The sequence below is a fragment of the Blastococcus sp. SYSU DS0510 genome (assembly GCF_054050835.1).
Genome location: NZ_JBJHAC010000005.1, coordinates 115,087 through 196,445, shown reverse-complemented (window position 1 = coordinate 196,445; position 81,359 = coordinate 115,087). Strand labels below are relative to the sequence as shown.

78 protein-coding genes, 3 tRNA genes and 1 other RNA gene (1 of these 82 running past the window's edge) are annotated in these 81,359 nt (G+C 74.3%); 35 read left to right on the top strand and 47 right to left on the bottom strand.

All coding sequences use genetic code 11. The annotated features are described in order from the left end of the window. Positions 1–289: uroporphyrinogen-III C-methyltransferase (locus ACI79P_RS06565; RefSeq protein WP_456580220.1), on the top strand; the 289-nt coding region annotated here is incomplete at its 5' end. Here ACI79P_RS06565 and ACI79P_RS06560 read toward each other — a convergent pair. Further along, entirely contained in the window at positions 286–918 is a 633-nt protein-coding gene (locus ACI79P_RS06560; RefSeq protein WP_456580219.1) for a class F sortase, read from the bottom strand. The two genes, ACI79P_RS06565 and ACI79P_RS06560, sit on opposite strands and share 4 nt — an antisense overlap. Further along, on the bottom strand, positions 896–1,765 hold the full coding sequence (locus ACI79P_RS06555; protein ID WP_456580218.1) for a hypothetical protein: 870 nt from the start codon (positions 1,763–1,765) through the stop codon (positions 896–898). Before ACI79P_RS06555 ends, ACI79P_RS06560 begins: the two co-directional genes overlap by 23 nt. A gap of 282 nt (positions 1,766–2,047) precedes the next feature. Here ACI79P_RS06555 and ACI79P_RS06550 point away from each other — a divergent pair, with 282 nt between their 5' ends. The 3 genes from ACI79P_RS06550 to ACI79P_RS06540 are packed head-to-tail and all read left to right on the top strand — an operon-like array spanning position 2,048 to position 4,074. Continuing rightward, positions 2,048–2,926, top strand: coding sequence for an ABC transporter ATP-binding protein (locus ACI79P_RS06550; protein ID WP_456580217.1), 879 nt, complete (start codon positions 2,048–2,050; stop codon positions 2,924–2,926). After that, entirely contained in the window at positions 2,923–3,777 is an 855-nt protein-coding gene (locus ACI79P_RS06545) for an ABC transporter permease (protein WP_456580216.1), read from the top strand. Before ACI79P_RS06550 ends, ACI79P_RS06545 begins: the two co-directional genes overlap by 4 nt. A gap of 3 nt (positions 3,778–3,780) precedes the next feature. Next, positions 3,781–4,074, top strand: a complete 294-nt coding sequence (locus ACI79P_RS06540; RefSeq protein ID WP_456580215.1) for a helix-turn-helix transcriptional regulator — start codon at positions 3,781–3,783, stop codon at positions 4,072–4,074. A 99-nt stretch (positions 4,075–4,173) separates the two neighbouring features. Here ACI79P_RS06540 and ygiD read toward each other — a convergent pair whose 3' ends face one another. Together ygiD and ACI79P_RS06530 are read right to left on the bottom strand one after the other, a co-directional pair. Further along, positions 4,174–5,025, bottom strand: coding sequence for a 4,5-DOPA-extradiol-dioxygenase (gene ygiD, locus ACI79P_RS06535; RefSeq protein WP_456580214.1), 852 nt, complete (start codon positions 5,023–5,025; stop codon positions 4,174–4,176). Positions 5,026–5,111: 86 nt separating this feature from the next. Next, positions 5,112–5,807, bottom strand: coding sequence for a (2Fe-2S)-binding protein (locus ACI79P_RS06530; protein ID WP_456580213.1), 696 nt, complete (start codon positions 5,805–5,807; stop codon positions 5,112–5,114). A gap of 133 nt (positions 5,808–5,940) precedes the next feature. Between ACI79P_RS06530 and acs the strand changes: the two genes are divergently transcribed. The 3 genes from acs to ACI79P_RS06515 all read left to right on the top strand — a co-directional run bounded on the left by acs (position 5,941) and on the right by ACI79P_RS06515 (position 9,472). Then, complete coding sequence (gene acs / locus ACI79P_RS06525) at positions 5,941–7,890, top strand: acetate--CoA ligase (protein ID WP_456580212.1); 1,950 nt, start codon at positions 5,941–5,943, stop codon at positions 7,888–7,890. Between the two features lie 149 nt (positions 7,891–8,039). Then, on the top strand, positions 8,040–8,540 hold the full coding sequence (locus ACI79P_RS06520) for a phage holin family protein (protein WP_456580211.1): 501 nt from the start codon (positions 8,040–8,042) through the stop codon (positions 8,538–8,540). Between the two features lie 5 nt (positions 8,541–8,545). Next, positions 8,546–9,472 (top strand): alpha/beta fold hydrolase, encoded by a 927-nt coding sequence (locus tag ACI79P_RS06515; RefSeq protein WP_456580210.1) that lies wholly within the window; start codon positions 8,546–8,548, stop codon positions 9,470–9,472. A 115-nt stretch (positions 9,473–9,587) separates the two neighbouring features. Here ACI79P_RS06515 and ACI79P_RS06510 read toward each other — a convergent pair whose 3' ends face one another. Genes ACI79P_RS06510 through nth form a run of 5 tightly spaced genes read right to left on the bottom strand, consistent with a single transcriptional unit; the run spans position 9,588 to position 13,378 of the window. Next, positions 9,588–10,769, bottom strand: a complete 1,182-nt coding sequence (locus ACI79P_RS06510) for a MarP family serine protease (protein ID WP_456580209.1) — start codon at positions 10,767–10,769, stop codon at positions 9,588–9,590. Positions 10,770–10,771: 2 nt separating this feature from the next. Continuing rightward, the gene (locus ACI79P_RS06505) at positions 10,772–11,260 is read right to left on the bottom strand and encodes a plastocyanin/azurin family copper-binding protein (protein WP_456580208.1); all 489 of its coding nucleotides are present in this window, start codon (positions 11,258–11,260) and stop codon (positions 10,772–10,774) included. Continuing rightward, the gene (locus tag ACI79P_RS06500; RefSeq protein WP_456580207.1) at positions 11,257–12,009 is read right to left on the bottom strand and encodes an NUDIX hydrolase; all 753 of its coding nucleotides are present in this window, start codon (positions 12,007–12,009) and stop codon (positions 11,257–11,259) included. The genes ACI79P_RS06505 and ACI79P_RS06500 overlap by 4 nt, the downstream gene beginning before the upstream one ends. Next, complete coding sequence (locus ACI79P_RS06495; protein WP_456580206.1) at positions 12,006–12,578, bottom strand: TlpA family protein disulfide reductase; 573 nt, start codon at positions 12,576–12,578, stop codon at positions 12,006–12,008. The genes ACI79P_RS06500 and ACI79P_RS06495 overlap by 4 nt, the downstream gene beginning before the upstream one ends. Further along, entirely contained in the window at positions 12,578–13,378 is an 801-nt protein-coding gene (gene nth / locus ACI79P_RS06490) for an endonuclease III (RefSeq protein ID WP_456580205.1), read from the bottom strand. The genes ACI79P_RS06495 and nth overlap by 1 nt, the downstream gene beginning before the upstream one ends. A 99-nt stretch (positions 13,379–13,477) precedes the next feature. Here nth and ACI79P_RS06485 point away from each other — a divergent pair, with 99 nt between their 5' ends. Further along, the gene (locus ACI79P_RS06485) at positions 13,478–13,717 is read left to right on the top strand and encodes a hypothetical protein (protein ID WP_456580204.1); all 240 of its coding nucleotides are present in this window, start codon (positions 13,478–13,480) and stop codon (positions 13,715–13,717) included. Between the two features lie 140 nt (positions 13,718–13,857). Beyond that, a complete protein-coding gene (locus ACI79P_RS06480; protein WP_456580203.1) occupies positions 13,858–14,532 on the top strand; it encodes a Crp/Fnr family transcriptional regulator in 675 nt (224 codons plus the stop codon). Between the two features lie 101 nt (positions 14,533–14,633). Here the strand turns inward: ACI79P_RS06480 and ACI79P_RS06475 are convergent, their stop codons facing one another. The 3 genes from ACI79P_RS06475 to ACI79P_RS06465 are packed head-to-tail and all read right to left on the bottom strand — an operon-like array spanning position 14,634 to position 16,068. Beyond that, entirely contained in the window at positions 14,634–15,425 is a 792-nt protein-coding gene (locus tag ACI79P_RS06475; protein WP_456580202.1) for an NUDIX hydrolase, read from the bottom strand. Beyond that, positions 15,422–15,901, bottom strand: a complete 480-nt coding sequence (locus tag ACI79P_RS06470) for a RidA family protein (RefSeq protein WP_456580201.1) — start codon at positions 15,899–15,901, stop codon at positions 15,422–15,424. Before ACI79P_RS06470 ends, ACI79P_RS06475 begins: the two co-directional genes overlap by 4 nt. Then, positions 15,898–16,068 carry a hypothetical protein gene (locus tag ACI79P_RS06465; protein ID WP_091929285.1) on the bottom strand — a complete coding sequence of 57 codons (171 nt, stop codon included), beginning with the start codon at positions 16,066–16,068 and terminating at the stop codon, positions 15,898–15,900. Before ACI79P_RS06465 ends, ACI79P_RS06470 begins: the two co-directional genes overlap by 4 nt. 145 nt (positions 16,069–16,213) lie before the next feature. Here ACI79P_RS06465 and ACI79P_RS06460 point away from each other — a divergent pair, with 145 nt between their 5' ends. Genes ACI79P_RS06460 through ACI79P_RS06450 form a run of 3 tightly spaced genes read left to right on the top strand, consistent with a single transcriptional unit; the run spans position 16,214 to position 20,779 of the window. Further along, entirely contained in the window at positions 16,214–17,206 is a 993-nt protein-coding gene (locus ACI79P_RS06460; RefSeq protein WP_456580200.1) for an ArsA-related P-loop ATPase, read from the top strand. Further along, positions 17,206–18,432, top strand: a complete 1,227-nt coding sequence (locus ACI79P_RS06455; protein WP_456580199.1) for an ArsA family ATPase — start codon at positions 17,206–17,208, stop codon at positions 18,430–18,432. The genes ACI79P_RS06460 and ACI79P_RS06455 overlap by 1 nt, the downstream gene beginning before the upstream one ends. Positions 18,433–18,472: 40 nt before the next feature. Then, positions 18,473–20,779 carry a transglycosylase domain-containing protein gene (locus tag ACI79P_RS06450; RefSeq protein WP_456580198.1) on the top strand — a complete coding sequence of 769 codons (2,307 nt, stop codon included), beginning with the start codon at positions 18,473–18,475 and terminating at the stop codon, positions 20,777–20,779. 63 nt (positions 20,780–20,842) lie between these two features. On the opposite strand, the gene ACI79P_RS06445 is transcribed toward ACI79P_RS06450, so the two are convergent. Continuing rightward, positions 20,843–21,295 carry a GatB/YqeY domain-containing protein gene (locus ACI79P_RS06445; protein ID WP_456580197.1) on the bottom strand — a complete coding sequence of 151 codons (453 nt, stop codon included), beginning with the start codon at positions 21,293–21,295 and terminating at the stop codon, positions 20,843–20,845. A gap of 51 nt (positions 21,296–21,346) precedes the next feature. Between ACI79P_RS06445 and ACI79P_RS06440 the strand changes: the two genes are divergently transcribed. The 3 genes from ACI79P_RS06440 (at position 21,347) to ACI79P_RS06430 (ending at position 24,256) form a co-directional block, all read left to right on the top strand. Then, positions 21,347–22,258: a metallophosphoesterase gene (locus ACI79P_RS06440; RefSeq protein ID WP_456580196.1), complete on the top strand. Its 912-nt coding sequence runs from the start codon at positions 21,347–21,349 to the stop codon at positions 22,256–22,258. Positions 22,259–22,318: 60 nt separating this feature from the next. Then, positions 22,319–22,392: transfer RNA gene (locus ACI79P_RS06435), tRNA-Pro, on the top strand. Positions 22,393–22,459: 67 nt separating this feature from the next. Further along, complete coding sequence (locus tag ACI79P_RS06430; protein WP_456580195.1) at positions 22,460–24,256, top strand: prolyl oligopeptidase family serine peptidase; 1,797 nt, start codon at positions 22,460–22,462, stop codon at positions 24,254–24,256. Between the two features lie 65 nt (positions 24,257–24,321). On the opposite strand, the gene ACI79P_RS06425 is transcribed toward ACI79P_RS06430, so the two are convergent. After that, a complete protein-coding gene (locus ACI79P_RS06425; protein WP_456580194.1) occupies positions 24,322–25,371 on the bottom strand; it encodes an aspartate-semialdehyde dehydrogenase in 1,050 nt (349 codons plus the stop codon). Next, on the bottom strand, positions 25,368–26,636 hold the full coding sequence (locus ACI79P_RS06420; RefSeq protein WP_456580193.1) for an aspartate kinase: 1,269 nt from the start codon (positions 26,634–26,636) through the stop codon (positions 25,368–25,370). The genes ACI79P_RS06425 and ACI79P_RS06420 overlap by 4 nt, the downstream gene beginning before the upstream one ends. Positions 26,637–26,710: 74 nt before the next feature. Here ACI79P_RS06420 and ACI79P_RS06415 point away from each other — a divergent pair, with 74 nt between their 5' ends. Next, positions 26,711–28,306: a phospholipase D-like domain-containing protein gene (locus ACI79P_RS06415; RefSeq protein ID WP_456580192.1), complete on the top strand. Its 1,596-nt coding sequence runs from the start codon at positions 26,711–26,713 to the stop codon at positions 28,304–28,306. A gap of 55 nt (positions 28,307–28,361) precedes the next feature. Here ACI79P_RS06415 and fdhA read toward each other — a convergent pair whose 3' ends face one another. Beyond that, positions 28,362–29,576 (bottom strand): formaldehyde dehydrogenase, glutathione-independent, encoded by a 1,215-nt coding sequence (fdhA, locus tag ACI79P_RS06410; RefSeq protein WP_456580191.1) that lies wholly within the window; start codon positions 29,574–29,576, stop codon positions 28,362–28,364. A 783-nt stretch (positions 29,577–30,359) separates the two neighbouring features. Between fdhA and leuA the strand changes: the two genes are divergently transcribed. Next, on the top strand, positions 30,360–32,093 hold the full coding sequence (leuA, locus tag ACI79P_RS06405; RefSeq protein ID WP_456580190.1) for a 2-isopropylmalate synthase: 1,734 nt from the start codon (positions 30,360–30,362) through the stop codon (positions 32,091–32,093). Between the two features lie 24 nt (positions 32,094–32,117). Here the strand turns inward: leuA and mnhG are convergent, their stop codons facing one another. The 9 genes from mnhG to ACI79P_RS06360 form a co-directional block, all read right to left on the bottom strand. After that, complete coding sequence (gene mnhG / locus ACI79P_RS06400; RefSeq protein WP_456580189.1) at positions 32,118–32,567, bottom strand: monovalent cation/H(+) antiporter subunit G; 450 nt, start codon at positions 32,565–32,567, stop codon at positions 32,118–32,120. Then, positions 32,564–32,890 (bottom strand): monovalent cation/H+ antiporter complex subunit F, encoded by a 327-nt coding sequence (locus ACI79P_RS06395; RefSeq protein WP_456580188.1) that lies wholly within the window; start codon positions 32,888–32,890, stop codon positions 32,564–32,566. Before ACI79P_RS06395 ends, mnhG begins: the two co-directional genes overlap by 4 nt. Next, positions 32,887–33,489 (bottom strand): Na+/H+ antiporter subunit E, encoded by a 603-nt coding sequence (locus tag ACI79P_RS06390; protein WP_456580187.1) that lies wholly within the window; start codon positions 33,487–33,489, stop codon positions 32,887–32,889. Before ACI79P_RS06390 ends, ACI79P_RS06395 begins: the two co-directional genes overlap by 4 nt. Further along, positions 33,486–35,282 carry a Na+/H+ antiporter subunit D gene (locus ACI79P_RS06385; protein ID WP_456580186.1) on the bottom strand — a complete coding sequence of 599 codons (1,797 nt, stop codon included), beginning with the start codon at positions 35,280–35,282 and terminating at the stop codon, positions 33,486–33,488. Before ACI79P_RS06385 ends, ACI79P_RS06390 begins: the two co-directional genes overlap by 4 nt. Beyond that, positions 35,279–35,809, bottom strand: a complete 531-nt coding sequence (locus ACI79P_RS06380; RefSeq protein WP_456580185.1) for a Na(+)/H(+) antiporter subunit C — start codon at positions 35,807–35,809, stop codon at positions 35,279–35,281. Before ACI79P_RS06380 ends, ACI79P_RS06385 begins: the two co-directional genes overlap by 4 nt. Continuing rightward, entirely contained in the window at positions 35,806–38,691 is a 2,886-nt protein-coding gene (locus ACI79P_RS06375) for a Na+/H+ antiporter subunit A (protein WP_456580184.1), read from the bottom strand. The genes ACI79P_RS06380 and ACI79P_RS06375 overlap by 4 nt, the downstream gene beginning before the upstream one ends. 274 nt (positions 38,692–38,965) lie before the next feature. Further along, entirely contained in the window at positions 38,966–40,786 is a 1,821-nt protein-coding gene (locus tag ACI79P_RS06370) for an ABC-F family ATP-binding cassette domain-containing protein (protein ID WP_456580183.1), read from the bottom strand. 29 nt (positions 40,787–40,815) lie between these two features. Continuing rightward, positions 40,816–42,108 (bottom strand): MFS transporter, encoded by a 1,293-nt coding sequence (locus ACI79P_RS06365; RefSeq protein WP_456580182.1) that lies wholly within the window; start codon positions 42,106–42,108, stop codon positions 40,816–40,818. Then, positions 42,105–42,704, bottom strand: a complete 600-nt coding sequence (locus ACI79P_RS06360; protein WP_456580181.1) for a helix-turn-helix domain-containing protein — start codon at positions 42,702–42,704, stop codon at positions 42,105–42,107. The genes ACI79P_RS06365 and ACI79P_RS06360 overlap by 4 nt, the downstream gene beginning before the upstream one ends. A 197-nt stretch (positions 42,705–42,901) precedes the next feature. Here ACI79P_RS06360 and ACI79P_RS06355 point away from each other — a divergent pair, with 197 nt between their 5' ends. Genes ACI79P_RS06355 through ACI79P_RS06345 form a run of 3 tightly spaced genes read left to right on the top strand, consistent with a single transcriptional unit; the run spans position 42,902 to position 45,316 of the window. After that, the gene (locus ACI79P_RS06355) at positions 42,902–43,915 is read left to right on the top strand and encodes a pirin family protein (RefSeq protein WP_456580180.1); all 1,014 of its coding nucleotides are present in this window, start codon (positions 42,902–42,904) and stop codon (positions 43,913–43,915) included. Positions 43,916–43,925: 10 nt separating this feature from the next. Continuing rightward, positions 43,926–44,894 (top strand): pirin family protein, encoded by a 969-nt coding sequence (locus ACI79P_RS06350; protein ID WP_456580179.1) that lies wholly within the window; start codon positions 43,926–43,928, stop codon positions 44,892–44,894. After that, positions 44,894–45,316, top strand: a complete 423-nt coding sequence (locus ACI79P_RS06345) for a PPOX class F420-dependent oxidoreductase (RefSeq protein WP_456580178.1) — start codon at positions 44,894–44,896, stop codon at positions 45,314–45,316. Before ACI79P_RS06350 ends, ACI79P_RS06345 begins: the two co-directional genes overlap by 1 nt. Before the next feature lie 48 nt (positions 45,317–45,364). Here ACI79P_RS06345 and ACI79P_RS06340 read toward each other — a convergent pair whose 3' ends face one another. Then, on the bottom strand, positions 45,365–46,123 hold the full coding sequence (locus ACI79P_RS06340) for a VOC family protein (protein WP_456580177.1): 759 nt from the start codon (positions 46,121–46,123) through the stop codon (positions 45,365–45,367). A 62-nt stretch (positions 46,124–46,185) separates the two neighbouring features. After that, complete coding sequence (locus tag ACI79P_RS06335) at positions 46,186–48,249, bottom strand: TPM domain-containing protein (RefSeq protein WP_456580176.1); 2,064 nt, start codon at positions 48,247–48,249, stop codon at positions 46,186–46,188. 120 nt (positions 48,250–48,369) lie between these two features. On the opposite strand from ACI79P_RS06335, the gene ACI79P_RS06330 reads away from it, so the two are divergent. Further along, positions 48,370–48,732 carry a Rieske (2Fe-2S) protein gene (locus tag ACI79P_RS06330; protein ID WP_456580175.1) on the top strand — a complete coding sequence of 121 codons (363 nt, stop codon included), beginning with the start codon at positions 48,370–48,372 and terminating at the stop codon, positions 48,730–48,732. A gap of 77 nt (positions 48,733–48,809) precedes the next feature. Here the strand turns inward: ACI79P_RS06330 and ACI79P_RS06325 are convergent, their stop codons facing one another. From ACI79P_RS06325 to ACI79P_RS06290, 8 genes are all read right to left on the bottom strand, one after another. Continuing rightward, positions 48,810–49,982: an ABC transporter ATP-binding protein gene (locus ACI79P_RS06325; RefSeq protein WP_456580174.1), complete on the bottom strand. Its 1,173-nt coding sequence runs from the start codon at positions 49,980–49,982 to the stop codon at positions 48,810–48,812. Further along, positions 49,979–51,019 carry an ABC transporter ATP-binding protein gene (locus ACI79P_RS06320; RefSeq protein ID WP_456580173.1) on the bottom strand — a complete coding sequence of 347 codons (1,041 nt, stop codon included), beginning with the start codon at positions 51,017–51,019 and terminating at the stop codon, positions 49,979–49,981. Before ACI79P_RS06320 ends, ACI79P_RS06325 begins: the two co-directional genes overlap by 4 nt. Beyond that, positions 51,016–51,957, bottom strand: coding sequence for an ABC transporter permease (locus ACI79P_RS06315; protein WP_456580172.1), 942 nt, complete (start codon positions 51,955–51,957; stop codon positions 51,016–51,018). Before ACI79P_RS06315 ends, ACI79P_RS06320 begins: the two co-directional genes overlap by 4 nt. A gap of 31 nt (positions 51,958–51,988) precedes the next feature. After that, positions 51,989–52,993 (bottom strand): ABC transporter permease, encoded by a 1,005-nt coding sequence (locus tag ACI79P_RS06310; protein WP_456580171.1) that lies wholly within the window; start codon positions 52,991–52,993, stop codon positions 51,989–51,991. 103 nt (positions 52,994–53,096) lie between these two features. Then, a complete protein-coding gene (locus ACI79P_RS06305; RefSeq protein ID WP_456580170.1) occupies positions 53,097–54,806 on the bottom strand; it encodes an ABC transporter substrate-binding protein in 1,710 nt (569 codons plus the stop codon). Between the two features lie 219 nt (positions 54,807–55,025). Then, complete coding sequence (gene recR, locus ACI79P_RS06300; protein ID WP_456580169.1) at positions 55,026–55,625, bottom strand: recombination mediator RecR; 600 nt, start codon at positions 55,623–55,625, stop codon at positions 55,026–55,028. 44 nt (positions 55,626–55,669) lie between these two features. Then, positions 55,670–56,008 (bottom strand): YbaB/EbfC family nucleoid-associated protein, encoded by a 339-nt coding sequence (locus ACI79P_RS06295; protein WP_166533398.1) that lies wholly within the window; start codon positions 56,006–56,008, stop codon positions 55,670–55,672. A gap of 134 nt (positions 56,009–56,142) precedes the next feature. Beyond that, positions 56,143–58,479, bottom strand: a complete 2,337-nt coding sequence (locus tag ACI79P_RS06290; protein WP_456580168.1) for a DNA polymerase III subunit gamma and tau — start codon at positions 58,477–58,479, stop codon at positions 56,143–56,145. Positions 58,480–58,672: 193 nt separating this feature from the next. On the opposite strand from ACI79P_RS06290, the gene ACI79P_RS06285 reads away from it, so the two are divergent. Together ACI79P_RS06285 and ACI79P_RS06280 are read left to right on the top strand one after the other, a co-directional pair. Next, positions 58,673–59,200, top strand: coding sequence for a SigE family RNA polymerase sigma factor (locus tag ACI79P_RS06285; protein WP_456580167.1), 528 nt, complete (start codon positions 58,673–58,675; stop codon positions 59,198–59,200). After that, positions 59,197–60,354, top strand: a complete 1,158-nt coding sequence (locus ACI79P_RS06280; protein WP_456580166.1) for a hypothetical protein — start codon at positions 59,197–59,199, stop codon at positions 60,352–60,354. Before ACI79P_RS06285 ends, ACI79P_RS06280 begins: the two co-directional genes overlap by 4 nt. A gap of 154 nt (positions 60,355–60,508) precedes the next feature. Here the strand turns inward: ACI79P_RS06280 and ffs are convergent. After that, an RNA gene (gene ffs, locus ACI79P_RS06275) (signal recognition particle sRNA small type) lies at positions 60,509–60,604 on the bottom strand. Between the two features lie 223 nt (positions 60,605–60,827). On the opposite strand from ffs, the gene ACI79P_RS06270 reads away from it, so the two are divergent. Further along, positions 60,828–61,751, top strand: a complete 924-nt coding sequence (locus tag ACI79P_RS06270) for a DMT family transporter (RefSeq protein ID WP_456580165.1) — start codon at positions 60,828–60,830, stop codon at positions 61,749–61,751. Between the two features lie 51 nt (positions 61,752–61,802). Here the strand turns inward: ACI79P_RS06270 and ACI79P_RS06265 are convergent. Next, a tRNA-Ser gene (locus tag ACI79P_RS06265) sits at positions 61,803–61,887 on the bottom strand. Between the two features lie 163 nt (positions 61,888–62,050). Here ACI79P_RS06265 and ACI79P_RS06260 point away from each other — a divergent pair. Next, entirely contained in the window at positions 62,051–62,398 is a 348-nt protein-coding gene (locus ACI79P_RS06260; RefSeq protein WP_456580164.1) for a hypothetical protein, read from the top strand. Between the two features lie 18 nt (positions 62,399–62,416). Then, entirely contained in the window at positions 62,417–64,180 is a 1,764-nt protein-coding gene (locus ACI79P_RS06255) for a protein kinase domain-containing protein (RefSeq protein WP_456580163.1), read from the top strand. A gap of 61 nt (positions 64,181–64,241) precedes the next feature. Here ACI79P_RS06255 and ACI79P_RS06250 read toward each other — a convergent pair. From ACI79P_RS06250 to ACI79P_RS06230, 5 genes are all read right to left on the bottom strand, one after another. Further along, positions 64,242–64,329 (bottom strand) — tRNA-Ser (locus ACI79P_RS06250). 10 nt (positions 64,330–64,339) lie between these two features. After that, positions 64,340–64,810 (bottom strand): nucleoside deaminase, encoded by a 471-nt coding sequence (locus ACI79P_RS06245; RefSeq protein ID WP_456580162.1) that lies wholly within the window; start codon positions 64,808–64,810, stop codon positions 64,340–64,342. Positions 64,811–64,844: 34 nt separating this feature from the next. Beyond that, positions 64,845–65,504: an HAD-IA family hydrolase gene (locus ACI79P_RS06240; protein WP_456580161.1), complete on the bottom strand. Its 660-nt coding sequence runs from the start codon at positions 65,502–65,504 to the stop codon at positions 64,845–64,847. After that, positions 65,501–66,004 (bottom strand): tRNA adenosine deaminase-associated protein, encoded by a 504-nt coding sequence (locus ACI79P_RS06235; protein WP_456580160.1) that lies wholly within the window; start codon positions 66,002–66,004, stop codon positions 65,501–65,503. The genes ACI79P_RS06240 and ACI79P_RS06235 overlap by 4 nt, the downstream gene beginning before the upstream one ends. Beyond that, on the bottom strand, positions 66,001–66,663 hold the full coding sequence (locus tag ACI79P_RS06230; protein ID WP_456580159.1) for an O-methyltransferase: 663 nt from the start codon (positions 66,661–66,663) through the stop codon (positions 66,001–66,003). Before ACI79P_RS06230 ends, ACI79P_RS06235 begins: the two co-directional genes overlap by 4 nt. Before the next feature lie 49 nt (positions 66,664–66,712). On the opposite strand from ACI79P_RS06230, the gene ACI79P_RS06225 reads away from it, so the two are divergent. Next, a complete protein-coding gene (locus ACI79P_RS06225; protein ID WP_456580158.1) occupies positions 66,713–67,672 on the top strand; it encodes a prephenate dehydrogenase in 960 nt (319 codons plus the stop codon). Positions 67,673–67,730: 58 nt separating this feature from the next. Continuing rightward, complete coding sequence (locus tag ACI79P_RS06220) at positions 67,731–67,964, top strand: DUF2630 family protein (RefSeq protein WP_456580157.1); 234 nt, start codon at positions 67,731–67,733, stop codon at positions 67,962–67,964. 191 nt (positions 67,965–68,155) lie between these two features. Here the strand turns inward: ACI79P_RS06220 and ACI79P_RS06215 are convergent, their stop codons facing one another. Next, on the bottom strand, positions 68,156–69,376 hold the full coding sequence (locus tag ACI79P_RS06215) for a PucR family transcriptional regulator (RefSeq protein WP_456580156.1): 1,221 nt from the start codon (positions 69,374–69,376) through the stop codon (positions 68,156–68,158). A 382-nt stretch (positions 69,377–69,758) separates the two neighbouring features. On the opposite strand from ACI79P_RS06215, the gene ACI79P_RS06210 reads away from it, so the two are divergent. The 7 genes from ACI79P_RS06210 to ACI79P_RS06180 all read left to right on the top strand — a co-directional run bounded on the left by ACI79P_RS06210 (position 69,759) and on the right by ACI79P_RS06180 (position 77,939). Further along, complete coding sequence (locus tag ACI79P_RS06210; protein WP_456580155.1) at positions 69,759–70,583, top strand: ABC transporter ATP-binding protein; 825 nt, start codon at positions 69,759–69,761, stop codon at positions 70,581–70,583. Next, a complete protein-coding gene (locus ACI79P_RS06205) occupies positions 70,576–71,340 on the top strand; it encodes an ABC transporter ATP-binding protein (protein WP_456580154.1) in 765 nt (254 codons plus the stop codon). Before ACI79P_RS06210 ends, ACI79P_RS06205 begins: the two co-directional genes overlap by 8 nt. A gap of 34 nt (positions 71,341–71,374) precedes the next feature. Next, on the top strand, positions 71,375–72,259 hold the full coding sequence (locus tag ACI79P_RS06200; protein ID WP_456580153.1) for a branched-chain amino acid ABC transporter permease: 885 nt from the start codon (positions 71,375–71,377) through the stop codon (positions 72,257–72,259). A 2-nt stretch (positions 72,260–72,261) separates the two neighbouring features. Continuing rightward, positions 72,262–73,446 carry a branched-chain amino acid ABC transporter permease gene (locus tag ACI79P_RS06195; RefSeq protein WP_456580152.1) on the top strand — a complete coding sequence of 395 codons (1,185 nt, stop codon included), beginning with the start codon at positions 72,262–72,264 and terminating at the stop codon, positions 73,444–73,446. Between the two features lie 101 nt (positions 73,447–73,547). Beyond that, positions 73,548–74,903 carry an ABC transporter substrate-binding protein gene (locus ACI79P_RS06190; protein WP_456580151.1) on the top strand — a complete coding sequence of 452 codons (1,356 nt, stop codon included), beginning with the start codon at positions 73,548–73,550 and terminating at the stop codon, positions 74,901–74,903. A 295-nt stretch (positions 74,904–75,198) separates the two neighbouring features. Continuing rightward, positions 75,199–76,242 (top strand): UDP-glucuronic acid decarboxylase family protein, encoded by a 1,044-nt coding sequence (locus ACI79P_RS06185; RefSeq protein WP_456580150.1) that lies wholly within the window; start codon positions 75,199–75,201, stop codon positions 76,240–76,242. A gap of 98 nt (positions 76,243–76,340) precedes the next feature. Beyond that, entirely contained in the window at positions 76,341–77,939 is a 1,599-nt protein-coding gene (locus ACI79P_RS06180) for a VWA domain-containing protein (RefSeq protein ID WP_456580149.1), read from the top strand. 66 nt (positions 77,940–78,005) lie between these two features. Here ACI79P_RS06180 and ACI79P_RS06175 read toward each other — a convergent pair whose 3' ends face one another. The 4 genes in view from ACI79P_RS06175 to ACI79P_RS06160 are tightly spaced (at most 52 nt apart) and all read right to left on the bottom strand, a layout consistent with a single transcriptional unit that may run on beyond the window. Continuing rightward, complete coding sequence (locus tag ACI79P_RS06175) at positions 78,006–78,929, bottom strand: glycosyltransferase family 9 protein (protein ID WP_456580148.1); 924 nt, start codon at positions 78,927–78,929, stop codon at positions 78,006–78,008. A gap of 11 nt (positions 78,930–78,940) precedes the next feature. Then, positions 78,941–80,305, bottom strand: a complete 1,365-nt coding sequence (gene rfaE2 / locus ACI79P_RS06170; RefSeq protein ID WP_456580147.1) for a D-glycero-beta-D-manno-heptose 1-phosphate adenylyltransferase — start codon at positions 80,303–80,305, stop codon at positions 78,941–78,943. Next, positions 80,302–81,000 (bottom strand): D-sedoheptulose-7-phosphate isomerase, encoded by a 699-nt coding sequence (locus tag ACI79P_RS06165; protein ID WP_456580146.1) that lies wholly within the window; start codon positions 80,998–81,000, stop codon positions 80,302–80,304. The genes rfaE2 and ACI79P_RS06165 overlap by 4 nt, the downstream gene beginning before the upstream one ends. Before the next feature lie 52 nt (positions 81,001–81,052). Next, a protein-coding gene (locus tag ACI79P_RS06160; RefSeq protein ID WP_456580145.1) for a glycosyltransferase crosses the window boundary here: on the bottom strand, positions 81,053–81,359 show its end. Its footprint extends 908 nt past the window's final position; 307 of the gene's 1,215 nt are visible here — the last part of the coding sequence; its start codon lies off the right edge, out of view; it ends in the stop codon at positions 81,053–81,055.

The following is an 81,359-nucleotide window of genomic DNA, read 5'->3' as shown; positions in this document are numbered from 1 at the left end:
GCCCCCCGACCACCCCGCATCCCTCGTCGACTGGCCCGCCCTGGGCCGCCTCCGCGGCACCCTCGTCGTCCTCATGGGCGTCGACACCGCCCCCGCCATCGCCGCCGCCCTCATCCAGCACGGGCGCGCACCCGACACCCCCGTCGCCGTCGTCTCCGACGGCTCCACCCCCACCCAGCGCACCCTGCGCACCACCCTCGCCGGCCTCCCCGCCACCCTCACCGAGCACACCGTCCGCCCCCCGGCGGTCTGGGTCGTCGGCGAGGTGGTCGCGCTCGCGGAGGGTTAGGCGCCCTCGGCCAGGCTCGCGAACACCACGGTGTTCTCGGTGCTGGTCCCCGCGGCCTCGTCGAACTCGCCGCCGCAGGTCACCAGCGCGACGTCGGCCTCCGCCGGGTGGCCGTTGAGCGCGTCCGAGAGCGCCGAGGTCCCCTTGTCCAGGCCGGTGAGGGGTTCGCCGAGCACGCTCAGCCGCAGGACCGCGCCCTCGGCGTCGCGCAGCACGACCTCGTCGCCGGGGGCGAGCTCGTGCAGACGGTTGAAGACGGCCTCGCCGCCGTCCTGCTGGTGCCCCAGGACCACCGCCATCCGACCCGAGCCGGGCGCCGGGCCGTCGGACCACCACGAGGTGGTCAGCATCGACTCCGGGACCCCGTAGCCGTCGACGGTCTGCCCGGTGAACGGGTTCTCGTAGGCCACCGTGCCTCGGGCTTCGACCACGGTGTCCACGCCGATGGCCGGGATGGCCAGCCACGCGGGCACGATCGGCCCCGCGGCCGCCTCCTCCGACAGCGCGAACACCGCGTCGTCCCCGGCCGGCGGGCGGGCGGTGACGACCCACAGCACCGCGAGGCCGGTCGCCAGTACGACGAGGAAGGCCGCGACGGTGCGGAGGTCAGGCGCCCGGGTCGGCCGCACGACGGGACCTCAGCCGACCGGCGCTCCCCGCACCGGCCACGACGGCGAGCGCCAGGGCGCCCAGCGCGGGCGGGACGCCGTCGTCCTCCTGCTCCGCACCGGTGGGGGCGTACCCGGGGTAGGTGACGGGCTGCGCCACCGGGTGCTCGACCGGCGCGGGCACTGCGGGCGCCGGGGCGTGCGGCGGCTCCGGCGAGGGAGCCGGCGGCTCCTCCTCGGCCGGCAGCGCCGGGGCGCAGGTGGGCAGGGTCTCGGCCAGCAGCTGCAGACCCTCGACGACGGCGGAGTCGCTGACCAGCGCGGGGTCGAGGGCGCCCTGCAGCTCCTCGCCGAGGCCGAGCAGCCCCTCCAGCCCGCCACCGCCGGCCACGCCCTCGAGCGCGTCGCGGAGGTCGGCGACCACGTCGACCAGCTCGACGGGGACGGCCACGAGCCCCTCGACCACCAGCTCGACGGAGTCCACGATGCCGGTCACGCAGCTCTCGGGGAGCCCGAGCGCCGCGCCCAGCTGCTGCAGCGCCGCCTCCAGCTCGGCCGGCACCGCCACGGCGGGCACGGGGACGACGTCGGGCTCCCCGTCGTCGTCGCCGGGCTCCCCGTCGTCGTCGCCGGGCTCCGCGCCCTCCTCGGCGGGTGCGCCGGGGAGGCCCGGGGCCTCGGGGACCACGGGGACGGAGCCGTCGCCGGCCACGCCCTCCAGGATGTCGTTCACCGGCTGCAGCGGGTCCGCCGGCTCGTCCGCACGGGCGAGACCGGGAACGGCCACGAGCGCGGCGGCGAGCCCCGACGCGACCAGGGCCCGGCGGCCGCGCGGCCGTCCGGGGCGGTGCAGGGAACGCGACGACAAGGAGTGCCTCCCGGTACTGGTACGTGTTACGCCACTTGCACACACGTAACGAGGCCGCGCGCCGGAGGTGACGGATCCGTCCGTCCTCGCGGAGCGTCTTCGCTCTCCGCAGCCGGACGGTGACGCCCACATGGCCGTCGGCGACGCCTCGCTCGGTGCACTGGTGCTGCAGATATAGCAGACCTACTATCTGGCGCACAGACGAGCGCACAGGGATGTGGCGGCATGGGTCCTCAGCGGGACACGTCAGGCGAACCGGTCGTCCGGACCCGGGGGCTGCGGATGGCCTACGGCGAGCAGGAGGTCCTCACCGGCGTCGACCTCGACGTCCGCCCGGGCGAGGTGGTCTGCCTGCTGGGTCCCAACGGCGCCGGCAAGACCACGACGATCGAGATCCTCGAGGGCTTCCGGCTGCCGTCGGCCGGCGAGGTGCAGGTGCTCGGGGAGGACCCGGCCACCGCGGGCGACGCCTGGCGCGCCCGCGTCGGCGTGGTGCTGCAGTCGTGGCGCGACCACGCCCGCTGGACGCCGCGCCGGCTGCTCACCCAGCTGGGCGGCTACTTCACGCCCTACTCGACCCCCGAGCGGCCCCGCCCGTACGACGTCGACCACCTGCTGGCCACCGTGGGGCTCGGTGAGCACGCCGACCGCAAGATCGGGACGCTCTCCGGCGGCCAGCGCCGCCGGCTCGACGTCGCCGTCGGCATCATCGGCCGCCCGGAGCTGCTCTTCCTCGACGAGCCGACGGCCGGCTTCGACCCGCAGGCCCGGCGGGACTTCCACGACCTGGTGCACCGGCTCTCCGACCTGGAGGGGACGAGCATCCTGCTCACCACCCACGACCTGGCGGAGGCGGAGAAGCTGGCCGATCGGATCCTCATCCTCGCCCACGGCCGGATCGTCGCGTCCGGCAGCGCGGAAGAGCTGACCCGCCAGGTCGCCGGCACGGCCGAGGTGCACTGGGCCTGCGGCAGCGAGCGCTACGTGCACCCGACCGACGACGTCGTCCCGTTCGTGCGCCGGCTCTTCGAGGAGCACGGCGACCGGCTCACCGACCTCGAGGTCCGCCGCGCCAGCCTCGAGGACACCTACCTGGCGATGGTGCAGCGCTTCGAGTCCGGCAGTCCGGCCGGACCGGTCCTGGAGGAGGTCGCCCGATGAACCCCACCCGGCACGCCATCGCGCTCGGCCTCCGCCGCGGCTGGACGGAGTTCCTGCTCAGCCTGCGCAGCCCGCAGGACCAGGGCTTCTACCTGTTCACCGCCGTCGGCACGCTGGCCTACCTCTGGTTCAACCGCGACAACGAGCTGGAAGGCACCGGGCTGATGTACCCGACGTACGCCCTGCCGAGCATCCTCGGGGCGCTGGTGGCCTTCGGCGTGGTCATCGGCCCGGCGTTCGCGCTGGCCATGGAGCGCGAGGACGGCACGCTGCTGCGGCACAAGGCGCTCCCCCACGGCATGCCGGGCTACGTGACCGGGCAGCTGACCTACCACTCCCTCGGCCTGTTCCCGTCGCTGCTGACCATCCTCGTGCCGAGCCTCCTGCTCTTCGACGGCCTGATGCACGGCGGCGCGGCCGGGTGGGGCACCGTCGCCTGGGTGATCGTCCTCGGCATGCTCGCCACCCTGCCGCTGGGCATGATCCTGGGGTCGGTGGTGCCGAGCACGCAGAAGGTGGGGACCTGGGGGATGCTGCCGGTCCTGCTGCTCACCGCCATCTCGGGCATCTTCCTCCCGATCCAGGTGATGTGGGGCTGGGTGCAGGCGGTCGCCCAGGTCTTCCCGATCTACTGGATCGGACTCGGGCTGCGGTCGGCGTTCCTCCCCGACTCGGCGGTCACCGTGGAGCTCGGCGACTCGTGGCGGACCGGTGTGACGGTGCTCGTGCTGGCCGCCTGGGCGGTGTTCGGTGCGCTGGTCACCCCCCGGGTGCTGCGCCGCATGGCCCGCCGGCAGTCCGGGTCGCAGGTGCAGGCGGCCCGCGAGGCCACCCTGCAGTGGGTGCACTGATCCGTGGCACCCGAACGACCCACCGGTGACCGCACCGGCGACGCCGTCCACAACCGGATCGCGCTGCTGCGCGCCGAGCAGCAGGTGACCCGGCGGGAGCTCGCCGATTCGCTCGGCGTCCACTACCAGACCGTCGGCTACCTGGAGCGCGGCGAGTACAACCCGAGCCTGCACCTGGCGCTGCGCATCGCCGAGTTCTTCGGCGTGCCGGTCGAAGCGGTGTTCTCGACCCGGCCCTTCCCCCGGATCACCGACCTCCACCGCGCCCCCGCCGAGGAGGGCCCCCGCACCGCCTGAGCCTCACCCGCGGGAATGGCCCCGGTGACGTGCTGGAACGGCCCCTTCGCAGGGACCCGCCCTGAGCCTGCGGAGGGTGGGGGGCGACGGGGTCCTTCCTCAGATGTTGGCCCCGTCCGGGGGCGGACCCTCGGGCAGCGCCGCGGCGACGCCCGACCCCGACACCTCGGGAGCGTCCATGCCCACGCTGTAGGCGGTCATCGACAGCGAGCCGTAGGCGTACCCGTCGACGAGCACGTCGACCGGCGCGGAGGTGGCACCGGCGACGCCTGCGACGTAGAGCAGCGGGAGGAAGTGGTCCGGCGTCGGGACGGCGAGGTCGAAGTCGCGGTGCCCGTCCAGCCGGCCGAGGTCGGCGGGGTCGGTGAGCATGCGCTCCTTGGCGGCCTCGTCGAACCGCTGCGCCCAGTCGAAGCCGGCATCGGGCAGCGCCCGGCTGACGCCGCCGAGGTTGTGCACGACGTTGCCGCTGCCGATCACCAGCACGCCGTCCTCGCGCAGCGGCGCCAGCGCCGCCCCCAGCTGGAGGTGGTAGTCGAAGGGCTTCAGCGCGTTGATCGACAGCTGCACCACGGGGATGTCGGCGTCGGGGAAGGCGTGCATCAGCACCGACCACGTGCCGTGGTCGATGCCCCAGCTGTCGTGGTCGGCGCCCACCCACGTCGGGTGCACGATGTCGGCCACCTCCTCGTACAGCTCGGGCAGCCCCGGTGGCTCGTACCGCACGTCGAAGAGCTCCCGCGGGAAGCCGAAGAAGTCGTGGATGGTGCGCGGCCTGGGCATCGCCGTGACCGCGGTCGCCTGCACGTACCAGTGCGCGGAGACGACCAGGATGGCCCGGGGCCGGGGCACGGATCGGCCGAAGGCCCGCCAGGCCTCCGTGTAGCGGTTGCTCTCCAGGGCGTTCATCGGGTTGCCGTGACCGAAGAACGCGGCAGGCATCACGGGCATCGCTGACCTCCGCTCTCGTGGCGTCGGCCGATCATCTCCCGCGGTGCCTCGCGGTGCGACGTCGCGGCCGCACCCGGAGCGACCGCTCAGCGGGGCAGCCGGCGAGCCGCGTCCTCGAGCAGGATCCGCCGCTCGGCCGGCGGGCGGCGGGGGCAGGACAGGCAGGTCGCGCCGTGCGGGAGGCGGTCGACCAGGCAGCAGGACGCCCGCGAGGTGAACAGCACGCCGTCGACGTCGACGTAGCGGGGCACCGGCAGCGGCGGACCGACCGCCCCGGCCAGCGGGACGGCGAGGGCGGTGACGGCGGCGACGTCCCCGAGGGCCCGCCCGAGGGTCAGCAGCCCGTTGGCCAGCGAGTCGGTGGCGATCGCCCACAGCGGCCGGGGCCGCATCGCCCCGGCCTCGGCCAGCGCGGTGATCACCGCCGACAGCGTCTCGCGGAGCCCGGTGGCCGGGTCCTCCCCGGCCGCCGACGACAGCGCGGCCACCGGGAGCCCGCCCGGGCCGAGGAAGACGGTGACGTCCCCGGGCCGCCCCGACAGCGGCCGGCCGGCGGCCAGCCCGGCCAGCACGGGGGCCATGAGCACCGCCGACGCCGAGTACCACCACACCGTGGCCCGCACCCGCAGCTCGCCGGCGCCCCGGGCCGTGAGCAGGCGCCCCAGCAGCACCGGGTCGGCCAACCGCTCCACGGGGACGGCGAGCGCCCCCGGCGGGGGGACCAGGCCGAGGGCCGCGGCGCCGGGGATGCGGGCTGCGACCTGCGCCTGCGGACCGCTCACCGGGCCAGTGTGGCCGGTCGTCGCTCCGCGCGTCTCGTGGGGCAGACGACCGGGCGCTACGGCCATACGGTGTGTCGTGGAACACGCTGCACCGCCGCGGGTGGCACGCGGCGCCGGACTCGGGAGGGACCCCATGAGCGAGACGACCCAGGTGGACGGCCGGACCTTCGCGCCGCCGGAGGCCCTCGCGGCCCAGGCGAACGTCGGCCCCGACGTCTACGACGAGGCCGCCCGCGACCGGCTGGCGTTCTGGGAGTCCGCGGCGCGCCGGCTGACCTGGGACCGGGAGTGGGACGAGGTGCTCGACTGGAGCAACCCGCCCTTCGCCAAGTGGTTCGTCGGCGGCAAGCTCAACGTGGCCTACAACTGCGTCGACCGGCACGTCGAGGCCGGGCACGGCGAGCAGGTGGCCTACCACTGGGAGGGCGAGCCGGGCGACACCCGCACGATCACCTACGCCCAGCTCAAGGACGAGGTGAGCAAGGCCGCGAACGCGCTGACCGAGCTCGGCGTGAACGCCGGTGACCGGGTGGCGATCTACCTGCCGATGATCCCCGAGGCGATCATCTCGATGCTGGCCTGCGCGCGCATCGGTGCGGTGCACATGGTCGTCTTCGGCGGCTTCTCCGCCGACGCCCTGGCGAGCCGGCTCGACGACGCCGGCGCCGTCCTGGTCATCACCGCCGACGGCGGGTACCGCCGCGGTGCGCCGAGCGCCCTCAAGCCCGCCGTCGACGACGCGGTGGGTCGCAGCCCCGGCGTCCGCAACGTCCTCGTGGTGAAGCGGACCGAGCAGGACGTGGAGTGGACCGAGGGCCGCGACCTGTGGTGGGACGACGTCGTCGGCCGGCAGTCCACCGAGCACGCGTGCGAGTTCTTCGACGCCGAGCACCCGCTCTACATCATGTACACCTCGGGCACGACGGCGAAGCCGAAGGGCATCCTGCACACGTCCGGCGGCTACCTGACCCAGGTCGCCTACACGCACTGGGCGACGTTCGACCTCAAGCCCGACACCGACATCTTCTGGACGGCGGCCGACGTCGGCTGGGTGACCGGCCACAGCTACATCGTCTACGGGCCGCTGGCCAACCGGGCCACCTCGGTCATGTACGAGGGGACACCGGAGACGCCGCACCGCGGCCGCTGGTTCGAGCTGATCCAGAAGTACGGCGTGACGATCCTCTACACCGCGCCCACGGTGATCCGCACGTTCATGAAGTGGGGCGAGGACGTCCCGGCCGGCTTCGACCTGAGCTCGCTGCGGCTGCTCGGCTCGGTCGGCGAGCCGATCAACCCTGAGGCGTGGCTCTGGTACCACGAGCACATCGGCGGCGGCCGCTGCCCGATCATGGACACCTGGTGGCAGACCGAGACCGGGGCGCACATGCTCACCCCGTTGCCCGGCGTGACCAGCCTCGTGCCCGGCTCGGCCCAGCACCCCTTCCCCGGCATCTCCGCGAAGGTCGTCGACGACGAGGGCAACGAGCTCACCGACGACTCCACCGGGCTGCTGGTGCTCACCGAGCCGTGGCCGGCGATGCTGCGCACCATCTGGGGCGACGACGACCGCTACGTGGACACCTACTGGTCGCGGTTCGGCCCGAACGTCTACTTCGCCGGGGACGGCGCCAAGAAGGACGCCGAGGGCAACATCTGGCTGCTCGGCCGGGTGGACGACGTGATGAACGTGTCCGGCCACCGCATCTCCACGACCGAGGTGGAGTCCTCGCTGGTCGGCCACCCGACGGTCGCCGAGGCCGCCGTCGTCGGCGCCAGCGACCCGACCACGGGCCAGGGGATCGTCGCCTTCGTCATCCTCCGCGGGAACGCCGAGGACTCCGGCGACGAACTGGTGCAGACGCTGCGCAACCACGTGGCCCGCGACATCGGTCCGATCGCCAAGCCCCGCCAGATCATGGTCGTACAGGAGCTGCCCAAGACCCGCTCCGGGAAGATCATGCGCCGGCTGCTGCGCGACATCGCCGAGAACCGGGAGCTGGGCGACGTCACCACGCTGACCGACTCGTCGGTGATGAACATGATCAAGGAGAAGCTCCCCACCGCCCCCGCGGAGGGCTGACCCCACGGGCACAGGAAGCTCTCCCTGCGTCTCGACCCCCGGGAACGCAGGGAAAGCTTCCTGTGCCTCCCCGAGATCAGGACGCGCTCCCGGTGATCATGGGGCACGATCGTCCTGACCAGCACCGCCCGACCGGAGGAGAGCCACCCGTGGCCCACAGTGTGTCGACCACCCGCACCGACGGCAGCAGTGCGGCGGCCGAGCCCTCCATCGGCACGCTGGTGCAGAGCGCGATGGCCGACGTCTCGACGCTGGTGCGCAACGAGATCGAGCTCGCCAAGGCGGAGATCGGTGCCTCGGCGAAGAAGGGCGGCATCGGGGCCGCCTCGTTCGCCGTGGCCGGCGTGCTCGCCGCCTTCGCCGGCATCTTCTTCTTCATCGCCCTGGCCGAGCTCCTCACCTGGCTCGGCCTCGCGCGGTGGATCTCCTACGCCCTCGTCTTCCTCCTGCTGATCACGCTGGCCGGCATCGCCGCGCTCGTCGGGAAGAAGATGATCAAGAAGGTGGAGAAGCCGGAGCGCACGATCGAGTCGCTGCGCGAGCTCCCCGAGGTCATGCACCGCGAGGCCCCCGGCGCCCGGCACCGCGAGGTCCCCGTCGTGACCGGCGGCAAGGTGGAGCTGCGCGGCAACGGGCCCTACCGGGTCTGAGGCCGATGACCGTCCCGCCGGACGGCCGTCCCGACGCCATCAGCGTCCTGCTCCCGGGTCCGTGGACCCACCGCGACATCTCCGCCAACGGCGTGCGGCTGCACGCGGCGGAGGCCGGGGACGGGCCGCTGGTCCTGCTGCTCCACGGTTTCCCGCAGTTCTGGTGGACCTGGCGCGCCCAGTTGACCGGGCTGGCCGAGGCCGGGTTCCGGGTGGTGGCGCCGGACCTGCGGGGCTACGGGGCGAGCGACAAGCCGCCCCGTGGGTACGACCTGCCCACCCTCTCCTCGGACGTCGCGGCGCTGGTGCGGGCGCTCGGTGAGCGCGACGCCGTCGTCGTGGGGCACGACTGGGGTGGCCTGCTGGGCTGGACGGCGGCCGCGCTGCACCCGCGGGTGGTCCGCCGGCTGGTGGTCGTCTCGATGGCGCACCCGCGGCTGCTGCGGGCCGGCATGACCGACCGCCGGCAGCGCCGGGCGCTGCGGCACGCGCTCGGCTTCCAGCTGCCGCGGCTGCCCGAACGGCGGATGACCCGGATCGACGACGACCCCGTCGCCGACCTGATGCAGCGCTGGGCCGGCCAGGAGTGGGCCCGCACGGCGGACTTCGCCGCGGCGGTGGAGCGCTACCGCGCCGCGGCGCGCATCCCGCAGGCCGCCTACGGGGCGATGGAGTACTACCGCTGGGCCGGCCGGTCGCAGCTGCGCCCCGACGGGCTGCGCTACGCCCGCCGGATGGCCGCCCCCATCACCGCTCCGACCCTGCAGCTGCACGGCGCGGACGACCCCTACGTCCTCCCGGGGACGGCGCGCGGCTCGGGCCGCTACGTCGCCGGCGCCTACGAGTGGCGCGAGCTCCCCGGCATCGGCCACTTCCCGCAGGAGGAGTGCCCCGACGAGATCACCCGGGCCATCGCCGCCTGGGCCGCGTAGCGCAGCGGAGCGGCCCGCGGTGAGCGGCTGGAACGGCCCCTGGTGAGCGGCTGGAACGGCCCCTTCGCAGGGCCCCGGCCTGAGCTTGCGAAGGCTGGGGGGCGAAGGGGTCCTTCTACTCGCAGGGCCCGGTCGGGACCTCGGTGCGCGCGACGTTGCCCGCCTCGGCGGCCCCGGCGACCTGGGGGCCGGTGAGCGCGTAGCCGGTCTGCGGGTCGTCGATCGCCGAGGCGAAGACCACGCCGAGCACGCTGCCGTCGGGGGCGAACAGCGGCCCGCCGGAGTTGCCGGCGCGCACCTGGCCGAACAGGGCGTAGACGTCGCGGACGACGGTCTGCGTGTTGCGGAAGTCGGGGCCGCTGATCTCGCCGCGGTCCCGCACGCGGGCGGGCCCGACGTACAGCGGCCCGCCGCCGGGGAAGCCCATGATGATCGCGTCGTCGCCGGAGTCGGCCGTGCCGGCGCTGAACCGCAGCGGCACCTGCGGCAACCCGGGCACGGCGAGGACCGCGACGTCGATCTCCTCGTCGACCACGACCGGCACTGCGTCGTACTCCCGGCCCTCGGCGACCACGACCGGGTCGCTGACGCCGGCGAGCACGTGGGCGTTGGTCATGACGCGTTCCGGCGCGTAGACGAAGCCGGAGCCGTCGATCTGCCGCGAGCAGGACGGCGCCACGCCGCGGATCCGCACCACCGAGCCCTGGACGGACTCGACCACGGTGCTGTTCTGCAGCCCGGGGTCGGGGGCCGGGACCTCGCGCGCCTGCGTGGGGGTCAGCGGGTCGAGGACGTCGGGCAGCCCGCGCCGGTCGATGGCCTCGCGCAGGTCCTCGTAGACGGTGCGCACCTCGTCGGGGACGACCTCGTCCACGGCCTGCACCAGCGCCGACTGGCGCACCTGCCCGGCCACCTGGGGGAACGGCGAGCTGGCCAGCGGGGAGGCGACCATCCACGCGACGAGCAGCACCGCGGCCGCCGACACCACCGCTCCGGCGACGGAGTCGACCATCTTGGCCGGCTCCCACGTGACCCGGGAGCGCAGCGCCCGGCCCGCCGCCCCCGCCAGGATCTGGCCGAGCAGCGCTCCGGCGAGCACGACCACCAGCGCGGCGAAGACCCTGCTCACGCTGGAGCCGTCGATGCGGTCGGCGACCGGCCCGGCCAGCTGCGCGCCGAGGACGGCCCCGCCGAGGAAGCCGAGGATCGAGGTGGCCGAGACGAGCAGGCCCTGCCGGAAACCGGAGAGGGCGAACACGAGGGCGAGCGTGATGAGCAGCAGGTCGACCAGGGACACCGCTACCCGCTGACCGTCATCGTGCCCACCTGCCCGAGCTGGAGGTGGAAGGTGCAGGCGAAGGGGTACTCGCCCGGCGTCGTCACCTCGAACTCGATCGTCTCTTCCTCACCGGCGGCGAGCAGGGAGATCCCGGCGTCGACGGGCTCGGGCAGCTCGGCGTCGGTGAACTCGAGGTTGTGCGGCATGCCCTCGGCGACGTTCACGAGGGTCAGCCGCACCCTCCCCGGCTCGACGGTGAAGGTGGCGGGGGTGAAGACGTAGTCGTCCTGCGTCTGGAGGGTGACCTCCTGGACGCCGTCCTCGGCGATCGTCACCTCACCGAGCCCCTCGGCGGCCGGCGCCGCGGTCGTCTCCGCCGCCGCGCCGCCACCGCCGCCACCGCATCCGGTGACCAGGACCAGCGCGGCTGCGACCGCCACGGCCTTCCCGCGCGGGCCCGCCGCGAGCCGGCCAGCGGTGGTGGGCAGGGCGGTCCTCCTCGCGCTCATCGGGGCCGAACCGTACGCGCCGCGGCGCCGTCGGGCGCGGGATCGGCCACCGTCGGCGCGGCGGTGTCGCTCGCCGGGTCGTCGTCCCCGGAGCCGGGCAGCGTGTACGGGCGGAGCCGCACCGGGTCGATCGGCCGGACGTCGGCTGCGTTCCACGGCCGGGCCAGCCCCGCGGCCTCGAGGATCGCGTCCAGCAGCCCGGCGGTGAAGCCCCACACCTCCATGTCGGCGACGCAGAACGCCGGCCCGATGAAGCCGGCCGGGTGCCGTACGCGGTAGCGGTTGGCCGGGTCGACGAGGTCGGCCAGCGGCACCCGCGCCACGCGGGCCACCTCGTCGGGGTCGCCCACCGTGACGTCGCGCGGGTCGTCCCACCAGCCCACGACGGGGACGACCAGCCGGTTCGACGGCGGCAGGAAGAGCTCCTGGAGGGTCGCCACGACCCGCACCCCCTCCGGGTCGACGCCCGCCTCCTCGTGCGCCTCGCGCAGCGCGGTGCCCACCGGGAAGTCGTCCCCCGGGTCGACCCCGCCCCCGGGGAACGCGGGCTGACCCGCGTGGCTGCGCAGGTGCGCGGACTTCTCGATCAGCAGCAGGTCGGGCCCGGCCGGCCCCTCGCCGAACAGGATGAGGACGGCGGAGCGGCGCGCGGTCGCGGTGGCCTGCGGCATGCGGTGGCGCAGCGGGAGGTCGTCGGCCCGCTCGACCAGCCGCTGCAGGTACGCGGGCAGCCCGTCGGCGGCGGTCACAGCTGCACCCCCAGGTGCTCGGTGACCAGCCCGCGGAGCTCGTCCACCGAGCTGACCGGACCCGCTTCGGTGTGCACCAGCCCGCCCTCGGCGTCGAGGAAGTAGGTGAACGGCAAGGCGTTCAGGCCCAGCTCCGCCATCAGCTGCCCCTCGCCGTCGTACGCGCTGGGGAAGGTGACGCCCGCGTCCTCCGCGAACGAGGCGGCCTGCGGCAACCCGTCCTTGCTGATCACGCCGACCATCCGGACGCGGTCACCGGCGAGCTCGGAGAACTCCTGGAGCAGCGGCATCTCCTCCCGGCACGGCGGGCACCAGCTGCCCCAGAGGTTGACCACGGTGGGGACGCCGGGGGCGCGGGCCAGGTCGAGGGACCCACCGCCGGGGCAGTCGAAGGACAGCGGGGGCAGGAGCTCGGCTCCGGCGGCCGCGGCGCCGGGCTGTTCGGGGCAGGCCGTCAGCGCCTCGGCCGGCGGGGACGACGACGGCGCAGCGGCCGCTCCCCCGCCGTCGTCCGAGGTGCAGCCGGCGAGGGCGAGCAGCCCGACCGCGGTGAGGGCGAGGCGGCGCATCACTCGGTGTCCGAGGCGCTCGGGGTCTTCACGAGCGTGAGCGCCCGCTCCGGGTCGACCGGGCCGATGCCGAACGAGGGGCACCACTGGGCCAGGCCGCAGGCGCCGCAGGCGGCCTTCTTCGCGTGGCACACGCGGCGGCCGTGGAAGATCACCCGGTGGCTGAAGTCCGTCCACTCCTTCTTGGGCACCAGCTGCGCGATCTCCGCCTCGACCTTGACCGGGTCCTCCTCCGCCGTCCAGCCGAACCGGCGGACCAGGCGGCCGAAGTGGGTGTCCACGGTCAGCCCCGGGACGCCGAACGCGTTGCCCAGGACGACGTTCGCCGTCTTGCGCCCCACGCCGGGCAGCGTCACCAGGTCGGCCATCCGGGCGGGCACCTCGCCGTCGAAGCGCTCGACGAGGGCCTGGCTCAGCCCCAGCACCGAGTTCGCCTTGGCGCGGAAGAAGCCGGTGGGCTTGAGGATGGTCTCCAGCTCCTCCCGGTCGGCGCCGGCGAGGGCGACCGCGTCGGGGTAGCGGGCGAAGAGCGTCGGCGTCACCTTGTTGACCATCTTGTCGGTGGTCTGCGCCGACAGCACCGTGGCGACCAGCAGCTCGAAGGCGTTGGTGAAGTCCAGCTCGCAGTGCGCGTCGGGGTGGATGACGGCCAGCTCGCGGGCCATGCGGCGGGCTCGGCGGGTGCGGGCCAGCGGGGTCTCCTCCGGGTCGTACGGCGACGCCCCGGTCAGTGCGACTGGGGTGGGGCGCCGGACCCGGGTGGGGCGCGCGTAGGCCGGTGAGGACGCGGGGGCGGACACGCGGTCGAGGGTATGCGGCCCTGCTGACCGTCTCCCGGCGTGCCATGATCGAGGACGGTCCGCTTCCCCCGTCCCGCCGACGAAGCAGAGGAGATCGGGATGGTCGCCCTCAGTGTCATCCTCTTCCCGCCGCTGCTGATCGCCTTCCTGCTGGTGATGGAGCGGGTCGAGGAACCCCTCCGCCGCCCGGCGTCGCCGCGCGAGGTCAGCGAGTTCCTGGACACGGCCACGCCCGGCGAGGTCGACACCCTGGCCACCTCGGGCATCCGGCGGGCGCTGTTCCGCTGGCGGCGCCGCCGGCACCGCAGCCGGCGTTCCGAGAACCCGCCCCTGGTCTGAGCGGCCCGGCTGTGGCGCCGGTCATCTCGCTCCGAGGAGGGACGACCGGACCACCGAACGGGTGACCGACCGCACAGCCACCTAGACTCACGTCGGGCGCGGGCACCCCTGCGCCCGCAGACAGTGCGAGAGGACGTGCAGTGGACGAGGTGCTGGCCCAGTCGGGGCTCTTCCAGGGGCTCTCCGAGGATGCGGTGGACCCCGTCATCAGCCGTCTCGAGACGATCACCCTCCCCCGGGGCCGGGTGATCTTCAACGAGGGCGAGCCCGGCGACAGCCTCTACATCGTCATGACCGGCAAGATCAAGCTGTCCCGCCGGTCGCCCGACGGCCGGGAGAACGTGCTCGCGGTCATGGGTCCCTCCGACCAGTTCGGCGAGCTGTCGGTCTTCGACCCGGGGCCGCGCACGGCGACGGCCACCGCCGTCACCGACGTCAAGCTGGCCCGGATGCCGCAGTCGGTGCTGCTGCCCTGGATCGAGGCGCACCCGGAGATCGGCGAGCAGCTGCTGCGCGTGCTGGCCCGGCGCCTGCGCCGCACCAACGACTCGGTCGCCGACCTGATCTTCACCGACGTCCCCGGCCGCGTGGCCAAGGCGCTGCTGCAGATGGCCGACCGGTTCGGCAGCCGGGACAACGACGGGCTGCGGGTCAAGCACGACCTGACCCAGGAGGAGCTGGCCCAGCTGGTCGGCGCCTCCCGCGAGACGGTCAACAAGGCGCTCGCCGACTTCGTGCACCGCGGCTGGATCCAGCTCCAGGGCAAGTCCGTCGTCGTCCTGGACGAGGAGCGCCTGCGCCGCCGCGCGCGGTGACGGCACCCCACCGCTGAACGCCAGAGGCCCAGAACCCCCACGGTTCTGGGCCTCTCGCGTTCAGTGCTGCGGGCGGGGGGAACGGCACCTGGCCGCGAGCGTCACGAGGGAAGCGGCACGGCCAGCCGGATCCGGGTGCCGTCGGGCAGCACCGCCCAGCGGCCGTCGGGGGTCTCCTCGAACCGCGGGCTGATCGGGTGCATCGGCTCCGGCGGGGAGCCGGCCAGCGCGGCGGCCACGTCCGGGAACCCTGCGAGCTGGCCCAGCGTGTGGGACGTCGGCGGCAGCATCGGGCGGGTGCCGCCGTGCAGCTCGGCCAGCGCGGCGGCCGGGCTCAGCCAGGCGGCTTCGTCGGCCTCCCCCGAGACGTCCCGCGCCTCCTGGCCGACCGGCAGGGCGGCGGCGAAGAACTTGGTGTCGTAGCGGCGGGGCTCGACCGGCGGGGTGATCCAGTGCGCGAAGGGGCGCAGCAGGTCCGACCGCAGCACCAGCCCCCGGTCGGCGAGCAGCTCGGAGAGCGACAGCTCGCGGCTGAGCAGCCCCTGGCGCTGCCGCTCCCAGTCGTCGCCGGACACGTCCGGAACGACGCCACCGTCCGGCAGCCCCGCCAGCAGGACCCCGGCCTCCTCGAAGGTCTCGCGCACCGCGGCGCAGACCAGCTCGCGCGCCGTGCGCTCGTCGCAGCCGAAGGCGGTGGCCCACTGCGCCGGGGTGGGGCCGGTCCAGCCGATCTCCGTGTCGCCGTCGCGGGGGTCGACGCCCCCGCCGGGGTAGGCGGTCATCCCGCCGGCGAAGGGCATGCCCTTGGTGCGCCGCAGGAGGTACACCTCCAGCCCCGGCTCGCCGTCGCGCAGCAGCAGGACGGTCGCCGCCTGCTTGGGCTCGGCGCTCACCTCAGCTCGACGGTGAGCTCGACCTCCACGGGCGCGCCCAGCGGCAGCTCGGCCACACCGACGGCGCTGCGGGCGTGCTGCCCGGCCTCGCCGAAGATGCGGCCCAGCAGCTCGCTGGCGCCGTTGACGACCCGCGGCTGCCCGGTGAAGCCCTCGACGCTGGCGACGTAGCCCACCACGCGCACGATCCGGGCCACGGAGTCCAGCCCCACCAGGTCGTCGACGGCGGCCAGCGCGTTCAGCGCGCACACCTTGGCGTCGGCCGCGGCGGCCTCGACGTCGACCGACCCGCCGACCTTGCCGGTGCGGCGCAGCCCGCCGTCGACGAACGGCAGCTGACCCGAGGTGAACACCAGCGACCCGGCCCGCACGGCCGGCACGTAGGCCGCGACGGGCGCCGCCACCGCCGGCAGCCGGATGCCCAGCTCGGCGAGCCGGGCGTGCCAGCCCGGCGCCGGCGCACCGGGCGCGGTCACACCGGCCGCTTGAGGTAGGCGACCAGCTGCTCGGCGCCACCGGGGCCGGGGAGCACGGTCACCAGCTCCCACCCGTCGACGCCCCAGGAGTCGAGGATCGCCTTGGTGTTGTGGATCAGCAGCGGGATGGTCGCGTACTCCCACTTCTGGCGGGCAGTTTCGCTCATGACCCCGACGCTAGCGCAGCCGGTGACCTGACCGGGCGGCCCCGTGCAGGGCCCCGCTGGTGACCTGACCGGGCGGCCCTCCTGCAGGGTCCCGCCGTGAGCTCGCGAACGGCGGGGGGCAGGAGGGTCCTTCTAGGCTGGGGCGGTGCCCCCCGAACTGACACCCGCGCGCCTGCACGTGGTCACCGGCAAGGGCGGGACGGGCAAGACCACCGTCGCCGCAGCGCTGGCCCTGGCACTGGCCGCCGATGGGCGCTCGGTGCTCCTCGTGGAGACCGAGGGCCGGCAGGGCATCGCCCAGCTGTTCGACACCCCGCCGCTGCCCTACGAGGAGCGGCGGGTGGCCGTCGCCCGCGGCGGGGGCGAGGTGAAGGCGCTGGCCATCGACGTCGAGGAGGCGCTGCTCGACTACCTCGACATGTTCTACAACCTGCGGCGGGCGGGCCGGGCGCTGCGGAAGATGGGCGCCATCGACTTCGCCACCGCCATCGCCCCGGGGCTCCGCGACGTGCTGATCACCGGGAAGATCAAGGAGGCGGTCACCCGCCGGAAGGACGGTCGGCACGTCTACGACTTCGTCGTCGTCGACGCGCCGCCCACCGGGCGGATCACCCGCTTCCTCGGAGTCACCGGGGAGATGTCGCAGCTGGCGCGGTCCGGCCCGATCAAGACCCAGAGCGACGGCGTCATGGCGGTGCTGCGCTCCCCCGAGACGGCGGTGCACGTGGTGACGCTGCTGGAGGACATGCCCGTGCAGGAGACCGCGGACGCCATCACCGAGCTGCAGGCCGCCGGGCTGCCCTTGGGCTCGGTGGTGGTCAACATGGCCGCGGAGCCGGTGCTGCCGCCGGAGGCCCTGTCCCGCGCGGTCGCCGGCGAGCTGACCGCCGCGGAGCTCGCCCCCGCGCTGGGCGCCGCGCACCTGCCCGGCGCCGAGCAGCTCGCCGACGCACTGGTCTCCCAGGTCGTGGAGCACGCCCGGCGCTGGGCGTCGCAGGACGCGCTGCGCGCCCAGGTCGAGGGGCTCGGCCGCCCGATCGTCGAGATACCGCTGCTGCCGGGCCCGATGGACCTCGGCTGCCTCTTCGAGCTCGCCGGCCGGCTCGAGGACCACCTGGCCGCGGCGGTGACCCGCTGATGGCCGCGGACACGACGGCGGCCCGGGCGGCCGCCGGGTCCCGTGCGCCCCGTGAGGCGCCGGCTATGGACCTGGCCGCGCTGATCGAGGACCGGCAGACCCGCATCGTCGTCTGCTGCGGCGCCGGCGGCGTGGGCAAGACGACGACGTCCGCGGCCCTCGCGCTCGCCGCCGCGGAGGCAGGGCGCACCGTCGTCGTCCTGACGATCGACCCGGCCCGCCGGCTGGCCCAGTCCCTGGGGCTGACCGAGCTGGACAACGAGCCGCGGCAGGTCGACGTCCCCGGGGCGCCGGGCGAGCTGCACGCGATGATGCTGGACATGAAGCGGACGTTCGACGACATCGTCACCGCTCACTCCACGCCCGAGCGCGCCCAGCTGATCCTGGACAACCCCTTCTACCAGGCGCTCTCCTCCTCCTTCGCCGGGACGCAGGAGTACATGGCGATGGAGAAGCTGGGTCAGCTGCGGGCCAGCGACCAGTGGGACCTGATCATCGTGGACACCCCGCCGTCGCGGTCGGCGCTGGACTTCCTCGACGCCCCGAACCGGATGGGCCGCTTCCTCGACGGCACGATGATCCGGCTGCTGATGGCGCCCAGCCGGGCCGGGTTCAAGTTCGCCAGCGCCGGTTTCCTGCTGTTCAGCCGGATCGTCAGCAAGATCCTCGGCGGCCAGCTGCTGCGGGACATCTCCGCGTTCGTGTCCGCGCTGGACACCATGTTCGGCGGGTTCCGGGAGCGCGCCACCGCGACGTTCGAGCTGCTGCGCCGCCCCGGCACGTGGTTCGTCGTCGTCGCCGCCCCCGAGCCGGACGCCCTGCGCGAGGCCTCCTACTTCGTCGACCGCCTCTCCGCCGAGGGGATGCCGCTCGCCGGGCTCGTCGTCAACCGCACCCACCCCCCGGCCACCACGGCACTGTCGGCGACGCGGGCCGAGGGCGCCGCCGAGGAGGTCGCCGAGAGCGGCGACGACGGCGCCGCGCTGGCCGCCGCCGCGCTGCGGGTGCACGCCGAGCGCATGCAGCAGGCCATCCGCGAGCAGCACCTGGCCGACCGCTTCACCAGCGCCCACCCCGACGTCGCGCTGCGGACGGTGCCGGCCGCCGCCGGCGACGTGCACGACCTCGAGGGGCTGCGGGTGATGGCGGAGGCGCTGACCGGGCCGGACGACGACACGCCGACCGGCACGCCCCGCACGCGCGTCCTCCCCGCGCGCCGCGCCTGAGCACGGCTCTCACCCGTCCGGGCGACGTACCCTGACCGCGATGTCGGAGAACGCGCGCGCCACGACCCGTCTGCTCGCCAAGCTCGCCGCGACGATCGTCGTCGCCGGTGCGCTGCTGGCCGGACTCATGCTGCCCTGGATCGGAGGCACCGGCCTGGCGGCACGCAACTCCGTGTCCCTGCTGGACGCCCTGCCGGTGGAGCTCACCGACAAGACCCCTGCGGGCGTCACCCGGGTGCTGGCCTCCGACGGCTCGCTGATCACGAACTTCTACGAGCACAACCGCACCCCGGTGACCTCCGACCAGATCGCCGACGTCATGAAGCAGGCCCTCGTCGACATCGAGGACTCCCGCTTCTACGACCACAACGGCCTCGACGTGCAGGGCACCATGCGCGCGCTGGTGCGCAACGTCGCTGCCGGTTCGGTGCAGGAGGGTGGCTCCACCCTCACCCAGCAGCTGGTGAAGCAGACCCTGCTGCAGACGGCGACGACGGAGGAGGACCGGGAGGCCGCCGACGCCGAGACAGTCGGGCGCAAGCTGCGGGAGGCGCGGCTCGCGCTGGCTTTGGAGGACACCTACTCCAAGGACGAGATCCTCACCCGCTACCTGAACATCGTCTACTTCGGGCAGGGCGCCTACGGCATCCAGGCCGCCGCCCAGCGCTACTTCAGCGTGAACGCCGCGGACCTCACCCTGCCCCAGGCGGCGATGCTCGCCGGGCTGGTGCAGAGCCCGTTCTACGACGAGCCGATCAACAACCCGGAGAACGCCCAGATCCGGCGCAACCAGGTGCTGCAGCGCATGCACGACCTGGGTCACGTCACCGAGCAGGAGCTCGCGGAGATCACCCCGCAGCCGGTGCAGGTGGCGCCGGGCCAGGCACCGCCGAACGGCTGCATCGACGCGACCATCGGCGGCTTCTTCTGCGACTTCACCCGGCAGCACCTGATCCAGGACCTGGGGCTCACCAAGGCGCAGCTGGAGAAGGGCGGGCTGACGATCACCACGACGCTGCGCCCGGACATGCAGATCGCCGGCGACCAGGCCGTGCTGGACACCGTGGCCATGGGCGCGGGGACCGTCGCCGTCTACGACGTGATCGAGCCCGGCACCGGCAAGGTGCTCGCGATGAGCGTCAACCGCCGCTTCGGCTGCGACGCCCCGGACTGCGAGTCAGTCAACTTCGCGACCATCCCGACGAAGGGCTCGGGGTCCACCTTCAAGACCTTCGTCGCGGCCGCCGCGCTGGAGCAGGGCCTGCCGGCCAGCCACACCATCACCACGAACGAGCCCTACCGGTCCACGGTCTACGAGAGCTACAACCCCGAGACCCGGCGGATCGAGCCGTACTCGGTCGGCAACGTGGGCAACAGCTACCCGCGCACGCTGACCATGACCCAGGCGCTGTACATGTCCTCCAACACCTACTTCCTGGCGCTGGAGGACGCGCTCGGCCGCATCGAGCCGGCCGTCCGCATGGCCGAGCGCCTGGGCATGACCTTCGACTACTCGGTCACCCAGACCCCGGCGCAGCAGATCATCGACGAGAACCGGCCGTCCTTCGCCTTCGGCACCGACGGCGTGAGCCCGCTCGACCTGGCCAACGCCTACGCGACGATCGCCGCCGGCGGGGTCAAGTGCACCCCGACCCCGGTGCTGTCGATCACCACGCCGAACGGCGAGCCGCTCCTCGGCGAGGACGGGCAGCCCGTGGTCGGGGAGAACGCCTGCGAGCAGGTGATCGAGCCGGGCCTCGCGAACACGCTGAACCAGATGATGATCAAGGACGTCCAGCCGGGGAACCCGCTGCAGACCGGTGCCCGCGCGCACATCCCCGGCCACCAGATCGCCGGCAAGACCGGCACGGTGAACGAGCGGGATTCCGTGGCCTTCGTGGGGACGACGCCCCGGTTCGCCGCCAGCGTCATGCTGTTCCGCCCGCGGGACACCAACGACGTCGGCAGCTACGGCGGTGGGCTGCCGGCCGGCATCTGGCGCCAGGCGATGGCGCCGATCCTGACCAGCCAGGAGCCTGTGCCGTTCCCGCCGGCCGACCCGCGGTACGCCGGTCGCGGCGTCGACGCCCCGCCGGAGGTCAGCAGCCCGTTCCGGCCCGACGACAACGCGTCCAGCCGTTCGGGCAACCGGTCCGCGAACACCGGCGGCAGCACCACCCCACCGCCGGCGCCTGAGGCACCGCCGCAGCCGGAGCAGCCGGCCGGGACGGAGCAGCCGGCCGAGCCCGCGACCGAGCAGCCGGCGGCCGGGGCCGCGACGGAGCAGCCGTCGGCCGGGGCCGGGATCCCGGCCCCGGACACGGACGAGGTCACCGTCACGGACTGACCTGGCGCACGACGAGGGGCCGGACCCACGGGTCCGGCCCCTCGCGCGTTCTCCGGGCGGCGGTCAGCCGAGCTGGCGGCGGACCTCCGCGGCGACCCGGGAGCCCTCGGCGCGGCCGGCCACGACACCGTTGGCGGCGCCCATGACCTTGCCCATGTCCTTCATGCCGGAGGCGCCGGTGCGGGTGATGACGTCGGCGACGATCGCGGCGAGGTCGGCGTCCTCGAGCTGTGCGGGCAGGTAGCCGGCCAGCACCTCGCCCTCGGCCTGCTCGCGGGCGGCCTGCTCGCTGCGCCCGGCGGAGCCGAAGGCCTCCGCGGCCTCGCGGCGCTTCTTCGCCTCGCGGCGGAGCACGGCCTGCACCTCGTCGTCGCTGAGCTCTCGCGACTCCTTGCCCGACACCTCCTCGGCGCTGACGGCGGCCAGCACCATGCGCAGCGTGGCGGTGCGCAGCTCGTCGCGGGCCTTCATGGCGGTGGTCAGGTCGGTGCGCAGCTGTTCCTTGAGGTCGGACACGGCTCCAGCCTGACACGACGCCGTCCCCGGGTGCGCCCGTAGGCTCGGCGGGTGCGCTGGTACACCGCCCTCCCCACCGCCGCCGTCGCCTCGGCCGCGGCCGTGACCGCCTACGCGAGCCTCTACGAGCGCACCCGCTGGACGCTGCGCCGCTTCGACGTCCCGGTGCTCGCCCCCGCGTCGGCCCCGCTGACGATCCTGCAGCTCTCCGACCTGCACATGACGGCCGGGCAGCGCAGCAAGCAGGAGTGGGTCGCGGGGCTGGCCGCGCTCGAGCCGGATCTGGTGATCAACACCGGCGACAACCTCGCGGGCTTCGACGCCGTGGCGCCCACCCTGCGCGCGATGGACCCCCTCATGGACCGGCCCGGGGCCTTCGTCCTCGCCAGCAACGACTACTTCGCCCCGCGGCCGAAGAACCCGTTGAAGTACTTCAAGCGCGACCACGAGCGCGTGCACGGCGAGGAGCTGCCCTGGCACGACCTGCGCGACGGCATGCGCGGGCGCGGCTGGCTGGACCTCACCAACGCCGCGGGCGAGCTCACCGTCGGCGGACGGCGGATCGTCTTCGCCGGCGTCGACGACTCGCACCTGCGGCGGGACCGCTACGACCTGGTCGCCGGCCCCGCTGACCCTGCGGCCGACGTCCGGATCGGCCTGGCGCACTCTCCCGAGCCGCGGGTGCTCGACCGGTTCGCCGCCGACGGCTACGACCTGCTGCTGTGCGGCCACACCCACGGCGGCCAGCTGCGGGTGCCGTTCTACGGCGCGCTGGTCACCAACTGCGGCATCGACCGCGACCGCGTGCGCTGGCTGCACCGCTGGGCGGAGCCGACGCCGGAGCACCCGGCCGGCACCTGGCTGCACGTGTCGGCGGGGCTGGGCACCAGCCCCTATGCACCCGTGCGCTTCGCCTGCCCACCCGAGGCGACGCTGCTGACGCTCACGGCGCGGCCCTCCTGAACCGCCGGTCCCCCGCCGCCGAGCCGCCCCGCGCGTACCGCTAGACTCGTCGACGCACCTCGGGGTGTGGCGCAGCTTGGTAGCGCGCGTCGTTCGGGACGACGAGGCCGCAGGTTCAAATCCTGTCACCCCGACCCTCAGCTCAGGGGCCGCCGCGAGGCGGCCCCTGAGTCGTTCCCGGGCCGCTGCGAGGATGGACGCGTGACCGCTGAGCAGACCGCATCCGCCGCCCTACCCCCCGAGGTCACCGCCCGCTGGCAGGCCCGCTTCCGCGCACCCCGGGTGTCGTTGCCCGACTGGGCCGAGGACGCGCCGCACCGGAACCTGTACAGCTCCGACGTCAGCGGCGTCGTCGAGCAGTACGCCTGGGACCGCGAGACCGGCACGCACCGCCAGGTCACCGACCGGCCCAACGGCACGCTGATCGCGACGCTGGACCGCGACGGGTCGACCATCTGGTGGTTCGCCGACACCGACGGCGACGAGTTCGGCGTCTGGATGACCCAGCCCTTCGGGGGCGGCGAGGACACCGTCGCCGTCCCCGAGGTCGGTCCGGCCTACCCGGCAGGGCTGGAGCTGGGCCGGGAGCTGGTCGCGATCGGCCGCAGCACCGACGAGGGCAGCGAGCTGTGGGTGGCGCCCACCGGCGGGACGCCCCGCGTGGTCTACCGGCACCCCGACCCGGCGTCGGTCGACGCGCTGACCCGCGACGACGAGCTGCTGGTCGTCTCGCACTCCGAGCACGGCGACCCGCGCTACCCGGCGCTACGCGTGCTGCGGACCTCCGACGACGCCGTCGTGGCGGAGAAGTGGGACGGCGAGGGCCGCGGGCTGCACGCCCTGGAGTTCGCGCCGCTGCCCGGTGACCGCCGGCTGCTGGTCGGGCACGAGCGCCGCGGCCGCGAGGAGCTGCTGGTCTGGGACGTCGCCGCCGACTCCGAGACCGAGATCGTGCTCGACCTGCCCGGCGACGTGACCGCCGGCTGGTACCCCGACGGCTCGGCGCTGCTGGTGGGCCACGACCACGCGGCCCGCAGCGAGCTCTACCGCTACGCCCTCGCCACCGGTGCGCTGGAGAAGCTGGACACCCCGCCGGGCGTCGTCCGCGGCGCCACCGCCCGCCCCGACGGCTCCGTGGAGCTGGCCTGGTCGAACTCCGAGCGCCCGCCGGTCATCCGCCGCGCCGACGGCCCCGTGGTGCTCTCGGTCTCCGACCAGGAGCCGCCCGCGGCCTACCCGGTCGAGGACCGGTGGGTCCCCGGCCCGGGCGGCGACGTGCACGCGCTGCTGGTGCGCCCGGCGGGCGACGGGCCGCACGCGACGGCGTTCCTGGTGCACGGCGGCCCGGAGGCGGCCGACGACGACTCCTACCGCGCCCGACGGGCGGCCTACGTGGACGCCGGCTACGCGGTCGTGCACGTCAACTACCGCGGCTCGACGGGCTACGGCTCGGCCTGGCGCGACGCGCTGACCGGGCGCCCGGGGCTCACCGAGCTCGAGGACGTCGGCGCGGTCTACGACGCGCTGGTGGCCGAGGGCGTCGTCGACCCGAAGCGGGCGCTCCTCAGCGGCGGCTCGTGGGGCGGGTTCCTCACCCTGCTGGGCCTGGGCACGCAGCCCGAGCGCTGGGCGGCCGGGATCGCCGAGGTCCCGGTGGCCGACTACCTGGCCGCCTACGAGGACGAGATGGAGGGCCTGCGGGCCTACGACCGGGCGCTCTTCGGCGGCTCCCCGGAGGAGGTGCGCGACGCCTACGTGCGCTCCTCCCCCATCACCTACGTCGACGCCGTCGCCGCGCCGGTGCTGGTCGTCGCCGGCGCCAACGACCCGCGCTGCCCGATCCGGCAGATCGACAACTACCTGGGCGAGCTGGAGCGGCTGGGCACGGCGCACGAGGTCTACCGCTTCGACGCCGGTCACGGCTCGCTGGTGATCGAGGAGACGATCCGCCAGGTCGAGGTGGCGCTCTCCTTCGCGCTACGACACGTAAAGCCATAGCTCCCGCGGTGATCATCGTCATCCGGCTGCGCCCACCGGCGTGGCGGGCAGCCGGATGACGATGATCAACGACGGGAGGCGGCGATCAACTCGGCGATCTGGACGGTGTTGAGGGCCGCGCCCTTGCGCAGGTTGTCGTTGCTCACGAAGAGCACGAGCCCGCGGCCGTCGTCCACGCTCTGGTCCTGCCGGATGCGGCCCACGTAGCTGGGGTCACGACCGGCGGCCTGCAGCGGGTTCGGGACGTCGGAGAGCTCGACCCCGGGCGCCGCCCGCAGCAGCTCGGTGGCCCGCTCGACCGAGAGGGGCCGGGCGAACTCGACGTTCAGCGACAGCGAGTGCCCGGTGAACACCGGCACGCGCACGCAGGTGCCCGCGACCCGGAGGTCGGGGATGCCGAGGATCTTGCGGCTCTCGTTGCGGAGCTTCTGCTCCTCGTCGGTCTCGAACGAGCCGTCGTCGACGACGGAGCCCGCCATCGGGAGGACGTTGAAGGCGATCGGGGCGACGTACTTCACCGGGTCGGGGAAGGCCACGGCCGACCCGTCGTGGGCGAGCGCGTCGGCCTTCTCCACCACGGCCTTCGCCTGGCCGTGCAGCTCCTCGACGCCGGCCACCCCGCTGCCCGAGACCGCCTGGTAGGTGCTGGCGACGATCCGGGTCAGCTGCGCCTCGTCGTGCAGCGGCTTGAGCACCGGCATCGCGGCCATGGTGGTGCAGTTCGGGTTGGCGATGATGCCCTTGCGGATCTCGCCCAGCGCCTGCGGGTTGACCTCGCTGACGACCAGGGGGACGTCGGGGTCGCGCCGGAACGCCGAGCTGTTGTCGATCACGGTCACGCCCGCCTCGGCGAACCGCGGCGCCTGCGCCCGCGAGGTGGTGGCCCCTGCGGAGAAGATCGCGATGTCCAGCCCCGCCGGGTCGGCGGTGGCGGCGTCCTCGACGGTGATCTCGCCGCCGGCCCAGGGCAGCGTGCTGCCGGCCGAGCGGGCGGAGGCGAAGAAGCGCAGCTCGGCGAGGGGGAAGGCGCGCTCCGCGAGGAGGTCGCGCACCACCCGCCCGACCTGCCCGGTCGCGCCGACGATGCCGACGCGCAGCCCACCGTTCGTGCTCATCGTCCGGTCCCTCCGTAGACCACGGCCTGGGCCTCGTCGGTGCCCAGGTCGAAGGCGTCGTGCACCGCGCGGACGGCGATGTCGACGTCGGTGTCGCGGCAGACCACGGAGATGCGGATCTCCGAGGTGCTGATCAGCTCCAGGTTGACGCCCGCGTCGGCCAGCGCGCCGAAGAACTTCGCCGAGACGCCCGGGTGGGAGCGCATGCCCGCACCCACCAGGCTCACCTTCCCGATGTGCTGGTCGAAGCTGACGTCGGTGTAGCCGACGGTGTGCTTGACCTTCTCGAGGGCGGCCAGCGCTGCGGGGCCGTCGCTCTTGGGCAGCGTGAAGGAGATGTCGGCGAGCTTGGAGGCCTCGGCCGACACGTTCTGCACGATCATGTCGATGTTGACCTCGGCGTCGGCGAGGACGCGGAAGATCTGCGCCGCCTCGCCCGGCCGGTCGGGCACCCCGAACACGGTGATCTTGCCCTCGGAGCGGTCGTGCGCGACGCCGGAGATGATCGCCTGTTCCACGGTGAGGTCCTCCATCGAGCCGGTCACGGTCGTGCCGGGGAGCTGGGAGTAGGAGCTGCGGACGTGCACGGGGATGCCGTAGCGGCGGGCGTACTCGACGCAGCGGAGCATGAGCACCTTGGCCCCGGAGGCGGCGAGCTCCAGCATCTCCTCGTAGGTGATGGTGTCGAGCCGCCGGGCGTTCGGGACGATCCGCGGGTCGGCCGTGAAGACACCGTCGACGTCGGTGTAGATCTCGCAGACGTCGGCGTTCAACGCCGCCGCGACGGCGACGGCGGTGGTGTCCGAGCCGCCGCGCCCCAGCGTGGTGATGTCCTTGGTGTCCTGGCTGACGCCCTGGAACCCGGCGACGATGACCACCGACCCCTCGTCGAGCGCCGACTTGAGGCGGCCGGGGGTGACGTCGATGATCCGCGCCTTGCCGTGGCTGGACGTGGTGATGACGCCGGCCTGCGACCCGGTGAAGGAGCGGGCCTCGTAGCCGTGCTCGGAGATCGCGATCGCCAGCAGCGCCATCGAGATCCGCTCGCCGGCGGTGAGCAGCATGTCCAGCTCACGACCGGGCGGGTCGTCGGTGATCTGGCTCGCCAGGTCCAGCAGCTCGTCGGTGGTGTCGCCCATGGCGGAGACCACGACCACGACGTCGTCGCCGTTGTTCTTGGCCGCGACGATCCGCTCCGCGACGCGCTTCATGTGCTCTGCGGAGGCGACGGACGAGCCGCCGTACTTCTGGACGACGAGGGCCACGGGACATGAGGCTACCGAGGTCGTCCACGGCACGAGCGCTTGCATCCGGCGGGCCCGACCGTTGTGATCATCGTGTGGACGATCCGAGTCGCTGGCTGCTCACCGCGGAGGAGCGCGGCAACCCGGGCACCCCCCTCCCCGCCTGGACCGACGGCAACCTGGTCCGTCCGCTCGTCCACGGTTCGGCGTACTTCCAGCGGCTCGTCGAGGTGGTCGAGCAGCTGGGCGAGAGCGACCGCCTGTGGTTCACCGACTGGCGCGGCGACCCCGACCAGCGACTCCGCCCGGAGGGGCCGACCGTGGACGAGCTGTTCAGCGCGGCCTCGCGCCGCGGCGTCGACGTGCGCGGTCTGGTGTGGCGCTCGCACACCGACGCCCTCTCCTACAGCAAGGAGCAGAACCGGTCGCTGGACCGGGAGATCGAGGAGGACGGCGGGAAGGTCGTGCTCGACCAGCGCGTGCGCCGGGTCGGCAGCCACCACCAGAAGATCGTGGTCATCCGCTGCCCCGCCGACCCCTCGCTCGACGTCGCCTTCGCCGGCGGGATCGACCTGTGCCACAGCCGCCGCGACGACGCCGTGCACGAGGGCGACCCGCAGGCGGTCGACATGGCCTCCGGTTACGGGCCCACCCCGCCGTGGCACGACGTGCAGGCCGAGATCCGGGGGCCGGCGGTGGCCGTCCTGGACACCGCGTTCCGCGAGCGCTGGGACGACCCGACCAGCCCCGTGCAGGGGAACCCGATCGCGTACGTCGTCGACCGGTTCCGCCACGCCCGGCTGGACCACTCCCCGCTGCCCCCCGAACTGCCGCCGCCCCCGCCGTGCGGTCCGCACTTCGTGCAGACTCTGCGCACCTACCCGAAGATCCGCCCGCGCTACGACTTCGCCCCCGAGGGCGAGCGTTCCATCGCCCGGGGGTACACCAAGGCGGTCAAGGAGGCCCGGCGGCTGATCTACCTGGAGGACCAGTACCTCTGGTCCTCGGAGGTCGCGCAGCTGTTCGCCGACGCCCTGACCGACAACCCCGGGCTGCACCTGGTCGTCGTCGTCCCCCGGATCCCCGACCAGGAGGGCGCGTTCAACGCGACGCCGCAGTACGTCGGCCGCCGGCAGGCGATCGACCTGTGCATCCGGGCGGGCGGGGTGGACCGGGTCCACGTCTTCGACGTCGAGAACCACGCCGGGACGCCGGTCTACGTGCACTCCAAGGTCTGCGTGGTCGACGACGTGTGGGCCAGCATCGGCAGCGACAACTTCAACCGCCGTTCGTGGACGCACGACAGCGAGCTGTCCACCGCGGTCCTCGACAGCACCCGCGATCCCCGCGAGCCGCTGGACCCGGCCGGGAAGGGCGACGGCGCGCGCACCTTTGCCCGGGACCTGCGGCTGGAGCTGGCCCGAGAGCACCTCGACCTGGCGGCGGACGGCAGCGAGGACGAGCTGCTGATCGACCCGGAGCGCTTCGTCGCGACGCTCGAGCAGCGGGCCGGCGCGCTCCAGGAGTGGCACGACGGCGGACGACGGGGAACCCGGCCGCCCGGGCGGCTGCGGCCGCACCGGCCGGAGAAGCTCGGCCGGCTCACCAAGCTCTGGGCCACGCCGGTCTACCGGATGCTGGTGGACCCCGACGGCCGACCGCTGCGCCTGCGGCTGCGCAAGCAGTTCTGACCGGCTGACGGGGCGACGGCCGGAGCGCGCCGCCCCGCCGGCGGTCAGGCTGTCATCAGGCCACCATGCCGTGCGGATCGAGCACGTACTTCTTCGCCGCGCCGCTGTCGAAGTCGGCGTACCCCTGCGGCGCCTGGTCGAGCGGGATGACCGTGGCGTTCACCGCCTTCGCGATCTGCACCTTGTCGTGCAGGATCGCCATCATCAGCTGGCGGTTGTACCGCATGACGGGGCACTGGCCGGTGGTGAAGGACAGGGACTTGGCCCAGCCGGTGCCGAGGCTCAGCGACAGGGAACCGACCTTGGCCGCCTCGTCGATGCCGCCGGGGTCTCCGGTGACGTAGAGGCCCGGGATGCCGATGGCCCCACCGGCCGCCGTCAGCTCCATGAGGGAGTTGAGGACCGTGGCCGGCGCCTCGGTCGCCGAGCCCTCACCGTGCCCGCGGGCCTCGAAGCCCACGGCGTCGACCGCGCAGTCCACCTCGGGGACGCCGAGGATCTGCTCGATCTGGTCCTTGGGATCGCCCTGGGAGATGTCCACCGTCTCGCACCCGAAGCTGCGCGCCTGCGCGAGGCGTGCCTCCACCAGGTCGGCGACGACGACGACGGCCGCCCCCAGCAGCTGCGCGCCGACGGCGGCGGCCAGGCCGACCGGCCCCGCACCGGCGATGTACACCGTGGAGCCGGGCTTCACCCCGGCCGTGACGCAGCCGTGGAACCCGGTCGGGAAGATGTCCGAGAGCATCGTGAGGTCGCGGATCTTCTCCATCGCCTGGTCCCGGTCGGGGAACTTCAGCAGGTTCCAGTCCGCGTAGGGGACCATCACGTACTCGGCCTGACCGCCCACCCAGCCGCCCATGTCCACGTAGCCGTAGGCGGCGCCGGGGCGGGCGGGGTTGACGTTGAGGCAGATCCCGGTCTTGCCCTCCTTGCAGTTGCGGCACCGGCCGCAGGCGATGTTGAACGGCACCGAGACGAGGTCGCCGACCTCGATGAACTCGACGTCGCGGCCCCGCTCGACCACCTCGCCGGTGATCTCGTGCCCCAGCACGAGGTTCTCGGGAGCGGTGGTGCGGCCCCGCACCATGTGCTGGTCACTGCCGCAGATGTTGCTGGTGACGACCTTGAGGATGACCCCGTGCTCGGTCTTGCGGCCGATGTTCGCGGGATTCACCCCCGGGCCGTCCTGCAGCTCCAGCTTCGGATAGGGGATGTCCTGCACCTCGACCTTGCCGGGGCCGGTGTAGGCGACGCCTCTGTTGCCTGCCATGTGTCCGTTTCCCTCCATGAGCCTGGATGCGCGGCGGGCCGGGCCCGATCCGCGCCGTGTTGCGACGCTCCTGACCGCACTGCCGGGTGCGGTCGCCGACTCACCTCCTCCGGTCGGGCCGGTCCACGTCGTGCGATCGGCCTGCTGACGGTCGGTCGCGCCAGCCGGTGACCCCGCACCGGCGCGCCGACGAGCCGGGCCACCCGGGAGGGCCCACGTCGGTGCAGGGGAGGCGGCGGGCCCCGGTGAGGACGACGGTCACCGAGGGGTCGATGTGCGCCTCGGACGTGGTCCCGGACGGACGGGTGACCAGCGCGTTCACCCGGGGCCTACGTGGTCGAGCTCTCCGTCGCCGCCGACGGTCCGGGCCGCCACGCCCGACCCCGGACCGGGGACCACGAGCAGTGCCGTCCCGACCAGGTCCGCGGCACGACGCCGGTCGAACGAGCCCGACATGACGCCCCCCTCTGGACGCTCACCCCGCACATGTGTCGCGCATCACACTCTGGCCCCTGGTGACCTGGCGCGCAACGCACGAGGCCCCCGGCGCGACGAGCGCGTGCTGACGATCCCCGCCGTGGACCGCCCGTGCGCTGCGATCAGGGCCGATCCGCTGCTACCGTGGCGCCGTGCGCGGCAGCCTCCTGCTTACCCGCCGCGGCGAGGCCCTCTCCTAGGTCGGCTTCCTCGCCGCGGGGTTCCGGCGTCCCCGGCGTCCGCTGACCGTCCCCGGAGCCGTGCGCACTCCGCGCACGGCAGCCCGTACCAGGAGCCCTCCCCCCCATGAGCGAGACCCACCCGCACGCCCGGCACCCCCAGCAGCCGTCCGGCATGCCGATCCACCGCTACGCGCCCTTCGCCCCGGTGACGCTGCCCGACCGCACCTGGCCCGACGTCGTGACGACGCAGGCCCCGCGCTGGTGCGCCGTCGACCTGCGCGACGGCAACCAGGCGCTGATCGACCCGATGACGCCCGACCGCAAGCGGCGGATGTTCGAACTGCTCGTCCGCATGGGCTACAAGGAGATCGAGGTCGGCTTCCCGGCGGCGAGCCAGACCGACTACGACTTCGTCCGCCAGCTGATAGAGGACGACCTGGTCCCGGACGACGTGACGATCCAGGTGCTCACCCAGGCCCGTGACGAGCTGATCGAGCGCACCTTCGAGTCCCTGCGCGGGGCGAACCAGGCGATCGTCCACCTCTACAACTCCACCTCCACGCTGCAGCGGAGGGTCGTCTTCGGCTCCGACCGCGCCGGCATCGTCGACATCGCCGTCCACGGCGCGCAGGTCGTGCGCAAGCTCGCCGAGCAGATGGGCGACACCGACATCCGGTTCGAGTACTCCCCCGAGTCGTTCACCGGCACCGAGCTCGACTTCGCCGTCGAGATCTGCGACGCCGTCACCGACGTCTGGGAGCCCACCCCCGACCGGCCGACGATCCTCAACCTGCCGGCCACGGTGGAGATGGCCGAGCCGACGGTCTACGCCGACCAGGTCGAGTGGATGCACCGCAACCTGGGCCGGCGGGACTCGGTGATCCTGAGCCTGCACCCGCACAACGACCGCGGCACCGCCGTCGCCGCGGCCGAGCTCGGCTACCGGGCCGGCGCCGACCGCATCGAGGGCTGCCTGTTCGGCAACGGCGAGCGCACCGGCAACGTCGACCTGGTCACCCTCGGGCTGAACCTGTTCAGCCAGGGCATCGACCCGCAGATCGACTTCTCCGACATCGACGAGATCCGCCGCACCGTCGAGTACTGCAACCAGCTCGGAGTCCACGAGCGGCACCCCTACGGCGGCGACCTCGTCTACACCGCCTTCTCCGGCTCCCACCAGGACGCCATCAACAAGGGCTTCAAGGCGCTGCAGGCCGACGCGGCCGCGGCCGGGGTCCCGGTCGAGCAGCAGACGTGGGCCGTGCCGTACCTGCCGATCGACCCCAAGGACGTCGGTCGCAGCTACGAGGCCGTGATCCGGGTGAACAGCCAGTCCGGCAAGGGCGGCGTCGCCTACATCATGAAGACCGAGAACCACCTGGACCTGCCGCGCCGGCTGCAGATCGAGTTCAGCGCCGTGGTCCAGCGGCACACCGAGGACGAGGGCGGCGAGGTGACCGCCGAGCAGATGTGGACGGCGTTCTCCAACGAGTACCTGCCCGACGCCGACGCCCCATGGGGGCGCTTCTCGCTCAGCGGCCACCGGCACACCGCGCACGCCGACCAGCTCGACGAGGTGGTCGTGGAGCTCGTCGACTCGGGCGTACCGGTGACGGTGGAGGGCCGCGGCAACGGCCCGATCGCCGCGTTCGTGGACGCGCTGAAGACCGTCGACGTCGACGTCCGCGTGCTGGACTACGCCGAGCACGCCATGTCCGCCGGCGGCGACGCCCGCGCGGCGGCCTACGTCGAGTGCGCCGTCGGCGACCGGGTGCTGTGGGGCGTGGGCATCGACCCGAACATCCTCACCGCCTCCCTGCGCGCCATCGTCTCCGCGGTCAACCGCGCTGAGCGCTGATCCGGCCGGGACGGGGCGCGCCGCTCAGCGCGCCCCGTCCTCCCGCTCCTCGCGGCGGCTCTCCGCCAGCGCCCGCCCCGGGTCCTCCGGCGGGGCGTCGGCCGGCTCGTCGCCGCGGTAGACCCGGTCGGGCCGGCGTTCGGTGTGCAACTCGTCGACCAGCAGCAGATCGCGGCGCACGTGCCGGCGCCGGTAGGCGACCCGGCTGATCATGTGCGCGCTCACGGGTGCGGTGAGCATCTGGAAGACCGCGACCAGCAGCAGCATCCACGTCGCCGACCAGCCCTGCAGCCGGATCGCTCCCCCCACCATGATCAGCAGGACCCCGAGCACCTGCGGCTTGGTGCCCGCGTGCATCCGGGCGAGCACGTCGGGGAAGCGCAGCAGCCCCAGCCCCGCGGTCAGGCACAGCACCGAACCCAGCAGCACCAGCGCGACGGCGATCCAGTCGCCCACGGTCTCGACGCCGTTCACCGCGACACCTCCCCGTCGGCCGGCCGGTCGTCGACGTCGATCCCCTGCGTGCCCAGGTTCGAGTGGATGAGCATGCCGCCGATGTAGCGGGCCACCGACACCGAGCCGACGAACGCCAGCAGCGACACCACGACGAGCACGGGCACCACCGTGGGATCCCGCTCCAGCGTCGCGTGGACGGCCAGCCCGGCCGCGATGATCACCAGCAGCGTGTCGGTGGCGACCACCCGGTCGAGCAACGAGGGGCCCAGCGCCAGCCGCACCAGCGCGAGCAGCGCCCCGGTGCCCAGCAGGAGGTAGGCCGCCCAGAAGACGACGGTCACGGTGTCCTCCGCCCCTCGCCGACGGAGTCGGTCGGGGCGCCGGCGCTGACGGCCGCCACCTCGTCGGGCGAGCCGAACGCCCGGACCACGCGCTCCTCCATGGTCAGCACCGACTCCCGCTGGCGCTCCACGTCGCGCGCGCCGGTCACGTGCAGGATGTGCAATGCCAGCCGCCGCTGCTCCCGGTCCATGTCGATGACCATCGACCCGGGTACCAGCGTCAGGGCCTCGGTGATGATCGTCAGCAGCAGGTCGGAGTCCGTGCGCAGCTGCACCATGATGATCGCGCTGCGGCTGATGCCGCTCGGGCGCACCGTCTGCCACGCCACCTGGGCCCCGGAGGTGACCAGGTCGGCCAGGAAGGTGCCGACGAACGCCAGCAGCCGGACCGGGCGCACGGTGACGCCGCCGACCACCGGCGGCAGCGGCAGCAGCAGCGTCACGGCCAGCGCGACCACCGCACCGGACAGCAGGTTGGCCCACGACCACGTGCCCCAGAGCAGGTTCCACACCAGCACCAGCCAGACCAGCAGGGGCAGCTGGTGGCGCAACTGGTGGGCCATGCCGCTGCCGGCGCTCTCGCGCGGCGCCCCGCTCACGGGGCGTTCTCCGCGTCGACGACCGCCGTCACGTACGGACGGCGGTCGAGCAGGTCGCCCGCCGCGCGGTCGGCCACCGCGTACAGCGGCCCGGCCAGGACGGTGAGCGACACGGTCACGGTGACCATCGCGGCGGTGGCGGCGAGCATGACCCGCGGCAGCGGCCGGTCCGGCCGGACCTGCTCCGGGTCCTCGCCGAAGCCGTCGGTGGCCGGCGTCGTCGCCGTCGCCACCGCCGTGTGCCGCTCCCAGGCCGCCCGCCGCGCCGCCGAACGGCCGGGACCGGCGGCGTTCGCGGCACCCGGGACCGTGGCATCCACCGGTACCGGCTCCCTGTCGTCCGTGGGCCCGGGGCCGTCGGCCTGCGGCTCACCGGGCTCGGGCGTGGGCGGCTGGGGCAGCGGCTCGGGGTGGAGCTCGGGCCCCGCGTCCGCCGCCGCGGCGGCGTCGGTGTCCCCGGCCGGCGCATCGGCCGGTGGCCGCCAGAACGCCCGGGTCCACACCCGCGAGACCGCGAGCAGGGTGAGCAGGCTGGTGACCGCGCCACCGGCCACGAGGACCAGGGGCAGCCACCCGCCGTCGGCCACGCCCGCCTCGAGCAGCCCCAGCTTCCCGATGAACCCGGAGAACGGGGGGATGCCGGCCAGGTTCATGGCGGGGACGAAGAAGAGGACGGCGAGCAGCGGCGAGGCCTTGGCCAGGCCGCCCAGCCGGTCGACCGCCGTCGCCCCGCCCTGCCGCTCGACCAGACCCGCGACGAGGAAGAGCGTGGTCTGGATGGCGATGTGGTGGACGACGTAGAAGACGGCGCCGGCCAACCCCGCCCGGGAGGCCAGCGCGATGCCGAACACCATGTACCCGATGTGGCTGACCAGGGTGAACGACAGGATCCGCCGGATGTCGGCCTGCGCCACGGCGCCGAGGATGCCGATCAGCATGGTGGCCAGGGCCGCCCACATGAGCACCGTGTCCAGCCCGCCACCGGGGAAGAGCAGCGTCTGCGTGCGGATGATCGCGTACACGCCCACCTTGGTCAGCAGCCCGGCGAACACCGCGGTGACCGGAGCGGGTGCGGTCGGGTAGCTGTCGGGCAGCCACGCCGACAGCGGGAAGACCGCCGCCTTGATCGAGAAGGCGATCAGCAGCAGCGCGTGGATGAGCAGCTGCGTGCCCTCGGGCAGCTCCCCCAGCCGCCCGGCCAGCTGGGCCATGTTGACCGTGCCGGTCGAGGCGTAGACCAGGGCGATCGCGGCGAGGAACAGCAGCGAGCTGAGCAGGCTGACGATGATGTAGGTGACGCCCGCGCGGATCCGGGGTGCCGAGCCGCCGAGGGTCAGCAGCACGTAGCTGGCGGTCAGCAGGATCTCGAAGCCGACGTAGAGGTTGAACAGGTCGCCGGCGAGGAAGGCGTTGGCCACGCCCGCCATGAGCACCAGGAACGTCGGGTGGAAGATCGACACCGGCGCCTCCACGTCGCCGTCGGCCGCACCCTGGCCGACCGCGAAGACGAGCACGCCCAGGCCCACGGTGAAGGCGACCACGAGCATCAGCGCCGACAGCCGGTCGACGACCAGGACGATGCCCAGCGGCACCTCCCAGCCGCCCAGCGACACCGCCACCGCCCCCTGGGCGTCGGCGAGGAAGAGCAGCGCCACCGACACACCGAGGACCGTGGTCAGCACCAGGATGCTCAGCGTGCGCTGCACCCGCGGGTGCCGGCCACCGACCAGCAGGGCGGCCGCCGCGCCCAGCAGCGGCAGCAGCACCGGAAGCGGGCTGAGGATGCCGGTCACGAGCGCCTCCGCCGGGTGGGCGGCAGGTCGACGTCGTCGGACGGGACGCCGGCGTAGTGCCGCCGCAGCAGCTCCTCCACGTCGTCCCCCTCGCCGTGCAGGCTGTCGGCGTGCCCGGCCGGCCGGTCCTCGGGGGCGAGGTCGTCGGGGTCGATCTCGTCGGCGTCGGTGCCCGAGCGGGCAGCCACCCGCCGGTCCTCCTCGTCGATCCCGACGACCTCCTGGCGGACGAGCCGCCAGGAGCGGTAGATCAGGGCCAGCAGGAACGACGCGATGCCGAAGGTGATGACGATCGCGGTGAGGACGAGCGCCTGTGGCAGCGGGTCGCTCATCTCCTCGGGCTCGGCGAAGCCCACGATGGGCGCCAGCCCCGTCGGCCCCCCGGCGGAGAGCAGCAGCAGGTTGGTCGCGTTGCCCAGCAGCAGGAAGCCGAGCAGGACGCGGGTGAGGCTGCGGTCCATCAGCAGGTACACGCCGGCGGCGTAGAGGCCCGCGACGATGACCGGCAGGACGACGGTGGGGGTCATCGGAGCACCACCTCGTCCGGGCCGACCTCGATCGGGTCCTTCTCGTCGGCCTGGCGGTCGAGCTCCGCCCCGAGGCTGCGGAGCACGTCGAGGACCAGGCCGATCACGATCAGGTAGACCCCCGCGTCGAAGAAGAGTGAAGTGACGAGCTTGACGTCGCCCAGCACCGGCAGCGTCGTCTCGAGGATCGCCGTCTCCAGCACCTCGGCGCCGAGCACCAGCCCCATGGCGCCGGTCCCGCCGGCGAACAGCAGCCCCGCGCCCAGCAGCAGACCCGGGTCGACCGGCGCCGCCTCGCCGAGCTCGTAGCGGCCGCCGGCCAGGTAGCGGAGCACGAGCGCCAGCCCCGCGACGAGCCCGCCGGCGAAGCCTCCGCCGGGCTGGTTGTGCCCGCTGAACAGCAGGTAGACGGAGAACACGACGATGGTGTGGAACAGGATGCGGGTGATCACCTCGAGCACCACCGAGCGCCGCTCGGGCGAGAGCGCCGCCGTCGCCGAGAGCCACTGCCGCCGGGGCGCCCGGCGCGACCGGCGGGCGGCGCGGGCCGCCCGCACCGGGTCCAGCCGCTCCACCACGCCGGTGCGCCGCCGGAGGAAGACCAGGCTGGCCACGCCCGTGGCCGCGACGACCAGCAGGGAGATCTCACCGAGCGTGTCCCACGCCCGGAGGTCGACCAGCGTCACGTTGACGACGTTGCTGCCACCGCCGATCTCGTACGCCGCCTCGGGGAAGTCGACCGACACCGGCGTCGCCTCGCGGGCGCTCAGGGTCACCGCGCCGACCGCGCCCATGAACAGCCCCACGCCCGCGGCGATCACCCCGCGGACCGCCCGCTCGCCGGGCCGGTGCCGCTCGGAGATGTCCTTGGGCAGCTTGCGCAGGACCAGCACGAAGACGACCAGGGTGAGGGTCTCGACGAGGAACTGGGTGAGCGCGAGGTCGGGGGCGCCCTGCAGGGCGAAGAGGACGGCGAGGCCGTAACCGGTGACGCCGACGACCAGCACCGCCGACAGCCGCTGGCGGATCCGCAGCGCCATGACGGCGGCGAGCAGCACCACCGCCCCGACCAGCGCCTGGATCGGGGTGTCCCACGCCCGCCACTCCCCCGGCCACGGCGCCCGGAACAGCAGGATCGACCCGGGCAGGGCCAGGACGACGACGAGGATGGTGCCCAGGTAGGCCGGCAGCGAGCCGCGCTGGGTGGTGCCGGTGACCAGCACCGCGAGCCGGTCGAGAGCCTGCATGGTGTTCCAGTAGCCCTCGTCGGCCGAGGCGCCGACGGCCCGCCGCTGCTGGAAGCGGAACACCGCCGAGCGCGCGGCGAAGAGCGCCGCGCCGCCGAGCAGGGTGAGCGCCGACAGCGCCAGGGCCGGCTGCCAGCCGTGCCACAGCGCCAGCTTCTCGGCCTCCTCGGCCACCAGCGGCAGCCCGTCGGCGTACCCGGCGACCAGCGGCTCGAGCAGGGGGCTGAACGGTCCGGCGAGCAGCCCGGTCAGCGCCAGCGCCGCGGGGGCGGCGAGGAAGAGCGCGTGCGGCGGGTGGAGCAGCTCGGCGGGCTCTTCCGGTTCCAGGCCCGGCTTGCGGGCGAAGGCGCCCCACAGGAAGCGCAACGTGTAGGCGGCGGTGAGCACCGAGCCGAGCACCAGCCCGACGAGGACGACGACGGCCGCCGTCCGGTCGGGCAGCCCGCCGTCCCACAGCGCGGTGAACGCCGCCTCCTTGCCGACGAACCCGAGCAGCGGGGGGACACCGGCCATGCTGAGCGCGGCGAGCGTCCCGATCACCGCCACCACGGGCAGCCGCCGGCCCAGCCCGGACAGCCGGCGCAGGTCACGGGTGCCGGTGGCGTGGTCGACGACCCCGACGGTGAGGAAGAGCGTGGACTTGAACAGCCCGTGCGCCAGCGTCATGGCCAGCCCGGCGGCGGCCAGCTCCCGGCTCCCCCCGCCGACGAGCACCATGAGGAAGCCCAGCTGGCTGACCGTGCCGAAGGCCAGCAGCAGCTTGAGGTCGTTCTGGCGCAGCGCGCGGTAGCCGCCGACCAGCATCGTGGCCAGGCCCAGGCCGAGCACGACCGGCCGCCAGCCGGGCACGTCGGCGAACCCGGGGGCCAGCCGCGCCACCAGGTAGATGCCGGCCTTCACCATGGCGGCGGCGTGCAGGTAGGCGCTGACCGGGGTGGGCGCCTCCATGGCGGCGGGCAGCCAGAAGTGGAACGGGATCATCGCGGACTTGGTGACCGCGCCGACGACGACCAGCATCGTCCCGGCCACCAGCAGCGGACCGCTGCCCGGGTCGGCGACCACCTCCGACAGCAGGTAGCTGCCGCTGGTCTCGCCGAGCATGATCAGCCCGACGAGCATGGCCAGCCCGCCCGCGGTGGTCAGGATCAGCGCCTGGCTGGCCGCCCGCCGGGCCGCCAGCTTCGCCCCCGAGCCGCCGATGAGCAGGAACGAGAAGACGGTCGTGAGCTCCCAGAAGACGTAGAGCATCAGCAGGTCGTCGGCCAGGACCAGGCCCAGCATGGAGCCCGCGAACGCGGTGAGGTTGCCGGCGAACCGCGGCGTCCCCTCGTCGCCGGGCTCGAAGTAGCGCGCGCAGTAGACCATCACCAGCGCGCCGACCCCGGTGACCAGCAGAGCGAAGGTGAGCGACAGGGCGTCCAGCCGGAGGGCCACCTCGAGGCCGAGGGCCGGCACCCAGGGGACGGTCTCGGTGACCGCGCCGCCGCCGGTCACCGTGGCCAGCCGGGTCAGCACCCACGCGAAGCCCACCGCCGGCACCAGCGCCAGCGCCAGGAAGGCGTTCCGCCCCCACCAGCGCACGAGCAGCGGTGCCACCAGCGCGGCCAGCAGGTGCAGCAGCAGGACAGCGAGCACGGGTCTCCGGGAGTCTCGGTGGGCTCGGGGACGACCACAGACGTCCAGGGACGGCCGGCGGTGGCCTCAGATTACGGCCGGACCCCGACGTCCGCCCGGCGTGACCAGCCCGCTCTCGTAGGCGAAGGCGACCGCGCCTGACCCACCCCCGCCCCCCCGGCCACGATCAGGTTCCCTGATCATCGAGCGTCCTCCCTCACCGTGCGCCGTGAGGGAGGACGCTCCGCCGTGAGGGAGGACGGCGGCCGGGCCCGCGAGGGAGGACGACGAGCGCTCAGCCCTCAGCGGTCTCCGCCGCGGCCAGCCACTCCTCCTCGACCTGCTCCTTCTCCGCCTGCAGCTCCTTCAGCCGGGCGTCGAGCTCGGCGGCCTTCGCGTAGTCGGTGGCCGCCGCCGCCAGCTGCTCGTGCAGCTTCTTCTCGTCGGCGTCCAGCTTGAGCATCCGCCGCTCCAGCTTGGCGGCCTCCTTCTTCGCCGCCCGCGCCTCGGCCGCCGACACGGCGGGGGCCGACGTCGAGGGCGCGCCCACCGGACGCGGACCGTCGTTCCCGGCCGCCGTGGTCAGCGGGGCGCCACCGGCCGCTCGGCGCCGCAGGTACTCCTCCACCCCGCCGGGGAGCTCGGCCAACGTGCCGTCGCCGAGCAGCGCGACCACCTTGTCGCACACGCGGTCGACGAAGTACCGGTCGTGGCTGACCACCAGCACCGTGCCCGGGAAGCTGTCGAGCAGGTCCTCCAGCGCGGTGAGGGTGTCGATGTCCAGGTCGTTGGTAGGCTCGTCGAGGATCAGCACGTTCGGCTCGGCCATGAGCAGGCGCAGCAGCTGCAGCCGCCGCCGCTCGCCGCCGGAGAGGTCGCCGACCGGGGTCCACTGCCGGTTGGCGAGGAAGCCGAAGCGCTCGGCCAGCGACGAGGCGGAGATCTCCTGGTTGCCGATGCGGGCGATCCGCGCGACCTCCTGCACCGCCTCCACCACCCGGAGCGCGCGCGGCAGCTCGGTGACGTGCTGCGACAGGTACGCCGGAGACACCGTCTGCCCGACGACGACGGATCCCGAGTCGGGCTGCGTCTCGCCCACGAGCAGCTTGAGCAGCGACGTCTTGCCCGCGCCGTTGACCCCGACGATGCCGATCCGGTCACCGGGGCCGACGTGCCACGTCAGGTCGCGGAACAGCGTCCGGGGGCCCTCGTCGGTGGGCACGGCGTAGTCGACGTCCTCCACGTCGTAGACGGTCCGGCCCAGGCGCCGGGCGGCGAAGCCCTTGAGCGCCATCGAGTCGCGGGCCGGCGGCTCGTCGGCGATCAGCGCCTGCGCGGCCTCGATGCGGAACCGGGGCTTGCTGGTGCGGGCCGGCGGGCCGCGGCGCAGCCAGGCCAGCTCCTTGCGCACCAGGTTCAGCCGCCGCTCCTCGGTGACCGAGGCGATCCGGGCGCGCTCGGCCCGGGCCAGCGTGTACGCGGAGTAACCGCCGTCGTAGGAGTGGACGTCGCCGTCGGCGACCTCCCACGTGGTGGTGCAGACCTCGTCGAGGAACCACCGGTCGTGGGTGACGACGACGAGGCCGCCGCTGCGCTGCTTCACGTACTCGGCGAGCCAGGCCACCCCCTCGACGTCGAGGTGGTTGGTGGGCTCGTCGAGCACGAGCAGGTCCAGCGGCCGGATGAGCTGGGCGGCCAGCGCGACGCGGCGACGCTCGCCCCCGGACATCGGCGCCACCGGCGCGTCCAGCCCGAGCCGGTCGAGCTCCAGGCCGGTGAGGACCGAGCGGACGGCGGGGTCGCCGGCCCACTCGTGCTCGGCGGCGAACATCGACGGGGGCAGCACGACGTCGCGCACCGTCGTCCCGGGCGGGAGGGTGCCGGACTGGTCGAGCACGCCCATCGCGAGGTCGCCGCGGCGGGTCACACGGCCCGAGTCCGGGTCGTCGGTGCCGGTGATCAGCGACAGGAGCGTGCTCTTGCCGCCGCCGTTGCGGCCGACGATCCCGATCCGCTCGCCGGCTGCGACGCCGAGCGAGACGTCCTCGAGGACGACGGTCGTGCCGTGGGCCTTGTGCACCCGCTCGAGGTTGACCAGGTTGAGGGGCGCGCTCATCGGCTGCTGCGGGGAGGAGTCATGGGCCCTCAGTATCCGACGGACGCCTCGTCCCGGACGACGGCGGCCCCGGCCGCGGTCGACCGGGGCAGCCGCAGGCAGCCCAGGGCGCCGAGCGCGACGACGCCGGCGACGACGAGGAACCCGGTCCCCGTGCTGGTGGCCGCGGCGAGCGGGGGCACGGTGAGGTTGCCGACGATCCCGCCGACGGCCAGCGACAGGGACATCGCCGAGACCGCGGTCGCCCGGTGCACGGCGTCGACACGGGTGTGCAGGACGGCGCTGAGCAGCGGCCAGACCGCGCCGTGCGAGAGGTAGTACAGGGCGAAGCCGGTGGCGGCCGGCGCGAGGGCGTCGGGCCCGGCGACCAGGGCGAGCGCCGAGCCCCCGAGGACGAACAGGACGACGCCGGCCGCCGCGGTGGAGCCGCGCAGCAACCGCCGCAGGTGCGGAGCGAGCACCGCCCCCACCGCCGCCCCGCCGAAGGAGATCGCCAGGACGACGCCGTACACCGCGGCGCCGTCGTCCCGGCCGCCGGTCAGCTCGGCGAACCGCACGGGGCCGAGCAGCTCGCACACGACCAGCCCCACGCCGCCGACGGCGGTCAGCAGCAGGACCAGCCGCATCGGCCCGTCGGTCACCGACAGCCGCACCGCGCCGGCCAGCGCGCGCGGCAGCGCCCGGGCGCCGGCCGCGAGAGCGCCCCCGAGGCTCCCCTCGCGTGGGGCACGGTGCTCGGTCAGCAGTCGCAGCACCGCGGCGACGTACACGATGTCCAGCACCGCCGCGCCGAGGTAGGGCAGCGCGAGCCCCTCGGCCCCGGAGCTCCCGAGCAGCGAGGGCAGGAAGCCGCCGACGACCGCGCCCACCGCGAGGCTGGCGCCGTCGGCGGCCGAGTGCTTCGCCAGGCCCGGGGCGACGTCGGCCTCCGGCTCCAGGCGGTGCACGGTGTCGACGTACCAGGCCTCGAGCGGGCCGGAGTCCAGCACGCGCCCCAGCCCGAGCGCGAGGACGCCGACCAGGAAGCCGGTGAACGTCGTCGCCGTCGCGATCAGCAGGCAGGAGGCCAGGTGCAGGAGGGCGCCGGCGACCACGACGGGACGGCGGCCGAAGACGTCGGCCAGCCCACCGGTGGGGAGCTCCAGTGCGACGACCACCACCCCGTGGACGGTGAACAGCAGGCCGATCTCGGCGAGCGTGAGGCCGCGCGCCTGGGCGAGCAGCACGGTGATCGGCGTGGTCAGCCCGACCGGCAGCCAGCGCAGCGCCGTCAGGCCGACCAGCCGCCGGGTCGCGGAGCGGACGGTGGCCGGGCCGGTCACGACGGCCACTCGGGGACCGGGAGCACGTCGAGCAGGACGCACACCTGCTCACCGCCCTCGGCGGGCGCGCCGGCCGGGTGGGCCTCGACCCAGCGGGCCAGCGTGGCGGCCAGCTCCTCGCTGAGCGCGCGGGCCTGCTCGGGCGTGAGCCGCAGGGCGTAGTCGTTCAGCGAGGCGGCGTCGGCCCAGGCAGGGTCGAGCCGCTCCCGCTGCGCGTACCAGGCGTCGACCACCGCCGCCTGCCGGTCCACCTGCAGCCGGGTCATCTCCTCCTGCACCTCCGCACCCCCCTCCTGGGCGAGGAGGTCGGCGGCGCGCCAGCTGGTCATCCGGTGACGGGCCCGCCACCAGCGCTCGCGGCCGGTCCCCCGGTCCTCGACCTCCTCGACGAACCCGTGGGCGGCGAGCTGCCGCAGGTGGTAGCTGGTCGACCCGCTGCTCTCCCCCACCGCTCGCGCCAGCCCGCTGGCCGTCGCGGGGCCCTGCAGGCGCAGCAGGCCGAGCAGGCGGTTGCGCAGGGGGTGGGCGAGCGCGCGCAGGGCCCGGACGTCGGTCACGCGGACGGCCGGCTCGAGCGGGCCGGGAGGCGGGGTCACGGCTGCAGCGTAGGAATGCCAAGGCTTCTTTGCAAAGCTTTCCTTGCATCCCGCTCGCCGACGAGATCTGCACACCGGCCCGCATCGGCCGCCGCCGAGGGGCCACTGCGCAGCTCTCGCCTGCCGGAAGGGGAAGACAACGGGCGCATGCGGGGTTAGGCTCGCCACTAGTTGAGCCCTCAATCAAGGAGGCCGGCATGCCCGCCGTGACCGTCGAGGACAGCACCACCCTGCCGCGGGTCCCGCTGCCCGCCCCGCGCACGGTGCGCCGCCGCACCCGGTCGGTGACGACGGCGCCGTCGGGCTTCGAAGGCGAGGGCTTCCCCGTGCGCCGGGCCTTCGCCGGGGTCGACCTGAGGGCGCTCGACCCGTTCCTGCACATGGATCAGATGGGCGAGGTCGAGTACGCGCCCGGCGAGCCCAAGGGCACCAGCTGGCACCCGCACCGCGGCTTCGAGACGGTCACCTACCTCATCGACGGGACCTTCGAGCACGCCGACTCCCACGGCGGTGGCGGCACGATCAGCAACGGCGACACCCAGTGGATGACGGCCGGCGGAGGCGTCCTGCACATCGAGCGCCCGCCGGAGCACCTCGTGACGAGCGGCGGCCTCTTCCACGGGCTCCAGCTCTGGGTCAACCTGCCCAAGGCGCAGAAGTGGGTCGAGCCGCGCTACCAGGACCTGCGGGCCAAGGAGTCGGTGCTGCTGGCCAGCGCGGACGCCGGCGCCCTGCTGCGGGTCATCGCCGGCGAGGTCGGCGGCCACACCGGCCCGGGTTCGACGTACACGCCGATGGCGATGGTGCACGCCACGATCGCCCCCGGCGCGACCATGGACCTGCCCTGGCGGCCGGACTTCAACGCCCTCGTCTACGTCCTCTCCGGCGCCGGCTCGGTCGGCATCGACGGTGCTCCGGTGCGGACCGGCCAGCTCGCGGTGCTGGGCCCTGGCGACACCGTCACCGTGCGCGGTGCGGTGCACCAGGAGTCGCGCACCCCGGCGCTCGACGTCGTCGTCCTGGGCGGCCGGCCGATCAACGAGCCGATCGCCATGTACGGGCCGTTCGTCATGAACACGGCGGACGAGGTCAGGGACGCGTTCGCCGACTACTCCGCCGGCCGGCTGGGGTCCATCCCGGCGCAGCGCGTCGAGGGACCGGTTCCCCACGGCGACGTCCGGGGCGAGACTGCAGGCGACGCCGAGCGGTAGGAGCCGCGCCATGAGCAACCTCGAACCGCGCCCACCCGCCCACGGCCTGGGCGGGCTGGCGGGGACCACCGCCGGCCCGGCCCTGGACCTGCTGCCGGGCAGGGAGGTCGTGCTCGGCGAGAGCACCCGCGTGCGCCGGCTGCTGCCGACGCTCGGCCGCCGGATGGTCGGCGCCTGGGTCTTCGTCGACCACTACGGCCCCGACGACGTCACCTCCACGCCGGGCATGCAGGTGCCGCCACACCCGCACACGGGGCTGCAGACGGTGTCGTGGCTGCTCGACGGCGAGGTGCACCACCGCGACTCGCTCGGCAGCGACGTCCGGTTCCGCCCCGGCGAGCTGGCGCTGATGACGGCGGGGCACGGCATCGCCCACTCCGAGCAGTCGCCGGCCACCCACCCGCGGTTCCTGCACGGTGCTCAGCTGTGGGTGGCGCTGCCCGAGGGCGACCGCGACGTCGCCCCGCACTTCGAGCACCACGCGGCGCTGCCGGGTTTCAGCTCCGACGGGCTGACCGCGACCGTGCTCATGGGCTCCTTCGGCGGCGTCACCTCGCCGGGGCGCGCGTACACCCCCCTGGTCGGCGTCGACCTGGACCTCGCCGCCGGCGCCGACGTCGAGGTCCCGCTGGAGCCGGAGTTCGAGTACGGGCTGCTCACCGCCTCGGGGTCGGTGTCGGTCGACGACGTCCCGCTCGAGCCCGGCGCGATGCTCTACCTCGGCACCGGCCGGCGGAGCCTGCGGGTGCGGGCGGGTGCGGCGTCCCGGTTGCTGCTGCTCGGCGGCGAGCCGTTCGAGGAGCGCCTGGTGATGTGGTGGAACTTCGTCGGCCGGTCGGGCGAGGAGATCGCCGCGTACGCCGAGCAGTGGAACGCGGAGTCCCGGCGCTTCGGCACGGTCGTCGGCTACGACGGCGACCGCCTCGAGGCCCCACCGCTGCCACCGGTCCCGCTCCTCGCGCGCGGACGGGTCCGGTGATGGCCGCCGACCCGCGGCTGCTGCAGTTCGTCGCCGAGCAGCGATGGGGCGTGCTCGCGACGATCAAGCGCGACGGCCGGCCGCAGCTCTCCAACGTCGGCTACGCCTGGGACGACGGCCTGATCCGCGTCTCGGTGACCGCCGACCGCGCCAAGACCCGCAACCTGCAGCGCGACCCGCGGGTCACCCTGCACGTGGCGTCGAAGGACTTCTGGACCTGGGTCGCCGTCGAGGGCACCGCCGACCTCACCCCGGTCGCGCAGGACCCGCACGACGCCGCCGTCGAGGAGCTGATCGCCTACTACCGCGGGATCTCGGGCGAGCACGAGAACTGGGACGAGTACCGGGCGGCGATGGTCGCCGACCGGCGACTGGTCGTCCGGTTCCGCCCGGAGCACGCGTACGGCCAGCTTCCGGGCTGACCCCGGCGTCGCCGGTGCGCCCCGTTCGCACCGGCTACCGGGTGCGCGTCACCCGGCCGGGACCTCCATCACCGAGAACGGCGCCCCCCACGGGTCGGCGACGACCGCGAACCGGCCGTACTCGGTGTCCTCGGCCGGCAGCAGCACCTTCCCCCCGGCGGCGGTCACCGCGGCGACCGCGTCGTCGGTGGAGGCCACCGCGAAGCAGCTCGCCCAGCCCTTCGGCGCCCCGGGCACGACGCCGCCCAGCCCGCCGAGCGGATCGCCGTCGGTGGCGAAGGTCGTGTAGCCCTCTGCGGCCGGGACCTCCTCGAACCGGAACCCGAAGACCGCGGTGTAGAACTCCCGAGCCGCAGCCGGGTCGTCCGCCGCCAGCTCGTTCCAGACCAGCGAGCCGGGCTCGTTGTACCGCTGCACGCCGGTGTGCGAACCGGACTGCCAGAGGCCGAACGGGTTCCCCTGCGGGTCGAGCGCGACGACCATCGTGCCCATCGGCCCGACCTCCATCGGCTCCACCAGCACCGTCCCGCCCGCCTCCCGGATGCGGGCGACGGCGGCGGCCGCGTCGTCGGTCGAGAAGTAGGTGGTCCAGCGGGGCGGGTCGTCCGGGTCCATCTGCGGGCCGAGCCCGGCCACCTGCCGCCCGTCCTTGTGCGCGTTCAGGTAGCCGCCGAACTCCGGCTCGCCGCCGGTGTACTCCCAGTCGAGCAGGCCGGCGTAGAACGTCTTCGCCGCCTCCAGGTCGGCGGCTCCGTAGTCGATCCAGCAGGGCGTTCCGGGCGGCCAGGGGGTCTCACGGGTGGGCATGGGTGCCTCCTCCTGTTGTGGGGGAGGTCACGATCCCACCGGGCACCGACAGTTCGGCGGGATCAGAACGTCCCGCCGCCGCTGCGGCCGCCGCCGCCGAACGAGCCGCCGCCGCCGAGGCCCCCGCCGCCGAAACCACCGCCGCCGCCCCGGCCGCCGAAGCCACCACCGAAACCGCCGCCGAAGCCACCCGAGCGGCCGCCGAACCCGCGGCCGCCCCCCAGCAGGATGCCGCCGAGGACCAGGCTGCCGAGGTCGACCCCGCCGCGGCGGTAGCCCCCGCCGTAGCCACCGAAGCCGCCCGGGCCGCCGGGCCCGTACCCGGAGCGCCACCGGTCGACGTCGTCCTGCGCGAGGTCCAGCGCGTGCTGGGCGAGCAGCCCGGCCTGGTGCGCCTCCCGGAGCGCGCTCACCGGGTCGGTGCGCCCCAGCTCGACGGCGGCCTCGAGGTGCCGCTGCGCCTCCGCCAGCCGGGTGCGCGCCTCCGGCCCCACCGCCCCGCGCCGGGTGTCGACGAAGTCGGCGGCGGCGCCCACGGCCGAGCGGGCGGTGAGCAGCGCCTGGTCCAGGGCGGCCGCGGCCCGGCGCGCCTGGGTCTGGGCGTCACGGGCGGCCGACAGCGCCTCCTCCAGCGCGGCGTCGGCGTCCTCCAGCTGGCGTAGCGCAGCCAGCGGATCGCCCGGGGAGCCGTCGGCCGGCCGCAGCGCGGCGTCCGCCGCCGCCAGCGCGGCCTCGGCGCGGGCGATCTGCGGTGGCAGGCCGCTGCGGTCGCCCCCGGCCACCAGCGACCGGGCCTCGGCGAGGTCCTTCTCCGTCTCCGCGCGCGCCGCACCCACCCGGTCGGCGGCCGCGGCGAGGTCGGCGGCCAGCCGGCCGACGGCGTCCAGCAGCGTGCCCGTCTGCGCCACCGCGTCCTCCGCGGCGCGGATGTCGCCCACCGCCTCCCCGCTGCGGCCGGCGGCGAGCGCCTCCCGGGCCTCCCGCACCTCGTCGTCGGCGGCGTCGAGCCGCGCGGCGGCCTCGGCCACGTTGTCGGCGACGGCGGTCACGGCCCCGCCGGAGTACCGCTGCCGGAGCCCCGCCAGCCGCTGCTCCTCCTGCGGCAGGCGCGCCCGCAGCGCCGCGATGCGCGGCTCGAGCCCGGCGAGCACCTCCGGGGCCGTGCGCTCCAGGTCGCGCAGCTCCTGGAACGCCGCGCTCTGCTCGTCGAGGCGGCCGCCGGCGGCGCCGGTGAGCGCCAGGATCTCGGCCAGCATGCGGCGCCTGGTCGGCTCGTCCTCGACGACGTCGTCGTCCAGCTCCTGCCGCAGCGCGAAGGCGCGGCCGAGGTCGGCCTTCGACCGCGCCAGCGCCGCGTCGAAACCGGCGACCGCCTCCTCGCCGTACTGCGACCGCGCGAAGTCCAGGTCGAGCTGCGAGGTCTTCATCGCCTCGTCGAGCGAGAGCAGCGACTCGCTGGCGCGGCCCTGCAGCTCGTCGGTGGGCACGCCCTCGTACGGATCGGGCTCGGCCCGTCGGCGGCGCGGCGGCAGCGCTCCGCCACCGCTGCGGCGGGACCGGGCGAGCAGGTAGACGCCGCCCCCGACCACCGCGATGCCGCCGAGCACCAGCAGCGCGCCGCCGCCACCGGAGCCGTCGTCGGCGGCCACCGCCGGCTCCTCGCTCGCCGCCGTCCCGCCGTCGCGCAGCAGGTCGGCGAAGGCGGCCACGCCGCCGGCCCAGTCCCCCTCGGCGAGCTCCGGGGCGACCTGCTCGTCGGTCAGCTCGTCGAAGGCGTCGCCGGTGACCGGGAAGTCTGCCGGCCGCACGGTGCCGTACCGCTCGTCGTCCACCGCGACGGCGAGGAGCGCATCCTGCTCGCCCAACTGGCTGAGCTCGGCCGTGGCCTGGGCCCACTCCCCCTGGTCGGCGCCGTCGAAGCTGGACACGAAGACCACGTACAGCTCCGTGCCGGTGTCCGCGCGCAGGTCGTCGAGCACGTCCTGGACCTGCGCGGTGCCGCCGCCGAGCGCACCGACCTGGTCGGTCACCTGGTCCGTGAGCCGGAACGGGGGGACCGCCCACGCGGGGCCGCCGCCGAGCACGAGGACGGCGAGCACCGCCAGGACCACGCACAGCCGGCGCACGGGTACCTCCTGGAGCGGCGGACGTCGGTCGGCAGAACCCTACCGACGGCGGAGGGGTCCGGCCCGGCCGCGGTGGGTAGGGCGGTCGCGCCGCCGAACGCCGTCCGCGAGGAGACCCGCGTGCCCGAGCCCGACTCGATCCCCGCCGCCGACCTGCCGCCGCGGGCGGTCCGCCGCGTCGGCGGCTGGGCCGTGGGCAACCGGGGGGACGACCGGTACTTCGCCGTCTCCCGCCGGTGCCGCCACCAGCTTGCCGACCTCGCCGAGGGCAGCGTGGACGCCGACGGGTGCCTGGTCTGCCCGTGGCACCAGAGCCGGTACGACGTGCGCACCGGGGAGATGGTCGACGGGCCCCGGGGGTTCCTGGGCTACCACGGGCCGACGCCCGGCTACAGCGGCCTGGTCCGGCTGCTGGGCAGCATCGCCCGGCTACGCGTCCGCCGGGCGGTCCGCCGCGGCGACGACGTCGTCCTGACCGACTGAGGCATAGGAAGCTCTACCTGCGTCCCCGGGCCCGGAGACGCATGCCTGGCTTCCTGTGCCCCCGAGGGGCGACGCGGTCAGCCCTGCTCCTGCCGCGGCAGGGGCTCGTCGCGACCGAGGAACGGGGTCGGGTCGTCGTCCCTGGTGCGCCCGCCCGTGTCCGGCCCGGTGGCCGCACCCGCGTGCAGCACCTCCTCGGGGGGCCGCGGCCGCAGCACGCCGTCGCGGATCTCCTCGGCCCAGTGGCAGCTGACCAGCCGTCCCGGGCCCAGCTCCCGGAGCACCGGCACCTCGTCGTCGCAGCGCGTCTCCTGCCGCCAGGGGCAGCGGGTGTGGAACCGGCAGCCGCTCGGCGGGTCGGCCGGCGAGGGCAGGTCGCCGGCCAGCAGGATCCGCTCCCGCTGCTCCTCGATCTCCGGGTCGGGCACGGGGACGGCGCTCATCAACGCCCGGGTGTAGGGGTGCAGCGGCTGCTCGTAGAGGTCGTCGGCCGGCGCCTGCTCCACGAGCGAGCCCAGGTACATGACGCCGACGACGTCGCTGATGTGCCGGACGACGGCGAGGTCGTGCGCGATGACCAGGTAGGTGAGCCCCAGCCGCTCCTGCAGCTCCTCGAGCAGGTTGAGCACCTGGGCCTGCACCGAGACGTCGAGCGCGGAGACCGGCTCGTCGGCGATCAGCAGGTCCGGCTCCAGGGCGACGGCGCGGGCGATGCCGATGCGCTGCCGCTGGCCGCCGGAGAACTCGTGCGGGTACCGGCGCAGCGCCGCCGAGGGGAGCCCGACGGCGTCCAGCAGGCCGCGGATCTTCTCCGCGATCCCGGCCTTGCCCCCGGCGAGCCCGTGGGCGTGGAGCGGCTCGGAGAGCAACGACTCCACGTTCTGCCGCGGGTCCAGGCTGCCGAGCGGGTCCTGGAATACCATCTGCATCCGCTGGCGCATCCGGCGGAGCGGCTCGCCGGTGAGCGCGGCGACGTCGGTGCCGTCGAACAGCACCCGGCCGGAGGTCGGCTCCTCCAGCCGCAGGATGGCGCGGCCCAGCGTCGACTTGCCGCAGCCGGACTCTCCCACCAGCCCGTAGGTGGCGCCGCGCTGCACGGTGAGCGAGACGCCGTCCACGGCCTGGACGTGGCCGACCGTGCGGTCGAAGAAGAGCCCCTTCCGGATCGGGAAGTGGACCTTGAGGTCCTCCACCCGGAGGAGGTCGTCCTGGCCGGTGGCCGGGGTGCCGGCGGTCGGGGCGGCGGTCATCGGGCGGCTCCGGAGGCGGTGGCGCCCGACGGCGCGGACGGGTGCTCGATCGGGTGGCGGCAGCGCAGCTCCCGGCCCGGGCCGTCCGGCACCAGCGGCACCGTGCTGCCCGACACCTCGGTGAGGCAGTCGTCCTGGGCGTTGTCGCAGCGCGGCGCGAAGGCGCACCCCTCCGACCACGGGATCGCGTCACGGGCCGAGCCGCGGATGGGCGTGAGCGGCGCGCCGCGGGCGGAGTCCAGCCGGGGAACCGACGCCAGCAGCCCGCCGGTGTAGGGCTGGCGGGGGCGGGCGAACAGGTCCCGCCGGTCCGCGGTCTCGATGATCTTCCCGGCGTACATGACGTGCACCCGGTCGCAGAGCCCGGCGACGACGCCGAGGTCGTGCGTGATCATCACCAGCGCCGTCCCCGAGTCGACGACGAGCTCGCGCAGCAGTTCGAGGATCTGCGCCTGGATGGTGACGTCGAGCGCCGTCGTCGGCTCGTCGGCGATGAGCAGCCGCGGCGCGCAGGCCAGCGCCATCGCGATCAGCGCCCGCTGCCGCATCCCGCCGGAGAGCTGGTGGGGGTACTCCTTGAGCCGGCGTCCGGGGTCGGGGATGCCGACCCGGTCGAGCAGCCGGACCGCCTCGTCCCTGGCCTCGGCCTTGCTCATGTCGCGGTGCTCCAGCAGCACCTCGGTGACCTGCGTGCCGATCGGCACGGTCGGGTTCAGCGAGGAGAGCGGGTCCTGGAAGACCATGCCCATGTCGGCGCCGCGCAGCCCGCGGAGCACGTGGTCGGGGGCGTCGACGAGGTCGTTCCCGTCGAAGCGGACCGAGCCGGTCACCTCGACCCCGCGCCGGGGCAGCAGGCCCATGATCGCCAGCGAGGTCACCGACTTGCCGCAGCCGGACTCCCCCACCAGGCCGATCGTCTCCCCGGGCGCCACCGAGAAGCTGACGCCGTCGACGGCGAGCGTCGCCTGCTCGCCGCGGCGGGTGAACCGGACGGCGAGGTCCTCCACCTCGAGCACCGGTGCCTGCAGGGGGCTCACCTCCGGAACTTCGGGTCGAGGGCCTCGCGCAGCCGCTCCCCGAGCAGCGTGAAGCCGAGCGCGACGACGATGATGCACAGCGCCGGCCAGACCGCGAGCGCCGGGCGGATGGACAGGAAGTCCTGGGCGTTGGCCAGCATGGCGCCCCACTCGGGGCGGGCGATGTCGGGATCACCCAGGCCGAGGTAGGACAGCGCCGCCGCCTCGATGATCGCCGTCGCCAGGGACAGGGTCGCCTGGACGATGACGGGCGAGAGGGAGTTGGGCAGCACGTGCCCGAACACGATCCGGCTCTTCTTCACGCCCAGCGCCCGCGCCGCGAGGGCGTAGTCGCTGCCGCGCTGGGCGAGCATCGAGCCGCGCAGCAGCCGGGCGAAGATCGGCACCTGGACGACCGCGATGGCGATCATCAGCGCGTACTGGTTCTGCCCCAGCAGCACCGAGATGGTGATCGCCATGAGCAGGCCCGGGATGGACAGGAGGATGTCGACGAAGCGCATGACCGCGGTGTCGACCCAGCCGCCGAAGGCGCCGGCCAGCACGCCCAGGGCCATCCCGGCCACCAGGCCGAGCACGGTGGACACCACACCGATCATCAGCGACTGCCGCGAGCCGTAGATCAGGCGGGAGAGCAGGTCGCGGCCGAGGTTGTCCACGCCGAGGGGGAAGCCCTCCTGCGACCCGGGGATGGTGCCGGGACGGATCTCCGACAGCAGGTACTGGGTGACCGGGTCCTTCGGCGCCAGCAGCGGGGCGAACGCCGCCACGAGGATGAAGACCAGCACGATGACCGCGCCGGTGATCGCCACCGGGTCGCGGCGCAGCCGGCGGAAGGCGCTCCGGGTCAGCGACAGCCCGGCGTCGCCCTCGGGCAGCTGACCGGCCCGGGCCGCGAGGGCGTCGATGCGCTGGCGCTTGTAGTCCCCGAGCGCCGTCACCGCTCCGCCCCCCGGTCCGGATCCGCGAGCGTCATCGGACCCTCACCCTCGGGTCGAGCAAGCCGTAGGAGATGTCGACCAGCAGGTTCACCAGCACGTACACGATCGCCAGCATGAGGATGAAACCCTGCAGCACCGCGAAGTCCCGGAGCCTGATCGCGTCGTACAGCGTCGAGCCGACCCCGCCGAACGCGAAGACCGTCTCGGTGAGCACGGCCCCGGACAGCAGCAGGCCCGTCTGCAGGCCGATGGTCGTCGAGACGGGCAGCAGCGCGTTGCGGACGATGTGCCGGCGGCGCACCGTCGCCATCGCCAGCCCCTTGGCGTTCGCCGTCCGCACGTAGTCCTCGTTGACCACGTCGAGCACCGAGGCCCGGGTGATCCGGACGATGATCGCCAGCGGGATCGTGCCCAGGGCGATGGCCGGCAGCACCAGGTGCATCAGGGCGTCCCAGGCGGCGTCCCACTCGCGGGTGAGCAGTCCGTCCAGGACGTAGAAGTTGGTGATCCGCGTGGCGTCGATGCGCACGTCCTGGCGCCCCGACCCGGGCAGCCAGCCCAGCTCGACGGCGAACAGCAGCCGGAGCAGGTAGGCGAGGAAGAAGACCGGGATCGCGACGCCGATGAGCGAGCCCACCACGGAGGCGGAGTCGAAGAACGTGCCGTGCCGGCGCGCGGCCAGGTAGCCCAGCGGGATGCCGACGCCGATGGCGAAGACCATCGCCAGGAGGGTCAGCTCGATGGTGCCGGGGAACCGCTCGAGGAAGACGTCGGTGACCGGCCGCCCGTACTGGGTGGAGTTGCCGAAGTCGAGCTGGACGGCGCGGCCCAGGAAGCGGAAGTACTGGACGTAGAGCGGCTCGTCCAGGCCGAACAGCTCGTTGTACTGGGCGATGGCCTCGGGCGTGGCGCGTTCACCGAGGGCCGCCTGGGCGGGCCCTCCCGGCAGCGCGCGCAGCCAGGCGAAGAGCAGGACGGAGAGCCCCAGCAGGATCGGGATCAGCTGGAGGAGCCGCCGGACGATGAAGCGGAGCACGTGCTCGGACCAGCCTTTCCGGAGAGCGCTGTCCTGTACCGGACCGTCGACCGCGCCGGCGGTGGCGTCGCTGCCACCGCCGGCGCGGTCGAGGTGGGACGGGCTACTCCTCCAGGGAGACCGTCGAGAAGTCCTCGGCGGTCAGCGGGCTCGGCTCCAGCCCCTGGACGTTGTCGGCCACGACGAGCGCCGGCGGGGAGTGCGAGATCGGGACCGCCGGGAGGTACTCCTTGATCAGGCGGTTCGCCTCCTGGTACAGCTCGGTCCGGTTCGCCGGGTCGGGCTCGGCGTCGGCCTCGGCCAGCGCCTGGAAGATCTCCGGGGCGCTGAACGCGCCGAACTCCGCGGACGCCTGGTTGTTCTGGTCCTCGGCGAAGAAGGTGCCGATGAAGTTGTAGGCGTCGTTGTAGTCACCGGTCCAGCCGAGCAGGTGGATGTCGGCCTGCCCCGCCTGCACCGCCTGCAGGTAGTCCGGGTTCCACTGCAGCGCGACCGGCTCGATGTTCAGGCCGACCTCGCGCAGGTCCTCGGCGATCACCTGGAACATCGCGGCCGGGTCCGGCAGGTACGGCCGGCTGACGTCGGTCGGGTAGTAGAACCGCAGCGTGGTGCCGGTGGCACCGGCCTCCTCCAGCAGCTGGCGGGCCCGCTCCGGGTCGTACTCGTAGGTCGGCACGTCCTCGGCCCAGCCGTCGACCGTCGGCGGCATGAAGTTCGTCGCCACCTCGGCGCCCTCGGGGAGCAGCGAGTTCACGATGGTCTCGCGGTCGATCGCGTGCGCGATGGCCTGCCGGACGCGCGGGTCCTGCAGCGCGGGGTTGGCCTGCGTGCCCTCGACGTTCCCGCCGTTGAAGCCCAGGTACAGGATGTTGAACGGGTCGCGGACGAGGACCTGGAAGCCCTCGCTCTCGAGGGTGTCGTAGTCGGCGGGCGAGACGAAGTCGTAGCCGTCGATCGTGCCGGCCTGCAGCTCCTGCCGGCGGGTGTTCCCCTCGGGGATGGTGCGGAAGATGATCTGGTCGAGCAGGGCCGGCTCGCCCCAGTAGTCCTCGTTGCGGACGATGGTGACCTCACCGTTGCCGCGGTCCCAGCTGTCGAACTTGAAGGGGCCCGTGCCGGTCGGGTGCTCGAGGGCGTACTCGGTGTAGGTGATCGCGTCCTCGGAGCCCGACAGGTTGTCGGCGTCGTACTCCTGCAGGGCCGTCGGGCTCTGGATGGAGAACGCCGGCAGCGACAGCGCGGCGGGGATCTTGCTGGTCACCTGGTTGAACGTGATGACCGCGGTGTTCTCGTCGACGGCCTCGCAGCCCTCGTAGATGCCGGGGTTGTCGCTGTTGGCGAAGCCGCCGAACACGGCCTGGTAGTAGTACGAGGCGCTCGGGCTCTGGGCCAGGCCCTCGAAGTTGTGCCAGCGGTCGAAGTTGAAGCACACCGCCTCGGCGTTGAAGTCCGTGCCGTCGTGGAACTGCACGCCCTCACGCAGGTTGAAGGTGTACTCCAGGCCGTCCTCGCTGACCTCCCAGTCCTCGGCCAGGGCAGGGACCAGCTCGGTCGTGCCCGGCTCGTTGGTGAGCAGCCCCTCGTGGACCTGGCGGGCGATCCGGAACGTCTCGCCGTCGCTGGCGAACGCCGGGTCGAACATGGCGGGGTCGCCGGCGGCGCCGAAGACCAGCGTGCCGCCGGACTGCGCTTCGCCCCCCTCGCCGCCGCCCTCGCCGGAGTCCCGGTCGCTGGAGGCGCAGGCCGAGAGTGTGACTGCGGTGAGCGCCGCCGCGGATGCGGCGAGCGCTCGGCTGGTACGACGACGTGTCATCGCGGAAGACCTGCCTCCTCGGCCACGGCGGGCCGGACGAGTTCCGGACGTGGAGCCTGCCGACGCGAAGGCGTCCGCGGGCGCCTGTGGACCCTAGGCGGCGCCCGTCGCTCCCGGGCAGGCCCGATCGTCCATCGAAACCAAGCCGTGACCTACAGAGAAGGACTCGCCTGCCCCCCACCGCTCGCGCGCTCGCGGCGGGCCCCTGCAGGCGGCCTCTTATGCGTCGATGCGGCGGCGGCCCTCGAAGGCCCTGCCGAGGGTGACCTCGTCGGCGTACTCGAGGTCGCCACCCACCGGCAGACCGCTGGCCAGCCGGGACACGGCCAGCCCCATGGGCCCGACCAGGCGCGCGAGGTAGGCGGCCGTCGCCTCCCCCTCGAGGTTGGGGTCGGTGGCGATGATCAGCTCCGTGACCGCGCCGTCCATCAGCCGGGTCATGAGCTCCTTGACCCGCAGGTCGTCGGGGCCCACCCCGTCGATCGGGCTGATCGCCCCGCCGAGCACGTGGTAGCGGCCGCGGAACTCACGGGTGCGCTCGATGGCGACGACGTCCTTGGGTTCCTCCACCACGCAGAGCACGTCCTCGGCCCGGCGCGGGTCGCGGCAGATGCGGCACTGCTCGGCCTCGGCGACGTTGTAGCAGGTCACGCAGAAGCGGACCGACTCCTGGACGCGCGTCAGCGCCGCCACCAGGCGGCTGACGTCGGCGGACTCGGACGACAGCAGGTGGAACGCGATGCGCTGGGCGCTCTTGGGCCCCACGCCGGGCAGGCGACCGAGCTCGTCGATCAGGTCCTGGACGGCGCCCTCGTACACGGTGCTCCTCGGGTGTGCGAAGTGGATCGGGCGGGTGCGCCCGATCAGAGGCCGGGCAGCCCCAGGCCGCCGCCCAGGCCACCGGCGAGCGGCCCCATCCGGCTGGCGGTCAGCTCGTCCGCCGCGCGCTTGGCGTCCCGGACCGCGGCGACGACGAGGTCCTGCAGGGTCTCCAGGTCGTCGGGGTCGACGGCGTCCGGCGCGATGGTGAGCGCGGTGAGGTCGCCGTCGCCGGTCATCGTCGCCGAGACCAGCCCGCCACCGGCGGTGCCCGTGACCTCGGTGGCCGCCAGCTCCTGCTGGGCGGCGGCGAGCTGCTGCTGCATCTGCTGCGCCTGCTTCATGAGCTGCGACAGGTCGGGCTGCTGGCCTCCGGGGAACATGCCACGAGAGTAGGCCGCGGGTGCGACAGGTGAGGGCGCGCCGCCCCCGAGTGCTGCCTGCGTCGAGTTGCTGGCCCGCCCACTGCGGGAATCCGACGCGGGCCTGCGAGCGGCGGGGAGCAGGGGGCCCTTCGTCAGCTGTCGACCGGGCGGGCGCCCAGCTGTGCCCGCAGGAGCTGCAGCGCCGCCTGCTCCTGGTCGACGGCGGGTGCCGCCTCCCGGCCGTCCCCGTCCGCCCCCTCCGCGGCGCGCTCGGCCATGAGCTCGCGCGCCTCGGCCGCCTCCGCCGCCCGGGCCGCCTCGCGGGCGGCCTCCGGCGCGGCGTTCCGGGCGCCGGGGGTGGCGGACCCGGCGCCGTCGACGACGGCGTCGATGCGCCAGCGGACCCCCAGCAGCTCGTTGAGCGCCTCGCGGAGGACGTCCTTGTTCAGGTCGTCCCCCAGCCGGCGGGCCAGCGCCGGTGACGAGGTCGACAGCGTGAGCACGCCCGCGGAGAGCTGGTGGACCTGGGCGTTCTTCAGCAGGGCCTCGGTGGTGCGCTTGTGCTTCTTGACGATCGCGAGCAGCTCGGGCCACACCCGGCGGACGTCGGTCGTGGTGAGCTCGCCGTCACCGGCCGGCTCCGGGTTGGCCGACACCACGGGCGTCGGCTCGCCGCCGCGCGGGGCGGGCGAGGACTCGGCGGCGGCGCGGGGCGGGGAGGCCGGGGGCCGTGGCTGCTCCACCCGTGCGGCGGCGGCCCGGGCGGCGGCCGGCTGCGCGGGGTGCGGCCAGTCCTCGTCGTCGGTGGGCTCGGGCGGCAGCGGGATGTCCGGCTCCTCCGCCGTCACCCGCGGACGAGGGGCGGGCGGGTCGGCGGCAGGCGGTGCTGCCGGCGCGGGCGGCGATGCCGGCCGGGGGCGGCTGCCCGGCTCAGCGGTCTCGGGCCAGTCGGCGGTCGCCGCGGGACGCGGTGCCCCGCCGCCGGGGCGCGCGGTCTCGGGCCAGCCGTCGGCCGCCGGCGCCGGGGTCGACGGCGCGGGGGCCGACGGCGCGGCGGCGGCTGCGGGGGACGCGGGCGCGGACGTGGGGGGCGCGGCGGCGGCCGGCGGCCGGGTGTCCGTGCGCGCGGCCGCCTGCTCCGCCTGCGACCGGCGGACGAATTCCCGCTTCGGACCCGACGGCGTGGGCTGGCCCGCGTCGGGGCCCGCGGCCGGGGCGGCGTCGACCGGGGCGGCGTCGACCGGGGCGGCGTCGACCGGGGCGGCGTCGACCGGGGCGGTCTCGCGGTGGCCGATCTCCTCCCGCGGCCGGCCGGCGTGCTCGCCGGCGATCGACATCCGGCGCTCGAGCCGCTCCAGGCGCTGCAGGGTCGCGGCCGCCGACCCGTCGGTGGCCGGCAGCAGCATCCGGGCGCAGACGAGCTCGAGCAGCAGCCGGGGCGCCGTCGTCCCCCGCATCTCGGTGAGCCCCTCGTGCACGGTGTCGGCCATCCGCGAGAGCGTCGCCGAGCCCAGCGCCTGCGCCTGCTGGTTCATCAGGTCCAGCCGGTCGGGTGGGCAGTCGAGCAGGCCGTTGCCCCCGGCGTCGGGGACGGCGTCGAGCACGATGAGGTCGCGCAGCCGGTCGAGCAGGTCGGTGGCGAAGCGGCGGGGGTCGTGCCCGGCCTCCACCACGCGGTCGACGGCGCGGAAGACGCCCGGCGCGTCGTGCGCGGCCAGCGCGTCGATGGTCTCGTCGAGCAGGGCGTCGTCGGTGACGCCGAGCAGCCCGACGGCGGTCCTGTAGGTGACGCCCTCGGGCCCGGCGCCGGCCAGCAGCTGGTCCAGGATCGACAGCGAGTCGCGGACGGAGCCACCGCCGGCCCGCACGACCAGGGGGAAGACCGTCGGCTCGACCTGCACGCCCTCGGCGGCGCAGGTCTTCTCCAGCAGGGTGCGCAGCGTCGTGGGCGGCACCAGCCGGAACGGGTAGTGGTGGGTGCGCGACCGGATGGTCGGCAGCACCTTCTCCGGCTCCGTCGTCGCGAAGACGAAGACCAGGAACTCCGGCGGCTCCTCGACCACCTTGAGCAGGGCGTTGAAGCCCTGCGTCGTCACCATGTGCGCCTCGTCGACGATGTAGACCTTGTAGCGGCTGCTCACCGGCGCGAAGAACGCCCGCTCGCGCAGGTCGCGGGCGTCGTCGACGCCGCCGTGGCTGGCCGCGTCGATCTCGATGACGTCGAGCGAGCCCGGCCCGTCGGGGGCGAGCGCCACGCAGGAGCCGCAGACGCCGCACGGCGTGGACGTCGGCCCCTGCTCGCAGTTCAGCGAGCGGGCCAGAATCCGCGCCGAGGACGTCTTGCCGCAGCCGCGTGGACCGCTGAAGAGGTAGGCGTGGTTGATCCGGCCGCCGTCGACCGCGTTGACCAGCGGCGCGGTGACGTGCTCCTGCCCGACCACCTCGGCGAAGGTCGCCGGGCGGTACTTCCGGTAGAGCGCCAGTGCCACGGACGCAGGTTACGCGGCGGGACCGACACCACCGACGAAGCGCCGGGCGGGCCCCCGGACGGCCGGGCGGACGTCGCCGGCCCGCTGCGGTCGGCGGTGCCGACCGGCTGTTATGAGACCGATACATACCGGTATGGGGCGGGACCGGTTCCTCGGGGCGTCCTCCTCACGAGACCTACCTCCGGAGGAGCGAGTGACCGAACACAGGGACGCGGAGTTCACCGACTTCGTGGCCGACCACGGCGGGCCGCTGCTGCGCACGGCCTGCCTCGTCACCGGGGACGCCCACCTCGGTGAGGACCTGCTCCAGACCGCTCTGGCCAAGGCCTACGGGTCCTGGGACAAGGTCCGGCAGGCCGACCACCGGGTCGCCTACGTGCGCCGGCTGATGATCAACGCGCATCTGAGCTGGCTGCGTCGCCTGACCAACACCGAGCGGGTCCTCGAGACCTTCCCCGACGTCGGCGGCGGTGACCCGCAGAGCGCGCACGCCGAGACCGACGAGATGCGCCAGGCACTCCTCCGCCTGTCGCCACGCGTCCGCACCGCCGTCGTCCTCCGGTACTTCGAGGACCTCTCGGAGGCGGAGACCGCACACCTCATGGGCTGCTCGCGCAGCACCGTCAACAACCACGTCGCCAAGGGACTCGCCGCGCTCCGCGGTCTGCTCGATCCCCGCACGGACGACGACCTCACGCCCGCGTCGGGGAGGCACCAGTGAACGACCACGAGACCACCGTCCTCCGTTCCCGCTTGACCGCGTTGGCCGACGACATGACGCCACCGCTCGACGTCGTGGGTCTCGTGCGGGACGCGAGCCTCCGGCACCGGCGGAAGCGCCGTGGCCGCCTGGCCCTCCTCGCCGTCACCACCGCGACCGCCGCGGTGGCGGCCGGGACCGTGGTCGCGGTCGACGCGCTCACCGCGGACCGCGGGCAGGAGGTGGCGCGGCCGACGCCGGTCCGGACGTCCACCCCGCCCCCGCTGGTCTCCGCCACTCCCGCGGCGGAGCCGACCGCGCCGGTCACGGGCTGGGAGATCCGCACGTTCGAGGGCGTCACCTTCGAGGTCCCGCCCGGCGCACGAGCGGCCGACACCATCGACCCGGGACCCGCGCCCTCCTTGTTCGAGGGCCCGTCCCTGACCTGGAACGGCCCACGCCTGGGCGGTGACGTGTACGCCGAGGTGCAGATCACGGAGATCGAGACCTACGAGGGCGGCCTGTACCCCGCCGATGGTGGCGACTGGTTCACCGTCGCGGGCGCCGACGCGGCCTACGGCGGTGTCGACGCAGCCAGCCGGAGCGACGGCGCCGGCGCCGAGGTCGCGACGACGTCGGTCTGGCTGTACCTCCTGAACGGGGACCGGCAGTTCCGGGTCTCCGCCCTCCTCCCGGGCGGGGACACCGGTGTGCAGATGGCCGAGCGCGTCGTCGCCTCGCTCGCCGTCACCCCGGCCGCCGTGGAGGACGACCCGGGCGGCGTCCACCAGCCCTCCACGGCGTGGGAGAGCCGCACCGTCCAGGACATCACCTTCTCGGTCCCGCCGGGGTCCAGTGCCCCCGAACACCGGACCGACTCGACACTCATCTGGTACGGCCCGCAGGTGGACGGCCAGGCGACGTTCCTCACGCTGGACGTGACCCCTCTGCTCCCGGGCCAGTCGGTGGGCGACGGGTACGCCCGGACGACGGTCCCCGGCACGCAGGAGGCCTGGGTCATGACCGACCTCGGCACCATGAACCCCGGCATCGCGACGTTCACGGTCTGGATGCACGACGGCCGTCGGAGCATCAGTCTCGGGGGGACCCTCCCCCTCGGTCCCGGGAGCGAGGAGACGATGCGACGGGTCGTGGAGTCGGTCGTCGTGGGCTGATCGCCGAGGCTCCCGGTCGTGAGCCCGATGCCGGCACCTCGTGGACCGGCACCGGGCTCACACCCGGGGTGCAGCAGGAACGCGATCGAGCCCTGGCCGCCGGTGCGGAGGTCCGGCGATGCCGTATCCGGCGGTGGCGACCGGCCCCCGGGAAAGCGAGGACCCCCCGCGCACCCGCCAGAGCCCGCTTATCCTTGCTGCCTTCCGGCCCTGGGGAGGTTCACGGGATGACGCCACACGAGGGGTCGCGCTCCACTGTAGAGGAAACCCCTCGGGCCGCGGACGCACGCCCCGCTACGCTGCCGCCCATGACGCTGTGGCCCCGTCCGGAGGCTCGCCCCGGGCGTGCGCGGGGTGGGGGGGACGGGGCCCTGTCACTTCCCCCGCCGCGCTCCTGACCCGGAGCCCGGCGGGCTGATCCGCCCCGCGCTCCGGGCAACGAGCCCCGTCCCGGCAGCCGCACCTGGAGCGTCATGTCCTCCCCCAGCACCGCCGCGACCCGTCGCGGCTTCTCCCTCGTGGTCCTGGCCGCGCTCTGCTGGGGCACCTCCGGCTTCAGCGGCTCGATCGTCGCCCGGCACAGCGACCTCGGCCCCCTCGACATCGCCTGGCACCGCATGGCGATCGGCGCGGTCGCACTGCTCCTCAGCTGGGCGCTCACCCGGCGCAGGGCCGTCCCGGCGCCGGCGGTCGGGCGCGGCACCACCGTCCGCCTGGCGCTGATCGGCGCCGGCCTCGCCTGCTACCAGCTGGCCTACTTCGCGGCGGTCGCCACGGCGGGGGTCAGCATCGCCACCCTGGTCGCGCTGGGGCTGGCCCCGCTGCTCATCGCCGTCGGCGCGACGGTGCTCGGCCACGGCCGCCCGGACGCGGCCACGGTCACCGCCCTCGTCGTCGCCCTCGTCGGGCTGGTCCTGCTCGTCGGCATCTCGGCCGGGGCGGACACCGGGACGGCGGTGCTGCTCGGCGCCCTGCTCGCCGTCGGCTCCGCCCTGGGGTACGCCGTCGTCACGCTGGCGGGGGCGGGGGTGCCGGCCGGGGTGCCGGTGACCCTCGTCGGCTTCGCCGGCGGTGCGCTGCTGCTCACCCCGATCGCGCTCGCCGCCGGCCTGCGGTTCACCGCCGACCCCGTGGCGCTGGGCGTGCTCCTCTACCTGGGCATCGTGCCCAGCGCCGTGGCCTACGCGATGTTCTTCACCGGGCTGCGCACCGTGCCGGGTGCGGTCGCCTCGATCGTCACGCTGCTGGAGCCGCTGACCGCGACCGCGCTGGCCACGCTCCTGCTGGGGGAGCGCCTGGCGCCGCTGGCGCTGGTCGGCGGGCTGCTCGTGCTCGGCGCGGTCGCGGGGCTCTACCTGCGCCGGCTGCGGCAGCCCGTGCCGACGGCGGGCGCCTGACCGCGGAGATGCGACGGGCCCCCGGCGTGTGCCGGGGGCCCGTCGGTGCTGCGGAGGATGGGAGATTCGAACTCCCGAGGGGTTGCCCCCAACCCGCTTTCCAAGCGAGCGCCATAGGCCACTAGGCGAATCCTCCAGGTACGGCGTCGATGGTACCGGGCGCCCTCCCGCGGCTCGCCGGGACACCGCCGGGGAGGCCGGCCGCGGTGGCGTGCGGCATCCTCAGCGCAGAGCGGTTGACCGGATGGCCGGCGGGGAAGGGCCTGCACCTGCGGGCCGCACAGGAGGAGGCGCAGGACATGGACGAGCACAGCGAGGTCCGGCCGGACGTCGTCGAGGCGATCGTCGGTGTGCTCAAGGGGGGCGACGCCGCGGCGCTGCCGGCCGGCGCCACCGCCGCGGAGAAGACCGCCGCGAAGGACCGCTACCTCTCCGAGTTCGCCGCCGAGCGCAGCAAGCGCGACCGCCAGGCGCAGGCCTGGGAGCTGCTGCTGACCCGCAGCTACGACGAGCCGCCCACCTGGCAGCGCATCTTCGACGACCTCGACGGCGACGTGCACACCGAGCTCGGCGGGCTGTACGACGTCCTGCCGGTCGGTGCGCAGGAGGAGTACGCACGCCGGTACGGCGTGCCCTCCACCGTCTGACCCGGCTGCCGCCCGTCGATGACCCGTCCCGACACCGGGCCCGGCCGTCTCATCGCCGGCCGCTACCGGCTGGAGTCCCAGATCGGCGGCGGCGGGATGGGCACCGTCTGGCTGGCGCGCGACGAGCGGCTGGGCCGGCAGGTCGCGGTGAAGCAGGTGCTCTCGCCGCTGGGCGCCGACGAGCAGCTGATCGACGAGCAGCGGCAGCGGGCGCTGCGCGAGGGCCGGATCGCCGCCCGGCTCAGCCACCCGCACGCGATCTCGGTCTACGACGTGGCCCTCGAGGGCGGGGCGCCCTGGCTGGTCATGGAGTACCTGCCCTCCCGCAGCCTCGCGGAGGTCCTCGGCACCGAGGGCGTGCTGCCCGCCGGCCTGGTGGCGCAGATCGGTGCGCAGGTGGCCGACGCGCTGGCGGCCACCCATGCGGCCGGGATCGTGCACCGCGACGTCAAGCCGGCCAACGTCCTGATCGGGGAGGGCGGTCGCGTCGCCGGCCTGGTCAAGATCACCGACTTCGGCATCTCGCACGCCAGCGGCGACGTCACCCTCACCCAGACCGGTCAGATCACCGGCACCCCGGCGTTCCTCGCGCCGGAGGTCGCCCAGGGGCACGAGATGACCGAGGCCAGCGACGTCTTCTCCCTCGGCGCGACGCTCTACACCTGCCTGGAGGGCCAGCCACCCTTCGGCATGCAGGACAACCCGCTGAGCATGCTCCACCGGGTGGCGGCGGGACGGATCACTCCCCCGCAGCGCGCCGGGGCGCTCACCGACCCCCTGCTGCGGATGCTCGCCGACGACCCCGGCGTCCGCCCGCCGATGACCGAGGTGCGCGACGAGCTGGCCCGGCTCGCCGCGGGACGGGACGGCGACCCGACGACGGTGCTCGTGGCCCGCACCGACCTGCGCCCGGCGGGCCCCTCCGGGACGGCGGTGCTCGCCGCGGGCGCCGCGTCCACCGCGCCACCGGCCCCCACCGAGACGCCGGTGCCGATCCCGCCGGCCGCCCGCACACCCGTCCCGCCCGCCGCCCGGACCCCGCTGCCGCAGCCACCTCCCGTCGGGTCCGCCGCCGCGGCGCCCGCTGCGACGGCGGCGGCCGCGGCGCCGGCAGCGGCCGCGGCGCCCGCCGGCCGCCGCGGACCCCGCCGGGGACCGTGGGTGGCGGCCGGCGTCGGCGTCCTCGCGCTGCTGGCCGCGCTCGGCATCTGGCTGGGCACCTCCGGCGGCGACCCCGACGCCACGGCCGCCTCGCCCACGTCGACGACGTCCGAGGCCCCCGCCTCCAGCGAGGAGCCGGTGCCCACGGAGACCCAGCCGGAGGAGCCGGCTGCACCGGTCGTGCCGCCGCCGGCGGAGGAGGAGGTGGTGGTGGAAGGCGAGGACGAGGGGAACGGGAACGAGGGGAACGGCAACCGCGGGAACGGCAACGGTGGGAACGGCAACGGCGGGAACGGGGACGACGGGGACCCGCTCGCTGCGGACAACATCCGCGACTTCGTCGAGGACTACCACGAGCAGGTGATCGAGGACCCCGCTCAGGCGTGGGAGCGCACCGGCCCGACGCTGCGCGCGAACATCAGCCGCGCGAACTACATCCGGTACTGGGAGCAGTTCGAGGACGTGCGTCTCAGCGACATCCAGGCCGCGGACGGCGAGAACACCGCGACGGCCACGATGGAACTGCGCTACGCCGACGGCCGCCGCGAGACCGGGCCGCACGTCTTCACGTTCCTGGTCCGGGACGGGCAGCTGATCCTGGACAGCGACTTCCCCGCCTGAGGGGCTCCCGGACGACGCAGCCCCCGCCCTCCCGGAACGGGGGGACGGGGGCTGTTCCTGCTGGCGGTGGCGGTGGGATTTGAACCCACGGAGGCTTGCACCTCACACGCTTTCGAGGCGTGCTCCTTCGGCCGCTCGGACACGCCACCGCCGAAGAGACTACAGGCCCCGCTGACGGCGGAAGAAGGCACGTAGCAGCGCGCCGCACTCCTCGGCCCGCACCCCGCCGGTGACCTCGGGCCGGTGGTTGAGCCGGCGGTCGCGGACCACGTCCCACAGGGATCCGGCCGCCCCCGCCTTCGGGTCGTCGGCCCCGTAGACCACCCGCGCGACCCGCGACAGCACGCTGGCGCCGGCGCACATCGTGCACGGCTCCAGCGTGACAACCAGCGTGCAGCCCGCCAGCCGCCAGCCGTCGCCGTGCGCCCGCGCCGCCGCGCGCAGGGCGAGCACCTCCGCGTGGGCGGTCGGGTCGCCGAGCTTCTCCCGCTCGTTCGCCGCCTCGGCGAGGACCGACCCGTCCGGCCCGAGGACGACGGCGCCGATCGGGGTGTCCCCCCACTCCTCCGCGGCGGCCGCGAGCTCCAGCGCCCGCCCCATCGCCGCGTCGAGCTCCTCCCCCGCGATCATGGCGCGGGAACCACTCGAACGGCCCCGTACGTGGTCACGGCGCCATGATCGCGGGGCCGTCCAGCGGGAAGCCGACGAGCTCGGAGAGCTCGGCCAGCGCGACGGCGGGGTCGACCACCTTGATCGTCGAGAAGCCCAGGGCGCGGGCGGGCTTGAGGTTGATGCCCAGGTCGTCGAGGTAGGCGCAGTCGGCCGCCTCCACGCGGCGCCCGACCGCCTCGGAGAGCCGGTTCAGCGCCCTCCGGTAGATCTCCGGCTCGGGCTTGCGGACACCCTCGACCGACGACTCGACGATCGCGTCGAACAGGCCGAGCACGTCCCCCAGCCGGCCCGTGCGCTCCATCGGCGCGACGTTGTTCGACAGCAGCGCCAGGGGCAGCCCGGCGTCCCGCAGCCGGCGCACCGCCGCGACCATCGCGGGGCGCAGCTCCCCCTGCAGGGCGGCGAGCACCCGCGCGGCCTCGACCCGGTGTCCCAGCGCCGCGGCCTCGGCCTCGAAGGCGGCGGAGAACCCGGCGACGTCGAGCTCGTTGCGCTCGTACCGCGCCCACGCGTTGGTGTCGGGATGGGTCGAGTTCAGCTGCCGGATCAGCCCCTCGGGCAGCCCCGCTTCCCGCTCGTACGCGGCGAAGGCGGTCATCGGGCTCTCGGTGAGCACGCCGCCGAGGTCGAAGACCACCGCGGTGACGGTCACGGGGTCACCGCCGCGGCCAGCTCGTCGGCGAACCCCAGCCGGGCGGCGATCCGGGCGACCATCTCGTCGGCCCACAGGTCGTCTGCGGTCACGATCGGTCGCAGCTCCTCGGCCGGCAGCCCGTCGTCGGCGAAGAGATCCAGGTCGCCGCCGGGCCAGCCGGTCTCGTCGTCGTCGAAGGTCCCCTCGGTGTCGACGCCGATGCCGTACCGCTCGACCACCTCGGCAGCGAGCACCCACTCCAGCATCGTCGCGTCGGAGATCAGCGCCCGCACCATGCCGCCGGGGCCGTGCCGCAGCGCGACGAAGTACAGCCGCGAGTCGACGACGAGCACGAACGGCGGGGGCCAGCCCGAGGTGCCCGGATCGCCGAGCGCCCGCTCCAGCACCGGTAGCTCGTCGCCGGCGTCGGCGGCCAGCAGCTCCACCCGCCAGCGGGAATCGGCACGGCTCACCCGGACCGCGTAGCTGGCCGGCCCCTCCCCGGTGCCCGCGCTCATCGCTTGCGCAGCAGGGTCAGCCCGTCGGCGAGCGGCAGCAGGGCCGTCTCCCAGCGCGGGTCGGCGGCGAGCGCGGCGTTGAGCTCCGCCACCGCGCGGTCGGACTCGTCCGCGGGGTCCAGCACCCGTCCCGACCGGAGCGTGTTGTCCAGCAGCACCACACCGTTGCCCCGCAGGCGTGGGTGCAGCTCCTCGACGTAGGCGGCGTAGCCGGTCTTGTCGGCGTCGACGAACGCCAGGTCGAAGGTCTCCTCGGCCGGCAGCGCGCGCAGCGTCGGCAGGGCGTCCCCCAGGCGCAGCTCGACCCGGTCGGCGACCCCGGCCCGCGCCCAGTACCGCCGCGCCACCGCCGTCCACTCCTCGTTGTTGTCCAGGCACAGCAGCGAGCCGTCCGCCGGCAGCGCCCGGGCGATGCAGAGCGCGGAGAAGCCGGTGAACGTGCCGATCTCGATCGCCGTCCGGACCCCGAGGGCCGCGGTGAGCAGCCGCATCAGCACGCCCTGCTCCGGGGCGATCTGCAGGGTGGCCGGGGCCTCGCCCCGCGCGGCCATCTCCGCGGTCTCCCGGATCAGGTCGGCCATCACCTCGTCCAGGGCGTCGGACGAGGCGCGGACGTAGTCGGCGAGCTCGGGGGTGAGCAGGAACGACCGGGGCGTCACGGCGCGTGGGGTGGCCGGAGCGGATGGATCGTCGTCATAGCCTCTGATCATGGCCGATACCGCCCGCCCCGGGGCCGTCCCCACCGGCGGGGCGCCGTCCTTCCCGGTCCCGACCATGCCCGCTCCCCCGGTCGGCGTGGTCGGGCTCGGCCAGCTGGGCGGGTCGCTGGCCGCCGCGCTGGCCGCCACCGGGCGCCCGGTCTCCGGCTGGGACGTCGACCCGGCGGCCCGGGACGCCGCGGCCGCGCGCGGGGTGCGGATCACCCGGGAGCTCTCCGGCGTCGTCGTCCTGGCCGTACCGCTGCCGGCGATGGTGACCGCCCTGGACGGGCTGGTGGTCGACCCCGACGCCACGGTGACCGACCTGGGGTCGGTGAAGGTGCCGGTGCTCGACGCGCTGGGCCCCGCACTCGGCCGGCGCTTCGTCGGCGGGCACCCCATGTGCGGCACGGAGCGGTCCGGCCACGGGGCGACGGACCCGGAGCTGTTCGCCGGCGCCCGCTGGGCGCTCTGCCTGGAGCCGGGCACCGAGCTGCCGCGGTGGCTGCGCGTCGCCGAGGTGGCGCTCGCCGTCGGCGCCGAGGTCGTACCGGTCACGGCCGCCGAGCACGACGACGCCGTGGCCGCGATCAGCCACGTCCCGCACCTGCTCGCCGCCGCCCTGGCCGCCGCGGCGGCCGAGGCCGGCCCCCTGGCGCTCGCGCTCGCCGCAGGGAGTTTCCGCGACGGCACGAGGGTCATCGGCAGCGACCCGGCGTTCGTGACCGCGATGGTGGAGGGCAACGCCGCCCCCACGTCCGCGGCGCTGGAGCGGGTCCGCGTGCAGCTGTCGCGCCCGTGGCCCGACCTGGTCGCCGCGGGTCACGCCGTCACCACCCGGGGGGCCGACCGGCGCATCGTCCGGGTTCCGCTGGAGCGCGCCGCGCTGCTGGCCCTCGGCCGCGCCGGCGGCGCGGTGCACCGCCGGCTGGCCGCCTTCGTGGAGGGCTGGATCCCGGGGCAGGGCTGAGCGCCCCGGGGCACGTGGATCCCGTTTCACGCCCGCCTCCCCGGGCACCGACCCGGTCATGGACGAGCAGGACATCTTGAAGCGCATCCACGCCCTCGTGGACGAGGAGCACTCGCTGCGCGAGAGCAGCGAGCACACCGACGAGACACGGGCCCGCATGGGCAAGATCGAGGCCGACCTCGACCAGTGCTGGGACCTGCTGCGGCAGCGCCGCGCCAAGCGGCAGTACGACGAGGACCCCGACGAGGCACAGGTGCGCCCCGAGCAGCAGGTCGAGAGCTACCTCCAGTAGGGAACCCCCTTCCCCCACCGCCGAGCCGCTCGCGCCGGGTGGGCCGCGAGCCGGGAACAGGCGCTGCCCGAGGTCGCGCTCTGCCCCGCCGGAGTGGGCAGAGGGCGACCGCCCTCAGGTGGTCCCCCGTCCTGCTGCCACCGCGGGCGATCGGGGCCGCGGTGTCCGCCGCCCACCTCCGGCGGCGGCTGCTATGCGGACCGGAGTGCCGGCTCGCCGTGCTCCGTGCTCAGGAGCGCCAGCTGCCAGAGCAGCCGCGACCGCGGGTCGGTCACCTTCCGGCCCGTCACCGACTCGATCCGCCGCAGCCGGTGCATCACGGTGTTCCGGTGGCAGTACAGGGCGTCCGCGGCCCGCGTCGGCGAGCCGTCGCTGGCGAGGAACGCCGCGAGCGTGTCCAGCAGCACCGCGCGCTCGTCCCCGGGCAGCTCCAGCAACCCGCCGAGGGACTGGCCCACCAGCCGGGACCTGATCTCGGGCGAGTTGCTCAGCAACGCCTCGGGGAGCCGGTCGTCGATGCTCACCACGCGACTCACCCCCGCCGGCAGCGTGCGGACCGCGGTCTCGGCCAGCCGGTACGCGGTGCCCACCGCGGGCGCACCCTCCACGACGTCGGACACCCCCACCGGGCCGTGCGCCGTCCCGCGCAGCAGCGCCAGCAGGTCGGCGGGGCGGGTGCCGCCCAGACCGACCAGCCCCACCTGCGCGTCACCGCGCACACCCCAGACCGAGCGCACGCCGCGCTTGAGCAGCGCCTCCCCGGGGGACCGCAGCGCCGGAACACCCTCGGGCCCCGGCAGCGCCACGACCGCCATGAGCCGGCCGTCCAGCGGCACGCCCAGGAGCTCCGTGGCGGTGCGCACGAACGCAGGGTCGCTGCCCCGGCCGTCGAGCAGCCCGTCGATCGCCTGCTGGCGCGACCGCTCGTCGACGCCCTCGAGGCGCCGCTGCTCCGTCCGGTAGCCCTCGGCCAGGGCGGCGCACTCGGCGTCGTTGGTCCGCCAGACCGACCCGGCGACCTCGAGCAGGAGGGTGTCGTGGTGCGCGGTGCCGTCGCGGGAGACCGCCAGCAGCGTCTCCCAGGTGACCTGGCCGCCCAGCCGGTAGGCCCGGAGGACCGCCTCCAGCGGAAAGCCCTGGGCGGCCCGCCGCCGGCCCACCGCCCGGGCCGAGGCCAGGTGCGGGGTCCCGGTGCCCGACGCCGCGGCCATCAGGGAGCGCAGCCCGCCCTCCAGGTTCGACCGGGTGGAGTGCCGCAGGTCCTCCTCGGACTCCTCGACGAGCTGCCGGTAGGCGGGTTCGGTGCGGACGAGCACGTCGACCATGCGATCGGTCATCGCGTCGAGCTGCTCCAGCAGGCGGGGCGCCAGCTCGGCGAGCCTCGTCGCCACCTCCGGGCGGAACGGCTGCACGCGCTCACCCCCTCCTGACGCACCGCTGACAGCACAACCGGGCGCGCACGCGACTGTGCGCCGCGCCCATTGTGCGGGCGGGCGCAGGGCGACACGCACCGCGGGGGCCAGTCGTGACCCAATCGAGGCCGGGATCGGCCGCCCTCCACGGGCTCGTCCAGGGGCTCCGATATCGACCTGGCAACGGGACGACTCACAGCACAACACGTTCTTGTGATCGCTGTGCGGTGCGCCCATTGTGACGGGTGACACGGCCGGGCAGGCTCAGCGGGACGTACTCGCGACCCGACCGTCACCACCCATGTCCTGGGTGGTGCCGCACCGATGCAGAGGAGCAGTGGGCCCCTTGGCGCAGCCGACCGGCAGCCACCGAACACAGGAAATGACGCCCACCGCACGGCTCGAGATGACCGGGATCAACGTCGCCTTCGGCGGCGTGCTGGCCCTCACCGACGTCTCCGTGACCGTCGAGCCCGGGCAGGTGCACGGCCTCATCGGCCCCAACGGCGCCGGCAAGACCACCCTGTTCAACGTCGCCTGCGGCCTCGTGCGCCCCACCTCGGGCCGCATCGTCTGGCGCGGCGAGGAGATGCGGCGGCTCAAGCCCAGCAAGCTCACCTCGCTCGGCATCGCCCGCACCCTGCAGGGCGTCGGCCTGTTCCCCGGCATGACGGTGCTGGAGAACGTCATGGTCGGGGCCCACCGCCACGCCCGGGCCGGCTTCGCCTCGGCCCTCTTCGCCCTGCCGACGTCGGACAAGGACGAGCGGCTGCTGCGCGAGCGGGCCACCCGCGCGCTGGCCGAGCTCAACGCCGTCGAGTACGCCGGCCGCTACCCCGGCTCGCTGCCGTACCCGGTGCAGAAGCGGGTCGCGCTGGCGCGGGCCCTGGTCTCGGAGCCGGAGCTCCTGCTGCTCGACGAGCCCGCCAGCGGTCTGTCCGAGGACGAGATGAACGAGCTCGGCGAGCTGATCCGCTCGCTGGTCGGCCGGATGAGCGTGCTCCTGGTCGAGCACCACATGGACCTGGTCATGCGGGTGTGCGACCGGATCACCGTGCTCGACTCGGGCAAGCAGATCGCCGCCGGCACCCCGGCCGAGGTCCAGGCCGACCCCGCCGTCACCGAGGCATACCTCGGTGACGCGGTCGACGCCGAGGCCGACGCCGCCGAGCTCACCCACGCCGAGGGAGGACGCCCCCATGCCTGAGACCCACGGCAGCACCGCCCTGTCGGCCACCGGCGGCACCGGCACCGCCACCCGCCTGCTCGAGGTCGAGGCCCTCACCTCCGCCTACGGCCCGGTCCGCGCCCTCGACGGCGTCAGCCTGGCCGCCGAGACCGGGCGGATCACCGCCGTCCTCGGTGCGAACGGCGCCGGCAAGACGACCCTGCTGCGCACCATCAGCGGCCTGGTCCGCCCCGTCTCCGGCCGCGTCGTCCTCGACGGCGAGGACATCACCAAGGCGCCGGTCGAGTCGATGGTCGCCAAGGGCATGGCGCACGTCCCCGAGGGCCGCGGCGTCATCGCCGAGCTGACCGTGGACGAGAACCTGCGTGTCGGCTCCCTCTTCCGCGGCAAGGTGGACAAGAGCGAGTTCGACCGCGTCTACGACCTCTTCCCGCGCATCGCCGAGCGCCGGAACAACGCCGCGCACACGCTCTCCGGCGGTGAGCGGCAGATGCTGGTCATCGGCCGCGCGCTGCTGGCCAAGCCCCGCATCCTCCTGCTCGACGAGCCCTCGCTGGGCCTGGCCCCGCGGATCGTCGCCCAGATCTTCGGGCTGCTCCGCCAGCTGGTCGACTCCGAAGGGCTCTCGGTGCTGCTCGTCGAGCAGAACGCCCGCAGCGCCCTGTCGGTGGCCGATGTCGGCGTCGTCCTCAACCTCGGCAAGGTGGTCGTCACCGACTCCGCCCGCACGCTGATGGCCGACGAGGACCTCCGGCACGCCTACCTCGGTTTCTGACCCTCCCCGCACAGCCAGGAAGGCTTCCTCCTCCGTGGACTACTTCGTCAACGTGACCCTCACCGGGTTGACCCAGGGCATGATCTACTCCGCCTTCGCCCTGGCCCTGGTCCTCATCTGGCGATCGACCCGCATCGTCAACTTCGCGCAGGGCTCGATGGCTGCGGCCACCACGTTCATCGCCCTCGCCCTGATCCAGGCCGGCCAGTCCTACTGGGTCGCCCTGATCGTCGCCCTCGCCTCCGGCTTCGTGCTCGGCGCGATCGTGGAGCGGGTCATCATCCGCCCGGTCGAGGGCGGCCCCGAGCTCAACGCCGTCATCGTGACCCTGGGGCTCTTCGTCGCCATCCAGGCCTCGATCGCGATCATCTTCGGCTCGTCGTTCCAGTCGTTCCCCACGCCGTTCGGCGTCCGTGGCATGGAGATCGGCGACTCGACCATCCCGCTGACCCCCACGAGCCTCTACGTCATCGGCTCGGTGCTGGTGGTCATGGGCCTGCTGGTCGCGCTGTTCCGCTTCACCCGCATCGGCCTGGCCATGCGCGCCTCGGCGTTCAGCCAGGAGGTGGCCCGGCTCCTCGGCGTGAAGGTGGGCAGCATGCTCACCCTCGGCTGGGGTCTGGCCGCCGTCGTCGGCTCCCTGTCCGGGCTGCTCATCGCCGGTGGCACGTTCGTCTGGCCCGCCTACATGGACGCCCTGATCGTGTTCGGCTTCGTCGCCGCGATCATCGGCGGGCTCGACTCGCCGGTCGGCGCGATCGTCGGCGGGCTGATCCTCGGCCTGGCGCTGAGCTACGTGAGCGGCTACGCCCCGCGCGGCAGCGCCCTGGTCAACATCTCCGCACTGGTCATCCTCATCGTCGTCCTGCTCGTGCGACCCGGTGGCCTGTTCAGCAGCGCGACGGCTCGGAGGGCATGACGATGAGCGACCTGCAGAGCCCCGCTTCCACCGGCACCGCGGGCAAGGCGAGCAGCGACGCCCCGGTCAAGGCGACCGCCGGCGGGGACGCCCCCTCGGCGCCCGCGAAGGCCGGCCGTTCCTTCCTGCCGCAGTCCACGCTGCTGCGCCACCTGCTGGTGCTGGCGGGCTGCGCCGTGCTGGCGGTGGTGATCCTGGAGATCACCAGCCCGTTCCAGAACTCGCAGCTGGCGACGCTGACCTACTACGCCATCGCCGCCGGCGGCCTGACCGTGCTCACCGGCATGAACGGCCAGATCTCGCTCGGGCACGGGGCGCTCATGGCGGCCGGCGCCTACACGACGGCGCTGTTCCTCGACGCCGACGAGCCGCTGCCCCTGCCGGTGATCCTGCTGGCGTCCGTCGTCGTCGCCACGGCGATCGGCGCCCTCGTCGGGGTGGCCGCAGCCCGGCTGCACGGCCCGTACCTCGCCGGTGCGACGCTCGCCCTCGCGGTCGGGCTCCCCGGTCTGGCGATCTACTTCCACGACACCTTCGGCGGCGAGCAGGGCATGCGGGTGCGCGCCCCGCAGGCGCCGGAGTGGTTCGACGGCTTCATCGACGCCGTCTCGGGCAACTCGGCCTCGAGCACCAAGTGGCTCGCCTACGTCGGCGCCATCTGCCTGCTGATCACGTACTTCTTCCTGGCCAACCTGGTCCGCAGCCGCATCGGCCGCACCTGGCGGGCGGTGCGTGACCAGGAGGTCGCCGCCGAGCTGGCCGGCATCAACCTCGGCGCCTGGCGCGTGCTGGCCTTCGTCGTCAGCGCCGCGGCGGCCGGTCTCGCCGGTGGCGTGCTGGCCATCGTCGTCCGCCTCGCGGCCCCCAGCGGCTTCACCATCGTGCTGTCGCTGGCGCTGCTCACCGCGATCGTCATCGGTGGCCTGGGCAGCCTGCTCGGCGCCCTGCTCGGATCGGCCCTGCTGGTCTTCCTGCCGCCGTTCGTCACGAACCTCGGTGGCGACCTCGGGCTGAGCCAGACCGAGGCCGCCCAGCTGGCGCCGTTCGTCTACGGCGTCGTGCTGATCGTGGTGATGATCTTCGTCCCGGCCGGCTTCGTGGGGACCATCCGCCTCCGCTGGATGACCCGCAAGGCCAAGCGGGCCATGGCCCGGGCCGGTGCCGACGGCGCGAGCAGCAGGGGGTGAGGGCGACCCCCTCCATCCGCCGCACGCGACACCTCCACCCGCACCACCAGCCCACACCGACTCCCGGGCACCGATGCCCGGGCCGCACCAGAGGAGCACTGTTGTCCAGATCCTCCCGACGTCTCATGACCACGATCGCCGCGGCGACCGTCCTGTCCACGCTCGCCGCCTGCGGCGGCAGTGACGACAGCGCCGGTGGCTCCGGTGGTGGCGGGGGCGGGGGTGAGAACGAGGCCTCCGACATCGGCGTCACCGAGACCTCGATCAAGCTCGGCGCCCACTACCCGCTGACCGGCGTGGCCGCCCCCGGCTACAGCGAGATCCCGACCGGCGTGCAGGCCTACTTCGAGTGCCTGAACCAGGCGGGCGGGATCTACGACCGGGAGATCGAGTTCATCTTCCGGGACGACGCCTACAACCCGACCCAGACCAGCCAGGTCACGAACGAGCTCGTCCTCGAGGACGAGATCTTCGCGATGATGAGCGGGCTCGGCACCCCCACCCACAGCGCGGTGATCGACTTCCTCAACGACGAGGGCGTCCCCGACCTGTTCGTCTCCTCCGGCTCTCTCCTCTGGGGCGAGAACCCCGAGGAGTACCCGATGTCGTTCGGGTGGCAGACCGACTACATGAGCGAGGGCAAGATCATCGGTGAGTACATCGCCGAGAACTTCCCCGACGCGCAGGTCGGGCTCTTCCTCCAGGACGACGACTTCGGCGAGGACGGCGAGGCCGGCATCCGCCAGTACATCGACGACCAGATCGTCGCGGCCGAGCGGTACACCCCGGGCAACACCAACGTCGGCCCGCAGATCGCTGCGCTGCAGGCGGCCGGGGCCGACTTCGTCGTCGGCTTCAACGTGCCCAGCTACACCGCGCTGTCGCAGCTGACCGCGCTGCAGCTCGGCTACGACCCGCAGTGGTTCTACTCCAACGTGGGTTCGGACCCGACGCTGGTCGGCGGCCTGCTCAACCGCTTCAGCGAGGGCGCCGTCAGCGACGCCGCCCTGCTCGACGGCGCGCTGACCACCGGTTACCTGCCGACGGTCGACCAGGCCGACAACCCGTGGATCCAGGAGTTCCAGCGGATCTGGGACGAGTGCGGCGGCGAGGGCGAGCTGACCAACTACCGCGTCTACGGCATGGCGCAGGCCTACACCATGGCGCAGGCGCTGCAGGCCGCCGGCCAGAACCCGACCCGCGAGGGCCTGGTCGAGGCCGTCGAGACCGCCGGTGCCGAGTGGGAGGGCCCGGTCTACGCGCCCTTCCGCTACTCCGAGGAGAGCCACATGGGCACCAGCGGCATGAGCATCGAGCGCATCGTGGGCAACGGCTCCGAGGAGGTCCAGCCCGTCCGGGTGACCGACATCGGTGACGCCCCGATCGAGGAGTTCGACGGCGAGCCGGCCACCCCGCCGGCGAACGCCATCCCCGACGAGGAGTCCGTGGTCGACTGACGAAGGACCACCCTTCCCCCCACGCCTCGCTAGCGCGGCGCGGGGCCTGAAGGGTGGCCGTTGCAGCACCTCACCGGCGGGCCGCCGGTCTCCTCCGGGAGACCGGCGGCCCGTTCGCTTCCGGAGGCCGTGCAGGCGCGCTGCCCGGCACGGGAGGGCGTGAACGGTCCCGCAGAGCGGGGCGACAGGGGACACTTCGCCCTTGAAGTGTGTGCCGAGTTGATCTAGGGGTAGGACGCCCGCCGAGGTGCGTCCGCAGGTGTGCGCACCGGATGGAGCGCAGGAGGGCAGCGGCATGGTCGACGCACCGTCGTTCGAGGCACGGACCATCCAGCGGGCGGTGGTCACGGGAGGTGCCGGGTTCCTCGGCTCGCACCTGTGCGAGCAGCTGCTGGAGCGCGGGGTCGAGGTCGTCTGCCTGGACAACTTCCTCACCGGCGCCCCGGAGAACGTCTCCCACCTGATGGAGCACCCGGGCTTCCGGCTGGTCCGCTGCGACGTCACCGACTACGTCCACGTACCCGGCCCGGTCGACCTCGTCCTGCACTTCGCCTCGCCGGCCAGCCCGCTCGACTACCTGAAGATGCCGATCGAGACGCTCAAGGTCGGCAGCCTCGGCACCCTGCACACCCTCGGCCTGGCCCAGGAGAAGGGCGCGCGCTACGTGCTGGCGTCCACCTCGGAGGTCTACGGCGACCCGCTGCAGCACCCGCAGACCGAGGAGTACTGGGGCAACGTCAACCCGGTGGGCCCGCGCGGGGTCTACGACGAGGCGAAACGGTTCAGCGAGGCGCTGACCACCGCCTACCGGACGTCGAAGGGGACCGACACCGGCATCGTGCGCATCTTCAACACCTACGGGCCCCGCATGCGTGCCGACGACGGCCGCGCGATCCCCGCGTTCGTCAACCAGGCGCTGGACGGGCGGCCGCTCACCGTCGCCGGAACGGGCTCGCAGACCCGCTCCATCTGCTACGTCGACGACACCGTCGCCGGCATCCTGGCGCTCTCCTTCTCCGACCACCCCGGGCCGGTGAACATCGGCAACCCCGACGAGCTGTCGATGCTCGCGCTGGCGCGGTGGATCGTGGAGCTCACCGGTTCCGACTCCCCCATCGACCACATCCCGCTGCCGGTCGACGACCCCAAGGTCCGCCGCCCCGACACCACGCGCGCCGAGCAGCTGCTGGGCTGGCGGCCCCGGGTGACCTCCGAGGAGGGCCTCCGGCGCACCGTGGACTGGTTCGCCGCCCAGCGGACGGTCGCTGCCCCGCTCTCTGACGGTCCGTCACGGATCGTGCGACGAGGGTCACCCCTTAGCGACGCGGGACACATCTAATCTGGAACGGCGCGCTCGGGGGAGCCGCATCCACCCCGAGTCGACCTCAGAGAGCGAGCATGGGCCGTCACGCAGATCCAGCAGCCACGCGCCGTTCGGTGCCTCCGGTTCTCATCGCCGCGGGCCTGGCGATCGTCCTGGTCCTCGGTGGGCTGGTCTGGTGGCTGGCGGGGACCGGCGGTGGGTGCGACGAGACGGTCACGGTCGACGTCGCCGTGGCTCCGGAGCTCGGCGCGCTGACCGAGGAGCTGCTCGCCGACGTCGAGTCGCCCGACGAGGCGCTCTGCGTCGACGCCGAGGTCACCGCCCAGCAGCCGCTGCAGACCGCGGGTGACCTCAGCGCTCTCGACGAGGACGCGCTGCCCGACGTGTGGGTGCCGGACTCGTCGCTCTGGCCGGCCCGCGTCACCGGCGCCCAGCTGGAGCAGGTCGGCTCGATGGCGATCTCCCCCGTCGTCCTGGCCACCAGCGAGGGCGTCGTCGAGGAGCTGGGCTGGGCCGGGCAGGGCCCGGGCTGGGCCGAGGCGCTCGGCACCGGGCGGCCGCTGGCCGTGCCCGACCTGGCCGCGAGCGCCGAGGCGCTCTCCGCGCTGGCCGCGGTGCGCACCGCTCTCGGTGGCGACACCGACGCCGACAACGCCGTGGTGGCCGCGGTGCTCGCCGCCGCGCGCAGCACCGAGCTCACCGCAGGGGAGGCGCTCACCGCCGGCAGCGAGGGTGGCGCCGACGCCCCGCTGGTGCCGGTGAGCGAGCAGGAGGTCTACGCGATCAACCAGGAGGCCGAGGGCTCGGCCCTGGTCGCGGTCTACCCCGCCGAGGGCTCCCCGGCGCTCGACTACCCCGTCCTCACCGTGGGTGGGGCCACCGGGGCCCAGCAGCGCGCCGTCGAGATCGTCACCGACCGCCTCCTCTCGGAGGACGCGCAGGTCGCCGTCCGGGACGCGGGCTTCCGCGGGCCGGAGGGCGCCGCCCCGCCCGGCGCCGGTGCCGACACCGGGATCGCCGAGGCGGCCCCCGAGCTGCTGCCCCTGGACGCCCCGCAGGTGCAGGCGCTGCTGACCCGGCTTTCCAGCCTCGCCGCACCGTCGCGCGTCCTGACCGTCTTCGACGTCTCCACGTCCATGGAGGCCCCGGTGAACGGCGGCACGCGGGCCACCCTGGCCCGGGACGCCGCCCGGAGCACGCTCGCCCTCGTCCCCGACGACTACGCCCTGGGTCTCTGGGCCTTCGCCTACGAGCTGAACGGCGAGCAGGACTGGACCGAGCTGGTGCCCACCCGCGAGCTCGACGCCGACGTCGGCGGCCAGACGCAGCGCGCCGTCCTCGACGAGCAGCTGCAGACCATCCCCGACCGGCTGACCCCCGGTGGGACGGGGCTCTACGACACCACGCTGGCCGCCGTGCGGGCCGCGCGGGAGAACTACGACCCGACGGCGGTGAACAGCGTCCTGGTCGTCACGGACGGCACCAACGAGGACGACGCCGAGGGCACCAGCCTGGAGAACCTGCTCAGCACGCTGGAGTCCGAGGCCGACCCCGACCGGCCGGTCAAGGTCATCGGTGTCGCCCTGGGCCCGGACGCCGACCTCAGCGCCCTCGAGGAGATCGCCGAGGCCACCGGCGGCGCGGCGTACTCGGCCGTCGAGGAGGAGGACCTGCAGATGGTCCTCTTCGACGCTCTGCGCCAGCGCGGGTAGCCGCCGTCCTCCCTCGTCGTGGAGCGTCCTCCCTCACCGCCCACCGCGAGGGAGGACGCTCCGGGATCAGGTCACCTGATCCCGGCAGCTGGGCAGGGTGGCGAGGGCTTCCAGGACCTCGTCGACGGTGATCTCCTCCAGCGCGGGGTCCAGCTCGGTGCCCCACGGGTCACCCGTGCCGTCACCGTGCCAGAGCACGACGTGCTGCGGGCGCGGCGGCGGCCCCCACAGCGCCGGCGACACCGGGCCGAAGAGCACCACGGAGGGTCGCCGGTAGGCGGTCGCCAGGTGCGCGACGCCGGTGTCGCCGCACACGACCAGCCCGGCGGCGGCCACCACCGCGGCGAGCTCCGTCGACGTCGTCCGTCCGGCGAGCACGGCCGTCTCCGGGAGCCCCGCCGCCGCGGCCACCGACCGGGCCAGCTCCACCTCGGCCGGGCCGCCGGTGATCCGCACGTCGTGGCCGCCGTCGGCGAGGTGCCGGGCGACGGCGGCGAAGCGCTCGGCCGGCCAGCGCCGGCCGGGGAACGCCGCCCCGGGGTGCACGACGGCGGCCCCCCGGACCGGCGGGGGCACGGCCGGCACCGCGATGTCGAGGGCGTCCGGGTCGGCGTCCACGCCCAGCCCCTCGGAGACCAGCCGGCACCAGCGCCGGACCTCGTGCTCGTCGGGGTACCAGGCCGGCCCGGGGTAGCCCGGGCTGGCGAAGGTGAGCAGCCGCTGCGGGTGCAGGTCGGCGACGACCACGTGCGACGCCGGGCCCTTGCCGTGCAGGTCGACGGCGAGCTCCGGGGGCGGGCCGGCCCAGTCCAGGGGCTCCAGCTCGCGGGCGGGCAGGACCTCGTCGACCGCGTCGATCAGCTCGGCCAGCGGCTGCAGCGCCGTCGTCGTCGCCAGCACGAGCCGGTGGGCGGGCACGGCCGCCCGCACCGCCCGGATGGCGGGCACGCCGGTGAGCAGGTCACCCAGCCCCAGCGGCCGGAGGACCACGGCCGTCGGCCTCATACGCGGGAGCGCTCGACCAGGGCCGTGGTCGAGTGGCCGTCGAGGTACGGCAGGACGACGGCCTGGCCGCCCCAGCCGCGCAGCACCTCGGCCTCGGGCAGGTCGGCACCGGCGTAGTCGCCGCCCTTGGCCCACACGTCGGGGCGCAACCGGTCGAGCACCCGGGTGGGGGTGTCCTCCTCGAAGACCACCACGGCGTCGACGAACTCCAGGGCCTCCAGCACGCGGGCGCGGTCGGGTGCGGTGACGAGCGGCCGCGAGGGGCCCTTGAGCCGGCGCACCGAGTCGTCGGAGTTGATGCACACGACGAGGCAGTCCCCCAGGCCGCGGGCGGCGCGCAGCGTGGCGACGTGCCCCGGGTGCAGCAGGTCGAAGCAGCCGCCGGTGGCGACGACGGTGCCCCCGGCCGCGCGCACCCGCGCGATGACGCCGTCCGCCCCGGGCTCGGGAGCCGCCCCCTCGACCCGCTCGTCGGCGTCCCAGGCGGTCGCCCCGCCGCGGGCGACGAACGCCGAGGCGAAGGCCACCGCGGCGGCGACCGCCTCACCGGTGACCGCGCCGTCGGCGAGGGCCAGCGCTGCGGCCGCGGCGAAGGAGTCGCCGGCGCCGCAGGGGTCGCCACCGGTCACCGCGACCGCGGGCACCACCATCGGCGCGCCGGTGCCGTAGGAGAGCAGGGCGCCCCGGGCGCCCATCGTCACCGCGACCGCGCCCACGCCCCAGTGGCGGATGAGCGCCTCCGCTCGCGCACCGACGGCGGCCAGGCCCTCGCCGTCCACGGCCGGGACCACGCGCGCGGCCTCCGCCCCGTTGGGCGTGACCAGGCGGGCGCTGGGCACCGGGTCGGCGCCCCGCGGGTGCGGGTCCCAGACCACGGGGCCGCGGGCCTCGGCGAGGGCGGCGCGCACGGCGGGATCGGCCGTCGTCCCCCGGCCGTAGTCGGCGACGAGGACGGCGGCGGCGTCCCGGATCGCCTCGGCCGCCGCGGCCGGGAGCTCGCCGAGCACCGCGGTGGGCGCCCCGCTGTCCAGCCGGGCGACGGAGTGGTCGCCCACCCGCACCCGCTGCTTCACGGCGGTGCCGCCGGTGGCCGGGATCTCGACCAGGCGGACCCGCCCGGCGAGCAGGGCGCGCAGCCGGTCGGCGTCCTCGTCGGAGTCGAGCGGCGCGACCAGCACCACCTCGCGCGAGCCCGCCGAGGCAGCGATGACCGCCGCCAGCGCGGCGCCGCCGGGGCGTTCCCGCCGCTCGATGTCCTCCACCACCGGCACCGGGGCGTCGGGGGTCAGCCGCGACGCCGTGCCGACGAGGTCGACGTCGAGCAGCGCGTCGCCGACGACGACCAGCGGCCGGGCGGTCACTGCGCCGCCTCGAACGACGGCCCCGTCGGCACCCGGGGCGGGTCGGCGAGCACGGCCGCGTCGAAGGCGGCGCAGACCAGGTGCAGGGCAGCCAGGTGGCACTCCTGCACGGTGGCGGTCCACGGGGAGTCGATGCAGACCGCCTCGTCGGCGGCGGCGGCCAGCGGGTTGGGCGCCGGCCCGGTGATCGCCAGCGTGGTGATCCCGCAGTCCCGGGCCCGCCGGGCGGCGGCGACCGCGTTCGGCGACCGCCCCGACGTCGAGAGCAGGACGAGCACGTCACCCTCCCGGCCGTGGGCCTCGACCTGCCGGGCGAAGAGCTCGTCGGCCGGGTAGTCGTTCGCGATCGCGGTCAGCGAGGAGGTCTCCGCGGTGAGGCAGATGGCGGAGAAGGGCGGCCGGTCGGCGCGGTAGCGGCCCACCAGCTCCGCGGTGAGGTGCTGGGCCTGGGCCGCGCTGCCGCCGTTGCCCGCGGCCAGCAGCCGCCCCCGGGACGGGCCGCACAGGACGTCGGCCAGCAGCCGCCCCCAGCGGTCGAGCACCGGCAGCTGCGCCTCCAGCGAGCGCAGCGCGTTGCGCAGCGAGGCGACGTGGTCGGCCCCGGTCAGGTGGGTGCAGGTGTCCGGCGCCGGGACCTCGTGCGCCGGGTCCTGGGTCGCGACGTTCTCGAAGAACGAGTGCGGGGTGACGCTCATCGACCCACCTCCGGTGTAGGAACGGGACGGCTTCGCCGTGCTGTCGAGCACATCACCTGGCGACCTCCACGGGGCTGCGCCGGGTGAGGACCTGGCGGTAGACGGTTTCGGTGTCGGCGACGACACGGGCCCAGCGGTAGCGGGTGCGCGCCCGCTTCACCCCCGCGGCTCCGTAGGCGGCGCGCCGCTCGTCGTCGGCGAGCAGCGCAGCGAGCACCGCGCCGAGGCGCTCGGGGTCGCGCGGTGGGACGAGGTCACCGGTGACCCCGTCGACGACGGTGTCCTGCAGCCCGCCGACGGCCGTCGCGACGACCGGCCGGGCGCAGGCCATGGCCTCCAGCGGGGTGATGCCGAAGGGC

Coding starts and splice junctions, on each gene's coding strand:
- ACI79P_RS06550 (WP_456580217.1), top strand. CDS start 2,048: ATGGCCTACGGCGAGCAGGAGGTCCTCACCGGCGTCGACCTCGACGTC.
- ACI79P_RS06545 (WP_456580216.1), top strand. CDS start 2,923: ATGAACCCCACCCGGCACGCCATCGCGCTCGGCCTCCGCCGCGGCTGG.
- ygiD (WP_456580214.1), bottom strand. CDS start 5,025: ATGCCCGTGATGCCTGCCGCGTTCTTCGGTCACGGCAACCCGATGAAC.
- acs (WP_456580212.1), top strand. CDS start 5,941: ATGAGCGAGACGACCCAGGTGGACGGCCGGACCTTCGCGCCGCCGGAG.
- ACI79P_RS06515 (WP_456580210.1), top strand. CDS start 8,546: ATGACCGTCCCGCCGGACGGCCGTCCCGACGCCATCAGCGTCCTGCTC.
- ACI79P_RS06505 (WP_456580208.1), bottom strand. CDS start 11,260: ATGAGCGCGAGGAGGACCGCCCTGCCCACCACCGCTGGCCGGCTCGCG.
- ACI79P_RS06495 (WP_456580206.1), bottom strand. CDS start 12,578: ATGCGCCGCCTCGCCCTCACCGCGGTCGGGCTGCTCGCCCTCGCCGGC.
- ACI79P_RS06485 (WP_456580204.1), top strand. CDS start 13,478: ATGGTCGCCCTCAGTGTCATCCTCTTCCCGCCGCTGCTGATCGCCTTC.
- ACI79P_RS06465 (WP_091929285.1), bottom strand. CDS start 16,068: ATGAGCGAAACTGCCCGCCAGAAGTGGGAGTACGCGACCATCCCGCTG.
- ACI79P_RS06455 (WP_456580199.1), top strand. CDS start 17,206: ATGGCCGCGGACACGACGGCGGCCCGGGCGGCCGCCGGGTCCCGTGCG.
- ACI79P_RS06450 (WP_456580198.1), top strand. CDS start 18,473: ATGTCGGAGAACGCGCGCGCCACGACCCGTCTGCTCGCCAAGCTCGCC.
- ACI79P_RS06425 (WP_456580194.1), bottom strand. CDS start 25,371: ATGAGCACGAACGGTGGGCTGCGCGTCGGCATCGTCGGCGCGACCGGG.
- fdhA (WP_456580191.1), bottom strand. CDS start 29,576: ATGGCAGGCAACAGAGGCGTCGCCTACACCGGCCCCGGCAAGGTCGAG.
- leuA (WP_456580190.1), top strand. CDS start 30,360: ATGAGCGAGACCCACCCGCACGCCCGGCACCCCCAGCAGCCGTCCGGC.
- ACI79P_RS06380 (WP_456580185.1), bottom strand. CDS start 35,809: ATGACCCCCACCGTCGTCCTGCCGGTCATCGTCGCGGGCCTCTACGCC.
- ACI79P_RS06370 (WP_456580183.1), bottom strand. CDS start 40,786: ATGAGCGCGCCCCTCAACCTGGTCAACCTCGAGCGGGTGCACAAGGCC.
- ACI79P_RS06355 (WP_456580180.1), top strand. CDS start 42,902: ATGCCCGCCGTGACCGTCGAGGACAGCACCACCCTGCCGCGGGTCCCG.
- ACI79P_RS06350 (WP_456580179.1), top strand. CDS start 43,926: ATGAGCAACCTCGAACCGCGCCCACCCGCCCACGGCCTGGGCGGGCTG.
- ACI79P_RS06345 (WP_456580178.1), top strand. CDS start 44,894: ATGGCCGCCGACCCGCGGCTGCTGCAGTTCGTCGCCGAGCAGCGATGG.
- ACI79P_RS06340 (WP_456580177.1), bottom strand. CDS start 46,123: ATGCCCACCCGTGAGACCCCCTGGCCGCCCGGAACGCCCTGCTGGATC.
- ACI79P_RS06325 (WP_456580174.1), bottom strand. CDS start 49,982: ATGACCGCCGCCCCGACCGCCGGCACCCCGGCCACCGGCCAGGACGAC.
- ACI79P_RS06305 (WP_456580170.1), bottom strand. CDS start 54,806: ATGACACGTCGTCGTACCAGCCGAGCGCTCGCCGCATCCGCGGCGGCG.
- ACI79P_RS06295 (WP_166533398.1), bottom strand. CDS start 56,008: ATGTTCCCCGGAGGCCAGCAGCCCGACCTGTCGCAGCTCATGAAGCAG.
- ACI79P_RS06270 (WP_456580165.1), top strand. CDS start 60,828: ATGTCCTCCCCCAGCACCGCCGCGACCCGTCGCGGCTTCTCCCTCGTG.
- ACI79P_RS06260 (WP_456580164.1), top strand. CDS start 62,051: ATGGACGAGCACAGCGAGGTCCGGCCGGACGTCGTCGAGGCGATCGTC.
- ACI79P_RS06255 (WP_456580163.1), top strand. CDS start 62,417: ATGACCCGTCCCGACACCGGGCCCGGCCGTCTCATCGCCGGCCGCTAC.
- ACI79P_RS06245 (WP_456580162.1), bottom strand. CDS start 64,810: ATGATCGCGGGGGAGGAGCTCGACGCGGCGATGGGGCGGGCGCTGGAG.
- ACI79P_RS06235 (WP_456580160.1), bottom strand. CDS start 66,004: ATGAGCGCGGGCACCGGGGAGGGGCCGGCCAGCTACGCGGTCCGGGTG.
- ACI79P_RS06225 (WP_456580158.1), top strand. CDS start 66,713: ATGGCCGATACCGCCCGCCCCGGGGCCGTCCCCACCGGCGGGGCGCCG.
- ACI79P_RS06220 (WP_456580157.1), top strand. CDS start 67,731: ATGGACGAGCAGGACATCTTGAAGCGCATCCACGCCCTCGTGGACGAG.
- ACI79P_RS06210 (WP_456580155.1), top strand. CDS start 69,759: ATGACGCCCACCGCACGGCTCGAGATGACCGGGATCAACGTCGCCTTC.
- ACI79P_RS06205 (WP_456580154.1), top strand. CDS start 70,576: ATGCCTGAGACCCACGGCAGCACCGCCCTGTCGGCCACCGGCGGCACC.
- ACI79P_RS06195 (WP_456580152.1), top strand. CDS start 72,262: ATGAGCGACCTGCAGAGCCCCGCTTCCACCGGCACCGCGGGCAAGGCG.
- ACI79P_RS06185 (WP_456580150.1), top strand. CDS start 75,199: ATGGTCGACGCACCGTCGTTCGAGGCACGGACCATCCAGCGGGCGGTG.
- ACI79P_RS06165 (WP_456580146.1), bottom strand. CDS start 81,000: ATGAGCGTCACCCCGCACTCGTTCTTCGAGAACGTCGCGACCCAGGAC.